At 44.1% G+C, this 115,343-nt stretch carries 119 protein-coding genes, 1 pseudogene and 1 riboswitch (1 of these 121 running past the window's edge); of the genes and pseudogenes, 89 read left to right on the forward strand and 31 right to left on the reverse strand.

Translation table 11 applies throughout. The features are described 5' to 3' along the window. Positions 1-971: transposase (locus M3202_RS02610; RefSeq protein WP_251221809.1), on the reverse strand; the 971-nt coding region annotated here is incomplete at its 3' end. A gap of 170 nt (positions 972-1,141) precedes the next feature. Between M3202_RS02610 and M3202_RS02615 the strand changes: the two genes are divergently transcribed. From M3202_RS02615 to M3202_RS02625, 3 genes are all read left to right on the forward strand, one after another. Then, positions 1,142-2,023: a TetR/AcrR family transcriptional regulator gene (locus M3202_RS02615; RefSeq protein ID WP_251221810.1), complete on the forward strand. Its 882-nt coding sequence runs from the start codon at positions 1,142-1,144 to the stop codon at positions 2,021-2,023. Between the two features lie 15 nt (positions 2,024-2,038). Then, a complete protein-coding gene (locus tag M3202_RS02620) occupies positions 2,039-3,505 on the forward strand; it encodes an MDR family MFS transporter (protein WP_251221811.1) in 1,467 nt (488 codons plus the stop codon). A 158-nt stretch (positions 3,506-3,663) separates the two neighbouring features. After that, positions 3,664-4,446, forward strand: a complete 783-nt coding sequence (locus M3202_RS02625) for a M15 family metallopeptidase (RefSeq protein ID WP_251221812.1) — start codon at positions 3,664-3,666, stop codon at positions 4,444-4,446. A 173-nt stretch (positions 4,447-4,619) separates the two neighbouring features. Here M3202_RS02625 and M3202_RS02630 read toward each other — a convergent pair whose 3' ends face one another. Then, positions 4,620-4,802, reverse strand: coding sequence for a hypothetical protein (locus M3202_RS02630; protein ID WP_251221813.1), 183 nt, complete (start codon positions 4,800-4,802; stop codon positions 4,620-4,622). Between the two features lie 216 nt (positions 4,803-5,018). On the opposite strand from M3202_RS02630, the gene M3202_RS02635 reads away from it, so the two are divergent. Genes M3202_RS02635 through M3202_RS02645 form a run of 3 tightly spaced genes read left to right on the forward strand, consistent with a single transcriptional unit; the run spans position 5,019 to position 8,564 of the window. Beyond that, entirely contained in the window at positions 5,019-6,254 is a 1,236-nt protein-coding gene (locus M3202_RS02635) for an MFS transporter (protein ID WP_251222220.1), read from the forward strand. 13 nt (positions 6,255-6,267) lie between these two features. Then, positions 6,268-6,558: a hypothetical protein gene (locus tag M3202_RS02640; RefSeq protein WP_251221814.1), complete on the forward strand. Its 291-nt coding sequence runs from the start codon at positions 6,268-6,270 to the stop codon at positions 6,556-6,558. A 56-nt stretch (positions 6,559-6,614) separates the two neighbouring features. Continuing rightward, a complete protein-coding gene (locus tag M3202_RS02645) occupies positions 6,615-8,564 on the forward strand; it encodes a tripartite tricarboxylate transporter permease (RefSeq protein WP_251221815.1) in 1,950 nt (649 codons plus the stop codon). A 163-nt stretch (positions 8,565-8,727) separates the two neighbouring features. On the opposite strand, the gene M3202_RS02650 is transcribed toward M3202_RS02645, so the two are convergent. The 3 genes from M3202_RS02650 to M3202_RS02660 all read right to left on the reverse strand — a co-directional run bounded on the left by M3202_RS02650 (position 8,728) and on the right by M3202_RS02660 (position 11,869). Then, the gene (locus M3202_RS02650; protein WP_251221816.1) at positions 8,728-9,693 is read right to left on the reverse strand and encodes a tripartite tricarboxylate transporter substrate binding protein; all 966 of its coding nucleotides are present in this window, start codon (positions 9,691-9,693) and stop codon (positions 8,728-8,730) included. A gap of 94 nt (positions 9,694-9,787) precedes the next feature. After that, complete coding sequence (locus M3202_RS02655) at positions 9,788-10,414, reverse strand: YitT family protein (protein ID WP_251221817.1); 627 nt, start codon at positions 10,412-10,414, stop codon at positions 9,788-9,790. 186 nt (positions 10,415-10,600) lie between these two features. Next, complete coding sequence (locus tag M3202_RS02660; protein WP_251221818.1) at positions 10,601-11,869, reverse strand: alpha-L-fucosidase; 1,269 nt, start codon at positions 11,867-11,869, stop codon at positions 10,601-10,603. Positions 11,870-11,991: 122 nt separating this feature from the next. Here M3202_RS02660 and M3202_RS02665 point away from each other — a divergent pair, with 122 nt between their 5' ends. The 12 genes from M3202_RS02665 to M3202_RS02720 all read left to right on the forward strand — a co-directional run bounded on the left by M3202_RS02665 (position 11,992) and on the right by M3202_RS02720 (position 25,890). Then, a complete protein-coding gene (locus tag M3202_RS02665; protein WP_251221819.1) occupies positions 11,992-12,837 on the forward strand; it encodes an AraC family transcriptional regulator in 846 nt (281 codons plus the stop codon). A 122-nt stretch (positions 12,838-12,959) separates the two neighbouring features. Beyond that, positions 12,960-13,754: an SDR family NAD(P)-dependent oxidoreductase gene (locus M3202_RS02670; RefSeq protein WP_251221820.1), complete on the forward strand. Its 795-nt coding sequence runs from the start codon at positions 12,960-12,962 to the stop codon at positions 13,752-13,754. A gap of 95 nt (positions 13,755-13,849) precedes the next feature. Beyond that, positions 13,850-14,863, forward strand: a complete 1,014-nt coding sequence (locus tag M3202_RS02675; RefSeq protein ID WP_251221821.1) for a LacI family DNA-binding transcriptional regulator — start codon at positions 13,850-13,852, stop codon at positions 14,861-14,863. 252 nt (positions 14,864-15,115) lie between these two features. Next, positions 15,116-15,556, forward strand: a complete 441-nt coding sequence (locus tag M3202_RS02680) for an RbsD/FucU family protein (protein WP_251221822.1) — start codon at positions 15,116-15,118, stop codon at positions 15,554-15,556. Positions 15,557-15,627: 71 nt separating this feature from the next. Then, complete coding sequence (locus M3202_RS02685; protein WP_251221823.1) at positions 15,628-16,938, forward strand: alpha-L-fucosidase; 1,311 nt, start codon at positions 15,628-15,630, stop codon at positions 16,936-16,938. A gap of 41 nt (positions 16,939-16,979) precedes the next feature. Then, positions 16,980-17,633 (forward strand): YesL family protein, encoded by a 654-nt coding sequence (locus M3202_RS02690; protein WP_251221824.1) that lies wholly within the window; start codon positions 16,980-16,982, stop codon positions 17,631-17,633. Positions 17,634-17,774: 141 nt separating this feature from the next. Continuing rightward, entirely contained in the window at positions 17,775-19,079 is a 1,305-nt protein-coding gene (locus M3202_RS02695) for an ABC transporter substrate-binding protein (protein WP_251221825.1), read from the forward strand. An 84-nt stretch (positions 19,080-19,163) separates the two neighbouring features. Then, on the forward strand, positions 19,164-21,164 hold the full coding sequence (locus M3202_RS02700) for an alpha-amylase family protein (RefSeq protein ID WP_251221826.1): 2,001 nt from the start codon (positions 19,164-19,166) through the stop codon (positions 21,162-21,164). 43 nt (positions 21,165-21,207) lie between these two features. Beyond that, the gene (locus tag M3202_RS02705; protein ID WP_251221827.1) at positions 21,208-22,146 is read left to right on the forward strand and encodes a carbohydrate ABC transporter permease; all 939 of its coding nucleotides are present in this window, start codon (positions 21,208-21,210) and stop codon (positions 22,144-22,146) included. Positions 22,147-22,158: 12 nt separating this feature from the next. Next, entirely contained in the window at positions 22,159-23,004 is an 846-nt protein-coding gene (locus M3202_RS02710; RefSeq protein ID WP_251221828.1) for a carbohydrate ABC transporter permease, read from the forward strand. Positions 23,005-23,037: 33 nt separating this feature from the next. Beyond that, complete coding sequence (locus M3202_RS02715) at positions 23,038-25,044, forward strand: alpha-L-fucosidase (protein WP_251221829.1); 2,007 nt, start codon at positions 23,038-23,040, stop codon at positions 25,042-25,044. A 15-nt stretch (positions 25,045-25,059) separates the two neighbouring features. Beyond that, complete coding sequence (locus M3202_RS02720) at positions 25,060-25,890, forward strand: amidohydrolase family protein (RefSeq protein WP_251221830.1); 831 nt, start codon at positions 25,060-25,062, stop codon at positions 25,888-25,890. A gap of 198 nt (positions 25,891-26,088) precedes the next feature. On the opposite strand, the gene M3202_RS02725 is transcribed toward M3202_RS02720, so the two are convergent. Beyond that, entirely contained in the window at positions 26,089-26,253 is a 165-nt protein-coding gene (locus M3202_RS02725; protein ID WP_251191947.1) for a hypothetical protein, read from the reverse strand. A gap of 180 nt (positions 26,254-26,433) precedes the next feature. Between M3202_RS02725 and M3202_RS02730 the strand changes: the two genes are divergently transcribed. Beyond that, positions 26,434-27,552 carry a hypothetical protein gene (locus tag M3202_RS02730; protein WP_251221831.1) on the forward strand — a complete coding sequence of 373 codons (1,119 nt, stop codon included), beginning with the start codon at positions 26,434-26,436 and terminating at the stop codon, positions 27,550-27,552. A gap of 75 nt (positions 27,553-27,627) precedes the next feature. On the opposite strand, the gene M3202_RS02735 is transcribed toward M3202_RS02730, so the two are convergent. Both M3202_RS02735 and M3202_RS02740 read right to left on the reverse strand, forming a co-directional pair. Then, positions 27,628-27,816, reverse strand: coding sequence for a hypothetical protein (locus tag M3202_RS02735; RefSeq protein ID WP_251221832.1), 189 nt, complete (start codon positions 27,814-27,816; stop codon positions 27,628-27,630). Positions 27,817-27,892: 76 nt separating this feature from the next. Then, on the reverse strand, positions 27,893-28,336 hold the full coding sequence (locus tag M3202_RS02740) for a hypothetical protein (RefSeq protein ID WP_251221833.1): 444 nt from the start codon (positions 28,334-28,336) through the stop codon (positions 27,893-27,895). 176 nt (positions 28,337-28,512) lie between these two features. Here M3202_RS02740 and M3202_RS02745 point away from each other — a divergent pair, with 176 nt between their 5' ends. From M3202_RS02745 to M3202_RS02815, 15 genes are all read left to right on the forward strand, one after another. Beyond that, positions 28,513-29,481 (forward strand): aldo/keto reductase, encoded by a 969-nt coding sequence (locus M3202_RS02745; RefSeq protein ID WP_251221834.1) that lies wholly within the window; start codon positions 28,513-28,515, stop codon positions 29,479-29,481. A 136-nt stretch (positions 29,482-29,617) separates the two neighbouring features. After that, complete coding sequence (locus M3202_RS02750; RefSeq protein ID WP_251221835.1) at positions 29,618-30,253, forward strand: helix-turn-helix transcriptional regulator; 636 nt, start codon at positions 29,618-29,620, stop codon at positions 30,251-30,253. 248 nt (positions 30,254-30,501) lie between these two features. After that, positions 30,502-30,963 carry a RidA family protein gene (locus tag M3202_RS02755; protein ID WP_251221836.1) on the forward strand — a complete coding sequence of 154 codons (462 nt, stop codon included), beginning with the start codon at positions 30,502-30,504 and terminating at the stop codon, positions 30,961-30,963. Between the two features lie 405 nt (positions 30,964-31,368). Continuing rightward, the gene (locus M3202_RS02760; RefSeq protein WP_251221837.1) at positions 31,369-31,899 is read left to right on the forward strand and encodes a TRAP transporter small permease; all 531 of its coding nucleotides are present in this window, start codon (positions 31,369-31,371) and stop codon (positions 31,897-31,899) included. A 33-nt stretch (positions 31,900-31,932) separates the two neighbouring features. Further along, the gene (locus tag M3202_RS02765) at positions 31,933-33,210 is read left to right on the forward strand and encodes a TRAP transporter large permease (RefSeq protein WP_251221838.1); all 1,278 of its coding nucleotides are present in this window, start codon (positions 31,933-31,935) and stop codon (positions 33,208-33,210) included. Between the two features lie 98 nt (positions 33,211-33,308). Continuing rightward, complete coding sequence (locus M3202_RS02770) at positions 33,309-34,349, forward strand: TRAP transporter substrate-binding protein (protein ID WP_251221839.1); 1,041 nt, start codon at positions 33,309-33,311, stop codon at positions 34,347-34,349. A 17-nt stretch (positions 34,350-34,366) separates the two neighbouring features. Next, the gene (locus tag M3202_RS02775) at positions 34,367-35,605 is read left to right on the forward strand and encodes a M20 family metallo-hydrolase (protein WP_251221840.1); all 1,239 of its coding nucleotides are present in this window, start codon (positions 34,367-34,369) and stop codon (positions 35,603-35,605) included. Positions 35,606-35,703: 98 nt separating this feature from the next. Next, positions 35,704-37,086: a dihydropyrimidinase gene (gene hydA / locus M3202_RS02780; protein ID WP_251221841.1), complete on the forward strand. Its 1,383-nt coding sequence runs from the start codon at positions 35,704-35,706 to the stop codon at positions 37,084-37,086. 12 nt (positions 37,087-37,098) lie between these two features. Beyond that, entirely contained in the window at positions 37,099-38,562 is a 1,464-nt protein-coding gene (locus M3202_RS02785; protein ID WP_251221842.1) for an NCS1 family nucleobase:cation symporter-1, read from the forward strand. Positions 38,563-38,688: 126 nt separating this feature from the next. Continuing rightward, positions 38,689-39,633 (forward strand): NAD-dependent epimerase/dehydratase family protein, encoded by a 945-nt coding sequence (locus M3202_RS02790; RefSeq protein ID WP_251221843.1) that lies wholly within the window; start codon positions 38,689-38,691, stop codon positions 39,631-39,633. Further along, positions 39,617-40,375 carry an SDR family NAD(P)-dependent oxidoreductase gene (locus M3202_RS02795; RefSeq protein WP_251221844.1) on the forward strand — a complete coding sequence of 253 codons (759 nt, stop codon included), beginning with the start codon at positions 39,617-39,619 and terminating at the stop codon, positions 40,373-40,375. Before M3202_RS02790 ends, M3202_RS02795 begins: the two co-directional genes overlap by 17 nt. Positions 40,376-40,421: 46 nt before the next feature. After that, positions 40,422-40,790, forward strand: a complete 369-nt coding sequence (locus M3202_RS02800) for a RidA family protein (RefSeq protein WP_251221845.1) — start codon at positions 40,422-40,424, stop codon at positions 40,788-40,790. Between the two features lie 34 nt (positions 40,791-40,824). Then, complete coding sequence (locus M3202_RS02805; protein ID WP_251221846.1) at positions 40,825-42,075, forward strand: M20 family metallopeptidase; 1,251 nt, start codon at positions 40,825-40,827, stop codon at positions 42,073-42,075. Positions 42,076-42,207: 132 nt separating this feature from the next. Next, entirely contained in the window at positions 42,208-43,443 is a 1,236-nt protein-coding gene (locus M3202_RS02810; RefSeq protein ID WP_251221847.1) for a M20 family metallo-hydrolase, read from the forward strand. Between the two features lie 170 nt (positions 43,444-43,613). Further along, a complete protein-coding gene (locus M3202_RS02815) occupies positions 43,614-44,771 on the forward strand; it encodes a pyridoxal phosphate-dependent aminotransferase (RefSeq protein WP_251221848.1) in 1,158 nt (385 codons plus the stop codon). A 133-nt stretch (positions 44,772-44,904) separates the two neighbouring features. Here the strand turns inward: M3202_RS02815 and M3202_RS02820 are convergent, their stop codons facing one another. Then, positions 44,905-45,516: a GntR family transcriptional regulator gene (locus M3202_RS02820; protein WP_251221849.1), complete on the reverse strand. Its 612-nt coding sequence runs from the start codon at positions 45,514-45,516 to the stop codon at positions 44,905-44,907. 210 nt (positions 45,517-45,726) lie between these two features. On the opposite strand from M3202_RS02820, the gene garR reads away from it, so the two are divergent. From garR to M3202_RS02835, 3 genes are all read left to right on the forward strand, one after another. Next, entirely contained in the window at positions 45,727-46,632 is a 906-nt protein-coding gene (gene garR / locus M3202_RS02825; RefSeq protein ID WP_251221850.1) for a 2-hydroxy-3-oxopropionate reductase, read from the forward strand. Further along, complete coding sequence (locus M3202_RS02830; RefSeq protein WP_251221851.1) at positions 46,625-48,055, forward strand: four-carbon acid sugar kinase family protein; 1,431 nt, start codon at positions 46,625-46,627, stop codon at positions 48,053-48,055. Before garR ends, M3202_RS02830 begins: the two co-directional genes overlap by 8 nt. Before the next feature lie 72 nt (positions 48,056-48,127). After that, the gene (locus M3202_RS02835) at positions 48,128-48,331 is read left to right on the forward strand and encodes a YczO family protein (RefSeq protein ID WP_251221852.1); all 204 of its coding nucleotides are present in this window, start codon (positions 48,128-48,130) and stop codon (positions 48,329-48,331) included. Between the two features lie 265 nt (positions 48,332-48,596). Here the strand turns inward: M3202_RS02835 and M3202_RS02840 are convergent, their stop codons facing one another. Next, on the reverse strand, positions 48,597-50,045 hold the full coding sequence (locus M3202_RS02840) for a DHA2 family efflux MFS transporter permease subunit (protein WP_251222221.1): 1,449 nt from the start codon (positions 50,043-50,045) through the stop codon (positions 48,597-48,599). 181 nt (positions 50,046-50,226) lie between these two features. Here M3202_RS02840 and M3202_RS02845 point away from each other — a divergent pair, with 181 nt between their 5' ends. The 9 genes from M3202_RS02845 (at position 50,227) to M3202_RS02885 (ending at position 56,018) form a co-directional block, all read left to right on the forward strand. Further along, on the forward strand, positions 50,227-50,442 hold the full coding sequence (locus tag M3202_RS02845) for a helix-turn-helix transcriptional regulator (protein ID WP_251221853.1): 216 nt from the start codon (positions 50,227-50,229) through the stop codon (positions 50,440-50,442). Further along, positions 50,435-50,857, forward strand: a complete 423-nt coding sequence (locus M3202_RS02850; protein ID WP_251221854.1) for a hypothetical protein — start codon at positions 50,435-50,437, stop codon at positions 50,855-50,857. Before M3202_RS02845 ends, M3202_RS02850 begins: the two co-directional genes overlap by 8 nt. Positions 50,858-50,873: 16 nt before the next feature. Further along, positions 50,874-51,371, forward strand: coding sequence for a small multi-drug export protein (locus M3202_RS02855; RefSeq protein ID WP_251221855.1), 498 nt, complete (start codon positions 50,874-50,876; stop codon positions 51,369-51,371). 78 nt (positions 51,372-51,449) lie between these two features. Beyond that, on the forward strand, positions 51,450-51,599 hold the full coding sequence (locus tag M3202_RS02860) for a YfhD family protein (RefSeq protein WP_251191970.1): 150 nt from the start codon (positions 51,450-51,452) through the stop codon (positions 51,597-51,599). A gap of 119 nt (positions 51,600-51,718) precedes the next feature. Continuing rightward, positions 51,719-52,039 (forward strand): YckD family protein, encoded by a 321-nt coding sequence (locus tag M3202_RS02865; protein WP_251221856.1) that lies wholly within the window; start codon positions 51,719-51,721, stop codon positions 52,037-52,039. A gap of 177 nt (positions 52,040-52,216) precedes the next feature. Next, entirely contained in the window at positions 52,217-52,420 is a 204-nt protein-coding gene (locus M3202_RS02870; protein WP_251191972.1) for a cold-shock protein, read from the forward strand. A gap of 192 nt (positions 52,421-52,612) precedes the next feature. Further along, a complete protein-coding gene (bioB, locus tag M3202_RS02875) occupies positions 52,613-53,599 on the forward strand; it encodes a biotin synthase BioB (RefSeq protein WP_251191973.1) in 987 nt (328 codons plus the stop codon). Between the two features lie 76 nt (positions 53,600-53,675). After that, a complete protein-coding gene (locus M3202_RS02880) occupies positions 53,676-54,785 on the forward strand; it encodes a mechanosensitive ion channel family protein (protein WP_285890128.1) in 1,110 nt (369 codons plus the stop codon). A 195-nt stretch (positions 54,786-54,980) separates the two neighbouring features. After that, positions 54,981-56,018 (forward strand): HD-GYP domain-containing protein, encoded by a 1,038-nt coding sequence (locus M3202_RS02885; RefSeq protein ID WP_251221857.1) that lies wholly within the window; start codon positions 54,981-54,983, stop codon positions 56,016-56,018. 92 nt (positions 56,019-56,110) lie between these two features. Here M3202_RS02885 and M3202_RS02890 read toward each other — a convergent pair whose 3' ends face one another. Further along, positions 56,111-56,248: a hypothetical protein gene (locus M3202_RS02890; RefSeq protein WP_251221858.1), complete on the reverse strand. Its 138-nt coding sequence runs from the start codon at positions 56,246-56,248 to the stop codon at positions 56,111-56,113. Between the two features lie 185 nt (positions 56,249-56,433). Between M3202_RS02890 and M3202_RS02895 the strand changes: the two genes are divergently transcribed. Then, entirely contained in the window at positions 56,434-56,934 is a 501-nt protein-coding gene (locus tag M3202_RS02895; protein WP_251221859.1) for a hypothetical protein, read from the forward strand. Positions 56,935-57,006: 72 nt separating this feature from the next. Here the strand turns inward: M3202_RS02895 and tenA are convergent, their stop codons facing one another. From tenA to M3202_RS02910, 3 genes are all read right to left on the reverse strand, one after another. Beyond that, entirely contained in the window at positions 57,007-57,675 is a 669-nt protein-coding gene (gene tenA / locus M3202_RS02900; RefSeq protein WP_251221860.1) for a thiaminase II, read from the reverse strand. A 98-nt stretch (positions 57,676-57,773) separates the two neighbouring features. Beyond that, positions 57,774-57,872: riboswitch (TPP riboswitch) on the reverse strand. A gap of 46 nt (positions 57,873-57,918) precedes the next feature. Next, positions 57,919-59,451, reverse strand: a complete 1,533-nt coding sequence (locus M3202_RS02905) for a gluconokinase (RefSeq protein ID WP_251221861.1) — start codon at positions 59,449-59,451, stop codon at positions 57,919-57,921. Between the two features lie 19 nt (positions 59,452-59,470). Then, entirely contained in the window at positions 59,471-60,322 is an 852-nt protein-coding gene (locus tag M3202_RS02910; protein WP_251221862.1) for a MurR/RpiR family transcriptional regulator, read from the reverse strand. 240 nt (positions 60,323-60,562) lie between these two features. Here M3202_RS02910 and gnd point away from each other — a divergent pair, with 240 nt between their 5' ends. From gnd to M3202_RS02940, 6 genes are all read left to right on the forward strand, one after another. Next, on the forward strand, positions 60,563-61,474 hold the full coding sequence (gene gnd / locus M3202_RS02915; RefSeq protein WP_285890172.1) for a phosphogluconate dehydrogenase (NAD(+)-dependent, decarboxylating): 912 nt from the start codon (positions 60,563-60,565) through the stop codon (positions 61,472-61,474). 51 nt (positions 61,475-61,525) lie between these two features. Beyond that, on the forward strand, positions 61,526-61,783 hold the full coding sequence (locus tag M3202_RS02920; RefSeq protein WP_251221864.1) for an HPr family phosphocarrier protein: 258 nt from the start codon (positions 61,526-61,528) through the stop codon (positions 61,781-61,783). Between the two features lie 251 nt (positions 61,784-62,034). Then, entirely contained in the window at positions 62,035-62,751 is a 717-nt protein-coding gene (dapD, locus tag M3202_RS02925) for a 2,3,4,5-tetrahydropyridine-2,6-dicarboxylate N-acetyltransferase (protein WP_251221865.1), read from the forward strand. Positions 62,752-62,950: 199 nt separating this feature from the next. Then, on the forward strand, positions 62,951-64,159 hold the full coding sequence (locus tag M3202_RS02930) for an aspartate aminotransferase family protein (protein ID WP_251221866.1): 1,209 nt from the start codon (positions 62,951-62,953) through the stop codon (positions 64,157-64,159). Further along, the gene (locus tag M3202_RS02935; protein ID WP_251222223.1) at positions 64,159-65,310 is read left to right on the forward strand and encodes an N-acetyldiaminopimelate deacetylase; all 1,152 of its coding nucleotides are present in this window, start codon (positions 64,159-64,161) and stop codon (positions 65,308-65,310) included. Before M3202_RS02930 ends, M3202_RS02935 begins: the two co-directional genes overlap by 1 nt. A gap of 62 nt (positions 65,311-65,372) precedes the next feature. Further along, a complete protein-coding gene (locus M3202_RS02940) occupies positions 65,373-65,630 on the forward strand; it encodes a YkuS family protein (protein ID WP_251221867.1) in 258 nt (85 codons plus the stop codon). A 163-nt stretch (positions 65,631-65,793) separates the two neighbouring features. On the opposite strand, the gene M3202_RS02945 is transcribed toward M3202_RS02940, so the two are convergent. After that, complete coding sequence (locus M3202_RS02945) at positions 65,794-66,624, reverse strand: mechanosensitive ion channel family protein (RefSeq protein ID WP_251221868.1); 831 nt, start codon at positions 66,622-66,624, stop codon at positions 65,794-65,796. Positions 66,625-66,952: 328 nt separating this feature from the next. Between M3202_RS02945 and M3202_RS02950 the strand changes: the two genes are divergently transcribed. From M3202_RS02950 to M3202_RS02960, 3 genes are all read left to right on the forward strand, one after another. Then, complete coding sequence (locus M3202_RS02950; RefSeq protein WP_251221869.1) at positions 66,953-67,504, forward strand: peroxiredoxin; 552 nt, start codon at positions 66,953-66,955, stop codon at positions 67,502-67,504. A gap of 108 nt (positions 67,505-67,612) precedes the next feature. Next, entirely contained in the window at positions 67,613-68,065 is a 453-nt protein-coding gene (locus tag M3202_RS02955; RefSeq protein WP_251221870.1) for a TlpA disulfide reductase family protein, read from the forward strand. 173 nt (positions 68,066-68,238) lie between these two features. Then, positions 68,239-68,922 (forward strand): peptidoglycan recognition protein family protein, encoded by a 684-nt coding sequence (locus tag M3202_RS02960; RefSeq protein WP_251221871.1) that lies wholly within the window; start codon positions 68,239-68,241, stop codon positions 68,920-68,922. Between the two features lie 140 nt (positions 68,923-69,062). Here M3202_RS02960 and rnjA read toward each other — a convergent pair whose 3' ends face one another. Then, positions 69,063-70,730: a ribonuclease J1 gene (rnjA, locus tag M3202_RS02965; protein ID WP_251221872.1), complete on the reverse strand. Its 1,668-nt coding sequence runs from the start codon at positions 70,728-70,730 to the stop codon at positions 69,063-69,065. 3 nt (positions 70,731-70,733) lie between these two features. After that, complete coding sequence (locus M3202_RS02970; RefSeq protein ID WP_251221873.1) at positions 70,734-70,943, reverse strand: DNA-dependent RNA polymerase subunit epsilon; 210 nt, start codon at positions 70,941-70,943, stop codon at positions 70,734-70,736. Positions 70,944-71,310: 367 nt separating this feature from the next. Between M3202_RS02970 and M3202_RS02975 the strand changes: the two genes are divergently transcribed. After that, on the forward strand, positions 71,311-72,090 hold the full coding sequence (locus tag M3202_RS02975) for a Cof-type HAD-IIB family hydrolase (protein ID WP_251221874.1): 780 nt from the start codon (positions 71,311-71,313) through the stop codon (positions 72,088-72,090). Between the two features lie 275 nt (positions 72,091-72,365). Here the strand turns inward: M3202_RS02975 and def are convergent, their stop codons facing one another. Together def and M3202_RS02985 are read right to left on the reverse strand one after the other, a co-directional pair. Continuing rightward, positions 72,366-72,917, reverse strand: coding sequence for a peptide deformylase (gene def, locus M3202_RS02980; protein WP_251221875.1), 552 nt, complete (start codon positions 72,915-72,917; stop codon positions 72,366-72,368). A 248-nt stretch (positions 72,918-73,165) separates the two neighbouring features. Continuing rightward, positions 73,166-73,249, reverse strand: a pseudogene (locus M3202_RS02985) (YjcZ family sporulation protein); the annotation flags it as partial. Between the two features lie 385 nt (positions 73,250-73,634). Between M3202_RS02985 and M3202_RS02990 the strand changes: the two are divergent. From M3202_RS02990 to M3202_RS03015, 6 genes are all read left to right on the forward strand, one after another. Further along, entirely contained in the window at positions 73,635-74,285 is a 651-nt protein-coding gene (locus M3202_RS02990; protein ID WP_251221876.1) for a YkyA family protein, read from the forward strand. A gap of 534 nt (positions 74,286-74,819) precedes the next feature. Further along, positions 74,820-75,905, forward strand: coding sequence for a pyruvate dehydrogenase (acetyl-transferring) E1 component subunit alpha (gene pdhA / locus M3202_RS02995; RefSeq protein ID WP_251221877.1), 1,086 nt, complete (start codon positions 74,820-74,822; stop codon positions 75,903-75,905). A 3-nt stretch (positions 75,906-75,908) separates the two neighbouring features. After that, the gene (locus M3202_RS03000) at positions 75,909-76,886 is read left to right on the forward strand and encodes an alpha-ketoacid dehydrogenase subunit beta (protein WP_251191995.1); all 978 of its coding nucleotides are present in this window, start codon (positions 75,909-75,911) and stop codon (positions 76,884-76,886) included. Positions 76,887-77,167: 281 nt separating this feature from the next. Continuing rightward, a complete protein-coding gene (locus M3202_RS03005) occupies positions 77,168-78,466 on the forward strand; it encodes a dihydrolipoamide acetyltransferase family protein (RefSeq protein WP_251221878.1) in 1,299 nt (432 codons plus the stop codon). A 2-nt stretch (positions 78,467-78,468) separates the two neighbouring features. Further along, positions 78,469-79,878 carry a dihydrolipoyl dehydrogenase gene (gene lpdA / locus M3202_RS03010; RefSeq protein WP_251221879.1) on the forward strand — a complete coding sequence of 470 codons (1,410 nt, stop codon included), beginning with the start codon at positions 78,469-78,471 and terminating at the stop codon, positions 79,876-79,878. Between the two features lie 190 nt (positions 79,879-80,068). Further along, a complete protein-coding gene (locus tag M3202_RS03015) occupies positions 80,069-80,365 on the forward strand; it encodes a hypothetical protein (protein ID WP_251221880.1) in 297 nt (98 codons plus the stop codon). A gap of 76 nt (positions 80,366-80,441) precedes the next feature. On the opposite strand, the gene M3202_RS03020 is transcribed toward M3202_RS03015, so the two are convergent. From M3202_RS03020 to M3202_RS03030, 3 genes are all read right to left on the reverse strand, one after another. Further along, a complete protein-coding gene (locus M3202_RS03020; RefSeq protein WP_251221881.1) occupies positions 80,442-80,867 on the reverse strand; it encodes a hypothetical protein in 426 nt (141 codons plus the stop codon). Positions 80,868-81,019: 152 nt separating this feature from the next. After that, complete coding sequence (locus M3202_RS03025; protein ID WP_349775598.1) at positions 81,020-82,633, reverse strand: glycine betaine uptake BCCT transporter; 1,614 nt, start codon at positions 82,631-82,633, stop codon at positions 81,020-81,022. A gap of 74 nt (positions 82,634-82,707) precedes the next feature. Continuing rightward, positions 82,708-83,763: an FUSC family protein gene (locus M3202_RS03030; protein WP_251221882.1), complete on the reverse strand. Its 1,056-nt coding sequence runs from the start codon at positions 83,761-83,763 to the stop codon at positions 82,708-82,710. Positions 83,764-83,884: 121 nt separating this feature from the next. Between M3202_RS03030 and M3202_RS03035 the strand changes: the two genes are divergently transcribed. The 3 genes from M3202_RS03035 to M3202_RS03045 all read left to right on the forward strand — a co-directional run bounded on the left by M3202_RS03035 (position 83,885) and on the right by M3202_RS03045 (position 85,554). Further along, positions 83,885-84,697 (forward strand): polysaccharide deacetylase family protein, encoded by an 813-nt coding sequence (locus M3202_RS03035; RefSeq protein ID WP_251221883.1) that lies wholly within the window; start codon positions 83,885-83,887, stop codon positions 84,695-84,697. 159 nt (positions 84,698-84,856) lie between these two features. After that, positions 84,857-85,306, forward strand: a complete 450-nt coding sequence (locus M3202_RS03040; protein WP_251221884.1) for a hypothetical protein — start codon at positions 84,857-84,859, stop codon at positions 85,304-85,306. A 119-nt stretch (positions 85,307-85,425) separates the two neighbouring features. Further along, entirely contained in the window at positions 85,426-85,554 is a 129-nt protein-coding gene (locus M3202_RS03045; RefSeq protein WP_251192003.1) for a GapA-binding peptide SR1P, read from the forward strand. A gap of 172 nt (positions 85,555-85,726) precedes the next feature. On the opposite strand, the gene M3202_RS03050 is transcribed toward M3202_RS03045, so the two are convergent. After that, positions 85,727-87,202: an aminotransferase class I/II-fold pyridoxal phosphate-dependent enzyme gene (locus M3202_RS03050; protein ID WP_251221885.1), complete on the reverse strand. Its 1,476-nt coding sequence runs from the start codon at positions 87,200-87,202 to the stop codon at positions 85,727-85,729. A gap of 162 nt (positions 87,203-87,364) precedes the next feature. Here M3202_RS03050 and M3202_RS03055 point away from each other — a divergent pair, with 162 nt between their 5' ends. Together M3202_RS03055 and M3202_RS03060 are read left to right on the forward strand one after the other, a co-directional pair. Then, a complete protein-coding gene (locus M3202_RS03055) occupies positions 87,365-88,333 on the forward strand; it encodes an NAD(P)H-dependent flavin oxidoreductase (RefSeq protein WP_251221886.1) in 969 nt (322 codons plus the stop codon). Positions 88,334-88,354: 21 nt separating this feature from the next. Next, entirely contained in the window at positions 88,355-88,603 is a 249-nt protein-coding gene (locus M3202_RS03060) for a UPF0223 family protein (RefSeq protein WP_251221887.1), read from the forward strand. A gap of 113 nt (positions 88,604-88,716) precedes the next feature. Here M3202_RS03060 and M3202_RS03065 read toward each other — a convergent pair whose 3' ends face one another. After that, a complete protein-coding gene (locus M3202_RS03065) occupies positions 88,717-89,364 on the reverse strand; it encodes a YktB family protein (protein ID WP_251221888.1) in 648 nt (215 codons plus the stop codon). A 204-nt stretch (positions 89,365-89,568) separates the two neighbouring features. Between M3202_RS03065 and M3202_RS03070 the strand changes: the two genes are divergently transcribed. Beyond that, entirely contained in the window at positions 89,569-89,760 is a 192-nt protein-coding gene (locus M3202_RS03070; protein WP_251221889.1) for a YkzI domain-containing protein, read from the forward strand. 318 nt (positions 89,761-90,078) lie between these two features. Beyond that, on the forward strand, positions 90,079-90,879 hold the full coding sequence (locus tag M3202_RS03075) for an inositol monophosphatase family protein (RefSeq protein WP_251221890.1): 801 nt from the start codon (positions 90,079-90,081) through the stop codon (positions 90,877-90,879). A 178-nt stretch (positions 90,880-91,057) separates the two neighbouring features. Here M3202_RS03075 and M3202_RS03080 read toward each other — a convergent pair whose 3' ends face one another. Further along, complete coding sequence (locus M3202_RS03080; RefSeq protein WP_251221891.1) at positions 91,058-91,243, reverse strand: DUF5325 family protein; 186 nt, start codon at positions 91,241-91,243, stop codon at positions 91,058-91,060. 225 nt (positions 91,244-91,468) lie between these two features. Between M3202_RS03080 and typA the strand changes: the two genes are divergently transcribed. Both typA and M3202_RS03090 read left to right on the forward strand, forming a co-directional pair. Further along, a complete protein-coding gene (gene typA, locus M3202_RS03085; RefSeq protein WP_251221892.1) occupies positions 91,469-93,307 on the forward strand; it encodes a translational GTPase TypA in 1,839 nt (612 codons plus the stop codon). 31 nt (positions 93,308-93,338) lie between these two features. Next, a complete protein-coding gene (locus tag M3202_RS03090; RefSeq protein WP_251221893.1) occupies positions 93,339-93,668 on the forward strand; it encodes a YlaH-like family protein in 330 nt (109 codons plus the stop codon). A 384-nt stretch (positions 93,669-94,052) separates the two neighbouring features. On the opposite strand, the gene M3202_RS03095 is transcribed toward M3202_RS03090, so the two are convergent. Continuing rightward, complete coding sequence (locus M3202_RS03095) at positions 94,053-94,223, reverse strand: YlaI family protein (RefSeq protein WP_251221894.1); 171 nt, start codon at positions 94,221-94,223, stop codon at positions 94,053-94,055. A 185-nt stretch (positions 94,224-94,408) separates the two neighbouring features. On the opposite strand from M3202_RS03095, the gene M3202_RS03100 reads away from it, so the two are divergent. Further along, entirely contained in the window at positions 94,409-94,864 is a 456-nt protein-coding gene (locus M3202_RS03100) for a pyridoxamine 5'-phosphate oxidase family protein (RefSeq protein ID WP_251221895.1), read from the forward strand. Positions 94,865-95,033: 169 nt separating this feature from the next. Continuing rightward, positions 95,034-96,362, forward strand: coding sequence for a PhoH family protein (locus tag M3202_RS03105; protein WP_251221896.1), 1,329 nt, complete (start codon positions 95,034-95,036; stop codon positions 96,360-96,362). A gap of 112 nt (positions 96,363-96,474) precedes the next feature. Here the strand turns inward: M3202_RS03105 and M3202_RS03110 are convergent, their stop codons facing one another. Then, complete coding sequence (locus tag M3202_RS03110) at positions 96,475-96,990, reverse strand: molybdopterin-binding protein (protein ID WP_251221897.1); 516 nt, start codon at positions 96,988-96,990, stop codon at positions 96,475-96,477. Between the two features lie 110 nt (positions 96,991-97,100). Between M3202_RS03110 and glsA the strand changes: the two genes are divergently transcribed. The 3 genes from glsA (at position 97,101) to pyc (ending at position 102,148) form a co-directional block, all read left to right on the forward strand. After that, on the forward strand, positions 97,101-98,048 hold the full coding sequence (gene glsA, locus M3202_RS03115) for a glutaminase A (RefSeq protein WP_251221898.1): 948 nt from the start codon (positions 97,101-97,103) through the stop codon (positions 98,046-98,048). Positions 98,049-98,186: 138 nt separating this feature from the next. Then, positions 98,187-98,468, forward strand: a complete 282-nt coding sequence (locus tag M3202_RS03120) for an Fpa/YlaN family protein (protein WP_251192018.1) — start codon at positions 98,187-98,189, stop codon at positions 98,466-98,468. Positions 98,469-98,692: 224 nt separating this feature from the next. Beyond that, positions 98,693-102,148, forward strand: coding sequence for a pyruvate carboxylase (gene pyc / locus M3202_RS03125; RefSeq protein ID WP_251221899.1), 3,456 nt, complete (start codon positions 98,693-98,695; stop codon positions 102,146-102,148). 311 nt (positions 102,149-102,459) lie between these two features. On the opposite strand, the gene M3202_RS03130 is transcribed toward pyc, so the two are convergent. Beyond that, positions 102,460-103,359 carry a COX15/CtaA family protein gene (locus tag M3202_RS03130; RefSeq protein ID WP_251221900.1) on the reverse strand — a complete coding sequence of 300 codons (900 nt, stop codon included), beginning with the start codon at positions 103,357-103,359 and terminating at the stop codon, positions 102,460-102,462. A gap of 352 nt (positions 103,360-103,711) precedes the next feature. On the opposite strand from M3202_RS03130, the gene cyoE reads away from it, so the two are divergent. The 6 genes from cyoE to M3202_RS03160 all read left to right on the forward strand — a co-directional run bounded on the left by cyoE (position 103,712) and on the right by M3202_RS03160 (position 109,316). Then, positions 103,712-104,644: a heme o synthase gene (gene cyoE, locus M3202_RS03135; RefSeq protein ID WP_285890134.1), complete on the forward strand. Its 933-nt coding sequence runs from the start codon at positions 103,712-103,714 to the stop codon at positions 104,642-104,644. A gap of 75 nt (positions 104,645-104,719) precedes the next feature. Beyond that, positions 104,720-105,757: a cytochrome c oxidase subunit II gene (coxB, locus tag M3202_RS03140; protein ID WP_251221901.1), complete on the forward strand. Its 1,038-nt coding sequence runs from the start codon at positions 104,720-104,722 to the stop codon at positions 105,755-105,757. A gap of 31 nt (positions 105,758-105,788) precedes the next feature. Continuing rightward, on the forward strand, positions 105,789-107,660 hold the full coding sequence (ctaD, locus tag M3202_RS03145; RefSeq protein WP_251221902.1) for a cytochrome c oxidase subunit I: 1,872 nt from the start codon (positions 105,789-105,791) through the stop codon (positions 107,658-107,660). Positions 107,661-107,663: 3 nt separating this feature from the next. Next, positions 107,664-108,281 carry a cytochrome (ubi)quinol oxidase subunit III gene (locus tag M3202_RS03150; RefSeq protein ID WP_251221903.1) on the forward strand — a complete coding sequence of 206 codons (618 nt, stop codon included), beginning with the start codon at positions 107,664-107,666 and terminating at the stop codon, positions 108,279-108,281. A 4-nt stretch (positions 108,282-108,285) separates the two neighbouring features. Next, positions 108,286-108,630, forward strand: coding sequence for a cytochrome C oxidase subunit IV family protein (locus M3202_RS03155; RefSeq protein ID WP_251192024.1), 345 nt, complete (start codon positions 108,286-108,288; stop codon positions 108,628-108,630). Between the two features lie 137 nt (positions 108,631-108,767). Further along, positions 108,768-109,316, forward strand: a complete 549-nt coding sequence (locus M3202_RS03160; RefSeq protein ID WP_251221904.1) for a DUF420 domain-containing protein — start codon at positions 108,768-108,770, stop codon at positions 109,314-109,316. A gap of 146 nt (positions 109,317-109,462) precedes the next feature. On the opposite strand, the gene ytvI is transcribed toward M3202_RS03160, so the two are convergent. Then, positions 109,463-110,521: a sporulation integral membrane protein YtvI gene (gene ytvI / locus M3202_RS03165; RefSeq protein ID WP_251221905.1), complete on the reverse strand. Its 1,059-nt coding sequence runs from the start codon at positions 110,519-110,521 to the stop codon at positions 109,463-109,465. 194 nt (positions 110,522-110,715) lie between these two features. On the opposite strand from ytvI, the gene M3202_RS03170 reads away from it, so the two are divergent. Then, positions 110,716-111,171, forward strand: a complete 456-nt coding sequence (locus M3202_RS03170; protein ID WP_251221906.1) for a TcaA NTF2-like domain-containing protein — start codon at positions 110,716-110,718, stop codon at positions 111,169-111,171. A gap of 58 nt (positions 111,172-111,229) precedes the next feature. Here M3202_RS03170 and M3202_RS03175 read toward each other — a convergent pair whose 3' ends face one another. Next, on the reverse strand, positions 111,230-111,586 hold the full coding sequence (locus M3202_RS03175; protein ID WP_251221907.1) for a YugN family protein: 357 nt from the start codon (positions 111,584-111,586) through the stop codon (positions 111,230-111,232). A gap of 282 nt (positions 111,587-111,868) precedes the next feature. On the opposite strand from M3202_RS03175, the gene M3202_RS03180 reads away from it, so the two are divergent. The 4 genes from M3202_RS03180 to M3202_RS03195 all read left to right on the forward strand — a co-directional run bounded on the left by M3202_RS03180 (position 111,869) and on the right by M3202_RS03195 (position 114,328). Further along, positions 111,869-112,942 carry a CAP domain-containing protein gene (locus M3202_RS03180; protein ID WP_251221908.1) on the forward strand — a complete coding sequence of 358 codons (1,074 nt, stop codon included), beginning with the start codon at positions 111,869-111,871 and terminating at the stop codon, positions 112,940-112,942. Positions 112,943-113,144: 202 nt separating this feature from the next. After that, positions 113,145-113,567 carry a YlbD family protein gene (locus M3202_RS03185; protein WP_251221909.1) on the forward strand — a complete coding sequence of 141 codons (423 nt, stop codon included), beginning with the start codon at positions 113,145-113,147 and terminating at the stop codon, positions 113,565-113,567. A 16-nt stretch (positions 113,568-113,583) separates the two neighbouring features. Further along, positions 113,584-113,844 carry a YlbE-like family protein gene (locus M3202_RS03190; RefSeq protein WP_251221910.1) on the forward strand — a complete coding sequence of 87 codons (261 nt, stop codon included), beginning with the start codon at positions 113,584-113,586 and terminating at the stop codon, positions 113,842-113,844. A 58-nt stretch (positions 113,845-113,902) separates the two neighbouring features. Further along, positions 113,903-114,328: a hypothetical protein gene (locus M3202_RS03195; RefSeq protein ID WP_251221911.1), complete on the forward strand. Its 426-nt coding sequence runs from the start codon at positions 113,903-113,905 to the stop codon at positions 114,326-114,328. Here the strand turns inward: M3202_RS03195 and M3202_RS03200 are convergent. Beyond that, positions 114,318-115,088, reverse strand: a complete 771-nt coding sequence (locus M3202_RS03200) for an ATP-grasp domain-containing protein (RefSeq protein ID WP_251221912.1) — start codon at positions 115,086-115,088, stop codon at positions 114,318-114,320. The two genes, M3202_RS03195 and M3202_RS03200, sit on opposite strands and share 11 nt — an antisense overlap. A 179-nt stretch (positions 115,089-115,267) precedes the next feature. On the opposite strand from M3202_RS03200, the gene M3202_RS03205 reads away from it, so the two are divergent. Beyond that, positions 115,268-115,343, forward strand: partial view of a YlbF/YmcA family competence regulator gene (locus M3202_RS03205; protein WP_251221913.1) — the 5' portion only. Its footprint extends 368 nt past the window's final position; the window shows 76 of its 444 coding nt (coding positions 1-76); its start codon is at positions 115,268-115,270; its stop codon lies beyond the right edge, outside the window.

The following is a 115,343-nucleotide window of genomic DNA, read 5'->3' on the forward strand; positions in this document are numbered from 1 at the left end:
GGTGATACCGGGTAAGAAAGGATAATCTTTTTCACGGCGTCAAAAAAGAAAAATAGATAATGCCAGCGTCCATTCACTCGAATGTAGGTTTCATCCCCACAGAATTGTTCAGAAAGCTCATAAGGATAATGATCAACGTAAGGCTTAAGTAAAAGTGACACACTCTTTTCGTAGTTCAATATCGTTTGGTGAGAAATGGGAACACCATGAACATCCTTCATAATGGCAGCTGTTTTACGGGCCGAAAGGCCGTAGTTCACATGATAAGTTAAGATTAGACCTAGTGTATGCGGAGATGTATACACCTTAGACAAATCTACTACCGGAAGCTCAGGTGACTCCTTGGATAATGGTTGAAAATCAATGTGAAACTGTCTAAAGATGTATCTTAATTTAAAGGCTTGAGGATCTTTGTTAAACCGTTTCCGCTCTTTTGAGGACATCCCATTCAGTTTCCTTTGATAATAGGGACATTCATTGTTTTTACACTTAAAAACATGAAAGTCTTTTCTCTCTTTGATTTTCTCGAGAGTCTTGGAACAATGAGGACACTTTAGGATGGCCTCTTTTGAAAAACGATTCTTATCGCTGAAAAGACAAGAACATACCTTACATTGATACTGCCCTTTATCTCCGTTATTGGCATAAAGGTATTCTGACGGAGCACCACACTTTGGACAGATCATGGACTTAGGTACTGTAACTTTTGAGTTCTTACGCCTTTGAACAGGTTTTAATGTTTTTCCGTTCTTCTCGAAGTACTCAGTGAGAAGAATTCGATAATCTAGCTTTTCAGGTACTTCAATGATCGGAAGATCATCTACCTGAAGTTTTCGATAAGGTTTATTCACCGGTTGTTCTGTGGGCTTATTGAACATACTTTTTCCGATAAGCAGAGTAAGTAATGTTCGAATCAATTGTTCTTGATAGTTTATAAAAGATAATAAATAGGTTATAATTTGAGGGTACAAGATTGTCACTTCCTTTATTTAGGGATTTAGTGTCGGTGTGGTAACCTCACTATTGCCTAAATTTCAGGGGGTGGCAATTTTTTTGCTTATAAAGCCCTCTATCAAGGTATTTTATAACCTATTTCTTATAAAAGTTTTGACAATACGTCAACAGCAAGGAAGGTAAAAAAATGAAAAAGAAAATCATTTTAACGGCGATTGAGTGTTTTTCCAATGAAGGCTTTTTCTCGACATCAATGCAACGGATTGCAGAGGAATGCGGGATGTCGAAAGCAACACTATATAAATACTTTCAGTCGAAAGAAGACCTTTTAATGCAAGTGTTTGAATTTACCTTGCTTCAAATGGTGGAAAGAGCCAAAAGTATTCAACTGGATCATTCGTTGCCGAAAAAGGAGCGTTTGCGACAGAGAATTCTCGTGGAGCTGCAAGAAAACAAACAGTATCGTGCTTTTTTAAATTTGATCTTCAAGGTCATGCCGATCCAGCAAAACCCGCGTGTCATGGCTTTAATGAAGCGGACAAAAGCTACTTTTTTTCATCTTCACCGGGAATATCTGCTTGAAGCCTATGGGGAAGAGGTGGAACCGTATCTTTGGGACCTTGTGATGCTTTTACAAGGAGCCATTCGCGAGTATATCCATTTGCTTGAGGATGAACAAAAGCCGGTTAACAAAGAAGATGTCGCGACATTGCTCGCGTCTAATCTTGATCAGATTATTAGAAATAAAGAAAAGCCGCAGCCGGCGTTGTCGCAGGAACTTATGTATGATTATGAAGGAATTCATCTCGGCGCGCAGTCAAAATCAACGGATCAGCAAATCGCCGAAGCGCTGATTAGCGTGCAGGATAAGATCGCAAAGGCAGAGATGAATCGAACGGAAATGGAAAAGGTTAGAGCGGCGTATGATTCGCTGAGAAAGAAAATGACGGCGGAGCAACCTGAGCCGTATTTAATCGAGGCGCTTTGTCTGTTTATTAACAGCCGCGTAGCGATTAAGCAGGAAATACCAATGATTCTTGCGCTAGTGGAAGAGCGGAGATTTAATTAAAGAAGGTGTAGAAGAATGGATACAGCCCAAGTATCAGTGGAAAATATAAATAGAAAACCATTAGTTATTGTCCTATTAGTTGGTTCGTTTCTAGCAATCTTAAATCAGACCTTGCTGACAACGGCCTTGCCTCATTTTATGAATGACTTGCAGATTACAGCCAATACAGGCCAGTGGCTGACAACAATCTTTATGCTTGTAAATGGAATTATGATCCCGATTACGGCTTTTTTAATTGAAAAGTATACAACGAGAAAGTTATTTATGACATCGATGTTCCTGTTTGCGTTAGGAACGCTTGTCTGCGCCCTTTCGCCTACTTTCTCCTTTTTAATGATCGGAAGAGTCCTTCAGGCTGCCGGGGCGGGTATTATGATGCCTTTGATGCAGACTGTATTTTTGCTCATTTTTCCAGTTGAAAAAAGAGGGGCCGCTATGGGGATGGTCGGTCTCGTCATTTCATTTGCTCCAGCCTTAGGACCGACGCTTTCAGGCTGGCTCGTAGAACATTATCACTGGTCTATCCTGTTCTGGATTGTGTTGCCGGTAATTGTGATCGATATGATCGCGGCGTATTTCGTTTTAAGAAATGTAACAACGCTCCACAACCCGAAAGTTGATATGCTTTCGATTATTTTGTCAACATTCGGATTCGGCGGCTTGTTGTTTGGTTTTAGTTATGCCGGAGCACATAGCTGGACGAGTGCCTCCGTCGTTTTGCCAACCGTCATCGGTGTGATTTCGCTTGTTTGGTTTATTTTCAGACAGCTGAAGCTGGAGCAGCCGATATTAGAGTTTCGTGTATTTAAATACAGTGTTTTCACGTTGACGACAGTCATCGGCATGGTTGTGTTTATGTCATTGATTGGCGGCTCGACGATTCTGCCGATCTATATGCAAAACATGCATCATTTCACTGCATTGGATACGGGGTTGATGATCTTGCCGGGTGCGGTTTTGATGGGGCTGATGTCACCGATCACCGGAAGGATTTTTGATAAGATCGGGGCAAGAGCGTTGTCGATTGGCGGCTTGGCGATCATTTTCGTCACCACGGCTTTATTTTCAAACTTAACAACGACGACAAGCTTTACCTACCTCACGATCATTTATGCGCTGCGAATGATCGGGCTGGCGATGGTAATGATGCCGGTCACTACAGCGGGGATTAATGTTTTGCCGCGTAGACTGATTCCGCATGGGACAGCGATGAATAATACGATGCGGCAAATTTCAGGGTCGATCGGAACGGCGGTTCTGATTACGATTATGACGATGTCGGCGCTTGATCCGCAAGTAACTGGTGATGTCGACATGGCGATGATCCATGGAGTTAATGTCTCATTTATGGCAGCGACGGTGCTGTCGCTAATCGGTTTAATCCTTGCCTTTTTCATTAAAAAACATGATGAAGAACAGCCGAAGGGGAAACCGGTTCAAGTGAAAAGAAGTCAGAAGAAAAGTCCGATTCCTGAAGGGTAAAAGCACAGGCAGTCTGTTTCGAGGTTATGCCAAACGGAAAACAAACCTTTTGGCATAACCTTTTTTTAGGTTGTTAGGACGAGTTTTGAATAGAGAGTTTAAAATCAGGCAAAAAAGAGGTAGTATAGAATATAGTTTAAATTGTGAGGGAGGATCTTATGAAAAAGGCAATGATCGTAATAATAGGGATTATCAGCTTGTTTGTCGGACAAGCCTGCGATCAGCAGCAATCAACGACTGATCAAGATTCCTCGATGCTCTCCTCTCATACTGAGCAAGCAGAGGGAAGTAAGGAAGCAGAAGCCTCAGCGGAGCAGGATTCCGAGTCGAACGAGGAGCAGGGAATCGAGGTAGTGACGGATCCGCAAAGTGTTGAGGTGCTTGTTAATGAGGAATATGAGCTGATGGAAGGCTATGAACCGGATGACCTGGTTTATCCTGATATCTCATTTATATTTGAAGAGAAAGTGGAAAAGCGCTTAATGCGGGAGGAAGCAGCTGAAGCGATTGAGCAATTATTCGCCGCGGCAAAAGCAGATGGGATGAACTTGCTTGGCGTTTCGGCCTACCGTTCATATGAGACGCAAAAAAACCTGTTTGATTATTATGTTGCCCAGGATGGGGAGGAGCTCGCGCGTACATACAGCGCCGTGCCCGGAACAAGCGAACATCAAACCGGCCTGGCGATTGACGTCGTCGGCGAGGATGTAAGCTGTGCAGCAGAAGACTGCTTTGCGGATACAGTCGAAGCGAAATGGCTGGAGGACAACGCGGCTGACTACGGCTTTATTATCCGCTATTTGGAAGGGAAAGAGGATTTGACAGGCTACAAATACGAGCCTTGGCATTTGCGCTATGTCGGGGTAGAAATGGCGAAAGAAATCACCGATCTCGGCGTTACGCTTGAAGAGTATATGAATGCCGTTCCTGTATCCAATTAAAAACTGACTTGCCACAAGCCCGTTGTGAGTCTTTTCTCGCAATGGGCTTTAATGCGTAGAGACTGGGCAAAAGGTAAAAAAACGACCTTTTGACCCAGCCCCATACACGTCATATGCCTTAGCTAAAAGCAAGGCTGAAACAGCTCCAACACATACTTTTGGAAAAAGCTTTCTTAATCCTGAAGGGCATTTAATGTTTGCTGCAACGTATCAGATGTTGTCGAATGATGCTGCCCGTTATGGCGTCCTTTCATCAATCCGTAAGCCGCCCCAACCCCGATTCCTATTCCGACTAATGAATACATAAGAGCTTGACCGCTCTTCATCTTATGGTTTTTTCTCATTTCAAACATCATGACATCAGCTCCTTCTTACAAGTAAGTAATCAACAGACTACTCTACTCACTAGTTTGTCTGAAATCCGCTTCTTTACACTGGAGGTCCTTACCAATCATGCTTCTGGAAATTATTTGGACGTAACGTTTACGCGAAAAGGGACAAAGTAGTAAGGAAAACAACAAGTGAGCTGTAAGGAGCGTGGATGACGGGTGGTCGAAAAAAAGCATAACGGGATGCTGGTCGTGGCGATTGGCTCCATTCCTTTAATTATGACGTTAGGTAATTCCATGCTTATTCCTATTTTGCCCAAAATGGAAACTGAGCTGAACATTTCAGCGTTTCAAGCCAGCTTGACGATCACAGTTTTCTCCGTCGCTGCTGCCATTTTCATCCCGATTTTCGGGTATTTGTCTGACCGCTTAACAAGGAAAAAGATCATTATCCCGGCTTTGACTTTGTACGGCGTTGGCGGGCTGTTAGCGGGTGCGGCTGCGGCGTGGTTTGCCAGTCCCTTTATTTGGATTATGGCCGGTCGCGTTCTCCAGGGAATCGGTGCGGCGGGCACCACGCCAATCGCGATGGCTTTAACCGGCGATTTGTTTAAGGGGGGCCAGCAAAGTAAAGTATTAGGTCTTGTCGAGGCGTCCAATGGATTTGGAAAAGTTCTTTCCCCGATTGTCGGGTCATTATTGGCTCTGCTTGCCTGGTACGGTCCGTTTTGGGGCTTTCCTGTTTTTGTTCTCATCTCATTGCTGCTAACGACATTCTTCATTAAAGAGAAGAAAAAGAAAAAAGAGCCGATGCCTTTTGGTACATATGTAAAAGGACTTTTTTCTGTCTTTAAGCATGAAGGCCGCTGGCTTTTTACCGCTTATTTGGCTGGAGCAACCTGTCTTCTTACGCTGTTTGGAATTTTATTTTATTTATCGGACGTACTGGAGACGACGTATAACATTGATGGCGTGTTGAAAGGGTGCATTCTGGCGATTCCACTTTTATTTATGATGACGACTTCGCTCATCACCGGGAGCAAAATTGGGAAGCGTTTGCAGCGAATGAAAACGAGCATTATGATTGGTTTCCTGCTAATGACAATCTCGTTTTCGGCCTTAGTGTTTTTCCACAAGCTTGTGCCATTTATTGCAATTTTGGTGATCAGCAGCGTCGGTACCGGCCTTGTCCTTCCATGCCTCAACAGCCTCATTACCGGCTCGGTTGGACAGGAAATGCGTGGATTTGTTACGTCCCTATACGGCTCTGTCCGTTTTTTAGGGGTCGCAGCGGGCCCGCCTCTGTTTGAAGTGTTAATGAACTGGTCTCGTACTGGAATGTTTTTGCTGACGGCAGGGCTGACATTGCTGCTTGGGATTTTTTGTTTACTATTTATTCATGTGAAAAAAACAAAGCCGACCGAATCAGATGACTCGGCTCAAACGTTATTTAAAAAATTTCAATTGACGACTGAATAAGGGGGATTCTCAGATGCAGCTTTATTTTTCTCCGGAATTTATGAAAGAGGATGCACAAGTACTAAATATCGTGACCGATGGAAATAAGCCTGTTGGCTATTTGGCGTTTTTACTGGAGCCGGACAAAAAGAAAATGTATGTGTACGGGCAGCTGGCTGAAGAAGGAGTCAGTGAGGATTTTAAAGACCTGGTCACACCTTATATTCAAGGGCTGACCAAATTAAAGCCGGAGCTGGAAGTGCTGTCTTACTTGACGGTTGGCGGGAAACAGGTTGAATTAAAGCAGGACGATAAGGAGGAATAGCACACATCGCTTTTTGGGTGAATATCATACTCTAGTCTTAGATGTGGAGGCAGGGTATGGATATTTTATTACAATTGTTTGAAGTTCGGCACCTTTTGATGCTCGTACTCGGTTTATGTCTCGGAATCGCTGTGGGAGCCTTACCCGGGTTGACACCGACAATGGGAGTCGCTTTGACGATCCCTTTTACCTTTTCACTCGGCGCAACAGATGGCCTGATCCTGCTGGGTGGGATCTATTGCGGCAGCGTGTTTGGCGGCTCTATCCCGGCGATTCTTTTTAACGTGCCAGGCGCGCCTGCATCGGTGGCGACTACGTTTGATGGCTATCCAATGGCGCAAAAGGGCAAGGCGAGAAAAGCGTTGGAGCTGGCGACAATTGCTTCCTTTGCCGGCGGTGTGATCGGAATGATCCTGCTCGTATTTTTTGCCCCTGTTTTAACGGAATTTTCTTTAGCCTTTGGCCCGACGGAAAGCTTCTGGATCGCCCTGTTCGGCATTACGGTCATCGCTGTCATTTCAGAGGGGGGAGCGGCGAAGAATATGCTCGGCGGCTGCCTGGGCATTGTCCTTTCCTTCGTCGGAATTAGTACTGTGACCGGAACGGCCCGCTTTACCTTTGGAATCGATAGCTTTGTTGGCGGGTTTCATGTTGTCGCGGTGCTGATCGGCTTATTTGCTATTCCTCAGGCTTTCCGAATGATTGAAGACCTGTCAGAAGGTAATCAAAAAATCAAACGACATAAACAGACAACCGCTTCGTCTATCCGTCAGTCATTTGGCGATGTGTTAAAGCGGCCGAAAGCAGTGACAATCGGAAGCGGAGTCGGCGCCCTTATCGGAATGCTTCCGGGCGCAGGCGGCAATGTAGCGAGCGTGCTTGCTTATAATGAAGTGCGGCGTTTCTCCAAGCAGAAAAACGCGTTTGGGAATGGTGAAAAGCAGGGGATTATCGCTTCGGAGAGTGCCAATAATGCAATGGTCGGCGGTTCATTAATTCCATTGCTGACATTGGGGATTCCGGGCTCGCCAACTGCTGCGATCTTCCTTGGCGGCTTATTAATTCACGGTATTTGGCCGGGAAGAAATTTGTTTGTAGAGCATGCTGATGTGGCTTATACGTTTATTTACAGCATGATTCTCGCCCAGTTTTTTTTGCTCGTTCTCGGCTTGTTGCTAGTGACTCATATCGCCAGGCTGACAAGTATTCCGACTTATTATCTTGCTCCGGCTATTTTGTCCCTGTCAATTATCGGAGCTTTCACAACGCAAAATAGCTTGTTCGATGTTTATACCGCACTCATCCTCGGGCTTTTGATGTTCGTACTGCAAAAATTCCAGTTTTCACCCGCACCGATCGCCTTAGGGTTTATCCTTGGCAAAATTGCTGAAGAAGGGCTGCTTCAAGGGATTCAAATCGGCACGGCTCAAGGCTCTCCTTGGCTCTATTTCTTTAGCGGAACGTGGAATCTACTGCTTTGCAGTTTTATTTTGATAACGGTGGGAATCGCTGTCTACCGCGGACTGAAAAACAGAGCAAATCAGCAGCCCACATTGGAGGGAAAGAGGGCCCCAGATTATTGGGCAGTCAGCGGCTGGTTTATAGCGGGTGCTCTGGTAATCGTCTGTCTCGTGCTGCTTAACAGCATGCCGTTTGAACTGCGGATTTTTCCTCAATTGACATTTAGTGCGATGCTCGGATTTCTTTTGTACAAAGCGGTTCAGGCAGTGAAGCGTCCAAAGGAGAGAGTGTCTTTCACGTTCGATTACTCCATTGTAATGTGCCTCGTTCTCGTTGCTACTCTTAGTTTTTTGACGAATTTACTCGGCTTCTATAGCCAAACCTTTTTATTAATGCTGCTCGTGCCGATTTTCGTTCATCTGCAAAAATGGAGAAAACTGCGGCCGCTACACATCCTGTTCGTCTCATGCCTTTTCACAATGGCGCTTTATGCTGTTTTTACCCTTTTGCTTAAAGTGCCTGTGCCTATCATGCCTCAACTGTAAATGGGCAGGGGATCGGAGTCAATGACACAACCCTGTGGTGAGGAAGCCGCTGAAAAAGTACGATTTTCACTTTTTCAGCGGCTTTTTCGTAATGAGCTTGAAAGCCTAGCTGTGAATGGGTGTCTCGAAGCAACGCCGGAGCCATTATTGAGTTACGTGATTGTTACTCGATAGTAATCCGCTCAAGCAGCTCAGTGTACTCACCTGTTCTTTTCTCCATATCCGCAAGAACCTCGTTGCGATCCATAATCAGCATGTCAGCTCCGGCTGTTTCCATTTCCTTCAAGAATTGTTCATCCTGTAAGAGCTGCAAAAAAGCTTCCTCAAGCGCCGCGATAATCTCAGGCGGTGTGCCTGCCCTGGCGGCGATGCCACGATCTGTGCTCATGATGACGTCAGGGAAGCCCAACTCTTTAAAGGTCGGAATATCGGGTGCGAATGGATGGCGTTCTTCTGTGGCGATCGCCAGTGGCAAGACATCATCACCAAGGCGGTAAATATCGGATAAATTCCCGGCGACCACATCGGTATGCTCACCTAATAATGAAGCAATTGCATCAGCAGCTCCCTGGAATGGCACATCTTCCACGTCAATGCCCGCAGCCTGTTCCAACAGCAAAATAGCTAAATGCTGACCAACGAACTTCCCGGCATTGCCGACCGTAATTTGTCCGGGAGCGGCTTCTGCTTTATTGATCAAATCGTCGAGGCTGGAAAAAGAGCCGTCGTTTCTCACCGCAAAAACGGTTGGATCGCCACCCCAATTCACAAGCGGTTCAAACGTGCCGGCATCAAAGGAAGTCTGGCCAACGAGCGGCTGGGTGATAATGTGGGGGAGATTATAGACCGCTAACGTGTAGCCATCCGGTTCGACGGTAGAGAAATAATTCCAGCCAACCTGCCCGCCGCCGCCCGGTTTATTGACGATGACGAGCTCTTGTCCTACATAGTCGTTTGCATATTTAGCAATTAATCGAGCCTGAGTATCAGTCGCTGCCCCGGGTGAAAAGGAAACAACAAGCTGGATGCTCTTATTTGGAAAATCAGAAGTCGATTCTTCTGAACAGCCGGCTGCGAAAAGAAGCCCGGCGCAGAAAAAAAGAGACAGGAGTAGCTTGTTCCACGTCATCACTACACATCCTTTATCGATGATTTCATCATTGATAAGTATGCGTCGTCGCTCCGTTTTACAAGTTGTCTCTCCTTATATTTCCCTGATGGTTTTATCTTTTTTTCCGCAGGGCCGGTGAAAGCGGCTTAGTTGTAGCCGGCAGCCGGATATTATAAATAAGATCAACGACTCTTGTCGATAATCCTTGAGATACGATCGCCTGAATGATAATCAGCCAATCGATGATCGAAGCAGTCAGAATAAAGATCGAACCGTTCAGCAAAAGCAGTGGTTTGCCCGGAGGAATATTGCGATGATTAGCAATAATGAGCGCGAGAACTCCCATCCCACCGTTGGATACATTTTGCCGCAGCAAAAGCCCGACCCCGCAGCCAAGCAGCAAGGAACCGAAGAACAGATCAAGCCAGACGTTGCCTGTCGGAGATTGCCATGTCATCGTATTTTCTAGAATGTACATCGTCAAGGAGGTGATGGAGATACTAAACATCGTTCCGATTGTACTGGCATTGCCGAGCCACTTAATCGCGACGACAAGCATCGAAAAATTAACAAACCAAAGGGCAAAGCTTAAAGGAAAATGAAACCAATAATGCAATAAAACCGCCAGGCCACCCGCACCGCCGGAGGGAACCGCATGAGGAAACAAAAAGATACTCATCGCCACACCTTGCAGCATCCCTCCACATGCCACGAGGCTATATATTTTCACGTTACTCATCCGTACGATCATTCTTCCTACAAAACTGATCAATCGAGATAGAGCGAAGTCGTTCCATAACAAAACATCCTTTACGTTTTTTGGACTGGCTCTATCAATTTATGTGTGAAACGCAAAGAATAGTACGAAATGTGGATGAGTATGAAAGCAGGTTTTGCTTTTTTGTTTAATGATGATTGAAGCCAACTATTCATTAAGTGATTGGGAGAACTCGAGTTTAATCACCATAACCGAATCAGTAAGCTGATTGACTGGAAGACCGCGGATTCTAAGATATGGTTTCTCCTTCCAATGCCATGGGGTAAGGTCTACTCTTGCTTCAAGTTCTTGCTGATTATTTAGAAGAATTGCTTTTTCCGGCATTATGTCTAATGGCTTCAAAATGATTGCTGAGCTTTGTGGGTCTTTGAAAAGATGAACATAGAGAGTGTTTTCTTTTCGGGTGACGAGTACTTCATCTCGAACAACGACGTTGTCATTTCCCTCCATTTTTATAACGTCTTCATCGACCAAATAGGAAGCTGGATAGGTGTCATCAAATGACTCTTTTACCGAGCGGTACCAATTGCCAATCGCCTTTAGTGATTGAATGTTCTCTTCAGCAATTGTCCCGTCTGCCTTAGGACCGACATTTAATAAATAATTCCCTCCCATCGCTAAAATCTGGTCGATGCTTTGCATAATGAATTTGTTTGAATAATAATCTTCATCTTCTTTATAGCCCCAGCTTTCCCTTCCTAAAGCTTGATTTGCTTCTGTCGGCCGGGTAAAGGCTTTTGTTGCCGGAACATGTCTTTCCGGTGTGTTATAATCTCCCTGACTAGGGCCACGGTCATTAATAAGGATCCCCGGTTGTAAGGAACGAATCATCTCATTTATACTGGGATCATGAAACTCAGCGACATTAATATCCCAGAAAAACTGATAGATCTCCCCATATTCAGTGCATAGCTCCTGAATTTGATTTCGTACAAATTGATAATAGTTGTTTATGTCAGGTTTATCTCCATCTCGCGGGCCGAACATTTCATGATGTCTTCCTTGGTTCGGATAGTTCGGATGGTGCCAATCGGGACACGAATAATAGAGGCTTAGTGCGATTCCTCTTCGCTGACAAGCTTCAGCAAGCATCGCCAGAATATCTTTTCCGTATGGTGTATTTGTCACTTTGTAATCTGTGTATTTCGTATCCCACATGCAAAAGCCATCATGATGTTTAGTGGTGAAACATATATAATTCATTCCCGCCATTTCGACAGCATCCAACCACTCATCAGGATTAAAATGTATCGGATTAAATTGAGTAATCAACTGTTCATACTCGCTTCTCGGCATCTTTGTTCGCCAAAGAATCTGTTCCTGCCAGGCTGGAATTGCATATAATCCCCAATGAATAAACATGCCAAACTTTCTTTCAAAGAAAACATCTCGACGATCATGAAATTTAGATATCATATTGACACTCCTTTTTCAAATGTTTTTAAAATTCAATATTGATGGTAGCGGTAAAGAAGAAAAAGGAGGATAGTAAATTGTAAGCTAAATTTAGATAATATTAACCTAAAGGAGAGTAATAGATGTCGACATTAAGCAATAAACAGAATCAGTATTTTTTAGCGAACTTACAAGTTAATCTTACTGTTGCTTCTTTTTCACATATTATTCCTTCTTGGAAGCGAATCAACGAGACTGATGACTTTAATAGATTGTATTTTATTGAACGTGGACGAGGCTGGATGAAAGTCGAAACAGAGGAAATATGGGCTACTGAGGGACAAATGGTTGTGCTTCCGGCTCAATTGCCTATATCTTATTCAACCATTGATGAACAGCCATTCGCAAAATATTGGTGTCATTTCACAGCAACACTTGGCAACATAAATTTGTTTCAATTAGTAAACGTGCCCTATACGCTAGATGTAAAGGATAGGGGATTGATGACAGAACACTTTAACCAACTGATCGATTGGCACAGTAATACTCATTTTACGGCTGCTTTAAGAGCAAAGCTATTATTAACAGAGCTGATTTGTTACTATCTGGAGCAAAGTTTTCGTGAACAAGAACATTTATCGCTAGGTCCCCGCTCAGTGTCATTAGAAAAAATCAATACGGTGCTTACGTACATAGAGAATCATTTATCAACATCGATAACAGTGGAAGAACTTGCGGAGTTAGTCCATTTTCACCCCAATTATTTTATAAAATTTTTTAAATCAATTTTAGGCACTTCTCCGATTCAGTATGTTAATCAAATAAGGCTGGAAAAAGGAAAACAAATGTTAATTTCGTCTGACGAAACGATAACAGAAATCGCCGATCGACTCGGCTGGGATATTTATTATTTTTCAAGAATTTTTAAGCGATTTACAGGTCTTTCACCTTCTGAATTCAGGCAGCTCACGAGGAAAAATAGCAATTAGAACGAGAACATCTATTTGTAATATTCGGAATTGATTGACAACTGAAAAGACGCTCTTTATAATTTTGGTAGCGGTAACATCTTCAAACATGTTCCCTTAACTTAATAAAGGAGAGTGCAAATATGGAGCGTTTAAAAAATCGAGTGGCGTTAGTAACAGGAGGAAGTCGCGGAATTGGGGCGGCCATCGTTGAACGGTTAGCTGAAGAAGGAGCCGATGTAGCGATTAATTATGCTTCTGATCGTTCTAAACATCAGGCAGCTGAACTGATGGAAAAAGTGAAAAAGCTTGGTGGTCAGGCAATGATCGTTCAAGCCGATGTCGGCAAGAAACTAGAGGTTGACCAGATGATAGAAAAAGTGGAAGCTGAGCTTGGTGATATTGAAATACTTGTAAACAATGCCGGGATTAATCCGTTTGTACCATTTTTAAAGCTGGATGAAGAAACATGGGATCGCACTTATCACACAAATGTAAAATCTATTTTCTTAACAACGCAGGCAGTCGCAAAAAAAATGATCGAGAAACAATATGGAAAAATTGTGAATATCACTTCAACGGCAAGTTTAATGGTGGTCAGTCCGGTCGTTCCCCATTATATATCCTCCAAAGCTGCAGCGCATCAATTAACGAAGGCGCTGGCGATTGAGCTTGGAAAATACAATATTAATGTGAATGCAGTTGGACCGAGTACGATTGATACCGATATGTGTACAGAGTATCTCGCTGACCCTGAAATTTATAAGAAGGAGGTAGCTGCCAATCCGATGAAACGGCTCGGAACAACCCGCCAAATTGGAGATGCTGTTGTTTTTCTTGCGTCCGAAGAGGCGATGCAAGTAAATGGCCATCTATTGATGGTTGATGGAGGTTTAACAGTAAAGGCAGCCCAGCCTGATGATCATTTAGATCGCTAAGCTCTTGCCAATAACCATCTGAGGTGGCTATACTGGCGAATAAAATGTATGATAAAAAGAAATCGACAGAGATATGAATAGAAAGTAGCGATGATATGGCAACCATTTATGATATTGCTAAAAAAGCAAACGTCTCTGCTATGACAGTGTCAAGGGTGATTAATAATTCAGGAAGCATTAAAGAATCAACGAGAAAAAAAGTCGAGGAAGCAATAAAGGAATTAAATTATATACCGAACTCAGCCGCAAGGAGCTTAGTATCAAAGAAATCTAACCTTCTTGCTCTTTTGATTACCGATGTGACAAACCCGTTTTTTACAAAGGTTGCCAGAGGAGCAGAAGATAAAGCCCAGCAAATGGGTTATCAGTTAATGTTATGCAATACAGATGAAAGTGTAGAAAAGGAATCAAAATATATTGATGTTCTGTTAGCTGCCGGAGTAGATGGCGTCCTCTTCACACCTTCTGGAGAAAAATCGAAAAAAAACTTAAGAAAATTAGCGAAGCATGGCATCCCTTTTACGTTAATTGACCGAAAAGTCCAAGGAATTAATTGCGATGTTGTCCTTGGTGATAACCATGAAGGAACGCGGCAACTACTTCAACACTTAATTGATTTAGGACACGAAAAAATCGCCATTATTAATGCTCCTCTTGATATCTCAACCGCTCATGACCGTTATCAGGCTTACGTCAATACGTTAAAAATGAACGGGCTTTCTGTTGATGAAAGGTTAGTGTTAAAAAGTCATTATAAAAAGGAAAACGCTACAAATAATATTGAATATATTTTGAGCTTAAGTAAAAAGGAACGACCTACTGCTATTTTTGCGACAAATAACTTTATTGCCGTAGAAACAATACGGGCGTTGAGGGAGAAAAAGCTTGAGGTTCCGCATGATATGGCATTTGTTTGCTTCGACGATTTAGATCATCATGCGACAATTGATCCTTTTTTAACGGTCGCTTCTCAGCCGGCATATGATTTTGGTTTTACAGGAGTGCAGTTTGTTATTGAACGTGTTGAAGGAACAGCACCCCAGGAGTTTCGAAAAATTCAATTCCAGACAGAGCTGGTGGTCAGAAAATCATCAGGAGGGCAACTTTAATCCAATGTTTTCAAAAAAATGTGTAAGCGGAAGATTGAATTTCCGCCTACACATTTTTTCTTTTCTGCTATTGACAACCGAGATAAAAGCTGATATTTTTTTGTTATCGGTAACTTTTCAGAATTATGAAACTTTATTTTAAGGAGATTTACACTAAATGAAAAAACATTTTTAAAACAAGAAATGAAAGCGCTTTAAAGTGAAGGTTGATTTGTTTTGCCTCAAATGTTTGTCATGAAAGGGAGTGACGCCTTGCTGAAAAATATACCGGAGCAAATTTCTCCAGAGTTGATGAAAGTATTAATGGAAATGGGGCATGGTGATGAAATCATTCTTGCTGATGGTAATTTTCCAGCCAGCAGTCATGCGAAGCGGTTGATCCGGTTAGATGGCTTGAATATTCCAGAAGTATTGCAGGCGATTTTAATCTATTTTCCTTTAGATGAATATGTAGATGATCCTGCAATTTTAATGGAGGTTGTGGAAGGAGACCCGGTCGAGCCGCTTATTTGGGAGGAGTACGAAGAAATACTGACGCAAAGCAGCGAGAAAGGTAAGGAAGTGAAGCTGCACTTTTTGCAAAGAGAGGCTTTTTATGAAAGGGCTAAGACTGTATATGCGATTGTAGCAACAAGTGAAAAAGCGCAATATGCAAATATTTTACTGAAAAAAGGAGTGATTAAGAAAACATAACTTTTTCGCTACTTTTATAAGGAGAACGAGGCATGACTGGCTTGATTAATTAAATGAGGAGGCTGATTGTAGTGACAGAAATAAATGAAAAAATACATTCTGAGTACGAGTGGCCAGATCATTATGGGAATCCTGACTGGTTTTTACACGATAGATTTGGGCTGTTTATACATTGGGGGTTGTATTCTTTAGCGGCGCGTCACGAATGGGTAATGAATCGTGAACAGATTCACCCTGATCATTACAATAAATATTTTAAACATTTTGAGCCTGACTTGTATGATCCGGCAAAGTGGGCGAAAGTTGCAAAAGAAGCAGGGATGAAATATGTAGTCGTTACGACAAAGCATCACGAAGGGTTTGCCTTGTGGGATTCCAATTATACCGAATATAAAGCCACGAATACCCCGATCCGAAAAGACTTACTCGCCCCGCTCGTTGAAGCTTTTAGAAAAGAAGGGTTAAAGATTGGCTTTTATCACTCCTTAATTGATTGGTATCATCCAGAATTTCCGGTAGATTGCATCCATCCGCAACGGGAGGATGAAGCATTCAAGCTAGCAGCAAGTGGTCGCGATATGGCAAAGTATAGAGAGTTTTTGCACGGACAGGTGAGAGAGCTCCTCACAAATTACGGAAAAATCGACTATCTTTGGTTTGATTTCTCTTATGAGGATCGGGGCTTTAACGGCAAAGGAGCTAAGGATTGGCAGTCTGAAGAGCTGGAAAAAATGATCTTTGAATTACAGCCGGATATTCTTCTCAACGACCGTTTAGATTTAGGCAGAGGGGTTACCACGCCTGAACAATATCAACCGAAGTCAAATGTACAGAAAAATGGCAAACCACTGATATGGGAGGCGTGTCAGACACTAAATGGCAGTTGGGGATATGACCGGGATAATCTTAACTGGAAATCATCAGAATTGCTCATAACAATGTTAATCGATACAGTTTCCAAAGGTGGTAATTTACTATTAAACATTGGTCCTAATGGGAGAGGGGAGCTTGATGAAAAATCACTAACAAGGCTACAGGAGATTGGAGAGTGGATGCGGCTTCATTCCCGTTCTATCTATGGGGCTACTGAAAGTCAATATAAAGCTCCGTTAGATTGTCGCTTTACTCAGCGTGGCAATCGATTATATTTACACGTCTTACACTGGCCATTCCGTACGATTCATTTAACAGGTCTTGCTGGTAAAATCAGCTATGCTCAATTTTTACATGACGCTTCTGAAGTCTTCTTTCATGAATATGAAAAGCCGGACGTATTTCAGCATACAGCATTTAAAATGGAACCGGGTGAAGTGGTAATTGAACTCCCGACAACAAAGCCTAATGTTGTTATACCGGTAATTGAATTGTATTTAAAAGACTAACCTAAGGTGGAGAATACGAAAGAACGTTCTGGAGGGATGCTATGAATAATGGTCTGATGATGAGAATCTATCAAGTGTGTGAATGGGTGATGAAACTATCTATCCTAAATCTGTTATGGATTTTGTTCAGTGTATTAGGTTTAGGGGTGTTTGGTCTAGCTCCTGCCTCTATAGCAGCTTGCTCTATCATACAATTCTGGCTAAATGGGAAAACGGAAATTCGGATTTTCAAAACTTTCAAAGGTCTTTATTTCCAAAAATTTGTGCAGGCAAATAAGCTAGCTTGGCCCTTGTTTCTACTAGGTGCCATCTTATATGTTGATTTTCATATCGCAGCCGCTTTAGACGGATGGGGAGCGTTTATCTTGTTTATCCTCTTAATCCAAGTTGCTATATGTTATTGTTTCGTTTGCTTTTATGTTTTTCCAGTCTACTTACAATATGATCTGAAGTCATGGACTTGTTATAAAATCGCTTTTCTCATTGCGATGGTAAATCCGCTTAATACAATGTTTATGTTCATCAACTTAATAGCCATTCCTATTGTGATGATTGTCATACCAGGGTTGATTCCCTTCTTTTCTTTTAGTGTCCTTGCCTATGTCATGATGTGGCTGGCACAGCGCTCCGTTGCGCAATTCGAACAAAAACGAAAGACTAATGTTTCGCCTGAACCGCTAGTAGCCGATTACTAACCTTAAATATCTGAAAATAGATAATATTTATTTAACTCAAGCTGAATTATAAAGATCAATGTTATCGATAACTAATTTATAGCTTACTAATTGGTTTATGAGGTTTTTGGCAGAGTAAGTATGAAAAGGGAGGTAGTATGAATGAAAAGAAGATCAATGTTGTTTTACTTGGTTGTTATAGCGATGTTCATTTTAGCCGCATGTAGCGGAAATGAAAGTTCAACAGAAGAAAATAATAATTCTCCTGGCGAAGATGAACCAGTTGAATTACGGTTTGCAATGTGGACAGGAACACCTGAAGAACAAGAGACCTGGGAGACATTGGCCGCTAAAGTTACTGAAGTCTATCCTCATATTACCGTGAAATTCGAAACAGACTCCTTTGATCAATATTGGGATAAATTGCAATCACAAGTGGCGAGCCGGACTGCTGCTGATATTATTGCGTTGCAGTCCCAGCGAACGGGAACATTCGGTTATCGAGGTGTTTATGAACCGTTGGAGCCTTATATTGAAGCGACCCCTGACTTTAATATAGAAGACTTTGAACCGAATATTATGGATGCGCTTTCTTATGAAGGTCAGCTGGCTATTCCATATGACTTTGGTCCTTATATGCTTTATTACAATAAAGACATTTTTGACAAGCACGGAGTCGAATACCCGACTGATAATATGAGCTGGGATGAATTCCTGGAAAAGGCTATTGCTACAACGGATGGAGAGACTTATGGTTTTGCTTTTAATTCAAGGCAATTTGATCAGAACATTCCTTTCATTTGGCAAAACGGGGGTGGTTATATGGATGAAAATGCCGAAACCTCCTTAATGAACGATCCATCCACAGTCGAAGCGATTCAATTCATTGCCGATTTGCACCACAAATATAATGTTGTTGCGCCTAATAACGACCCAGGTAATACAACGTTATACAGAGATCAGTTTTATGATGGGAAAGTAGCGATGTATCTCGACGGTCCTTGGAATGTTTCGAATGTTCGAGCTAGGGCCGATTTTGATTGGGATATTACAACTGTTCCTGCTGGTAAAGAAGGGTCACAAACTTATGTAGCTGGGTCAGGTTTTGGGATTTATTCAGGGTCTGAGCATAAGGACGAAGCGTGGAAAGCAATTACCGTCATGCTGGGCGACGAAGGGTTTGAATACTTGGCATCGCTTGGACGCGCTTATCCAGCTCGCTTAACAGCAACTCCATTTTACGAAGAAACAAGTGATGAACCATCCAACATTAATGCTGTAAAAGTTGCCGCGGAGACTTCAAGACCATTTAGAACGACAACCAATTGGCAAGAGGCTGATAGGATGTTTGTAAGGGAGCTTGATAACATTTGGTTTAATAATGAAGATGTAGAAAGCGTCCTTGCGAGAATTGATGAACAATTCCAAGCATTGTTAGATGAGCATCAACAAACGATCTCTCAATAACGACTAGTAGAAGAGAGAGCTGCTCGTTTGCTCTCTCTTTAGTTTGAAATCATTACCATTTCAAATAAAGGAGCTGACATTAAGATGGACTGGATGGCTGACATGATGAGGGGTGTTCATTTAGATTTTCATATGCCGGAATTTCCACGGGAAGCGATAAAAAATTTCAATGCGATTGAACATGTTGCCGAATTAAAGCGGGCAAATGTGAATGTTGTCGCAGTATTTACAAAATGCCATTTTGGGAACGCCTTTTACAATACTAAAATTGGTCATAAGCACAGTGGACTGGAAACAGATTATTTTGGAGATGTTTTGGAAGAAGCTCATAAACAAGGGATAAAGGTATTAGCGTATTATTCCTTAGGAACCGACGAGCATGCTGTTACACATAATCCGGACTGGTATCAAATTGATGAGAATGGAAACAAAAGGGATGGAAATGGAACGGTTTGGCATATGCCGTGTATAAACAGCCCGTATAAAGAAGAGCTTGCCATTCCACAAATTAAGGAGTTTACTGAAAAATATGATATTGATGGTGTTTATATTGATATTCCTTATATTGTTCACCATACATGTTTTTGTCGTTCTTGTAAGAAAAAGTTTAAGCAGGAATATGGTCGGGAGCTCACTCGGGATTTGCTAGAAGAAAATCGTGAAATGGTTGTCTCCTTCGGTCAAAAATCAGCCGCCCGCTGTTTGAAAGAAATTAGACACGCAGTCAAAGAGATTAAAAATGTTCCTATTTTCATCAACGGCGCTTGGAAAATGGGAGAGCCGGAAATCGTCAACCAACAAAGTGATATTGGCGTTTGGGAGTCACAGCCAGCTAATGGAAGTTATTTATATACATCGATGAAATCAAGATATGCAAGACAACTGGATCGCCCTATGTTGATTCAAACTGTGCGATTTACTGAGGGATGGGGGCTTATGTCCTGCAAAACAGCAGAACAGTTGAAGTATGAATCGGCAACCATTATGGCGAATGGCGGAATTGTAAATATCGGTGATCAGGTTATGCCGGATGGGACCTTGCAAAAGGGTGCTTACGATATTTTAAAAGAAGTATTTGAATTTGTAGAACAACGTGAGGAATATGCCGTGCGTCAGCGGAGCATCCCACATATTGCGTTAATTGCCAATTATACTTCACAACGCTATTGGGATAATGGCGATTTTGCGACTCTCGGAGCAAGCAAAATGTTAATTGAAGGGCATCAGCAATTTGATATTTATTATAATGACCAATTCAAAAACCTCGACAATTACAAAGTTGTGATTTTACCTGAAACAGTTCGATTGAATGAGAAATCAATTGAGCAAATAATAGATTTTGTCCATCGAGGAGGGTTGCTACTCGCTTCTCAAAATGCCGTCCTGCAATTTAATGAACCAGTACGCTCAGATCTTTTTGGCGTTGAGTTTCATGAATATAGCACCTATAGCTTTACTTATATGACAGAACATGCTGATTTATGGAAAGGGACGGCAGCCATTCCCCAACTGGTTGATGGTGAAGTTCTCAAAATGTTTCCTGCCACGGCAGAGATTTTGAGCAAGATTCAATGGCCCTGTGGAGAATCCGTGCCTCCACGAGCATTTCGCCATCCAATGCCCCCTCCCGGCGATGTGAGTATCTTTCCGGCGATTAGTTTGAATCATTATGGAAAGGGAAAGGCTATTTTCTTTGCGGCGCCGATCTTTGAATCGTATTGGAATACGAATCATTTCTGGGTGAAGAATATTTTCAATAATTGTCTGGATTTTTATGATGACAGCAAGCCGTATGAGCTCGACGGGTTTCCTACACTTGAAGTCAATCTGGCGGAAAAAAACGGCAAACAATACTTACATTTAATCAATTACCAATCTTCACATATGGGCAATCGTCAGCAATCAATTTACGAGCCGATTGAACAAATTAATCCAGTTCATGACGTGAAGATTACGTGGAATGGTTCAGTTGATAAAGTCTTACTATTGCCGGAAAGAAAGGAGTTATCGTTTACTGTCCAGGAAAACAAAGTGGAAATTACCATTCCTCGTATTCATATCTACTCTATTTTAGAGCTTTCTTAAACACAATGAACGGTTATGGCACATAACAAAGAGGAGGATGGATATGAGTACGGGACCAGTTTTAAATGAGACGAAGCTTGATAGAAAGCAAAGTAAGGTCAAGCCGAAATCTCGCTATTCCAAAAGTGAAACAATAGCCGGCTATTTATTTTTGACACCAAATATTATTGGTTTTTTATGCTTTGTCGCGATTCCGGTTTTTATTTCACTTATTTTAAGCTTTTTTTCATGGGATTTAGTCGCTCCCCCGCAATTTGTCGGGCTTGAGAATTTTCAAACGCTCCTTTTTCATGATCCGGTTTTTTGGAGAGTCGTTAAAAACACCTTAGTTTATGTCGGATTGTATATTCCATTAAACATTATCGTTTCGCTTGGACTCGCTTTATGGCTATGCTCTATCAAAAAGAACGCCTTGCTTAAAACAATCTTTTTTCTTCCGGTGTTGGCTCCGACGGTAGCTGTTGCTCTAGTTTGGAAGTTTTTATACGAGCCGCAAGGATTAGTGAATTTTGTTCTTTCTATATTGCATATTCCGGCGGTCGGTTGGTTAGGAGACCCGGACTTTGCTCTATTAGGTGTTGTACTGATGAGTGTTTGGAAGTTTTATGGTTTAAATATGGTTATTTTTATAGCTGGAATTAAGGCAATACCGACGACTCTTTATGAAGCGGCTAAAATAGATGGTGCCAATAGTTTTCATCGTTTTTTTAAGATTACGTTACCGATGATTTCTCCGGCAATGTTCTTTGCGATTGTCATGACGTTGATTTCTTCTTTTCAAGTATTTGACCAGGTCATGGTAATGACGGGAGGGGGACCGGCCAATGCCACGAACACGATCGTGATGTACATTTATGAAACCGGGTTCCAGTATTTTAGAATGGGCCGGGCTGCAGCTATTGCATGGCTGTTGTTTATCGTTATTTTCATCGTGACGTTAATTCAGCTAAAGCTCCAAAAGAAATGGGTTAATTATGAATAAGGAGATGTACGTATGAACAATCATGCTCTTGCTTCTAAAAAGAACGTCTTAAAGCTATTATCGATCATCGGCATTTCAGCGTGTGCCCTTATTACGTTAGTCCCTTTAGTTTGGATGCTGGCGACTTCTTTAAAAATTGAAAGTGAAGCGATTACATTTCCGCCGACTTTAATTGGCTCACGCCTTGCCTTTGAAAACTTTGCCGATGCATGGAACTTTATCCCTTTTGGCCGCTATTTTTTCAACACAATATTTGTTTCGGTGTCGATTGTCATCCTTGAATTATTAACAGCTTCATTAGCGGCTTACGCCTTTGCAAGGCTTCGTTTTCCAGGAAGAGATTTGCTGTTTGTTTTGTATCTTTCCACGTTAATGATACCTGTCCAAGTTACAATCATCCCTCAGTTTATTTTAATGAACTATTTTGGCTGGATTGATACGTATCAAGGATTGATTCTGCCTAATGCGTTTACGGCGTTTGGGACGTTTCTTTTAAGACAATTCTTCTTAGGAATCCCTTACGAGCTTGAAGAGGCAGGGAGGATTGATGGCTGCACGAGATTTGGTTTATATTGGAGGATCATTTTACCACTGGGCAAGCCAGCATTAGCGGCATTAGCCGTTTTTAGCTTCGTCAACCAATGGAATAATTTTCTCTGGCCATTGATTATGACAAATTCTGTGGAGATGAGGGTTCTCTCAGTCGGGCTGCAAGCTTTTCAGCTTCAGTATGGGACGGTCTGGCATTTAATGATGGCCGCCGCAGCCATCGCGATCATTCCGTCGATTCTTGTCTTTGTGTTCTTGCAACGTTATTTAGAGGAAGGAATTACGATGAGTGGAATGGGTGGCAGATAGAATCGCCTGAAAATGAAAGGAGAGCGAGCAAAGATGAACGTTGATGAGCTGCGCTACAGACAAATACACATGGATTTTCATACAAGTCCGCATATCGAAAAGGTTGGAGAGCAATTTGATGCTGAGGAGTTTGCTCAAACGTTAAAAAGGGCTCATGTTAACTCTGTAACGGTTTTTGCCCGTTGTCACCATGGCTATCTCTACTATGAGTCACAACAAAATCCGGAACGGATTCACCCACATTTAGTTAATAAACGATTGTTACATGAGCAAATCGAGGCTTGTCATAAGCATGGAATACGCGCCCCGATTTATATAACGGTCCAATGGGATCATTATACAGCCGATGAGCACCCGGAGTGGCTTGTTTTAGATGAGAATGGCAAGCCTTATTCGCAGCCTTTTCATAACACATTATATGAACCGGGGTTTTACCGTTCCTTATGCGTGAATTCTCCTTACCGGCAGTTTTTACTAAAGCATACCGAGGAGGTTCTTCGCTACTTTCCGGTTGATGGCTTGTTTTTTGATATTGTTAAACCGATAGCATGCTCCTGCAAATATTGCCGGGCGGGAATGAAAGCGAAAGGTTTGGATCCGTCAGTCAAGAAAAATCGCGATGCTTATGCGAAAGAGGTCATTCACTCATTTATGCGGGAGATGACAGCCTTTGTCCGCCAGCATAATCAAGCATGTTCCATTTTTTATAATCGCGGCCATATAGGAACAGATCATCGAAGCGTGAAAGACGCATTCACCCATTTTGAATTAGAATCCTTGCCTAGTGGACATTGGGGCTATGCCCACTTCCCTATAACGATGCATTATGCAAGAACCCTTGGGATTGATTGCCTTGGCCAGACAGGAAAATTTCATACGATGTGGGGAGACTTTCATTCTTTTAAAAATCAAGCGGCACTTGAGTATGAATGCTTTCGCATGCTGGCCCTAAATGCTAAATGTATGATTGGAGATCAACTAGAGCCGAATGGGAAACTATCGCCCGCAGTTTATGATCTGATCGGCAAAGTTTATCAGCAGGTATCTTTGAAAGAGCGATGGTGTAATGAAGCTACAGCTGTAACTGATATTGGTGTCTTCACTAGTGAGGAATTTGTCGGAGCGGACTCACATGGTCTGCCTCCAGAAATGCTCGGAGTGGTAAGAATCTTGCAGGAAGGCGGTCATCAGTTTGATATTTTAGATACACAGAGTGAGTTATTCGCTTATAAGCTGTTAATTTTACCTGACCGGATTACAGTATCTCCTTTCTTTGCCGCTAAACTAGAGCAATATCTTGCCGACGGAGGAGCACTGCTTGCTTCCTATCGTTCAGGTTTGAATAAAGAGGGGACTGCTTTCACCTTGAGCTCATTAGGTATAAATTATGTTGGAGAAGCCCCGTTTAGTCCGGATTTTATTGTCCCTAACGAGTCGCTGGGCGAGGGACTACCGGAAACGGAGCATGTGATGTACTTGCAAGGTCTTCATGTAGAAGCGGTGGAATCTAGTCATGTTATAGCACCGGCTATTACACCTTATTTTAATCGGACGTGGGAGCATTATTGTTCTCATCGTCATACACCGTCAGCTGGAAAAGCGGGTTATCCGGCTATTATTCAAAATGAGCAAGTCATTTATTTTATTCATCCAGTTTTCACCCAATATGATGAAAATGCACCAAAGTGGGTGAAACAATTAGTCTTAAATGCTGTTGCAAATCTCTTGCCAGAACCGACTTTGCAGCATGACGGACCAAGCACTTTGCTAACAACTGTCAATGAGCAGAAAAAAGAACGACGCTGGATCGTTCATTTGCTGCACTATATTCCTGAACGCCGCTCCAAAACGATTGATACAATTGAAGATGTGATTCCGTTATTTGATGTTGAATTATCGATTAAACTACCGTCCAACGTAAAAAAAGTCACGTTAGTCCCTGAAGGAAAAGAGATCAGCTTTACGAGCAAAAATGACCGGTGCTTATTTACAGTACCAACGATCGAGGGCCACCAGATGGTGAGTATAGAATTTGAGTAACAGCTGGAGGAAAAAATGAGAATAGACGCCCATCAGCACTATTGGAAGCTTTCGCGAGGAGATTATAGCTGGATTACCGAAGAGTTGACGATATTAAGGCGTGATTATTTACCAGAGCATTTGCAGCCGCATTTACATCAGCAGCTTATTGATAAAACAATCGTCGTCCAAGCAGCGCCAACGTTAGCGGAAACAGAATTTCTTCTCAGCTTAAGCGAGAAGGATGATTCCATCGCAGGTGTTGTTGGATGGCTTGATCTGGAAAGCTCTGATTATAAAGCCCAATTTGATAGATTACGCCGTCATCCCCGGTTTGTCGGTTTTCGCATTATGATTCAAGATATGGAAGACCCCGCGGTTCTTTTGAAGTCTTGGTATATCGAAGCACTCCGCTATTTTGCCGAATTAGATGTACCGGTAGATTTGCTTCTTAGAGCAGATCAGCTTACATGGCTGCTGGCGGTAATGGAACAAGTACCGAATGTAAGAGGGGTGATTGATCATCTGGCTAAACCGAATATTGCCAAAGCCGAATGGGAGCCATGGAAAAGTCAAATGAGTCAATTAGCCAGTTACCCTAGCCTTTATTGTAAGCTGTCGGGAATGGTGACAGAGGCCGATCATCAACATTGGAAAGCGGAAGAATTGATTCGTTATATTGATCATATTTTGCAGGAGTTTGGCCCTGAACGTGTGATGTATGGCAGTGACTGGCCGGTTTGCCTACTGGCAGCCAGCTATGAGGAAGTAATAGCAGTGTTAGAAGCGGCTATTGCAAAGCAGCTAACTACAGCAGAAAAGGAACAACTTTTCGGAGGGAACGCGCAAATTTTTTATAAGCTATAAAGAGTTTCCCTTGCTTACACAATGAAACATCTACAGATCTCGGTGTATCACGTTTCGCTAAAAACAGATTTGGTCTCATGGGGGCTGCGCCAAAAGGTTGTTTTACTTTTTGACCCAGCCCTAAGCAATGAGCGTACTCGCTACGCTCTTTTTAAAGCCATTGTTATTTTATACTAAGTAGTTTTGTCTCAACCTCTTCTATTCAACCGGGCGGCTGCGCAGATAAATCCAAGCAGCTATGCCAAGGTTGATAATCCCGACGATGATAAACAGCCAGGAAGAGGACCCGGCGACAAAACCGCCGCTGATCCAAAGCACGGCTGCGAGAAACAAGCCGATGCTTAATGGGGGAATGTTTTTCATGAGCGATAACTCCTTTCCTACTGATAATATAGCAGGATTCCAATGCGGCGCAAGGGGGAGAGAAGGGGAGAATGTTTTGGATAGAATAGTAGTCGATTTGCCGGTGATCGATTATACTAGACAGTAGTATATGTTCTATTGCGGTTGTCCGATTAAAAGGCAAAGAAATGGTTGAGATAGATGAAGCGAATTTCTGAAGCATTGGAAAAAAAAGAGATTATGAACGCGGCGATTATTCAACATGTAAAACAATACATCCACAAGAAGTATCCTCAATACTCTTCTCAGCAGAGGGCACGGGTTTTTGCAAAAGCTCTCCAGCAAATGATAGAGCAATCCCTTCCAGATTATGATGAAGAAGCTAAAATGCTTATTCGATCGCGCTTGCTGCAACGCCACATGTCAGCTACATCCTTTCAGCTTAATGCGTTACATATTTTTGAAGCGAGTCTTGAAGTCGTTCCGCTCACTGACTCCAAACTTGTGCTTCTCCAATGGTTAAAAGAAAAAACAGATATCCAGGACGAACATCTGGAGAGCTTTGTAAAAGAACTGTTAGGTGAACCTTTTACTGAAGAGGCTGCAGCAGCCAGTGAGGAGTTGCCAGCTCTGCCTTTCAGTGAAAAGAAAAGGCCAAAGAAGCTTCAGCCGAAGATGCTGGCTTCCATTTGTTCCGTGATAGCAGGGCTATTGCTCGCTTTCTATCTTTTTTCATCACCATTTTTGAAGGAGGAAGCAGCGGACGTTTCTCACCAGCTTAAACGAGAGGAACTCGCCGCGGAGCAGCCTTTAGGGAAAGCGGCAGCGATAGGTCCACCTAATGCTTTGCCGGCGACTCTGCAATTTCAGCTGATCGACGAAAAAATGTTGCATGAATGGCTTACGGGGCGTGACTCGCTGCTGGCGGATGAACCTTATTTCTCGGCGATTTTGCAAACGGCGCAAGAGTTTAATGTCCATCCGCTGCTTTTGTTTGCGATCACTGGTCAGGAGCAGGGGTTTGTCCCGCGAACTCATGAACGAGCGGAGACAATCGCCAATAATCCGTTTAATGTGTTTCATAGCTGGGAGGATTTTAATACAGACGTGAAAGAATCAAGCGAAATAGCGGCAAGAACTGTCGTTAATTTGAGTGAAAATAGACCGGCCGGGTTTGATCCGATTCAGTGGATTAATCGAAAATACGCAGAGGATGAAAATTGGTGGCGCGGTGTCCGCGCGCTATTTGAACAGCTTCGAGATGATGTCGGGCAAATTGAGCAGGGTGGAAAAAGAGAAGCAGCGGACAAGGCCTCTTAAACAGCGTGCCGCACGCCCAGTTCAAAATAGAGCGAGCAGGACGGAAGCCGCTTTCTGCCCGCTTAATGTGGCTTGTTATATTTGGCGCGGACGGTTCATGCGGTATTTGATTAAGGAGAGGATAGAAAGGATAAGGAGAACCCCGCAAAGCACAGTGAAGAAAATGCGGAAGACATTTTCATTTAAATACGAGCTGATCCCGCAGGCGAGGGCGGCGATGAAATAAACAAGGCTGTAGAACAGGTGCTTATTCGGTTGTCTCATAACCAATCACCTCCTTTTTATTCCTATACCCGGATTTCAAAATACGTTAAACTTCGCCGCCTCATTCGGGTAAGTGCTAAACAAGCTCAGAATGCGGGTTCAAAAAGTTGGCGCGAATTCGATTGTATTTCATTTTGAAGGCGTCAAGATTTTGTTCAGTCAGCAACCCGAAACCGAATACATAAATAAGGTCGGAAGTGGAAAGTTGATGATTGATCACCTCTTCGACCGTATAAAAAGACGCTTCCCGTTTGGAAAACTGGTCACGGATGGCTCGTTGCCGGAATGACTCCCGTTTGTTTTCCGCCGTTTCGGTACAGATGACGGTGTAGACACAAAAGAGATTCATCTGGGATTTCGTAATGTGGAATGCCTCTCGCTCCTCGGGTGGAATATTGGCGAAATATTCTTCTTCAAATTCCTTTTTCGGCTTCATCGATCGAATGCTGACTTGTCGTGGGTGCCCGGTTGTCTCATGCTGTCTATGGACGGTATATTCATTTACGGCTACAAGTTTCATCTTCCTGCCTCCTTCACTGCGATTCTTTCTTTTTCGTTTCTTGAAGTAGATATAACCGATTTATCATTTTCTTAATCCTAAAACGCGAGAAAGCTGCAAGTAATTGCTTGTAACCCTTTACATTTAAGGTATAATGAAATTGCATAAAGTGCTGTAAATAAGGAGAGGTGAAGCTGATGGAATATCAAACAATTGGCAGAACGGGGATTAAAGTCTCAAGCTTATGTTTTGGCACGATGTCATTTGGCGGTGTTGCCGATGAAGAAACGTCGAAGGCAATGTTTAACCGCTGTCGTGAAGCAGGAATTAATTTTTTTGATTGCGCCAATGTCTATAATGGTGGCGCGGCGGAGGAGATTCTTGGACGTTGTATAGAAGGCAGCCGCGACGAGCTGATTTTAACAACGAAGGTGAACGGTGCTGTAAAAAAAGGGGTAAACAACAGAGGCTTGTCGCGCCGCCATATTACGATGGCGATCGAAGACAGTTTGCGACGTTTAAAAACGGACCGGATTGAATTTTATTTTGTTCATGCCTTTGATCCCGATACGCCAATTGAAGAAACGCTGTCAGCGATGGATGACCTGCAACGTCAAGGGAAAATCCTATACCCTGCCGTCAGCAACTGGGCGGCCTGGCAGATTGCAAAAGCGTTAGGGGTGTCGGCCAAAGAGCATTTGGCCCGCTTTGAATGTATTCAACCGATGTATAATCTTGTAAAACGACAGGCCGAGGTTGAAATTTTACCGTTGGCCCAATCTGAGCAAATGGGTGTTATCACCTACAGTCCGTTGGGTGGCGGCCTTTTAACCGGAAAATACCGCAATCAAAGTGGAAGCGGACGTCTCGTCGAGCAGGATAATTACCGAATCCGTTACGGTGAAAAGAGCTATTTCGACATCGCCAACCGCTTCGATGAGTATGCAAACGATCACGGCGTCGCCCCCGCCTCTCTCGCCGTAGCCTGGGTCATGTCCCACCCGGCAGTGACCGCGCCGATTATCGGTGCGCGTAATCTCGAACAGCTCGAACCTTCTCTCGATGCCTTAACCATTCAATTGACGGAAGAGCAACGCAATGAAATTTCGCAATTGTCTCCCGCACCGGCACCGGCTACTGATCGGTCGGAGGAAGGGGTTAGATAAGATCGATGATGTAAAAAGCCCTTTAATTTTTTGGGGCTTTTTTACATTGCTGTTGAAATAATTCTAAATAAATTTTATAATAAATAAATAAAAAAATTTTTAATATACTATTATTAGGAAATGGCGTGGTATTAAATTGGAAAACGTAAGAGATGATTTTGAATTTTTGACATCGCTAATTCGTGGAATTGCAGCGCAGTTCGGTAATCGTTGTGAAGTGGTTTTGCATGATTTAACAGGAGATTACGACAGTACAATTGTGGCGATTGAAAATGGTCATGTCACAGGAAGAAAGGTTGGGGATCCGGGAAGCAATTTAGGCTTGGAAGTGTTAAGAGGCACAGTGAAAGAAGGAGATCGCTATAATTATCTGACGCAGACAAAGGATGGGAAATTATTAAGATCAACTACGATTTATTTGCGTAACAATAAACAGGAGACGATTGGTTCTATTTGCATAAATTTTGATATTTCCGATTTTATGATGGCGGAAAATGCAATTAAGTCACTGACGTTACGTGATACAGATCAGGAAGTGAAAGAAGTTTTTGTCAACGATGTGAATGAATTGCTCGATTTTTTATTGCAGGAATGTCAAAATGAAATCGGCAAGCCGGTATCCCATATGTCTAAAGAAGAGAAAATGCAGGCAATAGAGTTTTTAGATAAGAGAGGTGCATTTTTAATTAAAAAAGCCGGGGATAAGGTCTGTAAATTTTTTGATATTTCGAAATTCACTTTGTATAATTATTTGGATGATATCCGATCATAAAGAAGCTTTTAAAAAGAGGGAGCCCTGCTATGTAGGGGCTCCCTCTTTTTAACTATTCAAAAGTATTGAAAGCGCTTAAAAAATATTTGACAATTCAAAATTAGACTTTATAATTAAAATAAATAATTTTTATTAAAACTAAAAAAAAATAATTTTCATTGGGAGGTTATCTGACGAATGTATTGCTGAAGAATAATTTAATTCTTTATGATGGTTTAAGAAATAACACAAACAAGGAGAGAGTATGAATGAACTTTGAACAGAGGTTAGCAGACTTAAATATTGAATTACCGGTTGTTTTAGATAAACATCTTCCTTTTTCCTCCGGGGTGATTGTTGATAACTTAGTTTATTTATCAGGACAAACATGTTTGATGGAGGGTGGAATGAAATATACTGGGGTGGTTGGTTCATCAGTTACAATACAACAGGCTGAAGAAGCAGCAGAAATATGTATTCTCAATTTACTTGGAGCTTTAAAGGAAATGATAGGAGATTTAAATAAAGTTAAAAAAGTTGTGAAAGTAAACGGTTATGTAGCATCGGAAAAAACTTTTACGGATCAGCCACAGGTTATTAATGCAGCTACAAATTTGCTTAATAAAATATTCGGAGAGGATAACCAACATGCAAGGGCAGCTATCGGTGTGGCATCGCTTCCAATGGGAACGCCAGTTGAAATAGAAATGATTGTTGAGCTAAGAAAGTAATTAAGGCGAAGTGTTTATTGTGAAAAATAGGTAAGTCGAACGCTCCGAAAAAGTAAAGTTTAGAGTCTTGAACATTCTCACTCTAATGAAGTATACATAAGCTTTAATAAAAATTTGACTTTTGGCTTGTGTGATGAGCGGTCTTTAAAAAAGAATAAACCCTGCTCTACGACTTGAATTACTCTAACTTGCAGGTGGTGCGTTCCCTTTCATTTAGACAGTATATAAAAAATCTGATTATTCTAAGTAAACAGATCAATCGATAAGATAGCAACTTGTCATTCCCTTTTCTTTAGAATATTAAATGTCTGGTAACCTGGTTACCTAAAGTTTTAGGGAGTGGCAAGTTTGGTCTTCTAAAGTAATCCTAATAGATAATGCGAATGAAGTAAGAGAGGTGAAAAAATGTTTTTCTTAAAATTTACTGAAAGAGTAAACAAAGTACTCCAAATTGTTTTAACTGCGATTTTTATAACTATGACTCTCTCTACTTTTCTAGGGGTGCTAGTGAGATTTGTTTTTAGAGCTCTAGACATTCAAGTCACATTTCCTTGGACTGAGGAATTATCAAGATATTTAATGATCTGGTTAGTGTTTATTGGGGCTTCTTTAGCGGCCCGGACTGATCAATTAATTTCAGTAGAAGTTTTGGTTCATACTCTTCCAAGATTTATAGGGATAGCAATAAAACTCTTTTCTTTACTTATTACTTTCGTATTTTTTGTATATTTAACTTTAATTGGATATGAATTAGCTTTTAATCAAGGGTTTAACCAAACGTCTCCTATTTTAGGTATACCAATGATGATTGTATTTCTTTCTATGTTTTTAGGTTCAATTTTAGGAATGTTAAATTTAATAGCTTTATATTTGGAATCTGTTTTCTTAAAAAAAGATATTAGATTCACATCCATGGAAGAAGACTCAGTTGAATAAAATCATAACATTTAATTGACGGGAGGGAGTACATTGGCTGGAACTATGCTTGTCATATTTTTAATTTTATTTATTTTAAGCGTCCCTATTGCAGCTTCTTTAGGTCTTTCATCTATATGGGCAATTCAATTAGATGGTCAATCAATAAATATTGTGGGTCAGAAAGTATTTGCTGGAATAGATAAATTCGTTTTAATGGCGATTCCTTTTTTCATATTAGCAGGAAATGTAATGCAGAATGGTGGTATCGCAAGACGTCTTATGAATTTGGCTAGTGCGTTAGTAGGCTGGTTTAGAGGAGGATTCGGAGCAGCTACTGTTTTATCAACAATGTTTTTTTCATCAATGTCGGGGTCATCTTCAGCTACCACGGCAGCCATTGGCTCAATTACAATCCCTCAAATGGAAAAAAAGGGGGTGCCGAAGAACTATGCTACAGCACTAGTTGCGTCTTCCGGAGAATTAGGAGCTATTATACCACCTTCCACAACGATGATCATTTATGGGTTTGTCGCAAATGTTTCTATAGGAGGATTGTTTTTAGCTGGTATTATACCAGGTTTGTTAATAGGTGTTTCTTTAATAATAACCTTTATAATACTCGCCAGGGTAATGGGGTTTGACCCTCCAACTAAAATAGAAAAGGAAATTTGGTTGAAAGAATTATGGAAAGCTTTTAAAGATGCATTTTGGGCCTTGATGATGCCGGTAATTATTTTAGGTGGTATTTATTTTGGATATTTTACTCCAACGGAGGCAGCTGTCATTGCGGTAGTTTACGGGTTTATAATCGGATTCTTTGTCTATAAAGAGATAAAAATTAAAGATTTAATGAATATTTTTAGCAAGTCAGCTATTACTTCAGCGATAGTTCTATTAATTGTTGGGTTCTCTGCAATATTTAGCTATATTTTAACGGTTAATAAAATTCCTCATGCAGTTGGCGAAATGATTGTTCAATTAACTGGGAATCCATATTTATTCTTATTGCTTGTTAATATAGTGGTCTTTATCGCGGGAATGTTCATGGAGACAGCAGCGGCAATATTAATCATTGCTCCAATATTAACACCCGTAGCAACTCAATTTGGTATCGATCCTATTCACTTTGGAATCATTATAATAGTTAATTTGGCTATTGGGATGGTAACGCCTCCGGTAAGTCTGAATCTGTTTTTAGCCTGTAAAATTGCAAATCTGAGGATTGAACAACTATTCAAACCGATGTTACTGTTTCTATCAGTTTTGATAGTTAATCTTTTAGTAATTACCTATATACCAGCTATTTCATTATGGATTTTGTCCCTATAACAAAGCCTGTGAAAAGGGGGAGTAGAGCAGAAGTTAATAGCTGTTATTAGGTTAAAAATACACTAAAATTTTGTCTGTTAAAGGAGAGTGTTTGAGTAATGAAAAAAGGACTAATCACTGTAGTTGCTCTTTTGATGATTACAATTGTGGCAGCTTGTGGAGGAGAAAGTGGATCAACAGATAACCAAAGCGACTCTGGTAATAACGGGGGTGGTTCTGGAGATTCAGAACAAACATTTAAATTCACTTCCGGTCATACAACATCAGTAGAGAACCAGCAGCACGTTGGATTGGTAGCGCTAGCTGAACTATTAGAAGAAAAAAGTGGTGGGAGTATTACGATGGATGTTTTTGAAAATTCTCAGCTTGGTTCCGAGCCAGTAATGTTACAGGCAGTGCAAGATGGTAGTCAGCATATAGTTGCAACATCAAGTACATCGGTTTCAAATTTCATTCCGGAATGGGGGATTTTTGATATTCCATTTTTGTTTGAAAGTACTGAGCAGGCTGATGAAATAGTTAGAGGAGAAGTAGGCGACAGACTATTTGAAACTCTTCCGGAACATGGGTATAAAGGGTTGGCATGGTTAAGCTCCATAGAAAGAAATATTTATGGAACCAAAAAAATTGAATCTGTAGATGATTTTAAGACAGCGACTTTAAGGTCCATTGAAGCTCCGGGATTTGTTGAAACTTTTACAACACTAGGGGCTCAGGTTGTGACGATGCCTGGTAGTGAGCTGTACACTGCTTTACAGCAAGGGGTAGTAGAAGGCGGGGATAACTCTCCAGAACTTTTCCTTGGTTTAGGTCATGACGAAGTTTCCGACTACTATAACCTGACCAAAATTCATTATTTGCCTATTGCTATAATTATGTCACTTGATACTTGGGAAGCACTTACTCCTGAACAACAAGACATGGTTATGGCAGCTGCTCAAGAGGCTGCAGAAACAGGAAGTGCAGCTTATGCTCAATCATATGAAGAATCATTTATTGAAATGGAAGAGTTAGGGGTCGAAGTTGTAAATACAGATCTTACAGGGATAGTGGAGGCAACAAAGCATTTAAAAGAAGAAATGGCGAATAACATCCCTAGCGGAATGGAGTTATTAGAGTTAATTGAAAGCAACAAATAGTTTAGGGGGAGTTAGAGTTGATCAATTTAAATAGATTAAATGAAAGAATTGAAGAGTTAAGTAAGATTACTGAAGAAAATTGGGAGGGTGTGTCTAGAAGGGCCTTAACTGAAGAGGATAAAAGAGCCCATGAACTTGTGAAGTCATGGATGGAAAAGGCCGGGATGAAAGTATTTTTGGATCCGGCTGGGAATCTTATTGGAAGAAAAGAAGGAACTGTTGCTAACGCAAAACCAGTAACGATTGGCTCCCATATCGATTCAGTTTTAAATGGTGGTAAGTATGATGGCACAATTGGTGTAATTGGTGGAATAGAAGTTGCGCAGCACATTGCTGAAGAAAGTATTGAAATTAAACGCCCTATTGAGATTATCGCTTTTTGTGAAGAAGAAGGCTCCCGTTTTGGTGACGGAGGAGTATTTGGTAGTCGCGCAATGACAGGAAAAATAACTAAAGATCATCTAGAGGCAACCGATGAAAAAGGGATCACTAGAAGAGAAGCATTAGAAAGTTTCGGACTAAATCCGGATGAAATTTTTACTAAAGGGCTACGTAAGAAGGGAGATATGTCATTATATTTAGAAATGCATATTGAACAGGGCCCAACGTTAGAAAGTAAAGGAGTACCAGTAGGTATCATTAGTGGAATTAACGGTCGATATTTCGGTGAAATTATCGTCGAAGGCGAGGCGAACCATGTAGGAGCCACACCGATGGATCAACGTTATGATGCACTGGTTGGAGCAAGTGAAATAGTAATTGCATTAGAAGAAATAGCTTCAAAAGTAGGTGCTCCAGCAGTAGGTACAGTGGCCAAAATGGAGGTATTGCCTGGTTTTAAAAATGTAATTCCCGATCGTGTAGAAATGTCGGGAATTGATATTAGAGATCTAGATAATAAACGTAGAGACGAGATTGTTGACGAGTTACAAAATACTGCTTTAAGAGTGGCAGAAAATAGAGGGTTGAAAGTAAGTTTTTATGATCAATTAAGAATGAGCTCTGCACTAAGTAGTCAACAAGTAATTAATAAAATGAAAGAAGAAGCTGAAAAAATGAATCTTAATTACTTAGAAATGGCAAGTGGTGCATGTCACGATGCGCAATTTATGGCAGAGCTATGTGACATTGGTATGATTTTTGTTCGTTCGACTGGTGGAAGCCATAATCCGAAAGAGAGCGCCAGAATTGAGGACATAACACTTGCTACTGAGCTTCTTTCGAAAACGGCAATTCATTACTTACAACAAAATTAAAATCTAAGATTTGAAGATTGCTAACTTTGACTACTAAAAATCTTTAGTAGTCAAGCAACCTTTTTTGTTCGAACACTTTGGATAAAAGGAGGATTACTTTGCGTACTATTGTAAAAAATGGAACTATTGTTAATTCTGATAAAGTGGTTAAGAGAGATATTGTTATTGAAAATGGAAAAATCTCGACTATTGTTAAACATGCAACAATAGAAGCTAATGATAAAGTCATAGATGCAACAGGGCAATATGTTATGCCAGGAGGGATCGATGTTCATGCTCACTTAGACTATCCCGGTACCGTTGACAATTTTGAAAGCGGTACGAAAGCTGCAGCAAAGGGGGGATTAACTTGTATTATCAACTATACTAGTCCCCTAAAAGGACAATCGGTTCTGGATAATGTTAGAGAATGGAAGAAAAGAGCTAAAGATTCCTATATTGATTATGGTTTTCATGCCATGATAACGGAGTGTAATGAGAGTATTTTATCTGAAATCCCGCTACTAGCCAATGAAGAAGGCATTACGTCGATTAAGCTTTTTATGGCTTATAAAGGGGAATCAATGGTAAGCGATCTGGAAATGTATAAGCTTATGAAAAAAGCGGGAGAAACAGGAATGATTATAAATGTCCATGCTGAAAATGGTGATGTCACCGATCAATTAAGGTTAGAGGCAATTGAACAGGGCAATACTTCTCCGATTTACCATGCTTATACTCGTCCAACCACTCTCGAAGCTGAGGCGACAAACAGAGCTATTAGGATCGCTGAAGTAGCAAATGCTCCAGTTTACATTGTCCATGTTAGCTGCGCTGATTCTTTAAATCAAATTAAATTAGCGAAAGATAGAGGATTAAAAGTTTACGGAGAAACGTGTCCACATTATTTGGTGCTGGATGAAAGTTATTTAAAGTTGCCTGATTTCAAGGGCGGAGGGTTTGTATGTTCCCCCCCTTTACGTGAAAAAGAAGAGCAAAAGCACTTGTGGGAGGGGATTTCTGCAGGCTATATTTATACAATCGGCTCTGATCATTCTTCTTTAATGTTTGAAGGGGGGAAAACAAAAGGAAAAGATGATTTTACTAAAATACCTAATGGATTACCGAGTATTGAGGATATTTATCACGTGACTTATCATTTTGGAGTGCATGAAGGGAAAATTTCATTAGAAAAGTTTGTTGATATTACGAGCACAAGTCCTGCCAAAATATTTGGACTTTACCCTCAAAAAGGAGTAATAGCGGAAGGAAGTGACGCAGATATTGTATTACTTGACCCGAAGCGGTCTAGAGTTGTTTCTAAGGAAATACAGTATCAAAAAACGGACTACAATATATATGAAGGATTTAAACTACAAGGTAACATTACTCATGTTCTATCAAGAGGGGAAATTGTTGTTAAAGAAAATCAATTTTTAGGTTATTCTGGGCACGGTAAATTTATATCCCGTAAATATTTTTCTGAAAATTCTATTGATTAAGGAGTGATGAAATTGGAGCATAAAAATTTACCCTATGTGGAGAAAATTAATAATCCAGACCCGACATTATATAATAAGGATCTTGCCCCTGTACCTTTAAAAGAGAAAACTTGGACTTGGTGGGCGTATGCAGCGATATGGATGGGGATTGTTCATAATATTAACCAATGGATCATCGTTGCCATCATGATTGATCAAGGAATGAGCTTTTGGCAAGCATTAAGTGTCGTCTGCTTTGCTTTTGGTATCGTATTCGTCGTATTAATAGCAAATAGTATTGTAGGTACTAAATATGGCGTTCCCTTCCCTGTAATAATTAGGGCGGCTTTTGGACCCAAGGCGGCCTTAATACCTATTTTTATTCGAGGAGTTTTAGGGGTTTTTTGGTTCGGAGTGTTTATGTATCTTGCTAGTGAAACGATTGATGTAGCATTCGGTGCTATTCTTCCCAGCTGGAGTGAGCTTGAGAATATTCGTGTTTTAGGGATGGGATTAAATACTGCAATTGGATATGGAATCTCCATTATTCTCCACTTTTTATTAATCACTCACGGTATTGAAAGAATAAAGAGATTTGAATTGTGGGCGGGCCCCTTAATCATGATTATTGCTATAGGACTAGTGTTCTGGGCGATGGATAAAGCGGGGGGATTTATGCCGCTAGTTTCTATCGAATCAACGATTCCAGAAGAGAATTTCTGGAGGCTGTTCTTTTTATCGGCAACAGGGATTATCGGTACTGTTGCGACTCTAATTGTCAATATACCTGATTTAACAAGATTTGCAAGAAGTCAAAAAGATCAAATTATTGGTCAGTTTATTGGTGTCCCCCTAATGTTTGTTTTCTTCAGTATTATTAGTCTTCTAGTTACGGTGGGCTCTGTGATTGCTTATGGTGAAGCTATTTTTGATCCTATTCACATAGTAGAAAGACTTGAAAACCCCATTATTGTATTTATTTGTGCATTAGTTCTTCTAGCTTCAGTTTTAGGTTTAAACGCTGCAACCAATGCTATTGCAGTGGGCTATGATTTAGCTGCTGTAGCACCCAAAGTGCTTACCTTCAGTAGAGCTGGGGTTGTCGCAATTATTATCGGAGTGCTAAGTGCTCCATGGTTATGGTACGGGAATGCTGATACGATGAATAACATAATGGGTGTTTTGGGAGCCAACATGGGCCCAGTAGCAGGTATTATGTTAGTTGACTTCTATTTAATCCGCAAACGAAAATATGATGTTCAAAGTCTCTTTGTACGTGGTGGGCAATATAACTATAGGAGTGGTTGGAATTTTCGAGGGATTATTGCTTTTGTTGTTGGTTTTCTAGCAGCATTAATAGGGCTTATTATTCCTGCATTAGAGGCTCTCTATGCTTATAACTGGTTTTTAGGTTTGTTTGTTGGTGGAACATTATACTACGTACTTATGACCAAATATATAGAAAAAGAAGAATTCGTAGTAAAGGATGCTTCCTAAAAAAAGTCAGTATATTTAGAATTATCACTGAAAATGAGGGGCCTTTGTGTTACGTATCAAGTAATCAAGTAAATATTACACCCTAACACAAGGGTCCTATTTTAATTCAAAAAGGGTGTGAGTCGTTTGAATTTACTTATAACGGGAAGTTCAGGACTTCTAGGTTCTTCTCTGTGTAAAGATTTGACTGCCCACGGTTATACCGTAATTGGCTATGATAGAGAAAATCATGGTTACAAGTTACCCAATTATTTTTTTGAAGAAGGAGATTTACGAGATTTCCCTCGCCTAGTTTCTGTTATGAGAAAATATGAAATTGATTCCATTCTTCATTGTGGAGGCATTTCACATCCGAAAACAGGAGAGTGTTCACCATATAGTTTGGTGCAAATTAATATTACAGGAACATTGAATATTTTCGAGGCAGCAAAACTATTTAATGTCAAAAAAGTCATATATCTTAGTTCGGGAGCAGTGTATGGAAAGAACCAATTAATCAAAACTGCAGAAGGAGATCCATTAAACCCCACTTCTTTTTACGGTATAAGTAAATTAACAGGAGAGCAAATAGCAAGTGTTTACATGGAAAAAGAAGGAATCGAAACTATCTCGTTAAGATTTGCTTTTGTATATGGTCCTGATCGAAAAATGCCTGACCCGATAAAGAGTTTATTAGAACAGGCTATAAAGGGCATCGATATAAAACTAGAAAAGGGGTCCGATCAAGAAATAGAGTACATCTATATAAAAGATGCCGTTCGAGCAATAAAAAAGGCGATGAAGTCCTCTACCATTACAAGCAGAATTCTCAATGTAGGCAGTGGAGTTAATACATCCATTAAAGAAGTAATTCAAGTTATAAAAAAACTATATCCAGAGGTAACGATAGAGGTTGGCCCAGGGGATTTTGGGTATGATACGATCGGTGCTTTTGATTGTTCAAGAGCTGAAAGGGAGTTGGGATTTAAAATAGAGTATCGATTAGAAGACGGGATTCGTGATTATGCAAGATTTCTTGAAGACAAGATTAAAAATTATATGAGGAGAGGTATGAATGAGACTCCAAAATAAGGTTGCAATTATTACTGGAGCTGGACCTGGTATAGGAATGGGAAGAGGGTTTCCAATCGGATTTGCAAAAGAAGGGGCCAATCTAACTCTAAATTATTATGCGCAAGATAAGAAAAAAATTGAAGATTTTAAAATAGAGTTGGAGAAATTAGGTGCGAAAGTAAATTTAGTTGAGGGCGATATTTCAAAAGAGCAAACGGCAAAAAAATTAGTAGAATCCACTATAGATCAATTTGGTAAAATTGATATTTTACTAAATAATGCCGGAATCTCATCTCAAAGTCTTGTACAAGATATGTCGGTTGAGATGTGGGACAAAATGATTGAAGTGAACTTAAGAAGTGTTTTTCTAACAACGAGATATGTTGTACCTCATATGATTTCGCAAAAATCTGGAAGAATTATTAACATTGCATCTCAAATAGGTCATAAAGGCGGGATCGAGCATAGTCATTATGCTGCTGCAAAAGCAGGAGTTATTGGATTTACAAAATCAATAGCTTTAGAACTGGGTCATTATGGTATAACAGCAAATTGTATTGCCCCTGGTCCAATTGAAACTCAAATGATGGCCACAGTTAATAATGAATGGAAAAGTAACAAATTTAAGGAGTTAGTTATTCCTAGATTTGGAAAAGTAGAAGAGGTTGTCCCAACTGCCATATTCCTAGCAACAGATCCAGATGGAAATATTTACACTGGTCAAACGTTAAATCCGAATTGTGGAGATATTATGATATGAGATCAATTACAAATAAAAACTAATGAAATTTATAGGAGATGTTTATATGAAGACAAATATCTTTACTTCTTTAGCACCACAACCTGTAGGAGCATTTTCACAAGGGTTAAAAATAAACAATCGAATTTATGTAGCTGGTCAAACTCCGGTTAATGTTGAAACAGGGGAAATTCCTGAGTCAATTGAAGAACAAACTAGACAGGTTATGGAAAATATTAAACATATTTTGAAAGCTGGCAATGCTATGCTGTCAGATGTTGTAAAGGTAACAACATATTTGAATGATATAAACGATTTCGATAGATATAACAAAGTTTATAAGGAGTTTTTCGAGGAGCCGTATCCGGTTCGAACAACTGTAGGTGTGGCATTGAAAGATATTCCGATTGAAATTGATGTGATTGCAGAAATTTAGTTCTACTGACGAGCTTTGAAAAGGAGTGAAACAATTGTTTATAAATGAGTTGAAACAAAAAGTTGTTGATTCAGTAAACAGCAAAGAAGTTTTAGAAATTGTTAAGAAATTAATTTCCATTCCCAGTCATACAGATTTAGAAGGTAGGGAAGTAGATGTTGCTAATTATTTGCATGAATTTTTTCAATCGGAGGGGATAGATTGTTATTTGCAGGAAGTAGTAGATGGTAGATCTAATGTGATAGCAACATTAAAAGGATCAGGCGAAGGACCAAGTATGATGTATAACGGTCACATTGATACTGTTCCACCATTAGCAATGGAAAACCCATTTACTCCGATTGAAAAGGACGGCAAGTTATATGGGCGGGGTTCCACTGATATGAAGGCAGGAGTAGCTACGATGGCCTATGCCTTGATCCTGCTAAAAAGACTTGGTATTAAACTTAAAGGAGATCTAATTTTTGCTGGTGTCATTGATGAGGAATCCTCAAGAAGTTCTGGTACTTATTACATTGTAGAAAATGGACCTAAAACAGACCTGGCAATAGTTGGAGAGCCAACAAATCTACATCCGGTTGTTGCTCACAAAGGTATTAATTACTATGAAATCTCCTTTAAAGGGGTACCAGTACATTCAAGTGTACCTGAAAATGGCGAAAACGCTATTTCTGCAGCAGCAAAATTTATTAAGCTGATTGAAGAAGAACTGGCACCTAAATATAAGAACATGAAACATCCTTTCTTATCATCGCCTACCATTACAATGAATTTAATTCATGGAGGATCAAAAGGGAATATTGGTTTTTTGACTGACAACAACTCGCCAATTGCAGGTACGGTAGCGGATACATGTAACGTATACTTAGATGTAAGGTATATACCTTATCAAACTTCTGAGGAAATAACAGAGGATATTGAATTTTATGCAAAGAAAGTTCAAGAAGAGCGTCCTAGGATAAAAACTGATGTAAAAGTACACTTCCCTCATCCGGCAATGGAAATTGCCCCGGAGCATAAGTTAGTTAAATCAGTTAATGAAAACGTAGTAACTGCAACCGGTTCTGAAAAACAAATTACTGGTGCAACATACTGGGGAGATTCCGGATTATTAAATACACTGTCAAACATTCCAACTCTTCTTTTTGGACCCGGTGATATTGGTTGTGCACATTCGGATAACGAATTTATCGATATTTCTCAAATTGCCCCAGCGGCAATTATCTATGCACTTACCGCATTGGATATTTGTGAAGTGGCTGATAAAAGTAAAGAAGACTTTTAAAATAGTAACTATTTAGCTGCTGGAGCTTTAATTTGTGACAGTAGTTATTTAGTACCGTTTTTTGTGAGAGAAGTGCGATTGATTAAACAATTTGTATGCAAGTCAGCAAAACATTAAGGGAGAGAATAGCTGATGATTAGTTCAAAGCGTTTAAATGAAAGAATTGAAACTCTCGGTAAGATTAGTGAACAAATTGAAGGTTGGGAGGGAGTAACCCGACTGGCATTGAGCGAAAAAGAAAAGGAAGCGAAGGTGTTAGTTAAATCTTGGATGGAGCAAGCAGGATTAAGTATTTATACTGATCCGGCTGGCAATCTTATTGGCAGAAAAGAAGGGTTGAAGCCTGGTTTGAAGCCGGTTGTAATCGGGTCTCATATGGATACTACCTTCAACGCTGGTAAATACGATGGTACTTTAGGTGTGATTGCAGGACTCGAAGTTGCGCAGCATATTAACGAGGAGGGCATTGAAATCATGCGTCCACTCGAAGTCATTGCTATAAATGATGAAGAAGGGGTGCGCTTTAGGGATGGTGGACTCTTTGGCAGCCGGGCAATGACTGGTAAATTAAATAAAGAGGATTTGAATTTAAAAGATGAAAATGGAATTTCAAGAAGGCAGGCGTTAGAAAGTTTTGGATTAAATCCTGATGAAATAAAAAAAGCAGTTAGAAAAAAAGAGGAGCTGGAGCTTTACTTAGAAATGCATATTGAACAGGGACCGGTTTTGGTAGAGGCGGGTGTTCCTGTCGGAATTATTCAAGGCATTAACGGGCGCTATTTTGGACAAGTAATTGTTGAAGGAGAAGCGAATCATTGTGGTGGTACACCAATGGGAATGCGTCACGATGCTTTCATAGGAGCTAGCGAAATTGTTATAGGTTTGGAAGAAATCCTTTCAGATTATAGCTCACCAACCGTCGGAACAATATGCACAGCGGAAATCTCCCCCGGTGCTGATAATATTATTGCTGGCCGCGTAGTCCTATCGGGAATAGATATTCGCGACCTGGATAATTCAAGGCGTGACTCAATCGTGGAACAACTTAAAGCCCGAGCTCAGGAAATCGGTTCACGCAGAGAGGTGAAAATTGAGTTTAACGATATGTTAAGAACCAGTTCGGCAATGTGCAGCTCTCATATCAAAGAGAGGATGTTAATCGAGGCGAAAAATATGAAGCTTTCATATATTGAAATGCCAAGCGGGGCTTGTCACGATGCTCAATTAATGGCAGAGCTATGCGATATGGGGATGATTTTTGTAAGATCTACCGGTGGAAGCCACAATCCTAACGAACATGCAAAGATTGAAGATATTGCATTAGGAACAGAGCTACTTTCACGGACAGCTCTTAGTTACTTATCTTAAGGACTTTATTGTATGCGAAATAAATCACAGTTGTATAGCTGTTATTAAGGGAAGGAGCGCATTGAATTCATAGTGCGCTCTTTTTAGGTGATAAACAAAAATTTTCATGACAGTTTGCAAGATATTATTTATAATTTTATATAATTCAATCAAATTAAGGGAGGTAACTGATGCATAACATATCACAGGTAGGATTGAACATTCCGCGCCACGGGGTAAGGGAAATTATGACAGTGGCATCAAAAATAGAGGGAGCGATTCATCTTGAAATAGGGGAGCCGAATGTTACGACCCCGATACATATTCGTGAAGCCGCCAAAGCGGCGATGGACGCCGGCATGACTCATTATACGGCCAATGCTGGATTTGATTCTCTGAGGGAGCAAATTTGTCAGCATTTGCTGCGTACTTATCAATGGCAGGTTGATCCGGAGCAAATCGTCGTTACGCCGGGAGCGGTGACGGCTTTAAACGCGACGATGCTGGCACTAGTGAACAGAGGAGAAGAAGTGCTGATACCTGATCCGAGCTGGCCGAACTATGAACAGATTGCGCTCGGGCAAGGAGCTGTCCCGATTCGCTATGAATTGGATCGGGCGAATGATTTTGCGCTTTCGTTGGAAGCATTGGAAGAAAAGGTGACACAGAAGACAAAGCTTTTAATTATCAATTCACCGAGTAATCCTGCTGGTTCGATTATGACCGGGCAGGATATTCAGAATGTGCTCGAATTTGCGAGAAAGCATGATTTATATGTCATTTCTGATGAAGTATATGATGGCATTCTTTTTGAAGGAGAGCATCTTACGGTGAAAAAGTTTGATCAAGACGACAGAGTGATCAGTATATTCGGATTTTCAAAGAATTATGCGATGACGGGCTGGCGGGTCGGTTACGCCGTCGCGCCTCTGCCGATTGCGGAGGTGACGGCGAAGCTGCTGGAGCCGATGGTTTCCTGTGCGTCTTCTGTATCACAGAAGGCAGCTGAAGCGGCTTTGACCGGCTCGGATCAATTCCTTGCTGAAATGACTGAAATTTACCGCGAGCGGAAGGAGCGCTTACTGGCCATATTCCGACAGGCAAATGTCCCTGTCATTCCGCCAAAAGGCGCCTTTTATATGCTGATCGATTGTACGGAGCTCGGCCTTGGGGCGGAAGAGGTTGCCTTGAAGCTGTTGGAGGAGGAGCAGGTAGCGGCGGCGCCAGGCACTACATTCGGTTCAACTACGGAGCGAATGCTGAGAATTTCCTTTGCAACGGAGGATGGTGAACTTTATGAAGCTGCCCGGCGAATCGCCCGTTTTATTGAGCGGCATCGCGGCAAGTAAGCGCACGGCAGGAAAGCAGACGCTGCGCTTTGTCCTGAAAGCGTTGTCGAAAAAGGTGAGCAGGGAAGTTCGCGTCTTCCTGCTCACCTCCATTGATTTTTCCGCTGGTAGAGTGGTGTCATAGGCATGGCGCTTATTGCTTTAGCAGATGAAGGCAAAATTCAAGATCGGCCTGCAGGTGCTCTTTCATCAGTTGTTCAGCGCGGTCCGCATCATGGGCAAGGATCGCCTGATAAATTTGTTCGTGCTCGTCGATTAAAAACGGCCTTTTGTAGTAGACGACCGTCCGACGGAAAAGATAAATAATCGACTGCATCCGGTCGATTGTGTCAATCATTACCGGGTTGTTGCTTGCTTGGATGATAATATTATGAAACTCCTCGTTTGCCTCCATAATTTCTTCCGTTCCACCATTTTTAGCGGTTTCAATGCAATTGTGCATCTGCTGCAAGGTGGCTTCGTTCATATAGGTGGCGGCACATCTTGTCGCAAAGCCCTCTAATAAAATTCGTACTTGAAAAATATGGCGCAGGTCGGTTTCGCTTGGATTGACGACCCGTTTCTCCTTGATTAAGCCTTCTTGTTCGAGCTTGCGGATGGCTTCCCTTATTGGCGTCCGGCTGACACCTAATCTTTCCGCCCACTTTTCCTCGGTTACTTTTTCTCCACGAGGCAGCTCTCCATTTAAAATATAATCCCTTAATCGCTCATAAGCGACTTGATATGCTGATGTTTGTTTTGCCAATGTGAATGACTGCTATCAAAAGATAGCGGTCTACCTCCTTTTTTCCAGAGAAAATGGTAATGTTCTATGCTTAGTATAAAGGTTCTCCTTTCTTTTTAATAGGGGAAGAGCAAAAAATGTAGACATAATATAAAAAATTGTATGCAAAATTATTATTATTGTGTACAATAAAAACGATCGATGAAAATCAGCTGAATGAGGTGGCATGTTATGAAAAACATCGGGTTTATCGGATTAGGAATAATGGGAAAGCCAATGGCACTGAACTTAATAAAACGAGGATATAGGTTGACGGTTTTTGATATTAATGAAGAGGCGGTTCGCGAAGTCGCGAAAGCAGGAGCGACTGCGGCTCAATCTCCAAAAGACGTTGCATTAAAAAGCGAGTTGACGTTCACGATGCTTCCTAACTCGGAGCACGTCAAAAGCGTAATTTTTGATGAAAACGGTCTCATTGAAGGGGTAAAGGCCGGAAGCATTATCGTGGATATGAGTTCCATTTCACCGGTCGTTTCACGGGACATTGCTCAACGCCTTGCCGCTTATCAGGTGGAGATGCTTGATGCGCCGGTCAGTGGCGGGGAACCAAAAGCGATTGACGGTACCGTATCGATCATGGTCGGGGGAAAAGAAGAGGTCTTTGCTGAAGTCGAGCCTGTTTTGCAATGTATGGGTAAGGACATTACATTAGTGGGTGACCACGGTTCGGGAACGACAGCGAAGCTTGCAAATCAAATTATTGTCAATGTTAATATCGCTGCGATGGCGGAGGCGCTGGCACTGGCGACGAAAGCTGGGATCGATATTGAAAAGATGTATCAGGCGATCCGTGGCGGCTTAGCCGGAAGTGCAGTGCTTGATGCGAAAGTGCCGATGATTCTTGAACGGGACTTTAAAGCAGGAGGAAGAATTGATATCAATGCCAAGGATTTACGCAATGTGCTGGCAACAGCGGAGGAGCTTGAGATGCCCCTGCCTTTGTCGGGAAAAGTAGCGGAAATGTTCGAGGAATTAATCGAGGATGGAAAGGCGACATTGGATCATTGCGGGTTAGTTCAATATTATGAAAAACATCATCAGATTGAGGTAGGTAAAGGTGGCGTCGCTCATGGCTAACGTGGAGCTGGATCAACTGTTGGCTGCTTATCCGCCTGTTGACAAAGCAGCTGTAGAGGCACGTTGGAAAGAGGTTCAGCCATCTTTCACTCATAAAATCATCGTCCTTGATGATGATCCGACAGGTGTGCAAACCGTTCACGATGTCTCAGTATACACAGATTGGACGGAAGAGACGATTGAGAAAGGGTTTTTAGAAGAGGGGCAAATCTTTTTTATTCTAACAAATTCCCGGGCCTTTACCCGAAAAGAAACAGAAGCGGAACATCGGGCGATCGCGGAACGTGTTGAGCGGATTTCACAAAAGTATAAGCGTCCTTACATGATCATTAGCCGCGGTGACTCGACTTTGCGGGGGCATTACCCGCTTGAAACAGAGGTGATGCGCGCGACAATTGAAGAGCATAGCAACACAAAGGTTGATGGGGAAATTCTTTTGCCGTTTTTTAAAGAAGGCGGACGCTTAACGGTTGAAAACATTCATTATGTTCAAGATGGAAACGTGCTCATTCCGGCGGGGGAAACAGAATTTGCCAAGGATCGCACATTTGGCTATCGGGCAAGTGACTTGGCTGAGTGGATTGAAGAAAAAACATCGGGCGCCTTTACGGCAAAAGAGGTAACTTCCATTTCACTTGAGCAGTTGCGCGCCCTTGAGATCGAGGCGATTACGGAAAAGCTGATGGAAGTCTCTGATTATGGCAAGGTCGTTGTTAACGCGCTGGAGGAAGATGATGTGCGCGTCTTTTCGATCGCCTTAATGAACGCATTAAATAAAGGGAAGCGTTTTTTGTTTCGCACGGCGGCGACGTTTACGAAAGTAATCGGAAATATTTCAAGCCGCCCACTTCTTGAACGGGAGGAGCTGATCGATCCAGCTTCAACGAATGGCGGTTTAATTATTGTCGGCTCTCATGTGCAGAAGACGACCGATCAGCTTGAGGCGTTGAAGGAACTGACGATGCTGCATTTCATTGAATTTGATTGTCATCTCGTGCGTGATAAAACGGCTTTTTCAGCTGAAGTTGAACGGGTGAAGCAGGAGGCGGAAGCGCAGGTCACAGACGGGAAGACGACGGTCATCTATACGAAAAGAGAACGGCTTGATCTCGGGAAAGGGATGGAGGAAGAAGAATTGAAGCTTTCTGTCCAAATTTCCGATGCTGTCACGAGTATTGTTGCTGGCTTTGCGGTCCGTCCTGCGTATTTAATTGCTAAAGGAGGCATCACATCAAGCGATGTCGGAACAAAAGGACTGCGGGTCAAAAAAGCAGTTGTTGCCGGCCAGGTGGCGCCGGGAATCCCTGTCTGGAAAACGGGGGCCGAAAGCACGTTTCCGTTTATTCCTTATGTTATTTTCCCGGGAAATGTTGGTAACGTAACGACGTTAAAAGAAGTTGTTTCATTGCTGGAAGGAATTTGAAGCGCGGCAGTCGATCTTTTGCAGGTTTCGCATTTTCGTTCACCGGGAACAGGGCAATAAGGAGGGATTGCCTTGAAGAACTCGGAAAAGGAAAAAGTATTAAAAGAACGTAATGATAAAGAGAAAGCGTTTAAGAAAGATAAGGAAAAACAAAAGGAGCGCGACCAGACGATCATGCCAGTCGATGATCTTCCGCTTGAAGATATTAAACAAGAGGCGGAAGAGGAGCGTCAAAAGGAAAAGACAAAAGATCGTTCGTCAAGCGACCCAGACTGACAAATGTAACAAGAAAGTTTGTTAGATAACCTTCCGAAATCCCCTGCGGCTTGTCAGATCCGTGCTACACTGTCAGTACAGGAAAAGCTGGGAGGGATGAAAAATGACGAAAAAGCCATTAAAAAATCCAGGTGTGTTCTCGCTACTGTTTCTGACATGGGTTGTTTTGTTCGATTGATAAGCCAATAAAACGTGATAAATGAAGAGGCTGCGTAACACGGAACTATCCGTGTCACGCAGCCTCATTGCTTGTGTTGCAACATGTTTACTGCTCTGTTACTTCTTCCGGAGCAACTGTCCGTTTCATAAACAGCGTAAGAATAAAAGCGAGTATCGCAAAAATCAAGCCGATTGAAAATGTGCTTTGAACCCCGGCTGTTAAGGCTGCGGCTTCGATATTTGCCGTTGTGTCTCCAACCGAAGATAAATAGCGTGCCTGTCCTGAGGCCAGAATGCTGATAAACAACGCAATTCCGATTGCTCCCCCAACCTGGACAAGTGTATTAATAATCGCCGAGCCGTGCGGGTAATATTTCCGCGGCAGCTGATTCAGCCCATTTGTTTGGGCCGGCATCATAATCATCGCGACAGCAATCATCAATAATGAATGCAGCACAATGAATTGAAAGACGGAAGTGGACGTCGTCACATTCGTGAACAGCCACATGACGATTACGAGTAAAGCCCCGCCCGGGATGAGCAGCACCTTTGGCCCGAATTTATCAAAGATTCTTCCGCAAAGTGGCGAAATGAAGCCGTTCAAAATGCCACCAGGCAACAATGCGAGTCCGGCGACGAAAGCACTTAAGGCGAGCCCGCCCTGCAAGAACAAAGGCAGGATAATCATCGTAGAAAACATCGTCATCATGACGATGATGACTAAAACGGTCGCAAGCGAAAACATCGGTGATAAGAAAGCGCGCATATCGAGAAGCGGATCTTCGAGACGCAGCTGACGGATAACAAACAAGATTAGCGCGATCGCTCCTGCGATAATCGTCAAGTATACTTCAGGACTGGCCCAGCCATGTGATCCTTCTCCGGCGCTGCTAAAGCCGAAAACAATTCCGCCAAAACCGACAGTGGAAAGAATAATCGACGTAATATCGACTTTCGGCTTCGTAATGTCCGTTATGTTCTTTAAATAAAGAGCGGCAAAGGCGATCGAAAACAGCGCAAAAGGAATAACAATAAAGAACAGCCAGCGCCAGTTCAATGATTCGACAATCACTCCGGAAAGAGTAGGGCCGATTGCCGGCGCAAACATGATGACAAGTCCAATCATCCCCATCGCCCCTCCGCGTTTATCAGGCGGGAAAAGGACGAGCACCGTATTCATCATGACCGGGATTAAAAGTCCGGTTCCGCTCGCTTGAATAAGCCGGCCGATCAGGAGAAAAGAAAATGTAGGCGCAATTCCGCAAATAACCGTGCCAATCGTAAATAAGGTCATTGCCCCTAAAAAGAGCTGTCTCGTTGTGAACCACTGTAGCAGGAGGGCTGTTACCGGGATTAAAATTCCGACGACGAGCAAAAACCCGGTAGAAAGCCACTGAACGGTAGCGGTAGAGACTTGTAAATCATTCATCAAATCCGTAAAAGCGACATTTAGTAAAGTCTCATTCAAAATGGCAAAAAATGCGCCAATGATTAAAGAGATCATAATGGGTGCTTTTTTTATTTCTGTCTGTTTTGAATTGGCGGCACCAGCCATTGTTCCATTCACAAGCGTATCCTCCTTTTTCTTTCTAACTCCAACAGTAATTTAATATAGCAAACGAAGCTTCAGAAGTCACTAATTTTGCTCGATGTTAATAAATCCTAACAAAATGTTAATTATTCTTTACATTATGTCAAGGATAGTTTACAATGAGTGAGCGAGGAGGGAAAAAGGGATGTTGCAAAATCGAGTGAGGGAATTGCGAGCGAAACATCACTTTACCCAATCTGATTTAGCTGAACGCATTGGAGCAACAAGACAGACGATTGGGATGATTGAAAAAGGAGACTACGCGCCATCGGTGACGTTGGCGTTGAAAATAGCCCACGTTTTTTCCGTTTCCTTGGAGGACGTATTTTGGCTTGAAAGTGAGGCGAAGCAAGATGATTGAAAGGACAATTCGATCGCCGTTTTTTATGGTCGCATATACGGGTCTGATGCTGCTTTTTGTATATGCCAGCTTTGAGCAAAAGAGCTGGGTGTATCCATTAGGAATCGTAGTGCTTATTGTGACAGTTGGGCTGTTTCTCTTTCTGATCGTTCACAACCTCCGTCACCCGGAACGGCGCATAAAGCTGATTTCCTTTATTCCCTATGAGTTTAACGAGGAGGATGAAGGGCAGCAATGGGTGACGAACCGGGCCTGCAGAAAAGTGTATATCTTTTTTTATTTTGCAATTCCGTATTCAGCCTTACTCATGGTTCTTTTCCCTTATTTTCCGGAAGTACCGCTGCTTATTCTTTTTTTACTCGCAAGCACGCAATATACAATTTACTGGTACGAAACAAGACGATATTTAAAATAAAAGGAGAGAACGAAAAATGGGATATATTATTGCCTACGCGATTGTTTTTTTACTGGCGGCTACGCCTTTCTTTGAAGTGGTAGCTGTTATACCACTCGGAGCTTTAGCCGGTTTGCAAACATGGCTCGTTGTCATTATCGGGTTGCTTGGAAATGTCGTAACGGTCCTGCTTGTCATTGTTCTGATGGATCAGATCAAGGCATGGCTCCAGCGGAGAAGAGAAAAGAAGGGCAAAGCTCCGAACAAACGGGGAGCGCGCGCAGAAAAGATCTGGAAGAAGTACGGTCTGCCTGGGTTGGCATTTTTAGGTCCGATTCTTGTCGGAAGCCACTTAGCTGCCTTTTTAAGCATGTCATTTGGCGGGGAGCGGAAAGCCGTTGCAAGCTGGATGATGATCAGTCTCGTCTGCTGGGCGACGGTTACTGGGATTTTGACGTTTTACGGAGTGGACTTCATCGTTGACCGTTCAGAGTCGGATGGCTTTTTGATTGATCTGCTTCAACGGTATTCATAAAATCAACTGTCATGAGATCCACCTAACTGGTTCATACTACAAATAAAGATAGCAGTACATCCAAAAAGGAGGATCAACATGGCAAAAAAACCGAAAGCACAACAGCAAAAGGGACCATATGATGAAGTGGAATTTTCTGAAGAGCTGGCAGACGGTGCAGATCGGGATGCGATGGCCCGGATGCAGGCCGCTGACGACCGTGCCAAACAAAAAAAGAAGAAACGCTGATCATAAGGTTACGTCCGGGTAAAAGGTGAAACAACCAATCTTTTGTCCGGGCTTTTTTTGTATATTTTCCTAAAGGCAGTACAAGTTAAGAATACAGGTACATAAAGGAGGGAAGAAAAATGCGATGGTCACATAAGCTGTTTTTGCTGCTTGTTTCGGCCCTTGTTTGCGGCTTGGTGCTTTCCACCAATGTATTCGCGGCAGACGGTGAAAATAAGGTGGAACTAACGAAGCAGCAGCAGGAGGAAATTGCGGAAATCCAGCAGGAGATTCTCGAAAAGAAAAAAGAAGTGATTGAAAAGTATGTGGAATTTGGCGTGTTCTCTGAAGAGAAAGGAAACCACATCATCGAGAAGATGGAAGAGCATTACAGCAAGCTTGAAAAGAACGGTTTTATTCCACGCTGGGAAAAGCGAAAACATCATCATGATAAGGAATAAAAGAATCGTTATTCTTTAGCTGGCTTTTTCTAACTGGAAGTGTTATACTTGTGTTAACTTATTTTTGATCGTTTTTAGAATAAAGATGGATCCGCTAGATGTTTCCTCTTCATTATTACGAATTATCAAGAATAATCATTAAAATGTGTGGTTCACCACACGACAGGAGGAAACAACATGCAACAAGGTACAGTAAAATGGTTTAACTCAGAAAAAGGTTTTGGTTTTATCGAGCGTGAAGAAGGCGACGATCTATTCGTTCACTTTTCTGCTATCACTGGTGAAGGCTTCAAAACACTTGACGAAGGTCAAGCTGTTACATTTGATGTCGTTCAAGGCGACCGTGGCGACCAAGCTTCTAACGTAAAGAAAAGCTACTAAGAGCTAGACTGACATAAAGAAAAGGCTTTGAGGATTTGTTCCTCAGAGCCTTTTTTGACGTTCTTTTAAAAAAGCTTGTCACAAGTCGGACTGTAGGTGGACCGGTTTTTTGGATGAAAAAAGGGTTGTGCTTTTCTTGTTTTATTGTTAACTTAATTATTAATTAGGTTAACAAAAAGGGGCTGGTAACTTATGAGAGGAAACGATTGGGGAAAGCTGGCGGAAAAGGCGATCAGGCAGGAGGAGATTTCAATCGGGGAGGGACTTGCTGTTCTAGCCGCTGCTGACAGCGAAGTGTTACCGCTTTTGCATGCTGCTTTTGCGGTACGGCAAACGTTTTTTGGCAAGAAGGTTAAGCTGAATATGATTATTAATGCGAAAAGTGGCCTATGTCCGGAAGATTGTGGCTACTGCGCTCAATCTATTGTGTCCAATGCGCCGGTGGAAAAGTATACTTTGCTTGAAAAGGAAACGTTACTGGCTGGGGCGAGGGAAGCATTGAAGCGAAAAGCCGGAACCTATTGCATTGTCGCGAGTGGCCGGGGCCCGACTGACCACGAGGTTGAGCAGGTCGTCGATGCCGTCGCAGAGATCCGGGCGACGATGCCATTAAAAATTTGTGCCTGTCTCGGTGCATTATCTGCGGAAAAGGCAGCGAAGCTAAAGGAAGCTGGCGTTGAGCGCTACAACCATAATATTAATACGCATGAAGAGCTTCACCCGGCTATTACGACGACGCATACATACCAGAATCGAATCGAAACATTGCAGCATGTGAAGCAGAGCGGCATGTCCCCCTGTTCAGGGGTGATTATCGGGATGGGCGAGTCGGATCAGCAAATTGTTGAAATGGCTTGGGCGTTAAAAGAGCTTGATGCTGATTCGGTGCCGGTCAATTTCCTACATGCGATTGCCGGAACTCCACTTGAAGGAAGGCCGGCAACAAAGCCGCTGCGTGCATTGAAAATATTAGCATTGCTGCGCTTTATTCTGCCGACGAAGGAAATTAGAGTGTCCGGAGGGCGTGAAGTGAATCTTCGCACGTTGCAGCCGCTTGCCTTGTACGCGGCGAATTCCATTTTTGTCGGTGATTATTTGACGACGCCGGGCCAGCAGATGGAACTGGACTACCAAATGATTGAAGATCTTGGGTTTGAAATTGAAGAATGCGCATTGTGAAAATCCTGCGGGTCTGCTATTCAGCCGCTGCCACCTATGTTAAAATATTTGTCGATATAACAAAGGTGGGATCGACATGGAAAGATGGGACGCGTTTGTCCGTTCAGTGCAGAGAATGGAATGGAATGATTATGCGATTGCCTTCGCAATCTTCCTTATATTTCTCTTGTTTCGTAAGCTGTTTACACGCTATATTTTTAAAATGGTTGTCAAAATGTCACGCAAGACTCCGACGGAGGTCTTTACGAATGTTCTCTTAGCTTTTGAAGCGCCGCTCCGGCTGTTCTGGGTCGTGCTCGGTACATATTTGGCGCTTGTGTACTTACCGTTTAACTGGACGACGGTTGAGTTTGTCAAGCATCTGTACCGATCGATTATTATTATTTTAATCGGCTGGGGGCTTTATAATTATACATCGACGCAGTCGATGGTCTTTGTCCGGATGGCGCGTAAGGTCGATATTGATGAGGACAGCATGCTTGTCCCTTTTTTGTCGAAAATTTTACGCTTTACTGTCGTCGCGCTTGTGATCGTCGTCGTCGCCGGTGAGTGGGGGTACAGCATCAGTGGCTTCGTTGCCGGACTGGGGCTCGGCGGCCTCGCCTTTGCCCTTGCGGCACAGGATACGATCGGAAACTTTTTTGGCGGCGTCATTATTATTACGGAAAAGCCATTTTCAAAGGGGGATTGGATCAAGACGCCCTCTGTGGAAGGAACAGTAGAAGATATTACGTTTAGAAGTACGCAAATCCGTACGTTTGAGGATTCGGTCATTACCGTTCCGAATTCAACACTCGCCAATGAACCCATTACCAATTGGTCGCAAATGAACAAGCGGAGGATTACGTTCTCGCTTGGTGTGACGTATTCAACACCACGGGAAAAGCTGGAGCGCTGTGTGAGAAGAATTGATGCATTGCTGCGATCGCATGAAGAAGTTGATCCAGATGTCATTATGGTTCACTTTAGTGAATTCAACGATTCAAGTCTTGAAATCTTTTTGTATTTCTTTACAAAAACAACCGTATGGGCTGAATGGTATCGGATTAAAGAGAATATTAATCTTGAGATCCTGAAGATACTGGAGGAAGAAAACGTTCATGTAGCTTTTCCGAGCCGTACTGTTTATTTTGAAAAAGAAGAGCGGCCGTTCGATTTGGAGGACGAGCCTGCCGGCAAGGAGTAGGGCCGTCTGCCGGAAAGAGCGCGGCTATGCTTCTTTTGCAAGAGAAATCGGTATCTTTAAAGATGTGTCAAACGGTGTTTTCTACCTTTTGGCACGTCTCTTTTTTACTAAACTCTGCCAGCTTTGCAGTCATCCCTAGTATACAGAAGAGGCTTCCACTATAATAAAAGGAAAAGAATGTTAAGGGAGTAACGAATGAAATATACATTAATTGATCATGTTCAGCATGGGGAACGGTTGGCGAAGCATATTTTTGCAAGTGATGGACGGGTGCTTTTACAGGAAGATGTGCAATTAACTGTCGGGATACTTTCACGATTGCGACGCATGGGAGTGAAAGCGATTTATATTAAAGATGAGCGCGTAAAAGATGTCAAACTTGAAGAAGTTGTGTCGGAAAGAGTGAAAAGAGAAACCATTTCCACGCTCCAGGACTCCTTTCAGCTTGTGCAAACGGGAAAAAATATTGATTTTCAAGCTGTTCGGAAGGTAATTTCAACCATCATTGATGAAGTATTGCAAAACCAGCAGACATTGTTCGCTCTTATGGATATTCGCACGGAGGATAATGAGCTTTACGTTCATTCTGTCAATGTCTGCATACTTTCGACGATTGTCGGAATTAAAATGGGTTTGGACCGAACCAAACTTCAGGAATTAGCGATAGGAGCATTGCTTCATGATATTGGAAAAGTGGTCGATGATGCACCTGGCCAACTTGAGCCAATGAAGAATGATCATACGTGGAAAGGGTTTAATCTGCTGCGGAAAAATAAAGAAATTAGTACGCTTTCTTCTCATATCGCTCTTACTCATCATGAAAATATGGATGGAACCGGCTATCCGCGAAAGCTAAAAGATGAAGAAATTCATGTCCTGTCTAAAATTGTCGCGGTGACAAATACATATGACCGCCTGCTGTCGCCGAAAGATGGAGGTAAGGGGATGTTCCCGTATGAAGCGTGTGAGTATTTGCTTGGGCTAACGAATATTCAGTTTTCCCATGAGGTGATGTGGCGTTTTTTACGGGCGGTGGCTTTTTATCCGACAGGAAGCCAGGTGAAATTATCGACAAAGGAAACAGGAATCGTTGTCGATCAAAATCCAGGACTGCCACAGCGTCCGATTATTCGCGTTTTTCACATGGTCGGTTCGGCTTCTGAAGACTTTGATGTGAAGCATATTGACCTAGCCAAGGAAACGACGGTCTTTATTGAAGAAGTTTTATCGTAGAGAAAGGAGCTTAAGACAAAAGGGCGGTTTGTCCCTTTTGCCTTAAGCATGAAGTCTTGACACAGCCTTTCAGTTTTCTGAATTTTTCAAAATCAATTAAAATAAATGTATACGATGGAGCCAATAATAATCACCAGCAGGAAAATAACCATACAGCCGGGTTTGCCGACGAAGGTCCGGTCAAATGAGTCGTCCCGTCCCACATTCCGATTTCGACTGTCACTTCTCAAAACGTTTCTCCCCCTCCCGCTATCAGTTGAATTTTAACATAACAGGAAGTGTTGAGTGGAAAAAGGGCTGCGCACTAAAGGGAATAAAAAAGATTAATCGCAAAAAAATAAGGGTATGGTCTCATATAATCTTGAACAGGCTACATATAATGAAAAAGCTTGGCTAAAAAAGGAAGGTGAGAAAGATGAAAGCTAAATATCTGTTGATCATCGGGCTTATTTTCATTATGACCGGTTGTGGAAAAGTAGTAGGTGAATCCGAGGTAAAAGCTGAAACTGACGAGGCTGCCTTTCTTACATTTGAATGGATCGAAGCAGGCTATAATGGTTTGTTGGAACCGTTGTCGATTGAGCTTGGTCAATCAGCCGACCAGATCGTTGCGGCTTATGGACAACCGCGGGAAAAAGGGTCCTATGAAGGCGGGGAGTTTTGGCAATATGATCCTCATACTTTTTTTATAAATCCAATGAGCGGACAAAGCGTGGCCGTCGCAATGGACATTGAAACCTATCAACTGACGGAAGAAGACTTAAAACGTGAGCTTGGGACGTTTGATCGAAGCGAACAAAATATGATGGAAGATTACTGGATGTACGTCTATGAGCTTGATGATTATGAGCTGATCTTTGAAGCGAAGACAGAGGGAGGACCCTTGCAGTTTGTCTGGCTGCGGGAATTGCAGTAGCGGATGAAGCTGACGTTTGAAAAATGGCCGCCTGCCGGGAGCTTGTTCTCCTGCCAGGCGGCTCTTTTTACGTTAAATCGTCCAGCCGGCCTGTTCCCAGGCCATATCCCAAAATAAGTATTCAAACTTGCTCGTATGAATAAAGATGGTTTCAAGCTGCTTCTTTTCTGCTTCTGATTTCCCCTCGGCCAGCTCGTTAAGAAGGTCAATCAGCCATGTTGCCAATTCCTTGAAATCTTCCGAAGCATACATCCTGACCCATTCTCCGTAAAGGGGGTGGTCGCTTGCCCCGGGGATTTGCGCCAGTCGTTCGCCGATTTCACCGTAGCTCCAGGCACAAGGAAGGAGGGCGGCAATTAACTCGGCTAAAGAACCACGCTGGGAAAGGTTTAGCATATAACTGCTATAGGCCAGCGTCGTCGGAGCAGGTTCAGTCGCTTCCAGCTCCTCGCGAGAAATTCCGAGCCTTTCCGCGTATTGACGATGAAGCTCCATTTCCATATTCAACGTGGCATCAAGCAGCTTCGCGAAGGTCGACATCGTCGACAAATCAGGCGCCTTTAAGCTGCCTAAGGCAAACAGTCGCGCGTATTCAATCAAATACACATAATCCTGGCGCATAAAAAAGGAAAAACGTTCAGGTTCCAGTGTGCCATCGCCAATTCCCTGGACAAAAGGGTGCTGATAGCCTTTCTCCCAGATTGGTTTTGCTGTTTCGTACAAGTAGTCAGTAAATGTCATGAGATTCTCTCCTTTTCTTTCATTCTCGTAGCAAATAAAAAAATCACTCCCCTTGCGGAAGTGACTTTCTGGCTTTACTCAGATGACTGATATACCCGGTCTGCATAAGCCCACTTCCCTCCGCTAGCATCATCTAGATCAGGTAAAAAGGGTTAAGGCAACGCCTTTCTCAGCATGTAGCACCCCCAGTGGTTCTATGTATGATGTTTGTTTTAGCGTATCATAGAGCGGGAGATTTCACAATCATTTAAGTCGTGCCTGCAGTGCTGATAAACGCTGAAAGGTAGAGTGAAGTTCATTAATGGCTTGCTGATAAATCGAGAACAGTTCCGCATAGCGCCGGTGCGCCTGCTCGTTCGGCTCAATCGTTCCTTTCATTGGAATCGATTGTTTAATATCGTCCAGCCGTGACTCTTCTCCGGTCGCCAGTAAAGCGAGCCACGCTGCACCCCATGCCGAGCTTTGATGACTAAGCGGAAGCTCGACCGGCTGTCCGAAAACATCAGCGAGAATTTGCAGCCATAGCGCAGAACGGGCAAATCCACCGCTTGCCAGAAGCGTCTTAGGCGGTCCTGCTAGCCTGTTCAGGGCAGTGCCGATATGATAGATGCTGTAAATCGTGCCTTCCAGACCGGCGCGAATCATATCAGCCTTTGTGTGACTCGGCGTCAAACCGATAAAGCTGGCGCGCGCCCGTGAATTCCAGATCGGCGCCCGCTCTCCGTTCAAATAAGGAAGAAAGAGGAGACCGTTGGCTCCCGGACTGGAGGTTTCGGCTAACCCGGTGAGTAATTCATAGGCAGAAAGCTGTTTCTGCTGGGCGATCCGCTGCTGCTCCTCACCTAACACCTCTTTCATCCAGTGGAACACATTGCCGCCGTTATTCGTTGGCCCGCCCATCACCCAAAGCTGTTCTGCTACGCTGTAGCAAAAGATTTCCTGCTGCTCATCCGTGCGCGGGGAGGTGCTCATTTGTCTGATCGCCCCGCTTGTGCCGATTGTCACAGCTACATCTCCGTGCTCAATCGCACCTGTTCCGATATTGGCGAGCGGGCCATCGCTTGAACCGATGACAAATGGGAGTTCCTTTTTGATCCCGATTTGATCGGCAAGCGACGGAGGGAGCCCTTGACAAATATAGGTCGGAGGGACGGGGACGGAAAGCTGGTCTTGGGTTACACCTGCGGCGGCGAGTGCTTCTTCTTCCCACTTTTTCGTACGAATATTAAACAGGCCAGAGGCCGAGGCGACACCGTAGTCGACGACATCTTCACGGAACCAGCGTGCTAAAAGGAACTCTTTCATCGACTTAAATTTAGCAGCCTGCCGATAAGGCGCGTAGTCATTTTCCTTCATCCATCGGAGCTTGGCGAGCGGCGTCATCGGATGCTGGGGTGTCCCGGTTTTTAAATAGATCGATGAACCTGACAGCGAGCGCAGCTCTTCGGCTTGTTTGACACTGCGCTGGTCGGCCCAAGTGATCAGCGGCGATAATGGCTTATTCTCTTCATCCACACAGACTAGAGAATGCATCGCCGATGACAAGCCGACCGCGGCAATATCCTCGGCGGGAACAGCCGCCTTTTCGATCAGCACCTTCAGCGCCTGAATTGTCGCCAGCTCAATTTGAAGAGGGTTCTGCTCTGACCAGCCGATCTTAGGCTGAGAGGTCGGATAAAGCTCTTCCTGCTCCGCGACGACATAGCCGGAGCGCTTGAATAGGACTGCCTTTACCGAAGTTGTCCCGATATCAAGGCCGATTACATATAGTTTCATCGTGACTCTTCCTTCTTTCTTACATTTTTTTCATGGAAACGGCTTTCCTCATGCGCTGAAGAGATGTTTTCATCTTTTCTTTGCGGGCCATGCTGACATTGACATAAAGGGCATCAATGATGCACAATTGAGCCAGTCTTGAGGCCAATGCTTCAGAGCGGAATTCGGTTTCCTGTGAGACGGTAAACAGCGCATAATCGACGCCTTTGCTTAAAGGAGACTTGGCGAGGTTTGTAATGCCGATCGTCGTCACATCATTTTCTTTGGCGACCTCAAGCGCTTCAAGCAAATCGCGATTTGTACCTGAATGCGAAATAAACACAGCTACATCATCTTCAGTTAGCTGCGAGGCAGACATCGCCTGAAAATGAGAATCGCGATAGGCGGCCGATGGCAAGCCGGTCCGAATGAACTTGTGATGGGCATCAAGCGCGATGATTCCGGAGCCGCCATTGCCGTAGAAATCAATTTTTTTTGCACTGGCCAGCGCCTGCACAGCCTGTTGAAAAACCGTCGATTCCAGCACGAGTAATGTATCTTCGAGCGTGCGAATATTGGAACGAAATACTTTTTCAGTGATCGCTTTTTCGTCGTCATCCTCCTGAATGGTTTCATGAATATCCTGGACAGGGGTAACAATTTCCGAAGCGAGCGCAATTTTCATCGCCTGAAAACCGGAAAAGCCAATTCGTTTGCAAAAGCGAAAAACGGTTGCATCGGCAATGTCGAGATCATCGGCGACCTGATTAATCGTTGAATGGATGATTCTCTTCGGATCATGTAGAATATAATTAGCTACCTTCCTTTCCTTTTCACTTAAAGAAGAATAGGCTGCACGAATTTTTGTTAAACAAGGGAGCGATTGTTTCACAAAGGATGTCCTCCAATCTGGTTAATAAATGAGCACGCGATAAAAGTAAGCTTAAGATGTGATGATAAGAAAGCGCATTCATTCCTTAGTTCTAGTATATCATACAGAATATTTTTTCTATTAAAATATTGAAAAAGAAAAAAATTATCTTATAATAAAAAAAGAGATAAAAATAATTTTTCGTCCTAATGTTATAATAAAGAAATATTTTTCATTGTCAATTTAAAACGACTAAAGGAGCTGAAGAGAATGAATATTGGATTGATCGGGCTGGGGAAAATGGGCTTTAATCTCGCATTGAATTTGCTGGATCACCATTACAAAGTGGTCGCCAGTGATGTCAATAAAGAGCAAGTGGATAAAATTGAAGAGCACGGGGCAAGCGGGGCGTATACGTTTCAAGAGCTTATCGCAAAACTGGAAAAACCGCGTGTCGTCTGGCTGATGGTTCCTGCTGGCGATATTACGGAAGACGTGATTACCGGTGTCGCGCCATTTCTTGAGCAAGGAGATATCATCATTGATGGCGGTAATTCCAATTACAAAGATACACTTCGGCGGGCGGCAGCGCTGAATGAAAAGGGGATTGAGTTCGTCGATGTCGGAACGAGCGGCGGAGTAGATGGAGCACGCCATGGAGCGTGTATTATGGCAGGGGGAAGCAAGAAAGCGCTTCAATTGTTAGAGCCGGTGTTTAAAGCGCTGACGATTGAGAATGGTTACCTCGGCTGTGGTGAGGTCGGAAGCGGGCATTTCTTGAAAATGATTCATAATGGCATTGAATACGGCATGATGCAGGCGATTGCCGAAGGCTTCGACATTCTTGAAAAAAGTCCGTTTGATTATGATTATGAGGAAGTGGCGCGTGTTTGGAATCATGGCTCAGTCATTCGCTCCTGGTTAATGGAGCTTACGCAGAATGCCTTTTCCAAGGATCCGAAGCTTGAACAGATCCGCGGGGTGATGAATTCTTCTGGAGAAGGGAAATGGACGGTTGAGACCGCGCTTGATTTACAAACAGCGGCACCAATTATCGCACTTTCGCTGATGATGCGCTATCGTTCCCAGGAAGAGGATACGTTCACAGGAAAAGTCGTTGCCGCTCTCCGCAATGAATTTGGCGGGCATGAAGTTGTCAAAGCAGAATCATAATCAGAGCAGGGAAGGTAAGACTAAACGAATGACAGGGAGGGAGCGATTATCGTGAAATCAGTGACGAAGGATATTCAAATTAATATTTCAGAGGAACAGACGATTGTAGAGCTCAGTAAAGATTTGCAGCCGTTTTCTTCAGAGGTGTATATTAAGAAAATTGTCGGAGGCAAGGTGATCGAAGTCAATATTAAAAGCTTTCTCGGCCTGATTACGCTGCAAATTCATAACGGTGATACAGTCAATGTTCGGGCAGTTGGCGAGGATTGTGAAGAGGCATTGGCGGCAGTGGTCAACTATTTGACGTAAATTTAGATCTTGGGGAGTGGGGGAAGGGGCGTTCATCCTTTTTACCACTCTTTCTTTTATTGTGAAGAGGCACTGGCGGCATCCTCTTCCTGATGCGGTTGACAGCATTCTGCCTTTTTGGAAGAAACGGCCTGCTTCAAGAGAGACGTCACGCTTCTTTCTGACAAAAGTCGCTGTTTTGATTGCAATTTTATCATGATATCTTTATCATAATGAAGAGATTGTTTTAATTGTTGAGGAGGAATAAAACGATGAAGATGATGGATGCAAATGAGATTATTAAATTTATTTCAGAAAGCGAAAAGAAAACCCCGGTAAAAGTACATATTAAAGGCGATGTAGCCGGCATTGATTTCGGTGCGAATACAAAAACGTTTATTACAGGGAATGTCGGTGTTCTCTTTGGCGAATGGAGCGATATTGAGCCGGCATTGAAGGCGAACGAGTCGCGGATTGAAGATGTAGTCGTGGAAAACGACCGCCGCAACTCCGCGATTCCATTGCTTGATATGAAAAACATTCAAGCGCGTATCGAGCCGGGCGCGATCATCCGTGATCAAGTGGAAATCGGAAATAATGCCGTTATTATGATGGGGGCAAGCATTAATATTGGCGCGGTTATCGGCGAAGGTACGATGATCGATATGAACGTAGTCCTCGGCGGACGAGCTACAGTCGGAAAGAACTGTCATATTGGAGCAGGTTCCGTGCTGGCCGGCGTCATTGAGCCGCCTTCTGCGCAGCCGGTTATTGTTGAGGATGATGTCGTCATTGGCGCGAACTGTGTCGTGCTTGAAGGTGTGACTGTCGGAAAGGGCGCCGTTGTCGCAGCTGGAGCTGTTGTGATTGAAGACGTGCCGCCAAACACGGTTGTCGCTGGTACACCTGCCCGTGTCATTAAAGAAATAGATGAAAAGACGAAAGGGAAGACCGAAATCAGACAAGAGCTTCGTCGTTTAAATGACTAAAGAAAAATAGCATCTCATAAATACGGGGCTGTGTTAAAAGGGAAATCCTCTCTTTTGACACGGCCCCGAAGCAACAAGTGGAGCCTGTGCAACGGTTGACCTGCGTGCTGCGGCTTCAGCTTTTCTTAAAGGGTTGACCAAAAGCCGGGCTTTTCGGACAACCCTATTTCCTTACAGAGCGTGAAAGGGGAAAACGACCGTGTCAAATTGGATTGAACGTGACAAGCAGGCTGTAATGTCGACATATGGCCGGCTGCCTATTGTGATAGCAAAAGGCGAGGGGAATTATTTAATCGATGAAGATGGAAAAAAATATTTGGATCTTTTCACCGGGTTGGCGGTAAACATTCTCGGACATTCTCATCCTGCGGTACTGAAGGCGTTACATGAACAGGGAGATCAATTTCTTCATATTTCAAATGTGTTCTACAATAAGCCGGCGATAACGCTTGCCGAAAAGCTGACAAAGCTCTCGATCGCCGGAAAGGTCTTCTTTACGAACTCTGGAGCCGAGTCTACCGAAGCGGCGGTTAAGCTGATTCATAAATGGACGAAGCGGCAGGGCGAGGAACGCCGGGGGATCGTCGTCATGAAGAAAAGCTTTCATGGCCGGACGCTCGGGGCGCTGAAGCTAACGAGACAGCCCGGTGTTTATCAGGACTTTCCGGTGACGGATGTCCCTGTTTATGAAGTTGAGCCAGGAGATTCAGCAGCGCTCGAAACGATTTTCCAGCAGCATCAGCCAGCGGCCATCATTGCCGAACCCTTGCTTGGTTCCGGGGGGATTGTGCCGCTAAGCAGCTCCTATTTACAAGCAATGGAAGCACTTTGTAGGCAATACGGGGTCCTTTTATGCATGGATGAAATCCAGACAGGCGTAGGCCGGACCGGCACTTTTTTTGCTTATCAGGATGCTGGAATTGAGCCGGATGTGATTTTGTTTGCAAAAGGGATTGGCGGCGGTCTGCCGCTTGGCGGAATTATTGCCGCCGAAAAGCTCGCTGATTTATTTCAGCCTGGCGATCATGGGACAACATTTGCACCATCGCCATTAAGCGCGGCTTTAGGCAATGCCGTGATAGATGTGCTGATCGGGCAGCAGCAGCTGGAGCGGGGCAAAGAGGCGGCGGACCTATTGCTGACGAGCATTTACGAGCTGCAAAAGCGCTACCCTCATTTTATCAATGAGGTAAGAGGAAAAGGGATGATGCTCGGAATTGTGCTGGATCTGGAACCGGCACACGTAAAGGCGATTCAACGAGGATTGCTTGAGCAAGGTGTGATGGTCGATGTGACGCAGCAAACGATTATCCGCCTTTTGCCGCCGCTCACCTTGTCGGAAGAAGACATCGAAGTCTTTATCACGAAGCTGGAGCAACAGCTGGCTGATGTTGGAGGCCGGTCATGATTGCCGCAAACGAATTAGTGAAAATTCGCCGCGAGCTTCATCAAATTCCGGAGCTCGGGTATCAGGAAATCAAGACACAGCGCTATTTGCTTGAGCGAATCAAGGACATGCGCCAGGATTTTTTGACGGTGGAAACATGGAGAACAGGAATTTTCGTCCATGTCAAAGGATCTGTTGGGACAAAAACAGTCGCATACCGGGCTGACATTGACGGATTGCCAATAGAAGAGCAGACAGGCTATGCTGATTTTCGTTCGCGGCATGAAGGGGCGATGCACGCCTGCGGTCATGATTTCCATATGACGATTGCACTTGGCGTATTAAGCCATTTCGCCGAGCAGCAGCCCCGTGAAAATATGCTCTTTCTGTTTCAGCCGGCTGAGGAAGGACCTGGAGGCGCGCTGCCAATGCTGGAATCCGGGACGTTCAAAAAATGGTGGCCTGATGAAATGCTGGCGCTGCATATTGCGCCGGAGTACCCGGTTGGAACCGTTGCGACAAAGCCCGGTCTGCTTTTTGCCAATACGTCGGAGCTGTTCATTACGTTGAAGGGAAAGGGAGGACACGCCGCTTATCCGCATACGGCAAATGATATGGTTGTCGCGGCCAGTCAGCTTGTAACCCAGCTTCAGACGATTGTCGCCCGCAATGTGAATCCGCTCGACGCCGGAGTCATTACGATTGGCGTGATTAAAGGCGGAACAAAGCAAAATATTATCGCGGAAACAGCGACGATTGAAGGCACTATTCGCACACGTTCAATTGACACGATGAAGCAGATTAAAGCGCGAATTGAAGCGCTGGTCGCTGGAATTGAAGTTGGTTTTGCTTGTAAGGCTTCCATTGATTATGGCGCCAACTACTGCCAGGTGTATAATGACGAAGCAAGCACCGCTGCTTTTATTGACTTCGCTAAGCGCTACGAGGCTGTTACCTTCGTCCGTGCTCCAGAAGCGATGACGGGGGAAGACTTCGGTTATTTTCTTGAGAAAATTCCGGGAATGATGTTTTGGCTCGGAGTTGAGAGTGAACATGGACTTCATGATGCGCGGCTTGAGCCGAAAGAAGAGGCGATCAACGTAGCGGTCGACCTGCTTATCCGTTATTTGAAGGAAAGAGATCAAAACGGTTATAGAGGAGAGCATGAATAATTTTCGCTGAACGGGAAACCGTAAGGAGTGCTACTACACTACTTACGGAGGTGCAATATAACATGGCGAAGAAAATTGGGGTAGAACAGTCATTAACAGCGGTGCAGCAGGAGCTGGAGCAAATGGGGTATGAGGTTGTGCCATTACAGCAGGAAACAGACGCCAATGGCTGCGACTGCTGCGTCATCACTGGTGGCGACCAGAATGTGATGGGCGTTCAAGATGCCGCTATTCAAGGCTCTGTCATTAATGCCCACGGGATGAGTGCGCAGGAAGTTTGCCAGATGGTTGAGCAGAAGGTCAACCAACAACAAGCTTAATCGGGAGAAGGCTAAGCCGAAACGTTGCGGTCAGCAAGCGGATCGGCGGTTTCCAGAGGGCGTCGGTTCTGCATAAAAACCGGCTTTGGCATGTGAGGGTGGGGTAAAAGGGGAAAACAACCATTTATCCCACCCTTCTTTCATTTGTCGGTAGATCCTCTTTCTATTTTTCGATATACACTTGATGTGGAAAAGGGATTTCAATATTATTGGCATCTAACGCTTCTTTCAACTCTTTCCGCAGCTTGCGCTCGACCGCCCATTGCGCCATATTTTCTGTTTTGGCGATAATCCGCAAAACGACATCTGAATCTCCGAGACCTTGAACGCCGATCACGTTCGGGCCTTCCTTGATTGTCGGGTCCTCGGCGGCAATCCGGTCGCATGCCTGCTGCAAAACAGCAATCGCATGATCGATGTTATCATCATAGGATATACTAATATCGACCAGAGCGCGCATATTGCCGCGTGAATGATTGCTGACGCTGCTAATATCACGATTAGGAATAAAATGCAATGTGCCGTCAAATCCTCTTATTTGCGTCGTGCGTAAACCGACTTCTTCAACGACGCCGTCCACACCGCCTGCTGTCACATAGTCGTCAACATCGATTTGTTTTTCAAGTAAGAGAAAAAAGCCAGTTACGACATCGCTGACGAGACCTTGAGCACCGAAGCCGATCGCCAGACCGATGACGCCGGCACCGGCAATCAATCCAGTTGGATTTAAGCCAAAGATGCTGATGACGATCGTGATAAATACAAAGATAAGAACGTAGGAGAACGCATTTACCGAGAGCTTCTGTAATGTTTGCACCCGTCCTGCCGACATATTTTTCTGTCTTTCCATTTTTGAGAATGTGCCGCGAATCAGTCTTGTTCCGATCGAGCGGGCAATAAAAAAGGCAATAATCGCCAGAATAACCTGGCCAATGATCATCGCGATCCCGAGCAGAAAAGCCCCTTCCGTCCAATTGTTCAGCCATTGTGACATCTAACCACTCCTTATGTAAAATATAACCGATCTGTCTATCTTTAAACTTTACACCGCACAATCCTAGCATAAAAAAAGTGTTCACTCAACCGTAACAAAGTTGCAAATGAGAATCATCGAGCATATGCTTCGCTTTTTAAGGAAATCATTGCTATAATAATTGATGGAATCGCCGTTTAAATAAAGGAAGAACGGGTATAATACAATTGCTGCATTTCTTTGAAGCAGTAGTTTATATTGATTATTAGTTAATATTGACTAGTAAGTAATCTTCTTTTATAATGACGGCGAAGGGAAAAAATAATTTTATTTTGGGAGGTTTTTACATATGACAGATAAGCGAATGGTAGCTAAGCAAGCACCAAGATTTGAAATGGATGCTGTAATGCCGAATAAAGAGTTCGGTAAGGTAAGCCTTGAAGAAAACATGAAAAATGACAAGTGGACTGTCCTCTTCTTCTATCCAATGGACTTCACTTTCGTTTGTCCGACAGAAATTACGTCGCTAAGCGACCGTTTTGATGAGTTCGAGGATCTTGATGCGGAAGTAATCGGCGTATCAACAGATACGATTCACACTCACAAAGCATGGATCAACACATCTCGTGATGATAACGGACTTGGTGATTTGAAATATCCGCTTGCTGCTGATACAAACCACACTGTAGCACGCGACTATGGCGTATTGATTGAAGAAGAAGGGGTTGCTCTTCGTGGCCTGTTCATTATCAGCCCTGAAGGCGAGTTAATGTACTCTGTTGTAAACCATAACAACATCGGCCGTGATGTGGATGAAACACTCCGCGTTCTTCAAGCATTACAAACTGGTGGACTATGCCCGGCCAACTGGAAGCCAGGTCAAGCAACGCTTAACGTGTAAAGATGGGTGAAAGAAGGGGGTGTCTCATCAAGGCTTTCATGCCTGTGGGACACCCCCGCTCCCTTCCGGCTACAATAAATGAACATACAGGAATAGGAGGCTTTTTCGATGGCGCTTAAATTACGCTCACAAATGCCTGAACTTGATGGCGCAACAACCTGGTTAAATGGTGAATATACAAAGAGTGATCTAATTGGAAACAAACCGACATTGATTCATTTTTGGTCAATTAGCTGCGGCTTATGTAAGGAAGCAATGCCAAATGTGAATGAATTTCGTGATCAATACGAAGACAAGTTAAATGTGGTCGCTGTTCATATGCCTCGATCTGAAAAGGATTTAGACCTTGATGAAATTAAAAAGGTCGCCGAGGAGCATAATATTTCTCAGCCGATTTTCGTTGATAGTGAACATAAGCTGACAGACGCGTTTGAAAATGAATACGTTCCAGCTTACTATGTATTTGACGAAGAAGGTCAGCTTCGCCACTTTCAAGCGGGCGGCGGCGGCATGAAAATGCTGACAAAGCGTGTGAACCGCGTGTTAGGTATTAAAGAATAAGCGAATAATGCATCGGCTTTGAGGGGGCTGGGATAAAAGGTTGTTTTTTACCTTTTCCCAGCCCCTTAAGCATTGCCACTAGGTCCAAAGCTAATTTTATCTCTAAGGTTCTCCCCTTTTTTTTCTTTCCTTTTTCTATTTATAGATAACTGAAAAAGGAAGGGGAGTGGGGAATGAAAATTGTTGATAAACGTCATTCACTTACCGTACATGGCGCTCGATATTATAAAAGGCGGACGCGCCGCGACATTCAATTTATTGCGATTCATCATAGTGCGACTGTAAGCGGCAGTGCAGAAGCTTTCGCTGCTTACCACGTTACTCAGCTCGGCTGGCCGGGGATTGGCTATCATTATGTGGTGGACAAGAAAGGGGTAATCAGCTGGTGTCATTCGGTCGAGACGGTCAGCTATCATGTTGGCAACAGCAACGCGGGGGCGATCGGGATTTGCCTCGTCGGTGACTTTCGTCAAGAACGGCTACAGCCGGTTCAGCGGGCTGCTGCTGTTGCATTAACAAAAAGCTTGATGCAGGAGCTGGGTATCCCGAAAGAGCGCGTGCTGGGTCATCAGGAGTTTCCTGGCTATCAATGGAAAGCTTGTCCTGCTTTTTCGATGAGTGAATTTCGCCGTGAACTAACGAAGGGTGGAACGAAAGCACTTTTTTCAAAAGGAGATAAAGGGCCGGAGGTGAAAGCGATACAGCAGAGGCTAAAAGAGCTTGGATTTTCACCGGGTCCGATCGACGGAATGTACGGACCGCAAACCGCTGCCGCTGTTATCCGCTTCCAACAGCAGGCGGGAATTGCCGTCGATGGAATTACCGGTCCGGAAACATGGGGCCGGTTATTTGGATAAAGAGAGAAAAGAGCTTGAGACAAAACTAGCTTTGGACTTTAAAAGATCGTGGCGGTTCCGCTCATTGCTTAGAGAGGCTGGGAAAAAGGTCAAAAAACAACCTATTGTCCCAGCCTCCTTTGGCGTGAAGCTATGCTGCTTCACACTTCCATGATAATCGGAAGGATCATCGGTCTGCGCTTTGTCCGTTCGTATAAAAACGGACTTAGTAAATCGGTAATTTCATTTTTAATTTCAGACCATTGCGTCGTCTTTCTTTCCATAACACTGTCCAAATGAGCAGATAACAGCTTCTGCGCTTCATTAATTAAGTCGCTCGACTCTCTCATGTAGACAAACCCGCGGGAGATTAAATCAGGACCGGCTGTTACTTTGAATTCCTTCATGTTCAAGCTGACGACGACGACGACCAGCCCTTCCTCTGAAAGAATGCGGCGGTCACGTAAAACGATATTTCCGATATCGCCAATTCCATTTCCGTCGACGTAGACAGAACCGGATGGAATCTTTCCGACAACTCCGGCTTCATCAGGGTGAAGGGCGAGGACATCGCCATTTTCCATAATAAAGCTGTTCTTTTCGTCAACTCCACAATCCTTGGCTAATCTAATATGCATTTTAAGCATCCGGTATTCACCGTGGATCGGCATAAAGTATTGCGGCTTCATTAAACGAAGCATCAGCTTTTGCTCTTCCTGGCCGCCGTGTCCGGATGTGTGAATGTCATTGAGTGGTCCGCTAATAACGTCAGCCCCGGCACGGTAAAGCTGGTTGATCGTCTTGCTGACGCTTAGTGTGTTCCCCGGAATCGGAGAAGACGAAAAGACGACGGTGTCGCCGGGAATGATCTGAATTTGGCGATGCGTCCCATTTGCAATTCGGGAAAGCGCCGCCATCGGTTCTCCCTGACTTCCCGTACATAAAATCGTGACTTGATTATCAGGAAGCTTGTTCAATTGGGACGTTTCGATAAACGTGTTCTTCGGCGCGTGAATATAGCCCAGCTCCTGTCCGATTGTTAACGCTGATTCCATACTTCTGCCAAACACCGCTATTTTTCGTCCGTGATGGACGGCTGCTTCGACGACCTGCTGCAGGCGGTGAATGTTTGAGGCAAATGTCGCAAAAATAATCCGGCCATCGACCTTGCGGAAAATCGAGTCAATGCTTTCGCCGACTTTTCGCTCCGACATCGTGAAATCAGGGATTTCACTGTTCGTACTATCTGAAAGCAAGCAGAGCACGCCTTCTTCACCGATCTTTGCCATTTTCGTCAAGTTGGCAGGCTCTCCGACCGGAGTGAAGTCGAATTTGAAATCCCCGGTATGGACGACGTTGCCGGGAGGCGTCTTGACGACGATTCCATAAGAATCAGGGATGCTGTGAGTCGTCCGGAAGAACGTCACTGATGTTTTCGCGAACTTGACGATCTGATCTTCATGAATTTCATGAAACTTTGCTTTACGCAACAGTCCATGTTCCTCCAGCTTGCCTTTTAATAAGCCTAACGCCAGCTTGCCGCCGTAAATGGGCACATTTATTTCCCGCAGAAGATAGGGAATGCCACCGATATGGTCTTCATGTCCGTGCGTGATAAAAAGACCTTTGATTTTATCCTCGTTCTTCACTAAATACGTGTAGTCGGGAATGACATAATCGATTCCGAGAAGCTCGTCCTCTGGAAACTTAATTCCGGCATCGATTAAAATGATTTCATCCTGAAATTGGACCGCGTACGTGTTCTTGCCAATTTCGCCTAAACCGCCAAGTGCAAAGACGGCTGTCTGATTGTTTTTAACTTGCTTCATATATTATAACGACTCCACTTTGAAATCTTCTTTGTTTTCTTCATACTCCAAAAACGCACCAGAGATTGGCGTTATAAATTCGATGTTGTATTTACGCGGGGCAAGCTTTCTACGCACGTCAGCTTCCGATTCCGCCTCCACATAAATTGCTTCTGTGTATTCCCGTACAGGCACTTCTTTAAAATTCTCTTGAAAAAACACTTTATAAATCATAGTTCTACCTCTCCTTACCGTTGGTTATATTTTCATTATAAAGCAAATATAGCACTATTTCATGTTTTTCTTTTGACGCCTTGGAAGAACGGCTGCTTCAACCGCCATTTTTCACATAACCAACGTACATTATACTTCAATAAGTCTATTTTTTGGTAAAAGCTGCCGACAGCCTTTTATAATTTTTTTGCGAAGTTTTTTTAACATGATTCCATTCCTCCTTAACAAAGATTTTAAGTTCCAAACGTGTCCAACCAGAGAGGTTTTTGTTATGCTTAGTATGTGTGAACCGATTATAATCTGTTCAAGGAAATGGCTGGAAGTTTCTTTGAAGAGTGAACGAGAGATAGAAAGTGGGGAGAAAAAAATGAAAAAGAATAAACCGATTGTCTTCTTCGATATTGATGGGACGCTTTTGAATGAAGAGAAGGAGTTGCCGCAATCAACGAAGGAAGCTATTTTTTCCTTGCAGGAAAAAGGCGTTTATGTCGCGATTGCAACAGGCCGGGCTCCGTTTATGTTCAAGGAGCTGCGGGAAGAGCTTGGAATCGAGTCGTATGTCAGCTTTAATGGCTCTTATGTTGTTGTGGAAGGGAAGGTCATTCATGACGTACCGCTGACGACGAACGAGTTAATCCGGCTGGAGAAGGCTGCCGAGCAGGCAAATCATTCAATGGTCTTTCTTGACCATAACGGTGCGGTCGCCAATCGCGCCGACGATCATTATATAGCAGAAAGTCTCGGAGGGCTTAAGCTCCCGTATCCGCCTGTGAAAAAAGGCGAATATCATCAGCGCAAAATTTATCAGGCCCTTCTGTTCTGTCAGGAAGAAGAGGAAGAGATCTATGTTCAGGGGCATAATCATTTTGATTACATTCGTTGGCATCCTTATTCCGTCGATATTCTTCCGGGAGGCGGCTCGAAAGCGAGAGGAATCAAGCAGGTTCTCGATTATTTATTTATTCCGCAGGAGCAGTCGTATGCTTTTGGCGATGCGTTAAATGACCTGGAAATGCTTCAGTTCGTTGGAACCGGCGTGGCGATGGGAGATGGGAGAGAAGAAGCGAAGGCTGTCGCCAATTATGTCACAAAACCAGTGAACGAAGATGGCATCCTGCATGGACTGCGCTATACTGGACTGCTGTAAAAACGAGGCGGTCTTTAAGAGTTGAATGGTAAAAGGCAAAATGCAGCGGCTTCATTCGTAAAGCCCGTAACGGGGAAATGCTCGGTATAAAGAGACTGGGACAATAAGGTTGTTTTTGACCTTTTTCCCAGCCTCTCTAAGCAATGAGCGGAACCGCCCCGATCTTTTAAAGCCCGTTGTGAGTGGGTTTCTCACAACGGCCTTGTGGCGTGTGAAGCCATTGCCAGTAGGTCCAAAGCTAGTTTTGTCTCAAGCTCTTTTTAATACGAGGTTCTTTACCGTAAATGGCTTGGGACGCTTTTTTTCAGCTTGTCTTCAAAGTCTTCGATACGGTCGTAGAACATGATTCCGTTCAGGTGATCCAGTTCATGCTGAAAGACAATCGCTACCATGCCGCGCAGACGCAACGTCACTTCTTCTTCCTCGAGCGTAGTCGCCTTTACCGTAATCCGCGCATACCGCGGAACAATTCCAGGAATATCACGATCAACCGATAAGCAGCCTTCCCCATTCTCCAAATGAGTTTCTTCGACGGAATGGCTGATTATTTTCGGATTAATAATCCCCATGCTATACAGCTGATCCTGCTCGTCTGTCACATGGACGGCAAACATTCTTTTCGAGATGCCGATTTGCGGAGCCGCCAATCCAACCCCGGGTCTGAGCGCATATTTTTCAGCGATCTCGGGATCCTGACTGTTTATAACGAACTCAAGCATCTTTTGTAAAGTCGCTTTGTCATCTTCACTTAGTGGGAGGGACACTTCTTCGGCAACCTGCCGTAAGACGGGATCACCTTCACGTACAATATCTTTCATCGTTAACATCTTTCATTCATCACTCCTTTACCCTTACCACATACTTTATGTACATTTTCAAGAAAGATCAAGACTTTTGCGATCAAATTAAAAAGCAAGATCGGTTGGCCGAGTACCCCCTGCAAAAGGGCTGTCCATAAATGAAACAAAGAAGGGCAACGGTTCATACTGCGCGCAGCCAGGAGGAAAGAACATCCTTTCCCACTGGCTCTCTGAAACCGTTGCGCAGCCTTCTCACGCTGCTTTGAAGCGGTTGTTTAGCATGGGCCGAAACGAGAAGCTCCTACAATGATAAGCAGGATGAAAAGCACGACGATTAAAGCAAAGCCTCTTCCGTATCCGCAACCGCCGCCGCCAAAACCAGGGCCATAGCCTGCGCCTGCTACTGGAGCGCCATATCCATATCCACAAGGATCATAACAACAGTTTCCACCGTATCCGTACATTCTACATTCCTCCTTTTTGATAACACCGCATTAGCCTGCGATTCACTAACTACAATATGCATTTTCACTAAGGACGGTTGGATGAATGCCTATTTTTCCTAAAAACAATCGGACTTTCTCATTTTATTTTGTGGACAAGCACATATTGAAAAAAAGGCGATCATATACTAGCAATAATTAGAACTGGAAATCTGGAAAAGGTATTGTCAATTTCTGCTGATTGATTTAGTGTAGTGGGGTGGGAAACTGGGTATAGAGAAAGAAGATAGGGGGAAGAAGGGTGAAGCATCGAAAATGGATCGTACTGGTCGTCATGGCTGCTGCGCTGCTTAGCGGCTGTGGAGAAGAACCGGCTGAGACTGTTTACCAGCACTTGGAAGCAGCTGTCGAGCTCGAGCAACCTTTTGAAGAGCAGCAGGAGCCGCTTCAGGCAGCAGAACTGAAGGAAAATGAATTGTTTGAACAAATTATCGCCCTTGGTGTCAATGATATGGAGGAAATTAGCGAATTGGCAGATGAGGCGCTGGCTTCAATTGCTTCCCGGCTCGCTATGATAGAAACGGAAAAAGAAAGCATTGAACGCAGCTATGCCGAATTTGAGTTAATCAAGCCGGCCGAAGACGAGGTGGAAGACGAACAGCTCCGCAGCCTCCTGGCCGAATTAATCGCGGCGATGGACAAACGTTATGAGCATTATCAAAAGCTTTATGAAGCCTATGTTACAGCGGCGAAAGAAGATGAAGCGCTTTTTACGATGTTGAAGCAGGAAGAGCTTACGATGGAAGAACTTCAAGCTCAAATCGATACCGTGAATGCGTCATATGAAGTCGTTTCAAAGGAAAAAGAGCAGTTTAATCAATATACGGATGAATATAATGAAAAGAAAAGGCTTTTTTATGAGACAGCTGAACTCGAGGTGCAGTTTGAATAACTGCTTCGAAGTCAGCTGTTTTTTTTGATGGAGAAGGGTAAATTTTTCGGGTCGGTTTGGGGAAGGGTGGCGGCTTGCAAGTAAAAGACCTATCAGCTTTTCTTCGGTTGAGCTGTACTACCAATGTTTGAGGTTGATCTATAACACAGTTTAGTTCGGAAACCAAAAATCATGATTCAAAATCTTTATAGGAGGACGTTAAGTAAAAAGGATTGACGAATTTCTGCAAAGTAGGGTAGACTTAATGCCAGAAGGATATGTTGTATTACTTTCATCCAGAAAAAACTGATACAGATCACTTTTTTCATGAAGCCAAGTATAGTTTGCTTTCTTGAAATGATAGGATGTCCCAAAATTCTGTAAACCCATCGTTTTACTTAGGTAAGCGACGTTTGATCTGCCAGCTGCCGGGTTATGGATAAAGGTAGTTTGGGTATCCTATAGGATGATGAACTGATTGTAAAATAAGGTCATACGTGATGAAAGCCGACTAATACGAAAACTTTTTTAAACGAAAGGAAGAGGTGAAGGGCAATGAGTACAAAAACGTTAGAGCAAGTTGAAAGCCAATTTGAAACGTTCCAAATTTTAAATGAAGAGGGCGAAGTTGTTAATGAAGCTGCCGTGCCTGATTTGAAAGATGAAGAGTTACAGGAGCTTATGCGCCGGATGGTGTATACGCGCATTCTTGACCAGCGTGCGATTTCATTGAATCGTCAAGGACGCCTCGGTTTCTACGCACCGGTGGCGGGACAGGAAGCTTCGATGCTCGGTTCCCATTTCGCACTGGATTCAAAAGACTGGATTTTACCGGGGTATCGCGATATTCCGCAAATTCTTTATCATGGGTTGCCGCTTCATCAGGCATTCCTTTGGTCACGCGGTCACTTTGGCGGCGGTCAATTCCCGGACGGCTTGAATATTATGGTGCCGCAAATCATTATCGGTGCGCAAATTGTTCAAACAGCCGGAGTCGCTTTAGGACTTAAGCGTAAAGGAAAAGAAAATATTGCGATCACATATACAGGGGACGGCGGAGCTTCACAAGGGGATTTCTATGAAGGAATGAACTTTGCCGGAGCTTATAATGCTCCAGCTGTTTTTGTTGTGCAAAACAACCGCTTTGCGATTTCTGTGCCTGTTGAAAAACAGTCCGCAGCAAAGACGATCGCCCAAAAAGCAGTGGCAGCCGGAATTGAAGGGATTCAAGTAGACGGAATGGACGTGCTTGCTGTTTATGTAGCGACGAAAGAAGCGAGAGAGCGCGCGCTTGCCGGCGAAGGCCCTACTTTAATTGAAACATTGACGTACCGCTATGGTCCGCACACAATGGCGGGGGATGACCCGACACGTTACCGTTCATCTGAACTGGATGATGAATGGACGAAGAAAGATCCACTTGTTCGTTTCCGCAAGTTCCTTGAGGGCAAAGGCTTATGGAGTGAAGAGCAGGAAAACGAAGTGGTTGAAAAGGCGAAGGAAGAAATTAAAGAAGCGATCAAAAAGGCTGATGCAGCTCCGAAACAGAAGGTAACAGACCTGATTGGATTTATGTTTGAAGAGTTACCGCACAACCTTCGTGAGCAAATGGAAGAATACACAGCAAAGGAGTCGAAATAACCAATGGCGCAAATGACGATGATTCAAGCCATTACAGATGCAATGCGTAATGAGCTGAAGAATAATGAAGATGTACTCGTATTTGGAGAAGATGTTGGGAAAAACGGTGGTGTATTCCGGGCAACGGAGGGGCTGCAAAAAGAATTCGGTGAAGATCGTGTTTTTGATACACCGCTTGCTGAATCAGGGATTGGCGGTCTGGCGATCGGACTCGGCTTAACAGGCTTCCGTCCGGTCATGGAAATCCAGTTTTTCGGCTTCGTTTTCGAAGTGTTCGATTCCGTTGCCGGCCAGATGAACCGTCTTCGTTACCGTACCGGCGGAAAACAATATGCGCCGATTACGGTCCGCTCTCCTTTTGGCGGCGGGGTAAAAACACCTGAAATGCACGCTGACAGCTTAGAAGGGCTAATGGCACAGACACCTGGTTTAAAGGTGGTCATCCCTTCGACTCCATATGATGCAAAAGGGCTTCTCATTTCAGCGATCCGTGATAATGATCCGGTCGTCTACCTTGAGCATATGAAGCTGTATCGTTCTTTCCGCGGCGAAGTGCCTGAGGAAGAATATACAATCCCGCTTGGAAAAGCAGATGTGAAAAGAGAAGGAAAAGATTTAACTATTGTTACATACGGGGCAATGGTTCACGCTTCTCTGAAAGCAGCGGAAGAGCTTGAAAAGGAAAACATTGACGTTGAAGTGATCGACCTTCGGACAATTAGTCCGCTCGACATTGATACGATTATTGAATCAGTCAACAAGACAAACCGGGCGATTGTCGTCCAGGAGGCGCAGAAGCAGGCTGGAATCGCGGCAAATGTTGTTGCCGAGATTACAGAACGGGCGATTTTGAGCCTGGAAGCACCTGTGCTTCGCGTGGCGGCGCCTGATACGATCTATCCTTTTGCTGCTGCGGAGGATGACTGGATTCCTGATTATAACGGAATTATTGAAACAGCAAAAAAAGTAATTGAATTTTAAACAATAGATAAGCCTATACAAGAAGGTCTTACAGGTGAAAAAAGAAGAGAGGCCTCATCAAATGGACATGTCCACGTTGATGGGGCGATGAAGCAGCGTGCAGAACGAGCCGCTGTCTTTCATTTAAGGAAGGGAAAGAAGTGATTTTGGAAAATCGCTCGCGGATGCGGCAGACCGGTTCGTTACCTGTCGTCTTTTTAGAAAGCGTGCGGCGGCTTTTCTTAATGAACCTGTGAAGGGTTTTGGTTTTAGAAATTAGGCAGAAAAAGGAGGCACCTCTAGTGGCGTATGAATTTAAGTTACCGGATATCGGAGAAGGTATTCACGAAGGTGAAATTGTAAAATGGTTCATTAAAGCAGGGGACGAAGTAAAGGAAGATGATATTCTTCTTGAGGTTCAAAACGATAAAGCGGTGGTAGAAATCCCATCTCCTGTTGACGGGAAAATTTTAGACGTTAAAGTAGAAGAGGGAACAGTTTGTGTTGTTGGCGATGTGCTCGTGACAATCGATACTGGGGAAGAAAGCCCTGCTGAAGAAGAAAGCGCTCCGGCTGATGACAAAGCAGAAACGAAAGCAGAAGCACCAGCGGAAAAGAAGGAAGCAGAAGCAGCAAGCTCAAAAGAACCAGCTGAAGATGCAGATGATGATGAGACGCGTGTCATTGCCATGCCATCTGTTCGCAAGTACGCTCGCGAAAAAGGTGTGAACATCAAGAAGGTAAACGGCACAGGAAAGAATAATCGGGTATTAAAAGAAGATATTGATTCTTTCTTAGAAGGTGGATCAAGCCAAGGAGAAGCAGAAGCACCGACGACAACGGATGAGGCGGCAGCCGCTGCTCCTAAGAAAGCAGAGCCGCAAGCGATTCCTGCCGGTGAGCTTGAAGAGCGCGTACCGCTAAAAGGAATCCGCAAAGCGATTGCCAAAGCAATGGTGAACTCGAAGCAGACGGCTCCACATGTGACTCATATGGATGAAGTCGACGTCACCGCTTTAGTTGCCCATCGTAAGGAGTATAAGCAAATTGCCGCGGATCAGGGCACGAAGCTGACATACCTCCCTTATGTTGTTAAAGCGTTAACGTCCGCTCTGCGCAAATATCCAACGTTAAATGCCTCAATTGATGATGCGAATGAAGAAATCGTCTACAAGAAGTATTTCAATATTGGAATTGCCGCAGATACAGACCAAGGTCTTGTTGTTCCTGTCATTAAAGATGCTGACCGTAAGTCAATTTTTGCTTTGGCAGATGAAATCAATGAATTGGCAGTCAAGGCACGTGATGGCAAGTTAAGCAGCAATGATATGAAGGGCGGCTCTTGCACGATTTCCAATCTTGGTTCGGCGCGTGGTCAATGGTTTACGCCAATCATTAACCACCCTGAAGTAGCGATTCTTGGCATTGGACGTATCGAAGAAAAGCCGGTCGTGAAAAACGGGGAAATTGTTGCTGCGCCGGTATTGGCTCTATCAATTAGCTATGATCACCGTCTGATTGATGGCGTTACAGCTCAGAATGCACTTAACCACGTGAAGCGTCTATTAAATGATCCACAATTACTATTAATGGAGGGGTAAACATGGTTGTTGGAGATTTCGCAAATGAAGTAGACACACTTGTCATCGGTTCAGGTCCCGGGGGATATGTTGCTGCGATCCGCGCGGCACAGCTCGGGCAAAAAGTAACGATTGTTGAAAAAGGAGAAATGGGTGGCGTCTGCTTAAACGTTGGTTGTATTCCTTCAAAAGCACTCATCACAGCTGGACACCGTTACCATCAAGCGAAGCATTCTGATGATATGGGGATCGTTGCTGAAAACGTAGCGCTCAATTTTGAAAAGGTTCAGGAATGGAAAGGGTCTGTCGTAAAGAAATTAACAGGCGGAGTTGAAGGACTTCTTAAAGGAAATAAAGTCGAGATTGTTCGCGGCGAAGCTTATTTTGCTTCTGCAAACTCTGTTCGTGTAATGGATGAGAAAAGTGCGCAAACATACAATTTCAAAAATTGTATTATCGCGACTGGTTCCCGTCCGATTGAGATTCCTGGGTTTAAATATTCTGAGCGTGTTATTAACTCAACTGGTGCGTTGGCGCTGAAAGAAGTACCAAAGAAATTGGTCGTCATCGGCGGCGGATACATTGGTATTGAGCTTACAGGCGCTTACTCCAACATGGGGACGGAAGTCGTCGTGCTTGAAGGAACAAAGCAAATTCTTGGCGGCTTCGAAAAGCAGATGGCGAAGCTTGTTGAGCGCCGCTTGAAGAAAAACGGCGTTGACTTCAAGATGGAAGCGCTGGCCAAAAGTGTGGAAGAAACGGAAAACGGCGTAAAGGTTACGGCCGAAGTAAAAGGAACGGAAGAAGTATTTGAAGCGGACTATGTCCTTGTAACAGTTGGCCGTAAGCCGAACACGGACGAAATCGGCCTTGAGCAGATCGGTGTTGAGCTTGACGAGCGTGGCATCATCAAGGTTGATAAGCAATGTCGCACAAGCGTCAGCAACATTTATGCGATTGGCGATATCGTTCCAGGACCTCCGTTGGCCCATAAAGCTTCCTACGAAGGAAAAGTGGCGGCTGAAGCGATCGCTGGGGAAAAAGCAGAAGTGGATTATCTTGCGATTCCTGCTGTTGTCTTCTCGGAGCCTGAATTGGCGACAGTCGGCTACAACGAAAAAGAAGCGAAGGATGCCGGTTATGATGTCGTTGCAGCGAAATTCCCATTTGCCGCAAACGGACGTGCTCTATCCTTAAATGATGCAGACGGCTTTATGAAGCTCATTACACGTAAAGATGATGGTTTGGTCATTGGCGCGCAAATCGCCGGTCCAAATGCATCTGATATGATCGCGGAGCTTGGTCTTGCAATTGAAACAGGCATGACTGCTGAAGATATTGCGCTTACGATCCATGCGCATCCAACATTAGGAGAAATCACAATGGAAGCGGCTGAAGTAGCACTTGGCACGCCGATTCATATTGTGAAGTAAGATCATTTTCAACTGTCTGACAGGGGTTCCTGTCAGGCAGTTTTTATTTTTTTATAAAACACAGTTGACAACTAGGAATAATATGAATAAGATAAAGAAAAGAAATGGTAGCTGATCAGATAACTGAAGGCTGCAGTCCGGAAGAAGATTCGGGCTGCAGCCTTTTTGCAGGAAACGGGGAGGGAGTAAGATGGTTGATTCGATAAAACAGCTGCTTGCACATGCCGCAAAACCGACAGGTGAACCGCCGATAACCTTGTTGTTATCGAACCGTTTTATGAAGTTGTATACCGGTTATTCTTCCTGGCAGGAGCTTTCCCGGGACCTTGGGGTCAACACGATTTGCGAAGACGAGCTGGAAAAGGCGATTGCTGCTCACAACCATTTGCACAGTAAAATTGGCTTTACGAATTGGACTGAGATGAAATGTAAAGCTGTAGACTGCTATTATGAGGAAAGGCCATTTGGCATTGTTCCCCATTTTTAGCTTGAGACTAAACAGGTTAAGGGCTGGGCAAAAGGGTGAAAAACAACCTTTTGCCCAGCCCCTTGCAGGTAAGACTTTAAGAAAACGAGGAATGAAAGCTGTAGCTGACATCGCCCTGAAGTTGATAAATTTGAATCAAATGTGCTAAAATTTCGTCTTTTGAGAAGGTGCCTTCCATTCGTAAATTTTCTGTATCGCCCGTTAAGACAAGCATTGTCGGAAATTGTTCAATGTTAAAATAACGAATAAGATCACGCTCTGAGGCGTCGACGATCATAAAGAAGGGGGTATCAGCGGAATCAGATGAATAGATTCGCTGAACTTCAAGCAAAGCATCATAATAACTGCTTTCATTTTGCAGCGTCGATGAGTCAGAAAAAAGCACTGTTACTGTCTCATCAGGTGGCTGCTGCAAGGGGTTTTCAGAGCTTGAAGCCGATGATACACAAGCGTTTAAAAACAAGCAAGAGCCTACAATCATCATTCCAACGTACTTGTTCATCGATACCACTTCCTTAATAAAAGTCCATCTAGCTTATGGAACTTTATTTTAGCACGCATTAAATACAAATGGACGGGCGGTAACAGAAATGTAATCAAATAGAAATAAAGGGTGTGTCAAAAGGCTTGGTTTTCCTTGTGACACACCCTGCTTTATTTTCTTTTTTCATCGGCTTTGAGCTTCTTGAAGGCAAGCTTTTCTTCTTTTAATTTCTCCCGTTCCTGTTTCAGCTCCAATCTTTCCTGCCGAATCCGTTCTTTTTCAGTTGCTAGTGTCGGCTTTTCGGACCGCAGAGCTTTCATCAGGGAGATTACCATTAGGATCATAATGATCGTAAACGGCAGAGCGGCAATAATCGCCGCTGTTTGCAATGCTTCAAGTCCTTGCTCCGATGACAGCAGGACGGCGGCAGTGGCAGAGATGATCAGCCCCCAAATAAATTTGACCGAGTTTGGCGGGTTTAAACTCCCATTCGTCGTTTGCATCCCTAAAACGACGGTAGCCGAATCGGCTGATGTGACAAAAAAGGAAGCAATTAAAAAGACAGCAATGATGGACAGGAAGAAGCCGAGCGGAAATTGCTCCAATACGGCGAATAGCGCCACTTCCATACCGAAATTATTCATGGAAGACATAATATCTGCTGTTCCCTCGCGTTGAAGGTAAATGCCTGTTCCCCCGAAAACACTGAACCAAAAGGCGCCAAACAGCGCCGGTACACCGAGCACGCCAAGGACAAATTCACGGATCGTCCGCCCCTTGGACACGCGGGCAATAAAGGTACCGACAAAAGGAGCCCAAGAAATCCACCAGGCCCAGTAGAAGATCGTCCAACCTTCCACCCATGTTGTTTCCGGATTATAAATATCGAGGCGAAAGCTCATCCCGATCAGGTTTTGAATATAGCTGCCGACCCCTTGAGTAAAGACGCCCATAATATAACTTGTCGGACCGAAAAAAAGCACGAACAAGAGCAGCAATATCGCAAGGTACACATTTGTTTTACTGAGAATGCGAATCCCTCGGTTCAATCCTGTCTGCGCGGAAATCATAAACAGAACGGTAACGACGCCGATGACGATCAGCTGCAGCAAAGTGCCGTTTATCGTTCCGAGCCCCGGTGCTAAATAAGACAGGCCGGCAGAAATTTGGGCCGCCCCAAAGCCGAGCGAGGTTGCGACGCCGAAAATAGTGGCAAAGACGACAAGGACATTGATCGCGATGCCAAGTGTGCCCTTTGTCCGTTCGCCAAGTAATGGCTCAAGTACACTGCTCATCAGCCCGGATGACTCTTTGCGGAATTTAAAATAGGCAAGCGCCAACGCCACGACGGAATAAATCGCCCATGGGTGAAGACCCCAATGAAAAATGGAATAGCGCATCGCTTCTCCGGCAGCAAGATTGGATTCCGGTGCGGCGGATGGCGGTTCAAAAAAATGATACAACGGTTCGGCGACTCCCCAAAACACCAGTCCGATCCCCATCCCTGCCGTGAAAAGGAAAGCAAACCAGGTGGGGAAGGAATAATCAGGTTTATCGTCCGGCTTACCAAGCTTTATTTTTCCATAAGGGCTGAAAATAAGATAAACCGAAAAAATAAGAAAGCTCGTCGCGGCAAGCAAATAAAACCAGCCGAGCTCATTTGTAATAAATCCTTGAATTGACGTCGTAATCGCATCGAGATTGGCCGGGGCCAGTACACCCCAACTAATAAACGCCACAGCGATTAGAACGGAGATGATAAACACAGAGGTCATTTTTCTCACTAGACATTCCACCTTTACTTTTTTTGCACAAATTTAAACATATCATAATTAAACCAAGGAAAACAATTGATCTGCTAAAACAGGGAATTAGCCTTGGTAAAGATATAGGAGGGATACCTAGTTTCCTGCAGCGAAAAGCGATGCTCATCTGTCGTGATCAGGGACAGCTCCTGAAGCACCGTATTAACGGAAAGCAGCTCGTGACAAAGCTGGGAAACGAAGCAGTTTTGCCGGGCCTGTTTTTCGCTTAGCTGCTTGATCACGTTGTTCGTGCTAAGGTGGGCGGTTGTCAGCTGATGATAATGATCGTGCATGACCTCGCGAACCGATGAAACAGAGCGTTGAATCTTTTCTTTTTCCTCCCGGGAAATTGGCCGGTTAACGCGTAAATGATACATTTTGCCAAAATGAATTAACAGCAGCTGCAAGTAGTCGAGTTTTTTTTGCAAATAATCAAATGAGCGTCGCTCAAATGCTGTTGAGCGGCGGTATTGCCATTCATCATGTTGAAAGCGGGCGAGTTGATAAGCTTTCGTTAATTCTTCATGCAAAGAATGATAAGCGGAAAAGCGCTGATTCAAGTCGCTGTTTTCCGGTTTTTCTTCGAGATGGCCATCGACCATTTCGGCAAAATGGTCCGCTGCTTCTTTAAAGAGCTGCTCGACTTTTTGCACGAGCAGAGGGCCGAATTTCGGCGGCAGAATAAAAAAATTAACGAAGCTCGACACGAGTATGCCAATCGACGTTGTGGAAATCCGCGTCAGGAAATCAATGATTAAATGCTCAGAGGCATCTGGCAGCATCGCAACAGCGGTCAACGTAGCGACAAGCGTTCCTGTATCTAATTTCAGCTTTGAGCAAGCGATGATCGTAAACATGGCGACAAGGGCATAGGAAAGCGCGCTTTGACCGAAAAAGAAAAAAGTACCGACGGCGAAACTCGCTCCCATTGCCGCCGCGGGTAAACGAATTAAGCCTTTTTTTAACGAGTCGGCGGCAGTTGGTTCTGTCGTCACAATGGCGGTAATCACCGCAAAGGTAGGGGGGAGGTGGAGAAGATGGCAGATGAGCGCCGTGCAAAAAACGGATACGCCGGTTTTCAAAATTCTTCTTCCAATAAAGGCTTTCATCGAAGTGCCCCCCTTTTTCATCTTTCTTTCTTTAGTATGGAATAAAGATGAATCCGGTATACGAGCATCTACCATCAAAGGAAGATGTTTGCTATCATGAGGTTGGAAAGGGTGTGTAAGGATGAAAAGGCTAATACAAGTGCTGATGATCGCTGCCGTGTTAACGGGATGTCAACAGCCGGTAGAAGAAGACCCGGTTACAGATCCGCCGGAGGAAGCGCGGGAGGACAATTCTGAGCCTGAACAGGAGCATCCTGAGCTTGAAGGAGAGCAGGAGACCAGGGAGGTGGAAGAAAGCGATATGCCGGAGGTCAGCTATCAAATAAATCAGGCGAACTGGACGGTGGAACCGGTCACTGATGAAGAAGAACAAGTTGTGCTGCTGACGATTGATGACGCGCCTGACAAGCATAGCGTCGCGATGGCGGAAACATTAAAGAAGCTTGATAAGCAGGCTATTTTTTTTATAAATGGTCATTTTCTTGCTGATGAGGGCGGGAAAGAAAAGCTGAAATCTATTTATGAAATGGGGTTTGAAATCGGGAATCATACGATGAACCATGCGAACCTAAGTGACCTTTCAGCTGACGAACAGCGCCAGGAAATCGTCGCGTTAAATGATCTGATTGAAGAGGTGACGGGGGAGAGGCCGCGTTTCTTTCGACCGCCATTTGGAGTGAACACAGAGACATCAGCGGCGGTCGTCGAGGAGGAAGAAATGATCGCGATGAATTGGACCTACGGGTATGATTGGGAGGCTGATTATCAGGAAGCCGAGGCGCTGGCTGAGATTATGGTTCAGACGCCTTATTTAACGAATGGAGCGAACTTGCTCATGCATGATCGACAGTGGACGCTTGAAGCCCTTCCGTCGATTATAAACGGACTGGAGGAGGATGGATACGGATTTGTTGACCCGGCTGCGATCGAGTAGACTACTGTCCAGAATAAAGCAAAATCGACAATAGTAGTCGTAACGCTACAACCTTTTACAGGCGCTTTTATGATAAGCTATCAGCATAAGGAGGCTGCTCATAAGTCCATCTTGTAAGCAGGCGACTTATTAAAAGCTTGCTCGTATGGAGGGGAATCCATGAAAAAGAAATCTCAACTTTTGGATGAATTGCGTCTTGAAGTCGGGAGTGTGAGAGAAAAGGTGCAGACACTGGCCAGCTTTTATATTGAAATTACACGCAAGCTGGCAAGGCGAATGTCGAAGCGGTGGTCGGTCAGTATTTATGAAGCAACGGCCGAATCGTTTAAAATGCGGGTGTGCGCAGGGACGAGTTACTTGAATTGCGTGATCCCATTTGGGGATAACATACTGAGCACGGTGGCGATCAGAGGGCGACTCGTCTTTCAAATGGAAGGTCAGCTGCAAAAAGTCTTTCTTCCATTTTACCGGAGCCACCATCTGCTCGGGATTTTAATCTTTTTTGTGCCGCAGGATACATATGAAATAACGGATGATGATTTAGCCTTTATTCGTGAAATTGGCCGCTTTATCGAGGTTCAGCATGCTACATTTGATGCCCCTGCTTAACATTCATTACACTTATTTTTAATTATGTTATACTAATTAACCGTTGACAGGTGAATTAGTGTGTACTATTATAAATGTAATGAAACGCTTTCAAAAAAAGCATAAAGGGGATGCCGATAATGGGTACAATTATTTGCCAATCTTGCAACAAGACGATCGACGTATTTGAAGGTGAAAAAGTGATGACACTTTATGCAAAAGGGAACGGATGCGTACACTGTAAGACAGCTGATAAGAAGAATAAATAAAAAAAGGGGCTGGGCAAAAGGTTGTTTTTCTACCTTTTCCCAGCCCCTTAAGCAATGTATCGAATTGCCACGGAGTGAAAGCTAGTTTTGTCTCAAGCTTTTTATGCGGTGCGGAGCGACTGCCTTGTCAGTTGTATCAAAAAAAGGCGAAACGCGTCCCGGAAGTGCCTCCTTATTGAATCGCGTGATGTTCTTTAATGACCCGCAACGTTTGGAATGTTTCATCTTCCGGACCTTGGACGGGCAAGCCCGCTTTGATGTTTTTTTCAATATACACGAGATTCTCTTCCGTAATGATTTCACCTGGAATAAAAATCGGGATCCCAGGAGGATAAACCATAATAAATTCAGCAATGATCCGACCGGCTGAATGGTGAAACGGAATGATCTCTGTTTCCGCATAGAAGGCATCGCGCGGTGAAAGCGCCAATGTAGGAATATCCGGAACCACAACTTGATTATGGCGCTGCTCCAGCCGCACCTTCGGCATCGAAGCAAGCGTTGATAAAGCCTCGACGAGACTATCCATTTTCTCCTCCGTATCGCCGATTGTCACAAGGCAGAGGATATTATATAAATCGGAAAGCTCCACTTCAATTTGATAATGCTCCCGCAGCCACGTTTCCACCTCATAGCCGCTCATCCCTAGCTCTTTAACAGAAATAATCAATTTAGTCGGATCGAGATCATAGGTCGCTTTCGTTCCGAGAATGTCACGGCCGACGCAGGATAACAGCTCGATTTCGTTAATGCGCGCTCTCGTTGCTTCCGCCAGCGTAATCACTTCCGTCAACAGCTCGCGTCCTTCGGTTGCCAGTCGTTTTCTGGCTGTGTCGAGAGAGGACAAAAGCAAATACGAGGTTGACGTTGTCGTCAGCATGCTAATAATCGACTGTACACGCTTTGCAGAGACGAGACCTTCCTTCACGTTTAAAACAGAGCTTTGCGTCATCGAGCCGCCAAGCTTATGGACGCTCGTGGCAGCCATGTCTGCACCTGCCTGCATCGCCGACATAGGGAGCTGGTCGTGAAAGTGAATATGAACGCCGTGAGCCTCATCAACTAAGACAGGGATGCTGTAAGAATGAGCGATCGTAACGATTTCTTTCAAATTGCCGGCAATCCCGAAATACGTAGGATTGATGACAAGCAGTCCTTTCGCCTCGGGATGAGCTTTAAGAGCCTTCTCGACCGCCTCTGTCGTGATCCCGTGAGAAATGCCGAGCTCTGGGTCGATTTCCGGATGAATGAAAATCGGCGTGGCTCCTGAGAAGATAATGGCCGACATAATTGATTTATGGACATTGCGCGGGACGATGATTTTATCCCCCGGCCCACAGACGGCCATAATCATTGTCATAATCGCGCCACTCGTTCCCTGGACCGAGAAAAAAGTATGGTCTGCGCCAAATGCTTCGGCGGCAAGGTCCTGAGCCTCTTTAATAATGCCGTGAGGATGATGTAAGTCATCTAACGGCTGAATATTTATCAGATCAATGGAAAGGGCGTTGTCGCCGATGAAATGTCGGAACTCGGGATCCATCCCCTTTCCTTGTTTGTGACCGGGAATATGAAATTGGATTGGTTGTTTTTCGGCATGCTTGCGAACACCAGTGAACAACGGAGTCAGATGTTGTCGTTGCAACATGTTCACCTCTTATCATGGACTTGTTTTATCAAAACAAAATTGAGTATATCAAAAATGTCGGTTGCTGCATAGCGGGAACAATAGCCTGGCAAGTAGAAAGAATAGGAAGATCAAAAAAGGAATGGTACGATGAGGGGAGAAATAGAGAGTAGGGAGGTAGAGATGATGTGGAAAACGAGAGTAACGGATTTATTGGGCATTCCTTATCCCATAATTCAAGGCGGACTTGCGTATTTAGCGTATTCGAATTTAGCTGCGGCTGTGTCGCAGGCAGGAGGACTCGGCCAAATTACGGCGATGTCCCTCTCATCACCTGAGGCGCTGCGTGAGGAAATAAAAAGCGTACGGGCGAAGACTGACAAACCATTTGGCGTCAACTTCTCAATTGGGCAGCGGCGCCGTCCTTATGAAGAGATGCTTGAAGTGGCGATTGAAGAGGAGGTTCCGGTTATTTCGATGACCGGCGGCAATCCGGCGCCGATTTTGGAGCGGTTGGCAAGCACAAATTGCAAGAAACTCGTGCTTGTGGCAGCGAGAAGACAGGCGGTCAAGGCCGAGGAGCTTGGTGCCGATGCCGTGATGGTTGTCGGGCAGGAAGGAGGCGGCCATCTCGGCCGCTCTGATGCAGGGACAATCGTGCTTACGCCGCAGGTTGTCGACGCTGTTTCGATCCCGGTCATCGCCTCCGGCGGAATTGGCGATGGCAGAGGTTTGATGGCAGCGATGGCTTTAGGCGCTGAAGGGGTGGAAATGGGAACGCGTTTTATCGCGACAACTGAATGCGTTCACGCTCATCAGGTGTATAAGCAGAATATTTTAGCGGCGACGGAGGATGATACGGTCGTCATCAAACGTTCTTTGGGCGCTCCGGCACGCGCCCTTCGCAATACATGGACGGAGCGGATTTTGAAGCTTGAAGCAGATGAACCCGGTTATGATGTGTTAAAGCCGTATATTAGCGGGGAAGCAAACCGAACCTATATTTATGAGGGGAAAGAGGAGGAAGGCTTTGCCTGGGCCGGTCAGATCGCCGGTCGCATTCACAATATTGTACCAGCAGCTGAGTTGATCGCCGGAATGATGAAAGAAGCAGAAGCGATTCGCCGGCGATGGTCATTACCTGAGAAGTGAAAAGAAAGAGGAGTGGTGAGAATGGAGACGAAATTACCGATTTCACTTGATTGGTCCACCGAAGAGGTGGTTGATGTCATTCAATTTTTTGAAATGCTTGAGAAAGCGAGCAAGCAAAAGGTAGCACCGGAGCAGGTGCTCGACAAATACCGCCGCTTCAAGGAGATTGTCCCGAGTAAAAGTGAAGAAAAGCAATTGTTTAAAGCCTATGACGAGGAATTGGGTATTTCCTGCTTTCACACGCTGAAGAAAATCAGGGAGCAAGGATAAAAAGAGGAGCTTCGGACCTATTGGCAAGGGATTCACAACGAGGCCTTCAGCAGCTTCCTCATTGCTTAAAGGCTGGGCAGAAGGTAAAAACCTTAGACCCAGCCTTCTCTCCGTTACTGCATCGCCAGCCGGTAAAACGGCAGAAGATGCTCGTATGTCTCTTTCGCATAAGCGGTGAGAGCTTGTCCGTTGGCAAGAAGCGGATCATCGCGCTTAATATGACGTCCGAGAAGAAGCTCGGCTTTTTTCACATCGCGAAAGCGGGTGAGATAGTCGGTAAGCTCTGGCTCCGATAAATCCGAGATGAAATAAGCATCCTTTTTCATATGATCCGGAGAAAGAACGAAATCATCAGGAAGGTCCGAGAGCTGGTCTTTATGGTCAAGAAAACGATTGGCAATCGGCGCTTTATTCGGCAGTTCATAAATCAGCGCCAGCCATAAAAACAAATGGTCGTCAAATAATCCGAGCTGGAAATGCGGGTGTTTTTTATACCCTCTTTTATTTTCGGCCACCGCGAGCCATGTATCATTAGGCGGGTTAACTTTGCGGCGGGCATGTCTGGCAATATGCAAGTGCATTTCATTTCCGACGAGCATCGACAGCTCACTCGCCAGCGCCTGACCAATTTCCTCAAACTTCGGCTGAATGTTTGTTTGAATCGCAGTCATTCGCTCTTCAAGTCCCTCAATTCGAAAAACATCAAAATCACGAGTCGTAAAACCAGGTAATGTCATGTTATGTCCCTCACTTTTTTTCATGCTTCTTTTATCCTATCATACCCTAAAAAATTACTCTAAATAAATGCACCAGCGAACATGTGGAGAAATGGCAATTCCTGCTTTCCGGTGTTTTTTGATTGCATTTTTTTCTGATATAACATATGCTATATTAAATAACTGAAAATTTCGTTTATTGACGCATGAAAAAAGAGGAGTCAGATTACTGTAAGGGAGTGTAGCGATATGGAACAAGTAGTGCAAACTTTTAGACGTAAAGACGGCGAAAAGAGAGTTTCTGTATTACGGCTTGAAATTGATTATGAGCTGACAACCCTACATGATGCTATACTTGCAGAAGACCTTGATGTAATCAATCAGACGAAACGACGGCTGGAGCAATTGCGGCGTGAACTTCTTCAATTAGAAGTGTATTGAGAAAGAGAGGCTGGGACAAAGGTTGTTTTTTACCTTTGTCCCAGCCTCTCTAAGCAATGAGCGGAACCGCCACGATCTTTTAAAGCCCGTTGTGAGTGGGTTTCTCACAACGGGCTTGTGGCGTGTGAAGCCATTGCCAGTAGGTCCAAAGCTAGTTTTGTCACAAGCTCTTTGCGCATAACGGAGCCACTCCTGTGTTGTTTACCTTAAGCTTGGCCTCTTTGATGGGACAAAACAAGGTTAGATTTTCCTTCTATCCTAATCTGTGTCATAATAAAAGGGAAGGGAAGCGTCATTCATGTTGAGGGGGTCACGGATATGACTATGAACTGGATAGAGCTTGAGAAGATCGCACAGGAATGGACGTATGAAGCCGCGAATATAATAAAGGATTCTTTGGCGAAGCCGATCCATATCGAAGCGAAATCAAACCCGAACGATCTTGTAACGGAAGTGGATCGGGCGATTGAATCTTATTTTTTTGATAAAATTTCAAAGACCTACCCGGATCATCATTTTCTTGGTGAAGAAGGGGTCGCAGAGGAGCTGGAGTCCCTTGAGGGCACAGTTTGGATTATCGATCCGATTGACGGGACGATGAACTTTGTTCATCAAAAATATAATTTTGCGATTTCAGTAGCGATTTACCATGAAGGTGTCGGCATGGTGGGAATTGTTTATGACGTGATGAGCGATGAGTTATTTCATGCCGTAAAAGGACACGGCGCTTATATAAATGGAAAAGAGCTTGTGCCGGTGAAGGAACGTCCGCTTCACGAGTCCGTTATCGGCTTGAACGCCCGCTGGATCGTCGATGGCAAGCATTCCTACCGAAATCCGCTTCTCGCTTTAATCCGCGATGTGCGCAGCGTCCGTTCCTATGGCTCGGCTGCGATCGAGATTGCGTATGTGGCCGCCGACCGACTTGACGGTTATCTTAGTGTCAATCTGTCGCCATGGGATTATGCCGCGGCCGTTATCCTGCTTGAGGAAGTAGGCTGTCAGGCATCAACCTTCCAGGGCGAACCGTTGATGCTGCTCACTCCAAGCACTGTCATTGTTGGAAAACCGCATTTACATAAGGAAATGATCTCCGCCTATTTAGGAGAGGAACAGTAAAAAGGGTGTCCCGACCGGGACACCCTTTTTACTGCGTGGAAGGCGAAACGCTGAAATTACTCTGTGTTTACGGTAGAGAAGGAATCCCCGGCGGGGAGCAGTGTTCCATCCTGTTTGCTTTTTAACCCATTGTGCAGGCTCCACTCACTGCTTCAAAGCTGTCGTTGTACGACAGCTTTTACATATCACTCGACTCTCTTAATTTTTTACGCAGATTAAAGCCAAGCCCCATGGCGATGAGGATGCCGATGAAGGCTAAAATGCCAATAAGAGTACTTCTTTCAGCTATAGCAACTCCGATACTCATGATACAAAGGACAGTAATAACAGCGAGAAGCAGGAATAGCATATTTTCTTTTTTCATTTGTTTTCCCCCTTAGAAAAACAATCCCTTCTTTACAGTTTACCGTGAATTGTGCGGAAGGAAAAGCCTCCATTGTGACAAATACGTTAAACCTCATGCTTGTAGTGGAATGGAAAAAAAGGGCGGCGTGTGCTAAGATTCGACTTTTTCCTGTCGAATAAGGTTTCAATAAATTTAATTTGTGATATACTTGTACAGTTAATGAACGAATAAGGAGCGAAAAAAATGAAAACTCGTAATGATATACGCAATATTGCCATCATTGCCCACGTCGATCACGGAAAAACGACGCTTGTTGACCAGCTTTTAAAGCAGTCTGGTACATTCCGTGAAAATGAACAGGTCGATGAGCGGGCGATGGATTCAAACGATCTGGAAAAAGAGCGCGGAATTACGATTCTTGCTAAAAATACAGCGATTCACTATGGTGATACACGAATTAATATTATGGATACCCCGGGACATGCCGATTTTGGCGGTGAAGTGGAACGGATCATGAAAATGGTTGATGGTGTGCTGCTTGTCGTCGATGCGTACGAAGGCTGTATGCCGCAAACGCGCTTTGTGTTGAAAAAAGCGCTTGAACAAAAGCTGACTCCAATTGTGGTCGTTAACAAAATCGACCGTGACTTCGCCCGCCCTACTGAAGTGGTTGACGAGGTAATCGATTTATTTATCGACCTCGGCGCTGAGGAAGATCAATTGGATTTCCCTGTTGTCTATGCCTCGGCGATTAACGGTACGGCAAGTAAAAATCCTGAAAAGCAGGATGAAGATATGTCGTCACTGTTTGAGATGATTATTGATGCGATTCCGGCTCCTGTTGATAACAGTGATGAGCCGCTGCAGTTTCAGGTCACGATGCTTGATTATAATGATTATGTCGGCCGGATTGGGATTGGCCGCGTCTTTCGTGGAACGATCAAGGTCGGCCAGCAAGTGGCTTTAATGAAGCTCGACGGATCCGTCAAGCAGTATCGCGTGACGAAAATCTTCGGCTTCCTTGGTTTAAAGCGGATTGAAATCGAAGAGGCGAAGGCCGGCGATTTGATTGCTGTTTCCGGGATGGAAGAAATCAACGTTGGGGAAACGGTTTGTCCGGTTGACCAGCAGGAAGCACTGCCGATTTTGCGGATTGACGAACCGACATTGCAAATGACGTTTCTCGTTAACAACAGTCCTTTTGCTGGACGTGAAGGAAAGTTTGTCACGAGCAGAAAGCTTGAGGAACGGTTGAAATCAGAGCTGGAAACTGATGTCAGTTTACGTGTTGAAAATACAGATTCTCCGGATGTGTGGATTGTCTCCGGCCGTGGAGAGCTGCATTTGTCGATCCTAATTGAAAATATGCGCCGCCAAGGCTATGAGCTGCAGGTTTCCAAGCCTGAGGTCATTATCCGTGAAATTGACGGCGTAAAGTCAGAGCCGATGGAACGGGTTCAAATTGATGTGCCTGAAGAATATACCGGTTCGGTGATGGAGTCGCTTGGAGAGCGTAAAGGTGAAATGCTCAATATGACGAACAACGGCGGCGGCCAGGTTCGCCTGGAATTTCTTGTGCCGGCGCGCGGGCTGATTGGTTATACGACAGAGTTCCTTTCGCAGACAAGAGGGTACGGGATCATTAACCATTCTTTTGACAGCTATGCACCTATAACACCGGGCCAGGTCGGCGGACGACGCCAGGGTGTGCTTGTCTCGATGGAAACCGGAAAGGCTACTCAATACGGGATTATGCAGGTTGAAGATCGCGGAACGATTTTTGTTGAGCCGGGAACGGAAATTTACGAAGGACAGATTGTCGGTGAACATACGCGTGATAATGATCTGTCTGTCAATATAACGAAAATGAAGCAGCAGACGAATGTTCGTTCCGCGACGAAGGAAAACACGGTCACGATGAAAAAGCCGCGGATCATGACGCTTGAAGAAGCGCTTGAGTATTTGAACGAAGATGAATTTTGTGAGCTGACGCCACAGTCGATTCGTCTGCGGAAGAAAATTCTTAATAAATCTGAACGGGAACGTGAAGAAAAGCGGAGAAAGCTCGCCATGAAGTCATAATGCTTTGCGTTAGAAAGGTGAGGTGCTGAGGATGGGAGAGCAACAGTTAACCGAACAAGAGCTGGAAAATTTAACGTGGCTGATGAGAGCAACGGCGGAAAATCCATGGAACGGGTTTTGGGCTTATGTAGCGATCGTCGCCCTTGGGATTATCGTTTTTAACTTGGGATTTGCCCGGGAGCTGCCGATTTTAAAGAAAGTTGTTGTGTATGTGATGCTGGTGATTGGCTGCTTCGTCCTGTGGATTCTCGAATTTGCTTTCGGGGCACCGATTATCGTCGTCTTGATCATATCGGCTTTATTTCTCGGGGCGTACCGTTTCCGCTTGCATCTTCATCGAAAACAGAACGGCCAGGCATAGCAAGAAGGGTGTCGCCAGAAGCGTTAGCTTTTGCGGCACCCTTCTTTTTGTTTGAGAGGATTCACAGCTATGAAGGAGTGATAGAGATGAACACCTTGAAGACTCGCCCAATAATTGTTCTAGCGCTAGCAATCGTCATTGCGATCCTATTTGCTGGCGGGACAAGCCTATCAAGGAGTATCATTCGACATGCTGAAAGCAATGAAAACTCAAAAGGTCCATAAAGAACGATAGAAGGGGTCCATCATGAACCTATTTGGTACTTTATTGATGGTTTTCCGGTTTCAATCCAAACGATCTCCTCCTCTATCCATGTTAGATAAAAAAGCCTGTCGACCGTCTCGTTTTCAGAGACTTTGTCGACAGGCTGACTACATTGGGCTGCTAACCAATATGGCGCTTCGCGTTTTTCTTTTCTTCTGTTTTTCGGGTGATTCGTTCATGGCATTCTTCACACATATAGGTATGAATCGGGCGATTACGCAACCGCTTGGCGAGCGGAAGGTGATCGTCAAGCGTATCAATTTTATCACATAACACACATTTGACTCTCATGCTTTTCACTCCATTCTCTCTCTATTGTATGAAAAACGGCCAAAAAAGTCTATCTTTGACGGGGCTTCTTTACCGGAGAAGGCGAAGGTTTTTTCCGGCGGCAACAGAAATCAGTTTGCTTTGACGATAAAAATCGGTATAGTAGAAGGTGAGAGTGGGAAATGAATGAAATGGGAGGAATGTACATGGCTAATCGAGTAGAGCAGACGTTAACCGAGGAGTTGTTTCCCCTTCTGCAAAAGGAAAGATATGTCACGATTGCGACAACAGATCACGAAACAAATGGTCCGAACGTGACAGCTATTTCATGGATTTTCGCACCAACTATGGAGACGATCCGTTTTGCGATCGATAATCGTTCGCGCATGCTTGCCAACATGAAAGCGGAAAGCCGTATTGTCATTTCATTAATCGCCAACGGTTCCACCTATTCAATTTCTGGCTCAGCGACGATTGTCACTGAGAAAATAGAAGCTGTGCCTTTAAAGCTGGCACTCGTCGAAGTTCAAATAGAAGAAGTACGCGACGTGATGTTTTACGGAGCGAAAATGGTAACTGAACCTCAATATGACAAAACATATGATGCAGAGGCGGCAGCGAAATTAGACCGTCAAGTTATGGACGCACTCAAAAAAGCTTAGTCAGTGGACGACTGGGCTTTTTTTGTCTGAAGAGGACGATTTCCTTCGTCTAACTTATCAGGCTTGCACATACATTCAAAATAGATAGGGATTGATGTACTAAGTGATCTCTGCTGCATATCTTACTAATAAGCAGTCGATAATGATTCTTTAGTCAGGAGGCAAAATATTGAAGAAAATTTACGTTTTGGACACGAACGTACTTTTACAGGACCCGTACTCCATCTTTTCATTTCAGGATAACGAAGTGGTCATCCCGGCGATTGTACTCGAAGAGGTTGATTCAAAAAAACGTTATATGGATGAAATTGGGCGAAATGCACGTCAATTTTCTAAGCTGATAGATAATTTACGAGGGAAAGGAAAATTGCATGAAGGTGTCCACATTGAGCCTGGGGGAAAAGTAAGAGTTGAATTAAATCACAAGTCGTTTCAGCGGCTGAAAGATTGGTTTGCCGATATGACAAATGATAATCGAATTATAGCAGTTGCCTTAAACCTCATGTTAGAGGAGCAGGAAAAAAATGAAGGCAGAAAAGTGATTCTTGTTAGTAAGGACGCGCTCGTTCGGGTAAAGGCGGATGCGCTCGGTTTGACTGCCGAGGATTATCTCAGTGATCGCGTCGTCGAGCTTGATCATGTGTATCCGGGCTATGTCGAGGTCTATGTCGAGGCTGAAGTGATGCAGTCATTTTATGCGAATGGCGGGCTGGCGATTTCCGAATTGACGAAGCATCCTTTTTATCCTCATCAATTTATTATTATGAAGGACGCCCTCGGCAGCTCAAGCTCGGCGCTTGGGAAAGTCGAGCCGGATGGAAAGATGGTAAAGCCATTTGTCTGTGACATCGATCAAGTATGGGGGATCAGGTCGCGAAATGTTCAGCAGCGGATGGCGCTTGAATTGCTGTTGCGCGACGATATTCATCTCGTCACGATGATCGGCAAGGCGGGAACGGGCAAAACCTTGCTTTCGCTGGCAGCCGGGTTGATGCAGACCGAGGATATGGGCAAGTATAAGAAGCTCGTCGTCGCAAGGCCGGTTGTGCCGCTCGGCAAAGATATCGGCTATCTGCCCGGCGAAAAGGATGAAAAGCTCCGTCCGTGGATGCAGCCGATATACGACAATCTGGAATATCTTTTTAATACGAAAAAGCCAGGCGAGCTTGATCATATTTTAGCGGGGATGGGTTCGATTCAAGTAGAAGCACTTACCTATATTCGCGGTAGAAGTATTCCGGATCAATTTATTATCATTGATGAAGCGCAAAACCTGACAAAGCATGAAGTGAAGACGATTTTGACGCGTGTCGGGGAGCGGAGCAAGATCGTGCTGATGGGTGATCCGCAGCAAATTGATCATCCTTATCTTGATGAATACAACAACGGGCTAACCTATGTCGTTGAAAAGTTTAAGGATCAGACGGCGAGCGGACATGTGAAACTGGTGAAAGGGGAACGCTCGGGACTGGCGCAGCTTGCTGCCGATTTACTATAGGGGAGGGGGTTGTCTAAAATGCTTCCTATTACCTTTTTAGACAACCCTGAAGCCACTGCGGTTTTTTAGCTCAATGACAGTAACAAGGGGCTACCTTTCAAGCTACCCGGAACTATTCTTTTAACAAGGTAAAACGTGAAATAAACTTGATCGGGTTTTTCCTGTTCGAGCCGTCACCAAAATAAAGGTGAATAGGGCCGTCTTCCCGTAAAGGCTGGCCTTTATCGGCGAAGCCGGCGACTGCTGCCAGTGCCTGCTCATAGGTGATTCGCTCTGTCGTCCCGTCCTGTTTATGAATATCGACATGAGTGGTGTCGGCATGCGGTTCGGCGTTTGCCAGAAATGGCTTAAGCGGCATGCCAAACGATCCTTCAGCCAGTTTCTTTTTGTCAATCGTAATTCGGTTTTGATTGGAGTTTGGATTGGGCGGCTCAGAGCCTTCTGTAATTTCTTTGTCCCATTGGGCGGAAATCGCCTTTTTGTAGGCCGTTTCCTCGTCCTCTTTCGTTGCCAGTTCATCAAAATATGTATGGAGATCGATTTTCCGTTCATCAAAAATCCAAACGGATGGGTCAATCGTTAACGGATGATCAACGTTTCCGTCAATAAAAAAAACAAATTCATTCATGGATGTTCCTCCTAAACTTGCGGATTCATTTCCTAAGTATAAAGGGTTACAAGCTTTTTGTCACTTTTGGGAAAGCTATTGGGACAGTTCATGAATGGAGGAGAGCAACGATGTCAGAGGATCAGCAGCTGCTTTGCAAATATGAAGAGGATCTGAGAAAAATGGTGAGTGAGACAAAGGAATTGACGAAATTCGGACAAGTCGCTGACTATATTCCGGCGCTTGCCGAAGCAGACCCCGATGATGTGGCGGTCGCGATTTACGACGGGAGAAATACATGTTTCAGCGAAGGCAATGATGAGCAATTATTTACACTGCAAAGCATTTCAAAAGTGCTGACGCTTGCCCTGGCTTTAATCGATCATGGCGAAGAAACAGTTTTCGCTAAAGTCGGGATGGAGCCGACGGGGGATCCGTTTAATTCGATTTCAAAGCTGGAAACACAGGTTCCATCAAAGCCGCTCAATCCAATGATCAACGCAGGCGCTTTAGCGGTCACCGCCTTGATCAAAGGAGGGTCGGTTGATGAAAAGCTGACGAGGATTCTCGAGTTTGTCAGACTTCTTTCTGGAAACAGCGCCCTTACATACAATGACAAAGTCGCCCGGTCTGAGTGGGAATCAGCTGACTTGAACCGTTCATTGGCTTATTTTTTACGGCAGCACGGTATTATTGAAGGGGATGTCGAGAAGCTGCTTGAATTGTACACGAAGCAGTGTGCGATCGAGGTCACGTGCCGGGATTTGGCGAAAATTGGCTATTCGCTCGCTTATGACGGGATTCATCCTGATACAAAAGAGCCGATTATGGAAAGGGATATCGCCAGACTTGTTAAGACATTTATGGTAACTTGCGGTATGTACAACGCCTCAGGCGAATTTGCGATTAGGGTTGGAATCCCGGCGAAAAGCGGTGTCTCTGGCGGAATCATCGGCGCCGTTCCGTACCGGCTTGGAATCGGGATCTACAGCCCGTCTCTTGATGACAAAGGGAACAGTTTAGTCGGGATGAAACTGCTTGAGAAGCTGTCCAAGAAATATCAGCTCAGTATTTTTTAAGAAAAGCCGCTGTGCGGTTTTCTTATGAACAGGCCTGATTGGGGAAAAGACAACCTTTACAGTGAAAATCATTGCAATTTTGTAGGGAAAAAGATACTATTAAAGACAAGGATATTTTCAGATGAAGGAGGGGTCAAGATGTCAGCAGAAATGGTGACTGGACAAAATGAAAAAGCATTCGCCCTTCTGAAAGCAGATGCGGAAAAGATTCGGCAGTTAATTGAAGTCCAATTGGAGAATTTAACCATGCCTCAATGTCCTCTTTATGAAGAGGTGCTTGATACACAGATGTTCGGTTTGTCCCGGGAAATTGATTTCGCCACTCGTCTAGGTCTTATTGATCCAGAGGCAGGAAAGCAAATTCTTGGAGAGCTTGAGCGAAAGCTGGCGGACTTGCACGAAGCATCCATGCGTAGATAGAACTAAGCTATTTCACTAGCTTGGTTCTTTTTTTGTCGGAGAATAGAAAGCGATTACAATTCAGAAAAATAAAAAAATAGATTGCAATTCTTCCCGCTGCCTACTTATACTAAGAAGAAGCTCGAAGTACAGACATACCATAGGAAAGAGTGCTGTTACTTGAGTTATTGAGAAAACAATTGTACAATCAGAGTAGACAAAAGAGAGTAGAAGAGGAGGCCTTTATGGAGGGTTTAACGACGATTAAGAAAGTGCTCGTAGCAAACCGGGGAGAAATTGCGATTCGGATTTTCCGCGCGTGTACGGAATTACATATTCGTACGGTGGCGATTTACTCTAAAGAGGATACAGGAGCTTTTCACCGTTATAAGGCAGATGAAGCTTATTTGGTCGGTGAAGGCAAAAAGCCGATCGACGCCTATCTCGATATTGAGGGAATCATTGAAATTGCCAAGCTGCAGGAAGTGGATGCGATTCATCCAGGCTATGGTTTTTTATCTGAAAATATTGAATTTGCAAAACGCTGCGAAGAAGAAGGGATTATTTTCATTGGGCCGGAATTAGAGCATCTCGTGATGTTTGGCGATAAGGTTCAAGCGCGTCAGCAGGCGATCAAGGCTGAGCTGCCCGTCATCCCGGGAAGTGACGGACCGGTAAACAGCATCGCCGATGTTCAGGCATTCGCCGATCAATATGGCTATCCTTTTATTATTAAAGCCTCGCTTGGCGGGGGCGGCAGAGGAATGAGAATCGTCAAGTCGGCTGCTGATTTGCAGGAATCGTACGAACGGGCCAAGTCCGAAGCGAAATCCGCTTTCGGCAATGACGAAGTGTATGTCGAGAAGTTCATCGAAAATCCAAAGCATATTGAAGTGCAGATTCTCGCCGATAAGCATGGCGAAATCGTTCATTTATATGAGCGAGATTGCTCGGTGCAGCGCCGCCATCAAAAAGTAGTAGAAGTAGCGCCAAGTGTCTCGCTGTCTGACGAGGTGCGGGAAAATATTTGCGAAGCCGCTGTAAAATTAATGAAAAACGTCCAATATGTGAATGCCGGAACGGTTGAGTTTCTCGTGACCGACAGCGGAGAGTTTTATTTTATTGAAGTCAATCCGCGCGTTCAGGTGGAACATACGATCACTGAAATGATCACGGGCATCGATATCGTTCAGTCGCAGCTTTTTATCGCTGACGGCGAGCCTCTCCATGGCTCGCGCCTCGGCATTCCGCAGCAAAATGACATCATCTGCCACGGCTACGCGATCCAATCAAGGGTGACGACGGAGGATCCGGCCAACGGCTTCCTCCCGGATACAGGGCGGATTAATGCGTACCGCTCCGGCGGCGGGTTTGGCGTGCGTCTTGATGCCGGCAACGGCTTTCAGGGAGCTGTGATTACGCCTTATTATGATTCACTGCTCGTTAAAGTTTCGACGTGGGCGCTGACCTTTGAAAGCGCCGCGGCGAAAATGGTGAGAAATCTGAAGGAATTTAGAATCCGCGGCATTAAAACGAATATTGCCTTTTTGGAAAATGTCGTCACACACCGCAATTTTCTCTCGGGTGAATACAACACATCCTTTATTGATACGACGCCTGAGCTGTTTGTTTTTCCGAAGCGGAAAGACCGCGGGACGAAGATGCTGTCCTTTATCGGCGAGACGATCGTCAATGGCTACCCGGGTCTCGAAAAAGTGAAAAAGCCTGTGCTGACAAAGGCAGTAGTGCCAAAGCTCAAATATACGGAACCGATTCCGGCCGGGACAAAGCAGCTGCTTGATGAGCGCGGCGCCGAAGGACTGGCGAAATGGGTCAAGGAGCAAAGCAATGTCCTGCTGACGGATACGACGTTCCGCGACGCTCATCAATCCCTGCTTGCGACGAGAATCAGGACCCATGATTTAAAACAAATCGCTGAGCCGACAGCGCGGATGCTGCCGAATCTGTTTTCGCTGGAAATGTGGGGCGGGGCGACGTTCGATGTGACGATGAGATTCCTTCATGAAGATCCGTGGGAGCGGCTGCTGACGCTGCGAAAGCAGGTTCCGAACTTATTGTTCCAAATGCTGCTGCGCGCTTCAAACGCGGTCGGTTACACGAATTATCCTGACAATGTCATCGAAGAGTTTGTCGAGAAGTCAGCCGCGGCGGGCATTGATGTGTTCCGCATTTTCGACAGCTTAAACTGGGTCGAAGGGATGAGGCTGGCAATTGATTCCGTCGGGAACAGTGGGAAGCTGGCGGAGGCCGCGATCTGCTATACGGGAGATATTCTCGATTCGGCCCGGCCGAAATACGATTTGGCATACTACCGGAACTTGGCGAAGGAATTGGAGCAGGCCGGGGCTCATATTCTCGGGATCAAGGATATGGCCGGGTTGTTAAAGCCGGAAGCCGCCTATCAGCTCATTACGGAGCTGAAATCGGCGGTGGATATTCCGGTTCATCTGCATACTCATGATACGAGCGGAAATGGCGTGTACATGTATGCGAAAGCGATCGAAGCCGGGGTGGACATCGTTGATGTGGCGGTCAGCTCGATGGCCGGCCTAACGTCGCAGCCGAGCGCGAACAGTTTGTATTATGCGCTCAGCGGGACGAAGCGCCAGCCTGATGTCAATATTGACGCGCTCGAGCAGCTTGCTGAATTTTGGGAAGGAACGCGCTCCTTTTATGCCGGCTTTGAAAGCGGAATGAATGCGCCGCATACGGAGGTGTACGAGCATGAAATGCCGGGCGGGCAATACAGCAACCTCCAGCAGCAGGCGAAAGCGGTCGGTCTCGGTTCGCGCTGGAATGAAGTAAAGAAAATGTACCGCACGGTTAATGACATGTTCGGTGATATCGTTAAAGTTACACCGTCGTCGAAAGTGGTCGGCGATATGGCGTTGTACATGGTGCAAAATGAGTTGACGGAGCAGGATGTGTATGAAAAAGGAGAGAAGCTCGACTTTCCGGATTCCGTCGTCGAACTGTTTCAGGGCCAGCTCGGCAAGCCATATCAAGGCTTTCCGAAAAAGCTTCAGGACATTATCTTAAAAGGACGCAAACAACTTGAAGGCCGGCCAGGGGAATCAATGCCGCCAGTTGATTTTGAACAGATCCAGAAAGAGCTGTTTGAGAAGCTCGGCCGTCAGGTGACAAGCCATGATCTGCTGTCTTATGCGCTGTATCCTAAAGTATTTCTCGACTTTGAACAGTTCCGTCAGCAGTTTGGCGATGTTTCTGTTTTGGATACACCGACTTTCTTTTACGGACTGCGATTAGGGGAAGAAATTGAAGTGGAAATTGAACAAGGGAAAACGCTAATTGTGAAGCTCGTTTCGATTTCTAAGCCGAAGGATGATGGCACGCGGATTGTCTACTTTGAGCTGAACGGTCAGCCGCGGGAAGTGGTGATCAAGGATCTCAATGTTGAAACAAAAACAATTGCCCGTCCGAAAGTCGACCAGAGCAATCCAAATCAAATCGGCGCTTCGATGCCGGGAACGGTTGTGAAAACGCTCGTTGAAAAAGGAGACAAGGTTAAAAAAGGCGATCACCTGATGATCACCGAAGCGATGAAGATGGAAACGACCGTTCAGGCCCAGTTTGATGGGGTCGTCGAAAATGTTTATGTGGAAAGCGGGGAACCGATTTTAACAGGAGATTTGCTGATTGAAGTCACTCCTGTCCAATAAGAGGAGAGCGGGGCAGGCTCCGCGCTTTGCTTCAAGCCGGAGGCAAAAGGTTGTTTTTTACCTTTTGTCTCTGGCTTTTTTACTGGATTCATCCGTTATGTTTCCATGAAGGAACCGGCAACAAAGGCGCCGCAGCGTTTTTGAAAAGATAACAAAGGATAAAATTTTCGGGTTGATTCGAAAAAAGGACGCTATGCGTTTTTCTTATGCTCAGGCGATTTTCGCAGCTGTATAAGAATAAACAATAATGGGTATGAATGACAAAAGGATATCCTCGGCTTTCAGGCCGGCGGATATCCTCATGGAACTGGTCAATACGCCCGCTTGCGAAGTAAAATCATTGCAAGGTAGCAAAGGGCGGAAAATAATGTTGAGATAATAAGAGCGTGCATCAAGCCGATTGTCAAAATCTGATTTTGTGTAAAGACGACGGATACTCCGCTAATGAGCTGCGCTGTAACAAGCAGGAAGCAGATCACACTGATCCAGACAAGCAGCCGCTGCGTTTTGTAATGACGCAGCACCCAGACCATCATCACGAATAAAAGGATTAAAAGAAGAATACCCGCAATACGGTGGATGAAATGAGCGCCGACAGGACCGGTTAATCCCGGGAACAGCTGTCCGTTACAAAGGGGAAAGCCGGCACAGGATAGGGTAGCTTCGGTATGCTTTACATACGCTCCTGTATAAATAACAGCATAGCAGTATGTAATGACAATAAAGAAAAAGGCTTTAAATCGTTTAGTTACGTGCACGGTCACTGGCCGATCCTTTCCATCTTCAAAGGAAAGAATGGTTAAAAGCACAACGGATGCGAGTGACATCGCTGAGATACCGAAATGAAGGGCGAGAATCGTGTTGGATTGACCGAATACGACCGCGCCGGCTCCGAGCAAACCTTGGAAAATAATTAAGATGACGGATAGAATGGCCATCAGCCGCGCTTCCTTGACATGCTTCAGCTGCTTCCACGACCAGATGGCAAGGACGATAATCATCGCGCCAACCAGGCCGGAAACGATCCGATGACTGTATTCGATAATCGTTTCGATTGCCGGACTTGTCGGGATCACTTCGCCGAAGCAGAGCGGCCAGGTTGCTCCACATCCTTCACCGGATCCCGTTTTTGTAACAAGCGCTCCCTGAAGGAGGACGATAAGAATACCAATTGAGGTCAGAATGCCATAAATCTTTAATTTTCTATGCATTCACTCCACCTTTCTTTCTATTTCGAAATGTAAGCCTAAAAAGGAAAATAAACCTTTTTGAATACCCTCTATAAAATTGGTGAAAATTATGCTAGAGTAGGCAAGGGCATTAGATCGCTCAAATTGATCTTATAGAATATCGGACATAAAAGTCAATTTAGCCTGAGTGAAATTTTTATGGCGTTTACAGCAAATGTGAAGATAATGTGAAACTCAGGATTTTAATGAAACGGAGTAGAATTTGATATATAATGTGATTGTGACAGATATTAGGGGAGCTAACATTCGCCTAATTTATTTTTTGTAGAAGAGTATTAAAGAAGGTTAATTCTACAAAGGGGGTGAAGATTTGATGAATAAGACCAATACTGCTTTTGAAGCAACGGACGTGATGTCAGAGTCAACGGTTGCCACTACGCAGCAAAGGTCGTGGAAAGATTATTTAGTACTTGCCAAGCAAGGAATCGTAACTTCCAACTTACTTACGACATTTGCCGGTATTTATTTAGCAGCTGTGTATACAAGCAGTGGAATCGGAGCACATTTGGATGCCATGGTTTTTGGTTTGTTAGGTGCAGCGCTTGTAATGGCAGGAGGCTGTACATTAAATAACTATATTGATCGTGATATTGACCATATTATGGAACGAACGAAAGAACGTCCGACAGTAACTGGACGGTTTTCAGCCAATCATGTTTTAATGGTTGGGTTATTGCAGGCGGCTCTTGGGCTTGTTTTCCTTGCTTTGACGACACCGACTGCTGCTGTCATTGGTCTGATCGGGCTTTTTATTTACGTCGTTTTATATACGATGTGGACAAAGCGCACGACAACCCTTAATACTATTGTAGGTAGTTTCTCAGGTGCTGTTCCGCCACTTATTGGCTGGGCGGCGATCGATGGAAGCCTTCATTCTTATGCATGGCTGTTATTTTTTATTATGTTTTTCTGGCAGCCGCCGCATTTTCTCGCACTGGCAATGAAGCGCGTCGAAGAGTACCGGGCTGCCGGAATTCCGATGCTTCCAGTTGTTGCCGGGTTTGCGATGACAAAGCGTCAAATAGTTGTCTATGTAGCGGCATTGCTGCCTGTCTCTCTTATGCTCTATCCTTTTGGCACTGTTTACACAATCGTGGCTGCGGTGCTTGGGCTTGGCTGGTTAGTTCTTGGAATTGCCGGCTTTAAGATGAAGGATGATATAAAATGGGCCAGACTGATGTTTGTCTACTCATTAAACTATTTAACGATTCTATTTGTTCTCATGGTCATTGTTCACCTTTTTTAAGTGAGGGAACGATGATTATAGATATAACTATTTGTAGTGATGAGCTACGTTATGAAAGTGAGGTTGGATTGTCAGATGAAACTAAGGAAAACCGTATGGCGTTTTCTACCTCTCTCATTGTTAGTCTTTTTGCTAACTGGCTGTCTGGGAGAAACAAACTTAACTGCCCTCGATCCAAAGGGGCCGCAGTCACAATGGATTTTTGACAAAATGCTTTTATCTTTGTATGTTATGGCATTTGTCTCAATTGTCGTATTTGCAATCTTTTTCATTATCCTTGCAAAGTATCGTCGTAAACCTGGTGACGATGAGCTTCCTAAACAAGTACACGGGAATACGGCACTTGAAATCACATGGACAGTTATTCCGATTATCTTGTTAATCATTCTTGCTGTTCCAACAATTACGGGAACGTTTATGATGGCAGATGACGAACCGGATCCTGAAGTAGGGGAGAATACTGTCGAAATTAAAGTAACAGGTCACCAATTCTGGTGGCAGTTTGATTATGAGGATGAAGGATTTACTGCTGGTCAGGAAGTGTACATACCTGTCGGTGAGAAGGTGCTATTTGAATTGCATGCACAAGATGTGATGCACTCCTTCTGGGTTCCGGCATTAGGTGGTAAGGTTGATACGATTCCTGGTATTACGAATCATCTATGGTTAGAAGCGGATGAGCCAGGCACTTATAAAGGGAAGTGTGCCGAGCTTTGTGGTCCTGCTCATGCCTTGATGGACTTCAAAGTCATCGCCCTTGAGCGCCCTGAGTATGATCAATGGGTTGCAAACATGCAGGCTGAAGTTGAAGAGCCGACGGATGCCCTTGCTCAGCAAGGTCGCGAGCTTTTCGGCGCTGACGGCTTAGGCTGTATTGGCTGTCACGCTGTTGGCGGAACAGGTACTGCTGCTGGTCCGGCTTTGACAAACTTTGGTGATCGTGAAGTTATTGCGGGTTATCTTGAAAATGATGATGAGCATCTTGCTGCGTGGATTCGTGATCCGGCGTCATTGAAGCAAGGTAATAACATGCCTTCTTTCCCGCAAATTAGTGACGAAGAAATGGAAGCACTTATTGCTTACCTTCGTTCGCTATCTGTGAATGAACAATAAAGACAAATCGATAAAAGAGGAGGTTAACCCTTTGGCTACACATAAACAGGAAAAAAGCGTCGTCTGGGATTGGTTAACAACGGTTGACCATAAAAAACTCGGTATAATGTACTTGATCGCCGGGGCGCTTTTCTTTGTTAAAGCTGGTGTAATGGCGCTTTTTATGCGGATCCAGCTCATGTATCCTCAAATGGATTTCTTAAGTGGGCAAACATTTAATGAATTCATTACGATGCATGGTACGATCATGCTCTTTTTAGCGGCTACACCTTTGTTATTCGGGTTTATGAACTTTGTGATTCCCCTCCAAATCGGAGCGCGGGATGTGGCGTTTCCATTTGTAAACGCCCTTGGCTTCTGGATTTTCATGGCCGGTGGACTTTTGCTTAGCACAAGCTGGTTCTTTGGCGGCGGTCCGGATGCTGGTTGGACAGCGTATGTTCCGTTATCAAGCCGTGATTATGCCGGGCTTGGACTGGATTTTTACGTGCTCGGTCTTCAAGTAGCGGGTATTGGTACGCTTGTATCAGCGATTAACTTTCTAGTAACGATTGTGAACATGCGGGCTCCTGGTATGACAATGATGCGTTTACCATTGTTTGTCTGGACATCGTTTGTTACATCAACATTGATTTTATTTGCTTTCACACCACTTGCTGCTGGTCTTGCTCTTCTTATGCTTGACCGTCTCTTTGATGGGCAGTTCTTCATACCGAGCATGGGTGGTAACGCTGTAATCTGGCAGCATATTTTCTGGATTTTTGGTCACCCTGAGGTATATATTCTTGTATTGCCGGCCTTCGGTATTATTTCAGAAGTTATTCCGGCCTTCTCAAGAAAGCGTTTGTTCGGTTATACAGCTATGGTATTTGCGACAATGATCATCGCCTTCCTAGGCTTCATGGTTTGGGCTCACCACATGTTTACAGTGGGTATGGGACCTGTTGCAAACTCCATTTTTGCGGTGGCGACGATGACAATCGCCGTTCCGACCGGTATTAAGATCTTTAACTGGCTTTTCACGATGTGGGGCGGGAAGATTACATTTAATACAGCGATGCTGTTTGCTTCTTCTTTCGTACCGACATTCGTACTTGGTGGGGTAACAGGGGTTATGCTTGCGATGGCGCCGGTCGACTACCTGTATCATGACACATACTTTGTTGTTGCCCACTTCCACTACATTATCGTTGGTGGTATCGTTCTTTCCTTATTTGCCGGATTATTTTACTGGTATCCGAAAATGTTCGGTCATAAGTTGAACGAAACGCTTGGTAAGCTGTTTTTCTGGATTTTCTATATTGGCTTCCATTTAACATTCTTTATCCAGCATTTGCTAGGACTAATGGGTATGCCGCGTCGTGTATACACGTATCTTGGCGACCAAGGGCTTGATGCTTTTAACTTTATCAGTACGATCGGGACATTCTTCATGTCAACAGCGGTCATTATCCTGGTAATTAACATCATTTACTCTGCGTACAAAGGAGAGCGCGTCACAGTTGCTGACCCTTGGGATGCTCGTACGCTTGAATGGTCAATTCCAACTCCGGTACCTGAGTATAACTTTGCACAAACTCCACAGATTCGTTCTTTGGATCCACTTTTCTACGAAAAGGTGCATGGTGACGGGACAATGAAGCCGGCTGAACCGCTTGGTGAGATTCATATGCCGAACGGCTCGATTTTACCGTTAATTATGGCAGTTGGTCTTTACTTTGCTGGTTTTGGCTTTATCATGCTAAACATGGAAAATCCGCTTATTAGTCCTTGGATTGTAGCGGTTGGCGGTTTGGCGATTACATTCGGTTGTATGTTTATTCGTTCAGTCAAAGAAGACCACGGCTATCATATTCCTGTGGAAACGATTAAAGCTGATTTGCAGTCGAAAGGAGGGAACTAAGAAATGGCGGGTGCAGTTGACACTTCAAAAGGGCTTCCTTCGCATCCTGAGAGAGCGACATTGGAAGGGAAAAACAAGTTTCTCGGTTTCTGGTTCTTCCTTGGTGGTGAAACAATTCTGTTTGCAACGTTCTTTGGAACGTACTTAGGGCTAAGAAATGGGATTGCTGATGGTCCATCTTCTCAGGAGATGTTCCAGCTCCCATTAGTCTTTATTATGACAATGCTTCTTTTAACAAGTAGTTTGACGAGTGTGCTGGCAATGTTTGCCATGAAGAAAAACAAATTCGGCACTTTCAAAATCTGGATGTGGATTACAGTCCTTCTGGGACTTGGCTTCCTAGGATTCGAAATTTTTGAGTTCTATGAGTATGTCCATCATGGATTCGGTTATACAACAAGTGCGTTTTCTTCATCGTTTTTCACATTGGTTGGTCTGCATGGAGCTCACGTAACCTTTGGATTGTTCTGGATTATGACGCTTCTCATTCGCTATAATAAGAGCGGAATTACGTTAACAAATGCTCCTAAATTTTATGTTGCCTCGTTATATTGGCACTTTATCGACGTAGTGTGGGTATTCATCTTCACTGTCGTTTATCTTATGGGAGTAGGAGGTTGATCGTATGGCAGATAACTTAAGTCAACCATTTGAGAAAAGTGCAATGACAGAAGAAGAAAAGCGTAAAACGAACAAAGAGATTCGTCGGCAAATTATTGTGTTTGCGTTAATGATCTTTTTGACGATTATTGCTTTTTTAGCGGTGAGTGCTGATATTATTCCAAGAACATTTGCCGTGCCGTTCATCTTGATTTTAGCTGTAATCCAGCTTGCGCTTCAGTTGCTGTTCTTCATGCATCTGAAAGATAAGGATCACGGTTGGGCGACAGCATTTATGGTATCTGGAATCTTTGTTACGATGCCGACAATTGCTGCGCTAATGTTACTTCTTGGTGTTGTGAAATATTAAGCTGATTTTAGAGGGCATCCGAAAGCGAACGCTTTGAGGATGCCCTCTGTCATGTTCATAAGATTGTAAATGCTTTAATTTTAGCAATGGCTGCCGGTCATGTATAATAGGAAAGAAAGAGAAAAGGAGTGATTCATATGAAGGAAACGGCAATCGACCGTCCCCATAAAAAACGCAATTATAAACCGGCTATTATTATTATTACCATTCTTGTGAACGGATTGGTCGTTATTCTGTCCGGACTGCCTGGATACGAAAATTTCACTGCATTCGATGTCACGATTTTGCCGATGATGAATGCGATCTTTAACAGCTTTACTTTCTTATTTTTAGTAGCGGCTCTTGCAGCGATTTTAAAAAGAAATGTCACCGTCCACCGGCGCTTTATTTATGCCGCTTTTGTTACGACGACATTGTTTCTCGTTACGTATGTAACGTATCATTTCCTCTCGCCTTCCACTCCATATGGAGGGACAGGCTTCATGGCGGGGCTGTATTACTTTATTTTGATTACCCATATCGTCCTTGCTGCCGTTATTGTACCGCTTGCTTTAACAGCGGTCGCCAGGGCATGGAATCTGGAAAATGAACGCCACCGCAAAATCGCGCGCTGGACGATGCCGATTTGGCTCTATGTCAGCCTGACAGGAGTTGTCGTCTACTTGATGATCTCCCCGTATTATTGAGCTTGAGATTGATAGTTAAAGGGGAGCTTTTTCCCTTTTTGTCTCAAGCTTCAAAGCAGTGCATCACCCATTGGAGGTAGCTGAGTTCGGTGTAAATGAAAGAGGCTGGGCAAAAAGGTTGTTTTTTCCTTTTGCCCAGCCCTTTCTTATACTTTAAAGTTCATTTTGATAATCCCGGCTTCTTTCGCAGATGTAAAGGCAATCACAATCAGTGGGCCGATGATAAAGCCCATGACCCCGAACAGCATCAGACCGAGGTACATCGCAATTAAGGTTGCCAGCGGGGAAAGGCCAATCTGCTGACCCATTACTTTTGGTTCTACTGTCCGCCGGATGATAAGCAGGATCGCGGCAAGAATGAGCAATTGTGTACCGATCGCGATATTGCCAGCCACTAATTGAAAAATGGCCCATGGGGCTAAGATGACAATGGAACCGATGAGCGGGATGAAATCAACAATCCAAATGATGAACGCCATCAATAGCGCAACTTCGGGTGCAATGAGCAAAAGACCGAGCAGCGATACGATAAAGATAATAATACTGACAAGGAACTGTGCTTTTATGAAGCCCCATACGACATAACGTAGACGGGAGGTCATAAAATTGACCTTCTCTTTCGTTTTGTCGGAAAGGTAAGCAAACAGTTTTACTTTTAAGCTTGGCAGCTCGAGCATAAACAGAAACAAGGCGATTAAATAAACAAGGAACGTAACAAGATATCCCGGAATGCTGGAAATGACCGAAGCGATATCATTGATTAAATTACGGTCACTGATCGTCGCCCGCATTTCATTTAATGCTCTCGTAACCTGAATATTAATTTCCTGAACGATTTCAGGAGGTAAGTTTTCGTATTCGTTTTCTAAATTGCGTTGCATGTTTAGCCAGGCGCGATTTAGATCATTAATATATTGCGGCAGGTTTTCAACAATGGCGGTGCCTTGCGTCACAACCTGCGTCGTTAAGTAGTAGCCTGATAATCCGATAAAACAAACAAACAGGGTGAAGATAATCATTACGGCTATATTCCGTTTCAATTTAGCCCGCTTTTGCAGCATATAAACTGCAGGTGACAAAATCAGAGCGGTCACAAAGGCTGTAATCAGCGGTAGAGAGACTGGTAAAATAAAGTAGGCTAATACAACTAAGATGATGATTGTAAGCAATATTAGAAATGTTCGTTTTGTCAGTAGTGCTGCCAATTTGGGACTCCTCTCATACACAATACAAGCTATCTTTATTATAGTATGAAGCAGAAACATTTAACAGTGACAACCGTTTTAAATTTTTACCGTGTTCACATTACTTTCTTCACTCCGGCGGACCAAAGCTCGGGATGTATGCTATAATCAGCAAGACTGAAGAATCAGAGATAAACAAAACAAGGGGTTTTATCGTGAAAAAGTTCATTGTACTGTCGCTTTTTATGTTCCTATCCATTATATGCACGGCCTGTTTTTCCACCGAGCCGGAGCAATTGATTGAAGCGGATGACGAGCTGACCGCAGAGGTGGCGGCTTTTGCCGAAGCATATAAGAAATCTATGGTAGATGCTGTAAATACAGGTGACTTCAATCAGATGGAGCCATTCTTAATTACGAATAACAGCTATTACCATTCGCTGCGCCGCTATGTTGAAGAACTGCATAGTGAACAGGTTACAAAAACGTTAGAAAACTTCCGTATTGATAAAGTGTATGTCGATGAAATTGACGAAATTCATGCTGATGTTTATGAAAAAGTCATCATACACCGGACTGAAGACGAAACGATTGAGAGAAACGTCCGGTACGAGATGGTTCGCGGTGGGGATGATGGCCTGCGCATTGTCACGATCAGGGAAAGACGGTAAGCTTTTCCCGCGTCCTGTTTAAAAAGGCTGACCCATGATTCGCGGGACAGCCTTTTTCTTATTTCTCGTTTTCTTCAAGCATTTTCTTTAACAGCTCAAGCTTCTTGTTGCATTTGTCAATAATTGGATGAGGGAAGGTTTCTCCTTCATATTCCACACCATGTGGATAATAGTGTTTGCCAAGAATAGGTGTCATCAGCTTGATAATCGTATCATCGTGCGGAATATCACCTTTAATGGCATATGCCGGCAAACGCAAGTAATAGATGTCATCCTGATTTACAATTTTGTAATCAAACATGACACGCTCATAATCCCACTGTCCTGCGTGCACAAGACCGATTGATTCTGCAGCGTGGCGGACAGTTTCAAATTTAAATTCTTTATCTGCAAGTCCTATATGCTCGAATTTCACTACGAATACGCCTCCAATTCATTATATGTACTCTACTTATGATAGTATGAAAAAGCTTCGGTTGCAACGTTTGAATGGTGAATGTTTTATGGAGATTGAAATGTGGAAGAAAAGGGTAGAGCATTCGGGTGAGAATCGGTCTTCACGAAGCGGTTGACGGGTGATTCGACACCGTCATCGTGAGAAAGACAGAAGGTTACATTGTTAGTGAAAGGAGTCAGGTAAAAGACTTCGAAATAGATAAGAGGTAGAAGTAGCCGCAGCAAAAAGGAGAGGGTTGATTTGAAAAAGGGTTTTGTTATTGGAATCGGCATCTGTTTATTTGTTTTTCTGATCGCTTTTGAGACGATGTTTGCACAGCAAATCAAGGAATGGTTTAGCTCTTCTTCAAGGGTGACAGAGGTTGTTGAGGAGCCTGAAGAGCAAACTGGAGATAGAGAAGAGCTTTTAGCAGCAGAGGAAAATCACAGCCCGAGCATAGATGCGATTGGCCTGATCGGAATGCGGGAGGAGGAAGTAAGACAGCAGTATGGTGAGCCCGCGCGAATAGATCCTTCCGCCTATGGTTATGATTGGTGGATTTATCCTTTATCCGAGTTGTCCTACATGCAGGTTGGGATTGACGATGCGCAAGTAGTGACGGCCTTTATTGCTGGTGATCTTCTGGGGGATTTAGGCTTTCTCGACAGGGGGGAGTCGTACGCTGAAATAAACGAAAGTCTCTCGTTTGCTAAAGAAGTCGATGTGAACTGGAGCTTTCGTTTTCAGCTGTCGGACGAAGATTTGCAGATGCGTCCGCTCATTCAACTGGAAGATCAATGGCTTCAGCTTTATTTTGATACATTTACCGGAGAGCTATCAAGTGTCCGGCTCCTGACGGAAGAAGTTCTGCTTTTGCAGCGCCCTTATTCGGTTACCTATCGTGGAGATTTACCTGACGCTCCTGAGCTGACGGCCCAACAATGGGCGGAGATTGAAGAAGGCGAGGCGAGACAAATTTTTGATCTGACAAACTTGATCCGGCACCAGCACGGGCTCGCTCCAGTGGAATGGGATGCCGAGGTGGCGAACGTCGCTTATTTGCACAGCAAGGATATGAATCAGGGAAATTACTTTTCCCATACATCTCCCACTTACGGCGAGCTAGGCGACCGTTTCGAAAATGGAGGGATTCCCTTTAGAGCGGTTGGAGAGAATATAGCAGCGAAGTATGTAGACGGAATAGCCGCCGTCGAAGGCTGGCTGAACAGCGAAGGACACCGGGCGACACTGCTCCACGAAGAATTCACCCACCTCGGCGTCGGCGTCTATCAGGATTACTACACCCAAAACTTCATGACCCCGTTTGAATTATAAGAGGCTGTGACAAAAGGTTGTTTTTTGACCTTTTTCCCAGCCTCTCTAAGCAATGAGCGAAGCCATTGCCGTGGGCCAGGACGCTTTTTTCTGAACTGCCTTTTTCATCTTCCCGCGTGCGAAAAAAATTTAAAAAATGGGCGAACCAAGGACTAGGCTCATTTGTAAGCTATAGTATGACAGGAAAAAGAAGGTGAATTTAATGGAGAAAAATCAGGAATTACACCCTTCTGTTCAGCAATTTAAAGAGTTTATGAAACAGCATCCGGCGTTAATCGCTGAAGTGAAAGCCAACCGCCGTTCGCTTCAAACAATTTATGAAGAATGGTCCATATTGGGACCGGAGCATGAGCAATGGCAAACCTATCGTTCAGTGAAAGCCGAGGCCGCACAGGAACCGGTTGAAGAGGAAACGGCCTCGAATTCCAATTCAACGGCTTCTGATACGCTTGGTCAAGTGATGGGACTGATTCGGCGGATGAACGTCCAGGACTTGCAAAATCATTTAGCTCAGTTCAGCTCGGTGCTGGCAAATGTCCAAAACGTCATTCAGACGTTCCAGCGTCCATCGAATCAGCCTTCCCAGAAACCGCAGGATCATCCATTTTCATTTCGCCGGGATTAAGAAGGAGGGGAAGTAAGTGAGACGCGATGTGCTGCAAGTGCTGCAAGCTTCGCCTGAACTGCGACAATATGTCAGACAGCACCCGGTCTGGTATCGTCGCCTGGCCAGAGATCCGGGGCAATTGCAGGCAATGGAGAAGGAAGCGAATTATTTTTACGGTCGGACATTGCCGCAACGGGTGGAGAAAATGCAAAATCAGCTTGGATTGGCGATGATGATGATTGAGATGCTAAGAATGGGGCAGGCAACGGTGGCGCAAGCTCAGGGCGGCCAGTAAAATCAACGAATAGTCAGCTTGCGGGAGGAGACCCTACAAATAGGAAGGAGTGGTCTTCATGAAGCAGGCATGGCTAACGTTCTTACTTTTCATCTCACTATGTGCGGGCACTCCCGATGCTGAAGCGGCCGATGAGACCGTTCATTCATCTTCGGTTCGTGTCACTCCCTTGCAAAATATTGAAGTGATCGAAATTAAATCAGAGCAGGAGCTCGTTGTAACTCATAAGGTGAAAGATGGAAGGATCTATGTCGAATGCTTTCTCAATGATTTTGTGCTTTCAGAGGAAAAGGCTGGATCTTTGCACGAGCAAGGTGAAGGCCATCTGCGCTTATATGTCGATGATGAGCATGTTGCGACCTTGTTCGAAGCGGCATTTATTATTGAAGGATTGGCACCGGGAGAGCATACCATTACAGTTTCGGCTGTGAAAAATGATCGCTCTCCATACGGATTTGATTCAACCTTTTCCGTTACTGTTTAACTAGCCCGGTAATATATTTGTAAATATGCTGTTCGACAGAGACACCGAGCTGCTGAAAGCCCTGGTTGCCAAAAAGCGTGTTGAATTCCAAAAAATAAAATTTGCCTCCGGCAGAAACAAGGTCAAAGCCGGCATGATTGATGCCAAGCTGTCTGGCTGTCTGCTGGACAAGCGTTACCGCATCCTCCGGTATGTCCTCAAACGAAATACGAGCGCCCTGGGCGACGTTATTGCGGAACGAATTGCGCTCATTAATCCGCCAATAGGAGGCAATCACCTCATCACCGACAACGCAAATCCGCAAATCACGGTCAATCGGTAAATATTCCTGTACATAGAAGTAAGGGTTGTTTTCGGCATATTGATAAAACTGCTGATGATCCTCGATTAAAAAAACGCCTCTGCCCATTGAATTGCGAATTTCTTTGGCGACAAAAGGAAAGGGAAATTCAGCGAAAACGCGATTAATATTGTCGTCGTTTCGGCCAAGGATAACCGTCTTCGGTACATGCTCGGGGCATACGCTCCAAAGCGCGCGAGTTACTTCGATTTTATTGAAGCCAAGCTGAATCGACTGAATGCTTGGAAAAATAGTTTTTTTCATCCCGTAAACAAGAGCATTAACCTGCCAGTTTTCAGGGAAAAGGCAAATGTCAGCTTCCGCAATTTTGCCACGTTCCTCAAACATATGCTCAGGCTTGACATAATTAATGCCCGGAATGCCGATTGTACGAAACGGATTAAAGGTAACAATCTTCAATGTGTACGCCCCTTCTTCTCTCATTTTTACATAAGTCGAATGAATTATAGTCATAGAATGCCGGATTGTCAATGCTTTGGGAAGGGGCTTGAATGGGAAAGGAATCATTCGGGATGCCCGGTTGAATCGTTCGTATTTTTTACAAGACGTGGTATAATGCATGGGAGGAGGTGTGGTGAATGCTTGTAACCATGTCGACATTGGAATTAATGGAAGAAACGGACGCGTTAAGTCAAGCGATTCTCTTGTCAGAGC

The organism is Halalkalibacter oceani (assembly GCF_023715605.1).
Lineage (GTDB): Bacteria > Bacillota > Bacilli > Bacillales > Bacillaceae_D > Halalkalibacter > Halalkalibacter oceani.

Excerpts from the sequence above, each read along its gene's own strand:
- bioB (WP_251191973.1), top strand. The coding sequence starts at position 52,613 with ATGAGAGGAAACGATTGGGGAAAGCTGGCGGAAAAGGCGATCAGGCAG.
- M3202_RS03075 (WP_251221890.1), top strand. The coding sequence starts at position 90,079 with ATGACTATGAACTGGATAGAGCTTGAGAAGATCGCACAGGAATGGACG.
- M3202_RS02845 (WP_251221853.1), top strand. The coding sequence starts at position 50,227 with ATGTTGCAAAATCGAGTGAGGGAATTGCGAGCGAAACATCACTTTACC.
- M3202_RS02885 (WP_251221857.1), top strand. The coding sequence starts at position 54,981 with ATGAAATATACATTAATTGATCATGTTCAGCATGGGGAACGGTTGGCG.
- M3202_RS02770 (WP_251221839.1), top strand. The coding sequence starts at position 33,309 with ATGAAAAAAGGACTAATCACTGTAGTTGCTCTTTTGATGATTACAATT.
- M3202_RS02740 (WP_251221833.1), bottom strand. The coding sequence starts at position 28,336 with ATGAAACTTGTAGCCGTAAATGAATATACCGTCCATAGACAGCATGAG.
- M3202_RS02710 (WP_251221828.1), top strand. The coding sequence starts at position 22,159 with ATGAACAATCATGCTCTTGCTTCTAAAAAGAACGTCTTAAAGCTATTA.
- typA (WP_251221892.1), top strand. The coding sequence starts at position 91,469 with ATGAAAACTCGTAATGATATACGCAATATTGCCATCATTGCCCACGTC.
- M3202_RS02615 (WP_251221810.1), top strand. The coding sequence starts at position 1,142 with ATGAAAAAGAAAATCATTTTAACGGCGATTGAGTGTTTTTCCAATGAA.
- M3202_RS02620 (WP_251221811.1), top strand. The coding sequence starts at position 2,039 with ATGGATACAGCCCAAGTATCAGTGGAAAATATAAATAGAAAACCATTA.
- M3202_RS02800 (WP_251221845.1), top strand. The coding sequence starts at position 40,422 with ATGAAGACAAATATCTTTACTTCTTTAGCACCACAACCTGTAGGAGCA.
- M3202_RS02760 (WP_251221837.1), top strand. The coding sequence starts at position 31,369 with ATGTTTTTCTTAAAATTTACTGAAAGAGTAAACAAAGTACTCCAAATT.
- M3202_RS02665 (WP_251221819.1), top strand. The coding sequence starts at position 11,992 with ATGTCGACATTAAGCAATAAACAGAATCAGTATTTTTTAGCGAACTTA.
- M3202_RS02645 (WP_251221815.1), top strand. The coding sequence starts at position 6,615 with ATGGATATTTTATTACAATTGTTTGAAGTTCGGCACCTTTTGATGCTC.
- M3202_RS03040 (WP_251221884.1), top strand. The coding sequence starts at position 84,857 with ATGAAAAAGAAATCTCAACTTTTGGATGAATTGCGTCTTGAAGTCGGG.
- M3202_RS03045 (WP_251192003.1), top strand. The coding sequence starts at position 85,426 with ATGGGTACAATTATTTGCCAATCTTGCAACAAGACGATCGACGTATTT.
- M3202_RS02975 (WP_251221874.1), top strand. The coding sequence starts at position 71,311 with ATGAAAAAGAATAAACCGATTGTCTTCTTCGATATTGATGGGACGCTT.
- M3202_RS02850 (WP_251221854.1), top strand. The coding sequence starts at position 50,435 with ATGATTGAAAGGACAATTCGATCGCCGTTTTTTATGGTCGCATATACG.
- M3202_RS02735 (WP_251221832.1), bottom strand. The coding sequence starts at position 27,816 with ATGAGACAACCGAATAAGCACCTGTTCTACAGCCTTGTTTATTTCATC.
- M3202_RS03035 (WP_251221883.1), top strand. The coding sequence starts at position 83,885 with ATGAAAAGGCTAATACAAGTGCTGATGATCGCTGCCGTGTTAACGGGA.
- coxB (WP_251221901.1), top strand. The coding sequence starts at position 104,720 with ATGAAACTAAGGAAAACCGTATGGCGTTTTCTACCTCTCTCATTGTTA.
- M3202_RS02730 (WP_251221831.1), top strand. The coding sequence starts at position 26,434 with ATGAAGCGAATTTCTGAAGCATTGGAAAAAAAAGAGATTATGAACGCG.
- M3202_RS02905 (WP_251221861.1), bottom strand. The coding sequence starts at position 59,451 with ATGAAACTATATGTAATCGGCCTTGATATCGGGACAACTTCGGTAAAG.
- M3202_RS02690 (WP_251221824.1), top strand. The coding sequence starts at position 16,980 with ATGAATAATGGTCTGATGATGAGAATCTATCAAGTGTGTGAATGGGTG.
- M3202_RS02860 (WP_251191970.1), top strand. The coding sequence starts at position 51,450 with ATGGCAAAAAAACCGAAAGCACAACAGCAAAAGGGACCATATGATGAA.
- M3202_RS03185 (WP_251221909.1), top strand. The coding sequence starts at position 113,145 with ATGGAGAAAAATCAGGAATTACACCCTTCTGTTCAGCAATTTAAAGAG.
- M3202_RS02715 (WP_251221829.1), top strand. The coding sequence starts at position 23,038 with ATGAACGTTGATGAGCTGCGCTACAGACAAATACACATGGATTTTCAT.
- M3202_RS02745 (WP_251221834.1), top strand. The coding sequence starts at position 28,513 with ATGGAATATCAAACAATTGGCAGAACGGGGATTAAAGTCTCAAGCTTA.
- garR (WP_251221850.1), top strand. The coding sequence starts at position 45,727 with ATGAAAAACATCGGGTTTATCGGATTAGGAATAATGGGAAAGCCAATG.
- M3202_RS03100 (WP_251221895.1), top strand. The coding sequence starts at position 94,409 with ATGGCTAATCGAGTAGAGCAGACGTTAACCGAGGAGTTGTTTCCCCTT.
- M3202_RS03130 (WP_251221900.1), bottom strand. The coding sequence starts at position 103,359 with ATGCATAGAAAATTAAAGATTTATGGCATTCTGACCTCAATTGGTATT.
- pdhA (WP_251221877.1), top strand. The coding sequence starts at position 74,820 with ATGAGTACAAAAACGTTAGAGCAAGTTGAAAGCCAATTTGAAACGTTC.
- M3202_RS02945 (WP_251221868.1), bottom strand. The coding sequence starts at position 66,624 with ATGTCACAATGGCTGAACAATTGGACGGAAGGGGCTTTTCTGCTCGGG.
- M3202_RS03090 (WP_251221893.1), top strand. The coding sequence starts at position 93,339 with ATGGGAGAGCAACAGTTAACCGAACAAGAGCTGGAAAATTTAACGTGG.
- M3202_RS03160 (WP_251221904.1), top strand. The coding sequence starts at position 108,768 with ATGAAGGAAACGGCAATCGACCGTCCCCATAAAAAACGCAATTATAAA.
- M3202_RS02695 (WP_251221825.1), top strand. The coding sequence starts at position 17,775 with ATGAAAAGAAGATCAATGTTGTTTTACTTGGTTGTTATAGCGATGTTC.
- M3202_RS03000 (WP_251191995.1), top strand. The coding sequence starts at position 75,909 with ATGGCGCAAATGACGATGATTCAAGCCATTACAGATGCAATGCGTAAT.
- M3202_RS03070 (WP_251221889.1), top strand. The coding sequence starts at position 89,569 with ATGGAACAAGTAGTGCAAACTTTTAGACGTAAAGACGGCGAAAAGAGA.
- M3202_RS02895 (WP_251221859.1), top strand. The coding sequence starts at position 56,434 with ATGAAAGCTAAATATCTGTTGATCATCGGGCTTATTTTCATTATGACC.
- dapD (WP_251221865.1), top strand. The coding sequence starts at position 62,035 with ATGAAGATGATGGATGCAAATGAGATTATTAAATTTATTTCAGAAAGC.
- pyc (WP_251221899.1), top strand. The coding sequence starts at position 98,693 with ATGGAGGGTTTAACGACGATTAAGAAAGTGCTCGTAGCAAACCGGGGA.
- M3202_RS02725 (WP_251191947.1), bottom strand. The coding sequence starts at position 26,253 with ATGAAAAACATTCCCCCATTAAGCATCGGCTTGTTTCTCGCAGCCGTG.
- M3202_RS02795 (WP_251221844.1), top strand. The coding sequence starts at position 39,617 with ATGAGACTCCAAAATAAGGTTGCAATTATTACTGGAGCTGGACCTGGT.
- M3202_RS02670 (WP_251221820.1), top strand. The coding sequence starts at position 12,960 with ATGGAGCGTTTAAAAAATCGAGTGGCGTTAGTAACAGGAGGAAGTCGC.
- M3202_RS02655 (WP_251221817.1), bottom strand. The coding sequence starts at position 10,414 with ATGAGTAACGTGAAAATATATAGCCTCGTGGCATGTGGAGGGATGCTG.
- M3202_RS03065 (WP_251221888.1), bottom strand. The coding sequence starts at position 89,364 with ATGAAAAAAAGTGAGGGACATAACATGACATTACCTGGTTTTACGACT.
- M3202_RS03050 (WP_251221885.1), bottom strand. The coding sequence starts at position 87,202 with ATGTTGCAACGACAACATCTGACTCCGTTGTTCACTGGTGTTCGCAAG.
- M3202_RS03020 (WP_251221881.1), bottom strand. The coding sequence starts at position 80,867 with ATGAACAAGTACGTTGGAATGATGATTGTAGGCTCTTGCTTGTTTTTA.
- M3202_RS03110 (WP_251221897.1), bottom strand. The coding sequence starts at position 96,990 with ATGAATGAATTTGTTTTTTTTATTGACGGAAACGTTGATCATCCGTTA.
- M3202_RS02880 (WP_285890128.1), top strand. The coding sequence starts at position 53,676 with ATGGAAAGATGGGACGCGTTTGTCCGTTCAGTGCAGAGAATGGAATGG.
- cyoE (WP_285890134.1), top strand. The coding sequence starts at position 103,712 with ATGAATAAGACCAATACTGCTTTTGAAGCAACGGACGTGATGTCAGAG.
- M3202_RS02630 (WP_251221813.1), bottom strand. The coding sequence starts at position 4,802 with ATGATGTTTGAAATGAGAAAAAACCATAAGATGAAGAGCGGTCAAGCT.
- tenA (WP_251221860.1), bottom strand. The coding sequence starts at position 57,675 with ATGACATTTACTGACTACTTGTACGAAACAGCAAAACCAATCTGGGAG.
- M3202_RS02660 (WP_251221818.1), bottom strand. The coding sequence starts at position 11,869 with ATGATATCTAAATTTCATGATCGTCGAGATGTTTTCTTTGAAAGAAAG.
- M3202_RS02840 (WP_251222221.1), bottom strand. The coding sequence starts at position 50,045 with ATGGCTGGTGCCGCCAATTCAAAACAGACAGAAATAAAAAAAGCACCC.
- glsA (WP_251221898.1), top strand. The coding sequence starts at position 97,101 with ATGTCAGAGGATCAGCAGCTGCTTTGCAAATATGAAGAGGATCTGAGA.
- M3202_RS03060 (WP_251221887.1), top strand. The coding sequence starts at position 88,355 with ATGGAGACGAAATTACCGATTTCACTTGATTGGTCCACCGAAGAGGTG.
- M3202_RS02950 (WP_251221869.1), top strand. The coding sequence starts at position 66,953 with ATGACAGATAAGCGAATGGTAGCTAAGCAAGCACCAAGATTTGAAATG.
- lpdA (WP_251221879.1), top strand. The coding sequence starts at position 78,469 with ATGGTTGTTGGAGATTTCGCAAATGAAGTAGACACACTTGTCATCGGT.
- M3202_RS03055 (WP_251221886.1), top strand. The coding sequence starts at position 87,365 with ATGATGTGGAAAACGAGAGTAACGGATTTATTGGGCATTCCTTATCCC.
- M3202_RS02640 (WP_251221814.1), top strand. The coding sequence starts at position 6,268 with ATGCAGCTTTATTTTTCTCCGGAATTTATGAAAGAGGATGCACAAGTA.
- M3202_RS03120 (WP_251192018.1), top strand. The coding sequence starts at position 98,187 with ATGTCAGCAGAAATGGTGACTGGACAAAATGAAAAAGCATTCGCCCTT.
- M3202_RS02810 (WP_251221847.1), top strand. The coding sequence starts at position 42,208 with ATGATTAGTTCAAAGCGTTTAAATGAAAGAATTGAAACTCTCGGTAAG.
- M3202_RS02855 (WP_251221855.1), top strand. The coding sequence starts at position 50,874 with ATGGGATATATTATTGCCTACGCGATTGTTTTTTTACTGGCGGCTACG.
- M3202_RS02940 (WP_251221867.1), top strand. The coding sequence starts at position 65,373 with ATGGCGAAGAAAATTGGGGTAGAACAGTCATTAACAGCGGTGCAGCAG.
- M3202_RS02675 (WP_251221821.1), top strand. The coding sequence starts at position 13,850 with ATGGCAACCATTTATGATATTGCTAAAAAAGCAAACGTCTCTGCTATG.
- M3202_RS02625 (WP_251221812.1), top strand. The coding sequence starts at position 3,664 with ATGAAAAAGGCAATGATCGTAATAATAGGGATTATCAGCTTGTTTGTC.
- rnjA (WP_251221872.1), bottom strand. The coding sequence starts at position 70,730 with ATGAAGCAAGTTAAAAACAATCAGACAGCCGTCTTTGCACTTGGCGGT.
- M3202_RS02755 (WP_251221836.1), top strand. The coding sequence starts at position 30,502 with ATGAACTTTGAACAGAGGTTAGCAGACTTAAATATTGAATTACCGGTT.
- M3202_RS02720 (WP_251221830.1), top strand. The coding sequence starts at position 25,060 with ATGAGAATAGACGCCCATCAGCACTATTGGAAGCTTTCGCGAGGAGAT.
- def (WP_251221875.1), bottom strand. The coding sequence starts at position 72,917 with ATGTTAACGATGAAAGATATTGTACGTGAAGGTGATCCCGTCTTACGG.
- M3202_RS03155 (WP_251192024.1), top strand. The coding sequence starts at position 108,286 with ATGGCAGATAACTTAAGTCAACCATTTGAGAAAAGTGCAATGACAGAA.
- M3202_RS02970 (WP_251221873.1), bottom strand. The coding sequence starts at position 70,943 with ATGATTTATAAAGTGTTTTTTCAAGAGAATTTTAAAGAAGTGCCTGTA.
- M3202_RS02705 (WP_251221827.1), top strand. The coding sequence starts at position 21,208 with ATGAGTACGGGACCAGTTTTAAATGAGACGAAGCTTGATAGAAAGCAA.
- M3202_RS02830 (WP_251221851.1), top strand. The coding sequence starts at position 46,625 with ATGGCTAACGTGGAGCTGGATCAACTGTTGGCTGCTTATCCGCCTGTT.
- M3202_RS03195 (WP_251221911.1), top strand. The coding sequence starts at position 113,903 with ATGAAGCAGGCATGGCTAACGTTCTTACTTTTCATCTCACTATGTGCG.
- M3202_RS02650 (WP_251221816.1), bottom strand. The coding sequence starts at position 9,693 with ATGACGTGGAACAAGCTACTCCTGTCTCTTTTTTTCTGCGCCGGGCTT.
- M3202_RS03030 (WP_251221882.1), bottom strand. The coding sequence starts at position 83,763 with ATGAAAGCCTTTATTGGAAGAAGAATTTTGAAAACCGGCGTATCCGTT.
- M3202_RS03080 (WP_251221891.1), bottom strand. The coding sequence starts at position 91,243 with ATGAAAAAAGAAAATATGCTATTCCTGCTTCTCGCTGTTATTACTGTC.
- M3202_RS02955 (WP_251221870.1), top strand. The coding sequence starts at position 67,613 with ATGGCGCTTAAATTACGCTCACAAATGCCTGAACTTGATGGCGCAACA.
- M3202_RS02960 (WP_251221871.1), top strand. The coding sequence starts at position 68,239 with ATGAAAATTGTTGATAAACGTCATTCACTTACCGTACATGGCGCTCGA.
- M3202_RS02635 (WP_251222220.1), top strand. The coding sequence starts at position 5,019 with ATGCTGGTCGTGGCGATTGGCTCCATTCCTTTAATTATGACGTTAGGT.
- M3202_RS02700 (WP_251221826.1), top strand. The coding sequence starts at position 19,164 with ATGGACTGGATGGCTGACATGATGAGGGGTGTTCATTTAGATTTTCAT.
- M3202_RS03095 (WP_251221894.1), bottom strand. The coding sequence starts at position 94,223 with ATGAGAGTCAAATGTGTGTTATGTGATAAAATTGATACGCTTGACGAT.
- M3202_RS02865 (WP_251221856.1), top strand. The coding sequence starts at position 51,719 with ATGCGATGGTCACATAAGCTGTTTTTGCTGCTTGTTTCGGCCCTTGTT.
- M3202_RS02815 (WP_251221848.1), top strand. The coding sequence starts at position 43,614 with ATGCATAACATATCACAGGTAGGATTGAACATTCCGCGCCACGGGGTA.
- M3202_RS03150 (WP_251221903.1), top strand. The coding sequence starts at position 107,664 with ATGGCGGGTGCAGTTGACACTTCAAAAGGGCTTCCTTCGCATCCTGAG.
- M3202_RS02870 (WP_251191972.1), top strand. The coding sequence starts at position 52,217 with ATGCAACAAGGTACAGTAAAATGGTTTAACTCAGAAAAAGGTTTTGGT.
- M3202_RS03015 (WP_251221880.1), top strand. The coding sequence starts at position 80,069 with ATGGTTGATTCGATAAAACAGCTGCTTGCACATGCCGCAAAACCGACA.